The organism is Polaromonas sp. CT11-55, from assembly GCF_047303325.1.
Classification (GTDB): domain Bacteria; phylum Pseudomonadota; class Gammaproteobacteria; order Burkholderiales; family Burkholderiaceae_C; genus Polaromonas.
In genome coordinates this window covers 1-85,323 of sequence record NZ_JBKBEX010000024.1, presented here as the reverse complement: position 1 = coordinate 85,323, position 85,323 = coordinate 1, and the positions used below count along the sequence as shown (strand labels likewise).

Sequence of the window (85,323 nt, the reverse complement as noted above, 5' to 3'; positions counted from 1 at the left end):
GGGCTGGGGTGGGGGCCAGCGCCCCTCAAAGCGACGCTGCCTATTCGGCTTTGTCCTGCCCTTCGGCCTCCGCGGCGGCGGTGTTCAGTGCCTTGATGAGCGCGGCATCATCCAGCACGGTCGATTCATTGTCGATGCTGTTGCCCGTGAGTTTGTCCGTGCCGGCAATGGTGTTGAGCGCGGTCACGTATGCCCCGTCCAGTGCTGCGGTCACGCCGAAAGCAGATGCAGGCAAAGGTGGTGCGGACGGCACACCGGTCATCGTCAGCGTGCCGTTGGTGTAGACGACGTTGTAACCCAGGGCCGACGCCAGCGTGCCCCGCATGATGGCATGCGTGGGGCCGGTCGTGGCGGCACCTGTGGGCGCCGACAGCGCGCCGCCCAGCGCAGTAGCCGCGGTGTCGCCCGCCACCAGGCCGCTGTTGACGGTGTAGGTGAGCGCCGGGTCGGCGCCGCCGTATGCCTTGCTCACGTTGTCGCCGCTCACGTTGAGCGTCGGCACAACGCTGTAGACAAAGCGGTTGCCGGTGAGAGAAGTCATCGACGCATCGGTGGGCGCGTTGGCCGCAAAGCTACGGCCAAAGGCATTGCCGGTGGAGACCAGGCCGCCCAGGGTGCTTGCCGTCGGGTCGGTTGCGTAGACGAGGAAGCGGCCTGCGCCGGGAATGAGCGCACCCGCTCCCGCGTTGTTCACAAAATTTCGCCCGGTGGCCAGCACCAGTGAATCGTTGGTCGCGCTGCCGGAAGTGACGCCGTTGTTCAGCGTGAGGTCACTGGCCGCGCCCGTAGTGCGCACCAGCACTTTGCCGGTAGCGGTAAGGCCCACAGTGTTGACGGTGCCGACAGACAGCGCACCTGCTTGCGAGTACTCGGCATTGCCGGTGCTACCGGCCAGCGTCGTCACCGCATTGCCTGCGTTGTTGAGCGTGTGCGTGCCAGTGCCCAGCAGCTCCAGGCCGGTGGCGGTGATGGCCGCGGTTTGTGTGCTGGTGCCGGCGGTGCTCAGCGTCAGCTCGCTGGCCGTCAGCGCGCCATTGATGGCGATGTTGCCGGCGGTCGTGGTCAGCTTGAACTTGTCCTGCGCATTGCCGAACGCACTGTCAACGGTGATGCCAGCGCCCGATGAGACGCTGACTGTCTGCACGGAGCCAGCATCGGTGCTGATGGCGAGGTTGCTGCTGCTCAGCGCATTGGCGGCGGTGAGGCTGATGTCGCCCGCGGCGGCCGTGGTCGCCAGGGTTTGCAGGCCTGTCACATTGGTGCCCAGCGTGATGGCGTTCATGGCATTCGCGTTGAGCGTGGTGGCACTGATGTTGTTGGCGGCGCCGTTGGCATCAAGAATGGCACCGGCCGCGGCGCCTAGGGTGACCGAGCTGCCGGCCACCGTCTTGACCGCGAGGTTGCCGGCCCCGTTGATGCTGACGTTGACGGCGCCCGTGGCGCTGATGTTTTCCACGGCACTGTTGCCGAGCAGGCCCAGGTTGACCTGCGAGCCGGCGCCGTTGACCACCGCAACGATGGGGCCGGCCGCTGAAATACTCAGGGCGTTGGCGGCGCTGTTGCCTATGCTGCCGTTGCCCGCCTCCAGGTAGATCGAGCCGCCGTTGGCGTTCATCAGGTGCGACCCGGGAGATGAGGGGGTTGGCGTATTGATGCCGCCCGTGGCCACAAGGCTGATGGCGGCGGTACCCGCAGTCGTGCCTGTGGCGTTGTTGTTATTGGAAAAGGAGCCCGCTCCCAGGGTGATGGAGCCGGTGTTGGCGATGTCGATGCGGCCGACGCCGTTGATGTCGGCCAGGAAGCTGACGTTGGCGGCGGTGTTGCGAAGGGTGATGCCGCCTGATGTGCCGTTGTTGAGGCCGCCGAAATTCTGGATCCGGTTGCCCGTGTTGGCCAGCGTCATGCCCCCGAAGCTGCTGGCCTGGAAGGTATTGGCGACGATGGCCTGGGTTTGCGACAGGGCGCCGCTGCTGGTCAGCGCAACAAACCCGGTACCGGAGTTGGTGATGCCGGCCGTTCCGTCAACCGTTCCCACAGACAGCGCAGAGGCGGAGCGGACCTGGAAATTGCCCGTGCCGTAGGCCCGTCCGCTGACCTGGCTGATCTGGTTGCCAGTATTGGCCAGGACGACGCTTCGTGCATTGGCGTTAAGGTTGGCGACGGTGATGGCCGCCGTCTGGGTGATCGAGCCCGCGATGTTGTCGTTGATCAGGCTCAGGGTCGGCGAGCTGGCCAGGTTGATCGCGCCGCCGGTGTTGCCGATGGCGATGCCGCCGGTGTTGGCGATGCGGCCGATCGCGATCGCCGACGCGGTGATCCGGTTGAGCTCATCGTTGCTCAGGTTCATGGCGGCGGTTTCAGACGCCCCGCCAAGCGTGATCGGCCGGAAGCTGCTGTTCGTATTGATCGTCACCCTGCCCGCGCCCGCGTTGACGGCGCTGCCGATGTTGACACGCTCACCGCGCAGCGCGATATCCCCGCCCCCGCTGCCGATGCCGGTGCCGTTGATGTTCAGGTCAAAGTTGGTGGCCGGCGAGGCCGGCGCCATACCCGACCCGAGCAGCGACATGGCCGCGCCGTTGGAGTTGATGCTGCCGCCGGTCAGGCTCAGGCCCTGGGAACCGGCAGCGTGTACCACCGCCGAATTCCCGCGGCCGTCCATGGTGATCGCGCCGGTCGAGCTGAGGCTGCCGCCCGCCATGGAGATGCCCGTGAACGTTGCCGTTGTCGAGAGGCCCTGCCCAGCACCTGAAACGGAGAGCCCGCCCGTGCCCGCGATCAGGTCGGCGCCGGCATCGACCAGGATGCCGATGCCGGTCGTGCCATCGTCCATATCAGCGACGCCGTCGAGCAAGATGCGACTGGCTGCGCCGGACTGCAGCTTGCCTTTTGCAATGATGCCCTTGGTATCCGCGGCGGCGGCGAGGGCACTGAGCATCTGGCCCCTGACCTCCACGTTGCCGCCGGTGCTGGACACCTCGGAGCCGGTGCCCAGCTCAACGGCGACGCTGTGGGCCGTCGAAGTGGTGTGTGCATTGCCGGTGACGGCGATGTTGCCCGTACCCGTGACCTTGGCCAGTGAGTCCAGCCGCACCCCGCGGGCCGCCTGGGCAATGATGGTGCCCCAGCCCGACTCGCCGATGATGGTGACGGTGCCGGCGCCGCCTGCGACGTTGGAGTTGGCGATGGCCACGCCTGCCGCCGAGCCGCTGGCGGCGACAGCAGCGGCGCCGCCGCTCTTCAACTTGCCGGTGATGCCTATGGTGCCACTGCCGGTGGTACTGACGTTGGTCTGTGTGGCCCCGCTGTTGACCAGCTCGACCGCGTGATTGCCTGAATTGGTATTGGATGCGTCAATGCTGATGTTTCCGCTGCTGGTCAGGCTGCTGCCGGCCAGCTTGATGGCTGAACTGGCGCTGTTGATGTTGGCATTGGCGCTGATGAGGGTGGCACGGTCCAGCAGCACGCCGTACTGCGCTGTGTCCGCCGTGATGCCGTTGATGGTGAGGACGCCGGTGCCGGCGTTCACCGTGCTCTGGGACACCAGCACGCCCGAGTTTCCGGCCTGGCCCGCTCCGGTCAGCGAGATCGCCCCTCCGGCAGTCTGCACAGCCGCGTTGCTGATATCCAGCGCGCCTGCGGAGTTGACGGTGATCGTGCCGGCGCCGCCCGTCACGGCGAGCCCGGAGCTCTTGATGGATTGGGACGCCGAGGCTGTGTTCACGTTAATCGTGCCGCCGCCGGAGACCTTGAAGGTCAGGGCGGTGCCGTCTCCGCTGCCCGTGAGGTCTATGCCGGTGCCGCTTGCCCCGGTGGTCTTGATGATGAGGTTCAGGCCACTGGGCATTTCCACATCGGCGTTGGAGAAGTTGCCCGTCACGTTGATCGAATCCGTGGCCTGGATGGTCATGTCGGAACCCGCGGCTTCAAGCGTGTCCTCGTAAATGGTGTTGGCCGCCGCACCATTGCCGGCCGCAATGGTCATCGTGGCCGGGTCCAGCAGCCAGTTGCCGTTCTTGCCTTGTGGCGCCCGCGTATTGACCCTGAAGCTTGGCAGGATCCTGAAATTCGCGGCGCTGGTTTCGATAAAGCCGCCGTCACCGCCGTCGGGCGCGCTGGCATCCAGCGTGCCGCCGATATGGACCATGCCGTGTTCCATGTCGCCGATCAGCATGATGCGGCCGGCCTTGTTGGCAAGGGTCTTCGCTTCAATGATGCCGGTGTTGTTCACCGTGGCGGATGTGAGGCTGTCGATCGCTTTCGCGCCCAGCAGCACCTGCCCGCCGTCGGCCTTGATCAAATGCTTGTTCTCGGCCAGTGCATTGATCGCGCCCTGGTCGATGCTGTAGCCCAGCAGGCTGCCGTTGTCGAGGTTCAAGGTGACCTTGTTGCCAGCGGCAAGCAGCGCAGTGCCCAGCGTGGCGGTCATCACACCTTCGTTGCGCACTTCGGGGGCCAGCAGCGCCAGGTAGCCGCCCTGCCTTGTATTCAGCATGCCCTGGTTGACCACCGAGCCACCGGAACCGGTGAACACGTTGTTGCCGGCCATGAAGTCGGCATTGCTCATGTTCAGGGTTGATGCGACAAGGCCACCGACATTGACATGGGAGCCGGCGCCAAACAGCACACCGTTCGGGTTCAGGATAAACACCTGGCCGTTGGCCGTGAGGCTGCCGAGCAGCTCGCTGGGGCTGCTACCGATGATGCGGTTCAACGCAATGGCCTGCGCGTTGGGTTGGTTGAATACCAAAGCCTCATTGGCACGGGTGGACAGTGAAGTCCAGTCAATCGCCAGCCTCTGCGTCGCCTGGTTGATGGTGGTGACGTTGCCCGCGGTGGCGACGGTGCCTGCACCGGCGACGACCGCCGCATTGGCAGCATCTGCAGCATGCGCCTGCGGAACCATAAGGATGAGAGAAGACAGAACACCGAGAGCCGCCTTGCAGACGGCGTTAAGTGTGAACCCGCTACCACCTTCGCCCCCATACCCGCCATCACCTTGATGAACCGAACTGCAATCCACACTTGAGCGAACCGAGCCGCCCTTGCTTTTGCCTCTGGCGTTCTCAGCCACAGCCACCCACAGGCTCAGGGCGGTGTTCCAGACGAGGCGGTAAATACGGTTCATGCTGGCGTGGCTTTTCATGGAAGCTTTCGTTGACGGGCGGGACTTGCAGCGAACCAGGTTGCTCGCCGATCAGTCGGGCCAGCGCCCCCCGGCTGTTGTGGAACGCCTGCCTGACCGGCCGTCATCGTACGAAACACGAAAGCCGCTGTCTGTCGCACATATTCGCTACACCCAGATATCTTCAGGGGCCGCTCCCGGACACAATATTGGACCTAAGACCAGCAGAAATAGGCGCCAATCGCTATAAAAAGAATAGCGTATGGATCTTCCGGGCGACATGATCACCGGCACCAACGGGACAGCGAACAGACCTTGCCGGTGACCAGACACCGGTTACCGGCTTGCATGTAGAACAAACAATCTACACAAATAGCGAGTCGTGCGACCGAAACCGTCGCAAAATGTCGCCTGATGAATGCACCTCCCGCTGAACAGGACCTGCCCGTGATCCACGTCGCCATCGTCGAGGACGATCCGAGCTTTCGCGGGGCGCTGAGTCGCGTGGTGCAGGGCGCTTCCGACATGCGCCTGGTGGGCGCGGCGGGCACCCGCGCCGAAGGCTTGCAGATGCTCAAGCAACCGCCGGCCGATGTGCTGCTGGTTGATTTGGGCCTGCCCGATGGCTCAGGCATCGACGTGATCCGCGCGGCTTCCCAGCAGTGGCCGGGTTGCAGCATCATGGTGAGTACCAATTTTGGCGACGAGACGCATGTGATGCAGTCGATCGAATCCGGCGCTGCCGGCTACCTGCTGAAAGACAGCTCACCGCTGAAGATGGTGGCCGAGATCCGCAGCCTGGCCAGCGGCGGCAGCCCGATCAGCCCCATCATCGCCCGGCAGGTGCTGGCGCGCTTTCGCCGCAGCACCGCAGCGGGTGCCGGCACAACGCCCGCCGATATCGACGCGTCCTCGCGGCTGTCGGCGCGCGAAAAGGAAGTGCTGGACTACATCACCAAAGGTTTCACCGCGGTGGAAATTGCCAGGCTGATGGAGTTGTCGCCCTTCACGGTGCGCACTTTTGTGCGGCGCATCTACAGCAAACTCAAGGTCACCTCCAAGGCGGAAGCGATTTACGAAGCCAGGCACCAGGGCATTCTGTCGCAGTAGTTGCCCGTGCGCATGCCCTTTTCCTTTTATTACCACCGGCTCCTGCGTTTTTCGCCCCGCGTAGCGCTGCTGGCAGCAGCCGCGGTGCTGACGGGTCTTGTCGCCTGCGACTCTGCGGACACCCGCGCGGGTGATTCCCCCAGCGCAGCGGCCCTGCATCTCACCCAGGCTGACTGGCAGGTGCAAACCGATGCGGGCTTCACCTCGCCACCGCTCACCCTCGACGGCCAAACCCTGCTGGACCACTGGCAACCCGTTGCGCTGCCGCACGCCTTGCCCATCTCGGTGCTGGGACAGGCCCGGGCTGCAGCATCCGCCGGTGTGACACCCGTCACACGCACCAGCTGGTTTCGACTGACCGTGCCGCCGGTCCCGGCATCGTCCGCGCCGCTGGCGCTGTATGCGGCCCGCGTGCGCACCGACGGCACCCTCGCGGTGTATGCCGACGGTCACCTGATCCACACCGCACAGCAGCAAGGCCCCTTATGGAACAGCCCACACACGCCGCTGTGGGTGCTGCTGGAGAAATCACCGGACGGACGACCGCCGCGCGAGATCACGCTGCGCATCGAGCACACGGCTGCGACGCAGGTGGCGCTATCGTCACTGTGGCTGGGCCCGGTGGATGCCATCAGCTGGCGCTACCACGGCCGCCAATGGCTGCAGCAGGAATTGCCGGGCATGTTCAGCTCGGCTTTCCTCGCGGTCGGCATCTTCGCCTTGCTGGTGTGGTTGCGGCGCCGGCATGAGCCGGGCTACCTGCTGTTTTTTGTGCTCGCGGCCATGTCCTTCATCCGGGGCCTGCATTTTTATGTGAACTTCCCGATTGCCAACGACTGGTTTGCCTGGTTCACCGTGAACTCGCTGTTCTGGCTGGTCACGGTGGTGCACTTTTCAATCGGCCTGCTGCACCGGCGCCGGCAACTGTGGCTGACGCGGGCACTGATCACCGCGTCCGTGCTGATGGCCCTGCTGACCCTGCCCCTGTGGCCGGCCCTGCCCAACACACCGAGGACCACGCCCATGCTGTATGTGGTGGCCGCACTGATGGGCGTGAGCGTCAGCGTGGCGGGCATCGTCAACGCCTGGGGGCGCTCGCGCGACGCCATGGTGGTGGCCATCGGGACGGTGCTGGCCACGCTCTTCAGCGCGACCGACTGGTTGGTACAGAACAATTTCATCAGCCCCGAAAACTGGTATCTGGGCCCGCATACCAACGCGATCACCTTCAGCGTCTTCGGTTACGTGATGTACCGCCGTTACACCGGCGCGATTGCGGAGGTCGAGCAGGTCAACGCCAGCCTGGCCGAGCGCCTGCGGGCGCGCGAAGCCGAACTTGAAGCCAGCCACCGCAGCCTGCGCGAGATCGCCCAGCAGCAGATGCTGAGCGACGAACGCCAGCGCATGATGCAGGACATGCACGACGGCTTGGGCTCGACGCTGATCAGCGCCATCCGCTCCGTCGAAGTCGGCGGCATGAGCGACGAACGCGTGAAGCAGACCCTCAAGGACTGCATGGACGACCTGAAGCTCGCCATCGACTCGATGGAGCCGGTTGAAGCCGACCTGCTGCTGCTGCTGGCCACGCTGCGTTTCCGGCTCGAGCCCCGGCTGGAAGGCACTGGCATCACGCTGCTCTGGGAAGTTCAGGAACTCCCCGCGCTGGACTGGCTGGACCCTTCAAGCGCGCTGCACATTTTGCGCATCCTGCAGGAGGCTTTCGCCAACATCCTCAAGCACGCCCAGGCCAGCGAAATACGCGTAACCACCGCCGCGGGCGACGGCTGGGTGTGCGTCGGCATCACCGACAACGGCAGGGGCTTTGCGGTGGAGGAAGCGCCAGGCAACGGCGGCAAGGGCCTGGCCAACCAGCGACGCCGCGCGCAGGCCATAGGTGGTGATGTGGCGTTTGAATCATCGGCAGCCGGCACACGGCTGACCTTGCGCCTGCCGGAAAAGCGCCTCGCTACCATGTGATTCCGCCGATTGCAACAAAAGCGTTAACGCCGTCATCCGCCGATACGCTGTTGTCCGTCTTTCCGGCGACAAGGCCGGAATTCCGTGCCGCACGGCATCCCAAACTGTCCCTAGATATGGGGACACGCAATGGCCCGGCCTTGAAGCAAAATGGCAATATTTCCGGCCGTCCGCTTCCCGTCCCGCGGGTAGGACGTCCAGGCATGCACAAAGCATGCGCCAACGCAGGAACCGACATGCAGCCCAGTCCCAGCCCGTCCCAGATCCACGTGGCGCTCGTGGAGGATGACGTCCACTTCCAGAACGCCATCGTGGCCGCCATCGCGGCCTCGCCCGACATACGCCTGATGAGCCTGGCCAGCACGCGCGCGCAGGGCCTGCAGTCGCTGCAAAGCGCGCCCGCCGATGTGCTGCTGGTTGATTTGGGCCTGCCCGACGGTTCGGGCATCGACGTGATACGCGCGGCGCACGCGCAATGGCCGACCTGCGCCATCATGGTGTGCACGGCCTTTGGCGACGAGGCGCATGTGCTGCAATCCATAGAGGCCGGCGCATCGGGCTACCTGCTCAAAGACAGCGAACCCGAGAACATGCTGCACGAGATCCGCAGCCTGCACGGCGGCGGCAGCCCGATCAGCCCGCTGATCGCGCGGCAGATCCTGATGCGCTTTCGCGCCGCGCCTTCGGTGGCGCCGGCTGCCACGCCGGCGGCGGCACCGATCCAGGCCGCCAGTGAACAGGCCGCGCTGTCCAGCCGCGAAAAAGAAGTGCTGGAACTCATCACCAAGGGCTTTACCGCCGACGAGATCGCCCGGCTGATGCAGGTCTCGCAGCATACGGTACAGACCTATGTGCGGCGCATTTACAGCAAGCTCAATGTGAATTCGCGGGCCGAAGCGATTTATGAAGCCAGGAACCAGGGCATTCTGGCGGCCTGAGCTGCGCGAAGGCATGCTTCGCTGGCTGCTGCTGTGCGCCTGGCTGCTGGCTTGCGGCCCCGCCGCCTGGGCCGCGGGGACTGTCGTGCACTACACCCAGGCCGAGATGCTGCGTGAAGAAGCGGCAAGCTTCAAGCCGCTGGCCGCCACGGTCGACGACAGCGCCCTGCCCGGAAGCTGGACCCAGGTGGCATTGCCGCGCGTGATTGAAACACCGGCGGCTTCGGATACCGGCAAGCGGCCGGTGGTCACCACCTGGCTGCGCATTCACCTCGATGCACTGCAGGGCAGCAAAGGCCCCACGCATTTCTACCTGATACGCTGGCTCGCGGCCGGCCAGATCGCGGTGTATGCCGACGGCCGGCTGCGCTTCCGCTCCACCGGCAGCCCGGTCTGGAACCTCTTCAGCCACCCCGCGCTGCTGCTGCCGCTGAACCTCACCGCCGACAGCCCGCCGCCGAAAATCCTGTTGATACGCCTGGACAGCCTCCCCTCACCCGAAGCCGGGATTTCCTCCTTCTACGCCGGCGACTCCGACAGCCTGGTCGAGATGGCCGCCAAACGCGACTGGCTGGCCAACCAGCTGCCCTTTATGTGCAGCGCGGCCTTCCTCGCGGTGGGGCTTTTTTCGCTGGCCGTCTGGGTGGTGCGGCGCCAGCCCGCCAGCCTTTACCTGTTCGCCATGGCGGTGCTCAATGCCACGCGCCGCTGGCATTTCCAGCTGGGCCCCGAAAAACTCATCGTCAGCGACGCCTGGTTTATCTGGCTGACCCTCAATGCGCTGATGTGGCAGTCGCTGGTCACCCACTATTTCCTGCAGTTCCTGCACGGCCGCGCCATGCCCCGGACCAGCCGCGTGATGCTGGCAATGGCCGTGGTGTTTTCCATCGTCACCCTGCCCTTTGCCTCCGTCTTCCCCAGCCTGCTCGCGCTGCGGCCCTACGCCCACCTGCTGCTGATCAGCATGGCCACGGTCATCGCGGTGATTGGGTTGTGGCATTCCTGGCGCAGCCGCTCGCTGGACGCCAGGATGCTGTCGACCGCCTTTTTTTGCAACTATGCGTTCGGTGTCTACGACTGGGCCCGCCTCAAGTACGTGGTCGACCTGGAGAGCTACTACCTCACGCCTTACGCGGCCATGCTGCTGTTCGCCGTGTTTGTCGTGATCATGTTCCGCCAGTACGTAGGCGCCCTGGCCACGGTGGAGCAGCTCAATACCGGGCTGGAGGAAAGCCTCAAGAACCGCGAAACCGAACTCGCGGCGAGTTACGAGAGGCTGCGCGAAGTGGAGCAGCGCGAGGTGCTGAGCCAGGAACGCCAGCGCCTCACGCAGGACATGCATGACGGCCTGGGCTCCTCGCTGGTCAGCGCGCTGCGCGTGGTGGAAGCCGGGCGGCTCGGCGAGGCCGAGGTCGCCGAGGTCCTCAAGGGCTGCATAGACGACCTCAAGCTGACCATAGATTCGATGGAGCCGGTCGAGGCCGACCTGCTGCTGTTGCTGGCCACGCTGCGCTTTCGCCTGGGGCCGCGCCTGGCCGGCGCCGGCATCTCGCTGCGCTGGGAGGTTTCCGACGTGCCGCCGCTGGACTGGCTGAACCCGCGCAACGCACTGCACATACTGCGCATCCTGCAGGAGGCCTTCACCAATACCCTCAAACACACCCACGCCACGCAGATCAGGGTGATGACGGGCGCCGAAGACGGTTATGTCAGCGTCATCATCGCCGACAACGGCGGCGGCTTCTCCGTCGAACAAGCCCTGGCCGGCGGCGGCAAAGGCCTGGCCAACCAGCAGCGCCGCGCCCAGGCCATAGGCGCGGAGCTTTTGCTGCACTCTTCTGCGGCGGGCACCACGCTGACGCTCAAGCTGCCTGAAAAGCGCCCGTAACGGGCAAGGGCTTGGGTGCGCGGCCCGCCAGTGCTTTACACCGCATCTTCATAATCGCGGCATAGCCCTTGGAGCCTACACGCCGCCATGAACCTTTTTTTACGATCAAGCATTCTCTCCGCCCTGCTGTGCTGCGCCTTCGCGCAAGCCCAACCCGCCGGCCCCAACCCCGCTACAGCCCATCCGATTGTGGGCACCTGGAGCTGGACCCTGCCCGGCAAGACCTGCACCGAAACCTGGCAATACCGCGCCGACGGCAGGCGTCTGGGCACCAGCGGCGAGGAAGTGACCCAGGGCGACTACCAGGTGCCAGCCAAGCCCACGACGACGGGTTTTTATCCGGTGACCGAAACCGTGACGCAAAGCAACGGCAAGCGCGACTGCTCGGGCGACCTGCATACAGAGGGGGATGAAAGCGTGATCCGCTTTATCCAGTTCAGCCCCAAGCAGGACCAGTTCATTGTCTGCAAGGCCGCTTCGCTCGAGGCCTGCTTCGGGCCGCTCAAGCGCGTGCAATGACACGCCCGCGCTTAGCAGTCGCTGATCAGTGACTGCAACACACCGGGCGCGAAATGCTCGGTGATGTAATCGGCCAGCCCGTCAAACACCGAGTCCAGCGTGGGCACGGCCGCACCGAACAGGGCCTTGAGCACGCGCGGGTCCTCAAACATGCCGTGCAGATACAGGCCCAGCACATTGCCGGCCTGGTTCTGCCAGGCCAGGCCTTCGGGCATCACTGCCCGCGCGATGTCGCCGGCCGCCGCCATGGCCGTATGCGGTGCGGTCTGGCCGTGGTGGATTTCATAGCCCTGCACGCCCACGCCCGACAAGCCGGCCCATAGCCCTTGCAGCGGCGTGAAGGCGGCCTGCCGGTGCCGCACGGTCTTGGCTTCGTCAAACACGGTGACCACCGGCAGCAGGCCCAGGCCGGGGGCATTGCCGTCTATACCGTGCGGGTCTATCAGCGCCTCGCCCAGCATCTGCAGGCCGCCGCAAATGCCCAGCACGGCGCCGCCGCGGCCGGCGTGCGCGGCCACGGCCTGGTCCAGCCCCTGGGCGCGCAGCCAGGCCAGGTCGCCGCTGGTGTGTTTGGAGCCGGGCAGGATCACCCAGTCGGCACCCATGAGATCGGCCGGACTGCGCACCCACTTCAAACGCACGCCGGGCACATTCTTGAGTGGCTGGAACTCATCGAGGTTGCTGATGCGCGGATAGGCGATCACCGCAACGGTTCGGGTCACAGCGCCGGAAGCCACGCTGCGGTCGTCGAAGACACCGTCTTCCTCGGGCAGACCGTGCTGCCACCACATGGGCAAGGTGGCTACCGTGGGCACTCCGGTCATGTCCTGCAGCATCTGCGGGCCGGGCGCCAGCAATTTGGCATCGCCCCTGAATTTGTTGAGCACAAAACCCTTGATGCTGCGCCGCTCGGCTTCGTCGAGCAAAGCCCAGGTGCCGTAGAGATGCGCAAAGGCACCTCCGCGGTCTATATCGGTCACCAGCAGGCAGGATGCATGGGCGTGCTGCGCGGCGCGCATGTTGACGATATCGCTGGACTTGAGGTTGATCTCGGCGGGCGAGCCCGCGCCCTCCATCACCACCACGTCGTTCTCGGCGATCAGCTCATCGAGCGCGCGTGACACCACGGGCCAGACCGAAGCGCTGCGGCCGCGCCACTCCATGCGCGAGAGCTCGGCATTGACCTGGCCCATCAGCACGACCTGGCTTTGTGTGTCTTTTTCGGGCTTGAGCAGCAAGGGGTTCATGCGCACGTCGGGCACAGCCCTCGCGGCCAGGGCCTGAAAGTATTGGGCGCTTCCTATTTCGCCTTCAGAAACCACCCTGGCGTTGTTGCTCATGTTCTGCGCCTTGAAGGGCGCCACCTTAAGCCCCTGGCGCGCGTAGTAGCGGCACAGCGCGGTGGTCAGCCAGCTTTTGCCGGCGCCGCTGGTGGTGCCCAGCACCATGACACTTTTTGCGCTCATGAATTGGTTTGGCGGAGTTGTTGCCATGCATTGTGCAGCGCATCCTGCACGGCGGGCGGCTGCACGCCCAGGCGCACATGGCCTGACAGGCCAAAGGAGGTGGTGTCGCGCAGTTTGATGCCCTGGGCGCGCAGTGCGGCCAGCGCCTCTTGCAGGCCCAGGCCTTGGGGCAAGGCCGGCTGGGCGCAGAAGAAGTTGGCCTCGCTGGGCAGGCAGCGCCAGCCCAGGGATTCGCAGACTGTGATTTGCCTGGTCTTCCATTCGCGCAAAGTCTTGAGGCTGGCGGCCAGCCAGTCCTGTGCCTTATGACCGGCCCAGGCCTGCAGCATGGCCTCGCCATGCGCGCCCACGGGCCAGGAGGGGCACAGCTGCTCCAGCGCGGCGGCGCTGCCCTCTTGCCCCAGCGGTGCAATCGCATAGGCCGCGCGCACGCCGGTCAGGCCCAGCGCCTTGTTGGGTGTCCAGAGCTGCCAGGTCGTGTTGAATTGTCGGCTCGTTAATGTGGGCACGGCGCTGAGCCGCAAAGGCTCGTAGGCACGGTCCAGCACAAGCAGGGTTTGGCGGCCATCGGCCAGCGCGCTCAAACTTTCCTGCGCGGCCCCGAGCGGACTGGAAGGCTCGCAGGCCCACAACAGTTGCGCATCACCGGGCTTGTTGACCGTAGCAAGGCCATGCGCGGCAGCCGCCTGCGCGTAATCGCCATAACTGAGCGGCGGCAGCCAGACGGTGCGCACGCCCTGCCCGGCCGCCAGGGCCGTGACACGAAAGATAAATTCGCTGGCGCTCGCGGCCAGCAGCACACGCGCCTCGTCCACGCCATGAAAAGCCGCGAGCCGCGCGCGCAAGGCCGTGTAGCCGGCGTCGGGATAACGTGTGGCGTCCGCCTGCTGCACGGCGGCCAGCGCCGCGGGGCATGGCCCGCAGGCATTGCTGTTGGTCGAAAAGTCATGCAACGGCACGCCCAGGCCATCGGGCCCGCCGTGGATGCGAGACGGCCTGGCGCTCATGCCGCCACCATCGCGGCCAGCAGCATCGCTGCCATGGCAAGAAAAAGCTGGGCAAACACCGCCTGGGCGGCCAGGCCCTGGGCCAGCGCAGTGTCCGCCGCCTCCGGCGGCCGCCCCAGGGGGTTCAGCGTGTAGACGCCCGGCTTGCCCAGCGAAACACCGAGCGCCAGCGCCATGGCCGCCATGGGCCAGCCGCTGTTGGGCGACGGTGTCTTGCGCGCTTCGCGGCACAGGGCATAAAAAGGCAGGCTGCGTGCGGCCAGCGCGAGCAGCAAGGCCGTGAGGCGCGCCGGCAGCCAGGACAGCACATCGTCCGCGCGCGCCGCCCATTTGCCGGCCCACTCCCAGTGCTTGCCCCGGTAAACGCCGCGGTAGCCCCACATGGCATCGGCGGTGTTGGCAAAACGGTAGACGGCCGCACCCGGCAGGCCGAACAGCACAAACCAGAAGATGGGCGCCACCACCGAGTCATTGAGGTTTTCGGCCAGCGATTCAATCGCGCTTTCGCGCACCTGGCTGGCGCTGAGTTGCGCGGTGTCACGGCTCACCAGCCACGAGAGGCGCTCGCGCCCGGCCTCCAGCGACTGGGCCAGTGCCAGTTCCACTGCGCCGACTTCTTCGCGCAGCATGCGCCAGGACAGCATGCACTTGAGCAGCCAGGCCATCAGCAGCACCAGCAGCACGCTGTCTATGGCGGCCTGCCAGGCCGGCGCCGCGGCATAAGCGGCCAGTTGCCAGAACACCAGCGCCTGCGCGCCCCAGGCGATGGCACCCACCAACGCCGCGCCCAGCCACCAGGCGAGCGCGCCCAGCACAAATGCCGCCGGCGGCGCGCGGCGCACCGTCACGCTGCCGCAGGCCTTGAGGTAATTGCCCATCCAGACCACCGGGTGCACGGGCGAAGGCGGCTCGCCCATGTACTTGTCTATCCACAGCGCCAAGCCCAGGGCCAGCGCCATGCAGCCGGCGGCATAAGGCAGGCTGAGCAAAAGGTAGAGGCCGGTCCAGGCCATCATGGCGCTTCTTGGCAAGAAGGCGCGGCACCCCAGAGGTCCTCAAACACCATGTCGGCCAGCGGCGCGCGGCGCGCCCACTTCTCGGCCTGCAGCATGGGCTGCTCGTAAAAGGCCTGCACCGGTCCGAGGCAAAGCACGGCCACCGGCTTGCTGCCTTCGGGCATGCGCAAAAGCGCGGCCAGCTGTTGCGGATCGAAGATGGACACCCAGCCCATGCCCAGCCCTTCGGCACGGGCCGCGAGCCAGAGGTTCTGGATGGCGCAGGCCGCCGAGGCCAGGTCCATCTCGGGCAGGGTGCGACGGCCGAAGACATGCTGCTCGCGGCCCGGCGGCAAAGCCACCACCAGCACCTCGGCGGCGTCCAGCACGCCCTGCACCTTGAGTTTCATGAACTCGTCTTCGCGCTCGCCGAGGGCTTTGGCCGTGAGCACGCGCTCCTGCTCAATCAGCGCATGCACGCCTTCACGCAAGGGCCGGCTGCGCACACGTATAAAACGCCAGGGCTGCATAAAGCCCACGCTGGGCGCATGGTGCGCGGCCGACAGCAGCCGCTGCAGCAACTCGTCGGCCACCGTGCCGCCGCTGAAGTGGCGCATGTCGCGCCGCTCGTGGATGGCGCGGTACACCGCGTGCTGCTCGGCGGCGCTAAAGGCGTGAGCAGGCACGGCCGGATCGACCGGGCCCGCCCCGACGGTGGACACAGAACCCGCCGGAGCACTCACTGCGGAGCTTGCACGGCGACCGCTGCGGGCGCATCGGCGCGCTGCAGCGCCGCCAGCAAAGCCGGGCGCACCCAGCGCTGGAAAGCCCATCCGCCCGCCAGCCCCAGGCTCACCCAGAACGTCAGAGACACCCAGGTGGTGGCCCAGATGAACTGCGTACCCAGCTGTTCGAGCGCGGCGTGGGCTTCAGGGCCGAAGCCGGCCAGGGCATCGCCCTGCAGCTTGGGCGCGCCCACCACAAAGGGCAAGGCCAGCAAGGCCGCGGCTACCAGCCAGCGCCAGGACGCGCGCGAGAAACCGGCCACGGCGCAGGCGCCGGACGCACTAGCCACCGCCAGCACCCACCAGAGCTGGCGGGCCTGCAGGGGCGCGGCCTCCATGCCCGGCACTTCCGCGTGCAGGCCCAGCGAGGGCCAGAGGTGAAAGCTCAGCCAGCCGGCCGCCGCCACCACGCCGGCCAGGCGCAGCGAAGCCAGCGCGGTACCGCGCCGGTAAAGCCATATACCCATGACCGCGAACAGCAGCAGCGCCATGCTGAAGGCGTGCAGCATGTTGGCCACCCAGCTCCAACCGGTGCGCTCGGCGCCGTTGGCGGGCTCCCATTCCTTGGCGGCGCCTTGCGGATGCTCATGTTCATGAGGCGCGGTGCCTGCGGCGTGCACATGGGCTGCGGGCGCTTCGGCCGGCTTGGGGGCCTCGGCCTTTTGTTCCTCATACACCTCGGCCGCCAGAATCAGCGGAGCGGCCTGCCAGCGCTGCACGCCGGTTTGCAGGCTGCCCACCACCACCGCGGTGGCCAGGGCCGCCCAGATCAGTCGTTGAAAAATCATGGATGTCTCCCAGGAAGGGCTGCTCAATGGCAGGGTTTGACGGTGATGTGGCGCACGTCGTGCGCGGCGTTGTGGGCAAGCGGGCTTTCGGCAAAAGCCACGCCGTACAGGACGACCAGGCCGAGCGCGGCGGCGCCCAGCAGCGGGCGCAGCACGGCCAGGCCGGGGTTCAGGACGTCGGAAGGGCTGTGGGTCAGCGTTGTCGGTTCGGTCATGGCGATCTCCTTGGGTTGGCAGGGTTGGTGGGTGAAAAAAGAAACTTGATGCAAACGTAATGGATTCGGCCCGTCATGTCGAGCCCAGGCCGACAGGGGGCAGCCGGGCGAGTATGCCGCCGCGCAGGCGCTCGGGCCGAGTGTTGCGGGCCAGGTTGCCGTCGGCGCTGTGCTTGTGCAGCTGCGCGCAGGCAAGCACCTGGGCCGCGGTCTCAGCGTCGGAAGGCAGGTCGCCGAAGTAATAAGTGAACTTGCCCGGGGCCTGCAGCGTCACGGTGCAGGCGCGGGAGCATCCGCTCATGCAGGCCTGGCCGCGCAATTGCAGGCCTTCGTGCTCGCCGGTGTCCAGCTCGCAGACCAGCAACGCGTCCTGCACGGCTTCGAACAGGGTCAGGCCGTGGGCGGGCAGCTCGCGCGAGGCGCCGGCCGGGCGGCAGGTGGTGCAGACAATGATTTCAGTATCGGGCATTGGTGTGGGAAGGTTCAAGTCGGTAAGTGATTCATTCATGCGGCGGGCAGCGCCAGGCGGTGCTCGGCGCCCCAACGGGCCGCCCAGGCGGCGCAGCGGCCCAGGGGTTTGCTGGCATCGTCAAAGTCCACGATCACCAGGTGTTGCGCGGCCGGCGGCAGTGGCTGCTCCAGCGCGCGGCCGTCGGTCAGCAGCCACAGCCAGCATTCGGTGGGGCCGCTCTTGCGCACAGTGCGCTGCAGCAGCCGTTCGGCCTGCACAAGCGCCTGCGCCAAAGGCGTGCCACCACCGCCGCCCACGGGACGCAGGCGCTGGCTGCCGGCGGCGCGCGCCGGGCCGGGCGGCAGCAGCAGCTCCACGCCCTGCCCGCCAAAGCGCAGCAGCGCCACTTCGTCGCCCAGGCGCGCGGCCTGCTCGATCATGAACGCGGCATGGCCCTTGGCCAGGGCCAGGCGGCCGTGCCGGCGCATGGAGCCCGAGGTGTCGAGCACGATGCAATGCAACCGGCTGGGGCGCAGGGCCACGGGCTGGCGGCGCAGGTGCTCGCGCCGCAACGCTTCAGGTCCCTTGGCAAGCAGCGTGGGCAGCCAGGCGATGGCGGCGCTGCGCTGCTGCGCACCGGGCGTTGCGCTTGTTGTGAGAGGCGTATGCGGTGGAGGCCATCGCCAGCTGCCGGCCCCCTTGCGCGGGCGGCGGCTGCGATGGCCTAGGCTTTTTTTGGCGGCCACCCCGCTATCGCCTGGACCTTGGTCGTGCCTTCGGGCTGAGCCGGCAGCGCGCCCCAATCGCCTTGTGGGGCGGATGCCGCGGGCGGCTTTTCTTGCGGGCGCTCAGGAGCTTGCGGGGCTTGTTGCGCCGGGCTGCCAACACTGGGTGGCTGCGCCGGGTTGCCCTCGGGCCGGCGGTGCGCCAGCGCGAGTTCAGCCACAGCATCCACATCGGCCGGCGTGACTTCGCCGCGCCCTTCCAGCGCCGCCAGCGCGCGCGCGGCGCGCAGCATCACCAGGTCGGCGCGCATGCCGTCCACACCGGCCTCCATCGCCCAGGCCGCCGCATGCTGCAGCACCTCGTCGGACCAGGTCAGGCGCGGCAATGCTTCACGCGCCGCGACCAGCGCGGCGCTGAGGGCGCGTTGTTGTTCCGCATGCTGCGCGCCCATGGCCTCGGGGTTTTCGTCAAAGCCCAGGCGGGCGCGCAGGATGGCGCTGCGCTGCGCGGCATCCACCGGGTTGGCCAGCACCAGCGACAGGCCAAAGCGGTCCAGCAGCTGCGGGCGCAGCTCGCCCTCCTCCGGGTTCATGGTGCCCACCAGCACAAAACGCGCGGCGTGCTGGCGCGAAATGCCGTCGCGCTCCACCGTGTTCACGCCGCTGGCGGCCGCGTCCAGCAAGGCGTCGACCAGCGCGTCCGGCAGCAGGTTGACCTCGTCCACATACAGCACACCGCCGTGGGCGCGCGCCAGCAGGCCAGGCGCCAGGCGCACCCGGCCGTCGCGCAGCACGTCCTCCACATTGAGCGTGCCCACCAGCTGCTCCAGGCTGGCGGCCAGCGGCAAGGTGACAAAGGGTGCACCGGGCAAGAGCGCCGCCAGCGCGCGCGCCGCGGTGGACTTGGCCGTGCCGCGCGGGCCGCTGATCAGCACGCCACCTATGCCCGGGTCTATGGCCGCCAGTTGCAACGCGCGTTGCAACTGCGGCTGGCCGACCAGCGCGGTAAACGGAAAGGCCGCGCGCGTAGCGGGCTCGAGAGGGATGTTCAGTTCAGGAGTATTCATGCCAGGGGTCCTTCTCCATGTTCTTCAAGCCGGCGCTCCAGCGCCAGCAAATGATCTTCAATGCGCTCGCGGTGCTCGCCCGGCGACTCCCACAGGCCGCGCTGCATGGCTTCCAGCAGGCGCTCGCCAATGCTGCGCAGGGCCAGCGGGTTGTGCTGCCGCAAAAATTCGCGGTTGGTGTCGTCGTGCAAATAGGCCTGGGCCACCAGCGCGTACTGGTGGTCGCCCACCACGCCGGTGGTGGCGTCAAAGGCGAACAGGTAGTCCACCGTGGCCGCCATCTCGAACGCGCCTTTGTAGCCGTGGCGGCGCACACCCTCCAGCCACTTGGGATTGACGGCGCGCGAACGCACCACGCGCGCCACTTCCTCGCCCAGCGTGCGTATGCGCGGCGCGCCCGGTACGCTGAAGTCGCCGTGGTACAGCGCGGCGGGCTCACCCACCAGAGCTTCGACTGCAACCGCCATGCCGCCCTGGAACTGGTAGTAGTCGTCCGAATCGAGCACATCGTGCTCGCGGTTGTCCTGGTTGTGCAGCACGGCGTCCAGGCCGGCCAGGCGCTGCTCGAAGCTGCCGCGCGCAGCCACGCCATGCCCGCCCTGTCCGTAGGCAAAGGCTCCCGCGCGCAGATAAGCCTGGGCCAGGTCGGCGCCGTCGCTCCAGCGGCCGCTGGCCATGACTTCCTGCAGCCCGGCGCCGTAGCCGCCGGGGCGCGGGCCGAAGATGCGCCAGCTGGCTTCGCGCTCGGCCGCCTCGGCGCTCAGGCCCCTGGCTTGCGCGTCAGCCGCCTCGCGCCGCACGCGGGCACGGATCGGGTTGACTTCGTCGGGCTCGTCCTCTTCGCTGATCGCGGCCACGGCACGCACCGCGGTGTCGAACAGGTCGATCACGTTCGGAAAGGCGTCACGGAAGAATCCCGACACACGCAGGGTCACATCCACGCGCGGCCGATTCCTGATGGCCATGGGCAGCACTTCGATGTCCACCACACGGCTGCTGCCGTCGGCCCACTTGGGCCGCACGCCCAGCAGCGCGAAGGCCTGGGCGATGTCTTCGCCGCCGGTGCGCATGGTGCTGGTGCCCCAGACCGACAGGCCCAGGCAGCGCAGCATCTCGCCGTGGTCCTGCAGGTGGCGCTCGACCACACGCTCGGCGGCGGCCGCGCCCATGGCATAGGCGGTCTGGGTGGGCACGGCGCGCGTGTCCACCGAATAAAAGTTGCGCCCGGTAGGCAGCACGTCGGGCCGGCCGCGCGAGGGCGCGCCGCTGGGGCCGGCCGGCACAAAACGGCCGGCCAGGCCGCGCAGGCACTGGGCAATCTCCTGCGGGCCGCAGGCGTCCAGGCGCGGGCGCAGCACAGCGCGCATGCGTTGCAGCACGGGGGCGGTATTCGGCCAGCAAAGATTCCGTTCGCCCTGAGCCTGTCGAAGGGCTTCGACAAGCTCAGCCCGAACGGGATCGCTACAAACGGAATCTTCAGGCTGGATCACACAGTCCTGCACCAACTGCCGGGACAGCAGTTCCAGACGCTCACGCGTATGGCCGGCATGGCGCCAGGCGTCATCGCTTTGCGCTTGCAGCACGGCGGGACGCGGGCCGTTCCACGGCGCTGACCATTCGGGACTCAGCGCATTAAAACCCTCGACGCCTTCGAGCTGCAGGTCCTGGGACAGCGCCGCAAGCAGGCTGCGCTGGCCGGCGGCCGCACCGCCCGGAAAACGCGCCAGCGCCACCAGCGTGTCGACCTGCTGGCGGCCCTGGGGCGATGCGCCCAGTATGTGCAGGCCGTCGCGGATCTGCGATTCCTTGATCTCGCAGAGGTAGGCGTCCAGGCGCTGCAGCAACGCCTCGCGCCCCGCATCGTCGGCGGGTTTGGCAAAGCCCAGGTCGGCATGCAGGCCCTCCGCGAGCACATGCGCCAGGATGTTCTCGCGCAGGCGCCGCGCGCGCCGCGGGTCCAGCGACAGGGCCTCGTAGTACTCGTCCATCTGCCGCTCCAGCTTTTGCAGCGGGCCGTAGGTCTCGGCACGCGTGAGCGCCGGCATAAGATGGTCGATGATGACGGCCTGCGTGCGGCGCTTGGCCTGGCTGCCCTCGCCGGGGTCGTTGACGATAAAGGGATAAAGGTGCGGTAGTGGGCCCAGGATGGCATCGGGCCAGCAGGCCGCGCCCAAGGCCACACTTTTGCCGGGCAGCCATTCGAGGTTGCCGTGTTTGCCCACGTGCACCACCGCGTCGACCGCAAACTGGCGGCGCAGCCAGAAGTAAAACGCCAGGTAGTTGTGCGTGGGCACCAGGTCGGCATCGTGGTAGGTCGCCACGAGGTCCAGGTCGCGGCCGCGGGCAGGCTGTATGCCGACAAACACATGGCCCAGGCGCAGGCCGGAGACCATAAAGCGGCCGCCGCGCACCATGGGGTCCCGCTCGGGCGAGCCCCACAGCGCGTTGACGGCATCGCGACTGACCGCGTTCAGGCGATTGAAATCCTGCAGGTAGTCCGCCATGGCCAGGCTCTGCCCGGCGGGACGCACGGGGTTGGCGTCCAGGTTGTTGGTCACGCCCGCTACCAACGCGGCAATCAAGGCATCGCCGCCTTCGGGCAAATCGCCCGTGGCGTAGCCTGCATCGCGCATGGCACGCAGCAGGGCCACGGTGGAAGCCGGAGTGTCCAGGCCTACGCCGTTGGCCAGGCGGGCATCGTCGTTGGGATAGTTGGCCAGCACCAGCGCCACGCGCTTGTCGGCATTCGGCTTGTCGCGCAACATGCACCAGCGGCGCGCCAGCCCAGCCACAAAAGCCATGCGTTCGGGCTCGGGCTGGTAACGCACCACGTCCACCTCGGTACGTTCGCAGCGCCAGGCCAGGCCCTTGAAGCTGATGGCGCGCGTGCCTATGCGGCCGTCCACTTCGGGCAGCACCACCTGCATCGCGAGGTCGCGCGGCGCCAGGCCGTGCGGGTCGGCCTGCCACTGTTCCTGCGAGCAGCCCGCGGTGATCAACTGCAGCACCGGGGCATCGCCGGCCAGGGGCTCCATCTGCGCACCCTGCACGCTGTCCACGTCGTCACCGTCGAGTGCGGTGATGGCGAAGCTGGTGGCATTGAGCACCACACCCACCTGGTGCTCGGCGGCCAGCGAGCGCAGCAGCGCGAGGCTTGCGCGGGTTTTCAGCGAGTCCACGGCCAAGGCCACAGTATTGAGGCCCTCGGCGCTGAGTGCGGCCAGCATGGCATCAAACACCGCCGTGTTGCCGGCCTGCAGATGGGCGCGATAAAACACCAGGAGCGCGGCGGGTGCGCCGTCCCGCCAAGGAGGACTCTCCAGCGGCTGGTAGACCATGGCGGGCGGCAGCACTTCGGGCGGCGCGGGGCGCGCGCCCAGGCCGAAGGCGGCATGCCCTATCAGTTCAAAAAAAGTGCGCGCGTTGTCACGGCCGCCTTCGCGCAGGCAGCGCCAGAGCTCGCGGCAGTCTTCATGCGGGGCGGTGCTGCGCAGCAGCAGCTGCAGGTCTTCGGCGGCATCGCCCGAGAACAAGGCCAGCCATTGGCCGCGCACGCCCGCCAGTTCGCGCACCCTCTCCACCACATAAGCCCAATCGCTGGCGGCCCCCAGGTGGTCTATCACCACCACACGCGCATGCTGCAGCACCTCGTCGACGTACATGTCGGCCGAGGCGGGCTGGCGCAGCCACATCAGGTTGGCCAGGCGCACCGCGGGAAAACCATCGGGCAACTGCTGCGCCGCATCGGCCAGCAAGGACAGCGTGGTGTCGGCCGCGCTGAGCACCACAATCTCGCCCGGCGTCTGCTCCACGCGCACCACACCCTGGCCACCGTCTTCAACGTGGCCGCCGGGGCGGGTGGAGAGCAGATGCATAAAGCGCTTCCGTGTTTCAGGCCGCGACAGGTGCCGCCAATGCCGCGCTCAATTCGCTTTGCAGCACCGCGGCATTGAGCTCAGACCCAATCAGCACCAGCCGTGATTGCCGCGCTTCGCCGTCGCGCCAGGGGCGATCAAAGTAGCTGTCGAAACGGCTGCCCACGCCCTGCACCACCAGGCGCATGGCCGAACCGGGCAAGGCCACAAAGCCCTTGGCGCGGTAAATCTCATGGCGCTCCACCACGCCGCGCAAAGCGGCCAGCAACGCGTCGCGGCCGGGCACGTCCAGCGCCACCTGCACCGAGTCGAAGGCGTCGTGGTCGTGATCTTCCTCCTCGTCGTGGTGGGTCTTGCGCTGGTCGATGACGTCTTCCACAGCACGCTCCAGGCCCAGCAGCACGCCGATGTCGATGCGGCCGTGCTGGGCCTGCACCAGCTTGACGCCGGGCGCGGTCTCGGCACGGATCGCGGTTTCCACGCCGGCCAGTTGGGCAGCGGTCAAACCGTCGGTCTTGTGCACCACCACCAGGTCGGCCGTGGCCAGCTGGTCTTCAAACAGCTCATGCAGCGGCGATTCATGGTCCAGGTTGTCGTCGGCGCGACGCTGGGCGTCCACGGCGACCGGGTCGTCGGCAAAGTCGCCGGCGGCCACCGCGGGCGCATCCACCACCGTCACCACCGCGTCGACGGTGAAGGTGTTGCGCAGCGTGGGCCACTGGAAGGCCTGCACCAGCGGCTTGGGCAGGGCCAGGCCCGAGGTCTCAATGATCAGGTGGTCGATCTGGTCGCGGCGCGCGGCCAGTTTTTCCATGACCGGCGCGAACTCTTCCTGCACGGTGCAGCACAGGCAGCCGTTGGCCAATTCATAGAGCTGGCCGTTTTCTTCGCCGTTCTCGTCGCAGCCTATGCCGCAGCCGCGCAGCAGCTCGCCGTCTATGCCGAGCTCACCGAACTCATTGACGATGACCGCGATGCGGCGGCCCTGCGCGTTGGCCAGCAAATGCCGCAGCAGCGTGGTCTTGCCGCTGCCCAGGAAGCCGGTGACGATGGTGGCGGGGATTTTTCGGGTTTGCATGATGTGTCTCGGTTAAAAAATAATCAGCGGGGCGGCAGCGCGTTCAGGCACTCCACCAGCATTTGCGCGGCCTCGCCCAGGCGCGGGCCGGGGCGCGACAGCAGGTCCATGCGCTCGGTGTCCAGCAGGCACAGTTGCTGCTGGCGCACCGCGGGCAGCGTGCTCCAGCCGGGGCGGTCCGACAGGTTGGACAACGTGGCGCGCGGGCCGATGATGATGTCGGGCGGGCGGCGCAGCAGCAGCTCGGGGTTGATTCGCGGGAACAGGCCCAGATCGCCGCTCACCACGTTGACCAGGCCCAGCCTGGCGACGGTCTCGCCGATAAAACTTTTGTCGCTGGCCGCGGACGAGCCCGCCCCGACTTCCACATACACGCTGCGCCCACGCAGGGCGGCTGGCATGCGCGCGGCCGCGGCGTCGAGCTCGGTTTCCATACGCGCCAGCAGTTCAGTGGCACGCGCCGGCTCGCCCAGCGTGTCGCCCAGCTTGAGCAGCATGCGTTTGAGATCGGCATGGGTGCGGGCGTCAAAAGTCATGACCGGCACGCCCAGGGCCTTGAGCCTTTCACCGGCGCGGCTGCGCGGGCCCAGCAAGACCATATTGGGACGCAAAGTCACGATGCGTTCGATCTGCGCGTCTTCCAGGCCGCCCACCTTGGGCAGCACCTGCACCGAATTGGGCCAGGTGGAATGGCGGTCTGTGCCCACCAGCTGGGCGCAGTGACCCAGTGCGCAGACGGCCTCGGTCAACGAAGGTGCAAGCGTGACGATGCGCGAGACAGGCTGTGCCTGCGCCATGGCCACGCCTGAGAGCAGGCTGAAGGCCAAGCCCAAAACACGCAACATCAACCGGAATACCTGAACGTTCATCTCAATCTTCAATGCCGCGTTGGGCCGGAACGCCGGCTTTGAAGTGATGCTTGATCAAGGTCATTTCAGTGACCGTGTCGGCCAGATCGACCAGCTCGGCCGGCGCATTGCGGCCGGTCAGCACCACGTGCACATGCGACGGGCGCTCGCGCAGGCAGGTGAGCACGGCTTCCAGCGGAACCCAGCCGTAGCGCAGCGGGTACATGATTTCATCGAGTACCACCATGAAGTGCTCACCGGCGCGTATGGTGGCCTCAGCCCGGGCCCAGCCGTCCAGCGCCAGCTGGGCCGAGTGCTCAAGGTCGCGGCTCTTCCAGCTGAAGCCATCGCCCAGGCCTTCAATCGGGATTCCCAGCTGCTCAAACAGCCGGTGCTCGCCAAAGCGCGCGCTGGGCACCTTCATGAACTGGTAGACCTTGACGGCCTTGCCGCGGCCGTGGGCGCGCAAGGCCAGGCCAAAGGCGGCCGTGCTTTTGCCCTTGCCGTGGCCGGTGTTGATGAGGACAAGGCCGCGGCGCTCGCCGGTGGGTTTTTCGTAAGGTGTGGCCGAAGGTGGGGTTTCAATTTGCATGGGAGCCCTCTTGGGAGGTTGGGTAACTTTGGGCAGCGCGATCCACTGCCCTTGCAAGGGATGGACGGCAATGCGTCCGTCGAAGACATCTTCCAGGGCCCGGTGGGTGGCCAGGTCGGCGCAGGGGCCCTGGTGGGTGACGCGGCCTTCTGCCATCACGACCAGGCTGTCGGCCTGCAGTGCCATGGTGATCTCATGCAGCACGCTGACCACGGTCTTGCCCTCGGCCACCAGGGCCCGCACCACGTCCAGCCAGTCGGCCTGGTGCGGCGGGTCCAGGTTGGCCAGGGGTTCGTCCATCAACAGCACCTGGGCCTGCACCGCCAGGGCACGGGCCAGCAGCACGCGCTGGCGCTCGCCGCCCGACAGCTGCCCCAGGGCGCGCTGGCGCCAGTCCCAGGCGCGGGTGGCGCGCAAGGCCTGCTCCACCGCCGCACGGTCGGCCGCGCTGGGCGGCGCCAGCCAGGCCTGGTGCGGCAAACGGCCCAGCATGGCGACGTCCCACACGGTCAGATCATCGGCCGAGGTTTCGTTCTGGCCCAGCCAGGCCAGCTGGCGGGCGCGCTCACGGTGCGGCAGGCTGTGCATGGGCTGGCCCAGCAGCGTGACGCTGCCGCTGTGCGGCAGCACGCCGGCCAGGGCCTTGAGCAAGGTGGACTTGCCCGCGCCGTTGGGGCCCACGATGCTGGTCCAGCGCGCGGCGGCGATGTCCAGGTCTATGCCATGCAGCACGGCTTGCCTCTGCGGGCCGTGGCCCAGGCTGGCCGAAATGGATTGCGCGCTGAGGGCGGCGGAATTGGCTACGGGGTTCATGCGGCGCGCCCTCCCCCCAGGTTGCTGCTACGGTGCATCAACCACAGCAGGTAGCCGCCGCCCAGCACCGCGGTGAGCATGCCCACGGGCAGTTCCTGCGGCGCCATCAGCCCGCGCGCCAGCGTGTCGGCGGCCATCAGCAGCACGCCGCCCATCAGGCTGGACAGCAGCATTAGGTGGGCATGCGTGGTCTTGACCACGGAGCGCACCAGGTGGGGCGCGGCCAGGCCCACAAAGGCGATCAGCCCGGTCTGCGCCACGGCGGTGCCCGTGGCCAATGCCAGTACCGCGACCAGCGCCGCGCGCATGGGCGCCACCGGCAGGCCCAGGCTGACGGCCGTGGCGTCGCCCAGGCTCAGGCCGTCGAGCACACGCGCCAGCAGCCAGGCGGCCAGCACACAGACGCCCCACACGCTGGCCATGAGGATGCACGAGGTCCAGCCGACAAAGGCGGTCGAGCCCAGCATGAAGGCCTGCATGGCCTGCAGCGATTCGGGCGAGAACAACAGCACCAGGTGCGTCATGGCGCCCAGCACCACGCCCACCACCACACCGGCCAGCAGCAGGCGCAGGGTGTGGCCCACGCCGCGCGAGAGCACCAGCGTGAGCATCACCGCGAACACGGCGCCGAGGAAGGCCGCGCCGGTCAGGCCCAGGCGCACCCACAGGCTGCTGGAGAACACGCTCACGGCCACGCCGCCGTTCATCATGTTGCCGCCCAGCATGCCGGCGCCGCCGCCCAGAGCGGCCAGCGCCAGCGCCACGCCGAGTGAGGCGCCCGAGGCGCTGCCCAGCAGGTAGGGATCGGCCAGCGGGTTGCGAAACAGGCCTTGCGCCACCGCGCCGGCCAGGCCCAGCAAGGCGCCGGCGGCCCAGGCGCCCAGGGTGCGCGGCAGGCGGATCTGCCAGATGATTTGCTGCGCCATCGCGGTTTGCGGCGGGTCCTGCGCGGGGTTGAGCAAAGGCCCGATCAGGTTCTCCAGCCCGGCGCTGCCCACGCAAATGCCCAGCGCCATCAGGGCCAGCGCGCCCAGCACACCGGCCCAGACCAGCCACCACACGCGGGCCTGCATCATGGTTTGGCCCCCGGTGCCTTATCCGTCAGACAGCGGGCCATCAGCCGCGCGCCTTCGGCCATGCGCGGACCGGGGCGAACCAGCACATTGGCCTCTTCGGTCGGGAAGATGCAAACGCGTTGCTCGCGCAGCGCGCGAATGCTTTGCCAGCCGGGCCGCGCCTGCAGGCCGTCAGCGCTGCGCTGGCCGACCATGATCAGGTCGGGATTGGCACGGACTATGTATTCGGGGTTGAGCTTGGGAAAGGGCCCGAGCTTGGCCGGCACGATGTTTTTAACGCCCAGCCGCGTGAGCGTCTCGCCGATAAAGGATGACTCCCCCGCCGCATACGGGCCCTGGTTGACCTCGAAGTAGACCCGCGTGCCGCGCACGTTGGGCGGCAGCGACTGGGCCGCGGCAGAGACGCCGGCATCGATCGCGCGCCAGATGCGCGCGGCATCGGGCACTTCGAGCAACTGGCCCAGCTTGAGCATTACGCGCTGCACATCGGCATGGCTGCGGGGCTCCAGCGCCACCACTTTAAGGCCCAGGGCCTGCAGCCTGTCGCCCGCGCGCGAGGAGGTGGCCAGCAGCACCACATCGGGCTTGAGCGCGACGATCATCTCGATGTTGGGGTCCAGCCCGCCGCCGACCTGGGGCAGCTTTTGCACGCTGGCGGGGAAGTTGGAATAGCGGTCCACCCCGACCAGGTTCTGGCAACGGCCCAGCTCGCAGACGGTCTCGGTCAGCGAGGGCAGCAGGCTGACGATGCGCTGCGGCGCCCGAGGCAGCGTGATGGTCGCGCCGCGGTCGTCGGTCAGCTGCAGCGCGCGCGCAGGCGAAGCCAGGGCGAGGCAGAGCAGAAACAAAAGAAAGGCGATGCGTTTCACAAAGGAGCTTTCAAGGTCAGCGGCAAACCGGCGGCCATCAGGGTCACGCGCTCACAGGCGGCGGCGACTTGCTGGTTCAGCAGGCCCAGCGCATCGACAAAGGCACGGGTTTCGCGGCCCAGCGGTATGACGCCCAGGCCGATTTCATTGCCGACCAGCACCAGCGGCCCGGGGGCGGCAGCGACGGCCTTGACCAGCAGGCCCGCCTGTTCACGCGCGGCCTGAGCGGGATCTTTGAGTTCCAGGCCCGGCGCGGGCATCAGCAGGTTGGTGAGCCACAGTGTCAGGCAGTCGACGACAACCAGGGTGTTGGGGGCGCTGTGCTGGATGAGGGCCTGGGCCAGCTGAACCGGCTCCTCGACGGTCGCCATGCCGGGCAGGCGCTCGGCCCGGTCCTGCTGGTGGCGGCGTATGCGTTCGCGCATTTCCTCGTCCCAGGGCCTGGCGGTGGCGACCATCACCGCGCTGTGGTCGGGCGATTGCGCGAGCCACCGTCCGGCCAGCAGCTCGGCACGGCGCGACTTGCCGCTCTTCTGGCCGCCCAGGATGAGTTCGCTTTTGGCAATCGTCATGGTGCTCATGGCTTGAAAGCCCCCGCCTGCTCTGCGTCCATCCACCGCAGGATGATCTGGTGCATTTTCTGCACGCCGTCGGTCAATGCGGCCGGGCCGGGCTGCAGGATGTCGGGCGACTTGATTTCAAACAGCTGCTGGTGGCGCACGGCATTCACGGCGTCCCAACCTTGCCGCGCCGCCACGTTTTCGGGCCGGAATTTCTTGCCGCACCAGGAGCCCAGGATGATGTCGGGGTTGCGGCGAATGATCTCGGCGCCGTCCGCGATGATGCGGTTCTTGCCCAGAGACTCCCGCGCCAGCTCGGGGAAACAATCATCGCCCCCGGCGATGCCCAGCAGTTCGGACACCCAACGGATCGCGCTGATGTGCGGGCTGTCCCACTCTTCAAAGAACACCTTGGGGCGGCGCGCGCCGGCAGCCACCCTGGCCGCCACGGCCGCCTGCATGACGCGCAGGCCGGCCTGCATCTGCGCGATGCGCTGTGCGCCCTGCTCCGCTTCGCCCACCATGGCCGCGAGCTGGAACAGCATGGAAAAAATTTCCGCCACGCTGCGCTGGTTGAAGATGGTGACCTGCACGCCACGCTTGACCAGGTCGGCTGCAATATCGGCCTGCAAGTCCGAAAAGCCCAGCACGCAGTCGGGCTGCAGCTCCATGATCTTGTCCAGCTTGGCGCTCAGGAAGGCGCTGACGCGCGGCTTCTCGTCGCGCGCGCGTTTGGGCCGCACGGTATAGCCCGAGATGCCCACGATGCGCCGCTCCTGGCCCAGCAGGTAAAGCCACTCGGTGGTCTCCTCGGTCAGGCAGACGATGCGCTGCGGGCCGGGATTGAAATGCAGCAGGTCGGCGCTCATGCGGGCACTCCGGCGGGCGCGCTGAACAGTTCCACCACGGCTTCGGGGCAGGAGGGGAACCAGGCGTGGAAATAACTGGCGCGCACCGCGCCATGCTGCCACACGGCCTCGCCCGCATCCGGCGCCGGTGTGGTGCCGGGCCGCGAGGTGCGGGCCACGGGCTGCAGGGATGTGGCCGTGGTCGAGTAATGGAAAGTATGGCCGCGCAAGGTGCCGCCGGCCAGTTGCAGCTGCTGCGGGCCCAGGCCGGCCAGCAGCTTTTGCATGCTGACCTCGCCGGCCAGCACACCCCACTGCGCATGGCGCCGGCCGTCCAGCGTAATCAGCGTGTCAAACAGCGCCATCATGCCGCCGCACTCTGCCCATACAGGCTTGCCCGCAGCAACGTGCGCTATCAGGCTGCCGCGCAGTGCGGTGTTGGCGGCTATCGTTTCCGCGTGCAGCTCGGGGTAGCCGCCGGGAAGCCACAGCGCGTCGCAGGCGGGCAGCGCCGCGTCGGCCAGCGGCGAGAAAAACACCAGTTCGGCGCCCAGCGCGCGCAGGGTGTCGATATTGGCGGCGTAGATAAAACAGAAGGCGGCGTCGCGCGCGATGGCAATCGTCTTGCCGCGCAGTACCGGCACCAGGGGCGCACAGGCCTCAGGGGCCGCGAAATCCACCGCCCAGCGCTGCAAATCCGCCAGTGTCATCCAGCCCAGCGGCGTGTCGGCCAGTGCATCGGCCGCAGCGTCCAGGCGCTCCATGGCATCGGCCACTTCGGTGGCCACGGTCAGGCCCAGGTGGCGCTTTGGCAGGCTCATGGCGGCATTGCGCAGCACCGCGCCCAGCCACTGCTCGGGTGCCACGCTGGCCTGCAGCATGGCCGCATGGCGCGCATTGGCTACGCGGTTGGCCAGCACGCCGGCCCAGGGCATGTGAGGGCGGTAGTGCTGCAGGCCAAAGGCCAGCGCGCCAAAGGTCGCCACCATGCCCGAGGCATCCACCACCGCCAGCACCGGCAAGCCGAAGCGCTGCGCCAGGTCGGCCGCGCTGGGCTCGCCGTCAAACAGGCCCATCACACCTTCCACAATGATCAGGTCCACCTCCTGCGCGGCCTCATGCAGGCGCGCCCGGCAATCGGCCTCGCCGGTCATCCAAAGGTCCATCTGGTACACCGGCGCGCCACTGGCCAGGGCGTGCCAGCAAGGGTCCAGGAAATCCGGCCCGCACTTGAAGACCCGCACGCGCCGCCCCTGGCGCGCATGCAGCCGCGCCAGCGCGCAGGCGACCGTCGTCTTGCCCTGGCCGGAGGCCGGGGCAGCGACGAGGATGGCGGGACAGCGGACGGCTTGTTGCATGGACGGCCTCAGGTTTAACGCGGTGCCCAGGTCACACCGACGTAGAGGTTACGCCGGGCGGTGGCATAGGTGTTGGCGGTCTGGTAAATCTTGTCGGTCAGGTTCTCCAGCTTGGCCACCAGTTTCCAGTCAGGGGACAACGCCGTCGTGGCGCTGAAGTTCATGACCGAATAGCCTGGCAGCACCACGTTGCTGGCGTCGCTGTCGAAGGCGTGCGAGGCCATCACCAGGTCGGTCGCCAGTTGCCAGCCGCCCAGCGGCATTTCGGCGCCCAGCGTGCCGTACTGGCGGGAACGGCGCTGCAGGGTGCGGTTGGTGATCCGGTTCTTGGGGTTCTGCAAATCCAGCGAGCCGTGGACGCGGACATTGCCCAGTGTCTCGGCCGCCGTGAGCGTCAGCCCGGTGTACTCGGCCTGCGCGGTGTTGGCATAGCAGCCGCGGTTGGACAGCACGATCGGCGGGCCGCCGTTGATGCAGGGGCCGTTGCCCGTGACAAAGCTCAGCAGGTTGGTCAGGCGGTTGCGGTACACCGTGATGCCGTACTGCGATGTGCCCTGGCTGTATTTGAGCGCCGCTTCCACGCTTCGGCCGGATTCGGGTTTCAAGGTCGAGGTGCCGTAGATGCTGAAGCGCTGGTACAGCGTGGGAACGCGGAACGAGGTACCCGCGGAAGCGGACACCTTCCACTGCGGCGTGAGCGCAAAGGCGTAGGCCGCGGAGCCTGTGGTCTTGCCGCCGAATTCGCTGTCCCTGTCGTGGCGGGCGTTGAGCTGTACGGTGTGCGCGCCGCCGCTCCAGCCGTAGCCCAGGCTCACACCGTCCAGGGAGCGGTCCTTGTTGAGCACACCCGCGCCTCCCGGTATGACCGCGGAGCCGACCAGGCGGAACACGTCCCGCCGGCTTTCCAGCGCGGCGCTCAGCAGGTGGGCGCCCAGGCGGTATTCGTTCTGGAACAGCAGCGTGCTGATGGTACTTTTGTCGTAGGAGATCTGCGGCGTCGAGCCGTTCAGGCCCTCCTCGCCGGAATCGGTGCCTTGCGTGAGGGCCAGCCTGGTGGTGTAGCGATCGGACCATTTGGCCTCCCACTGCAGGCCCAGGGTCTGCAGGTCGGCGATGCGGCGGTAGTCGCGCGTGGGGCCGCCGTCGTACTGGGAGTCCGTGTGGCTTTGCATCACGTTGGCTTCAATGCGGTGGTCGGGGTTGAGCTGCAAACCCAGCTTGGCGTTGGCGCCCAGGCTTTTGTAGCCATCGGCATCTGGGTTCTGGCCCGCGATGGTTCGCGCGTTGAAGCCCTCGCTTTGACCCTGGCTCAAGCCCAGCGCATAGTCGAATGCGCCTGCCGAGCCGCTGGCGGCGAGTTCGACCCGGCTCGTGTTGTAGGAACCGTAACCCACCGATACCGAGGGCGAGAAGGGGCCTTCACCCCGCTTGGTGAAGATCTGGATCACGCCGGCCACGGCGTCCGAGCCATAGACGGCGCTGCTGGGGCCGCGCAAGACCTCGATGCGGTCGATCAGCGACAGCGGAATGTTGCTCCAGGAGGCGCCGCCGGCCGTCGCCTGCGACTCCACCCGAACGCCGTCAATGAAGACGGGGGTGTGGCGGCTTTCCCCGCCGCGCACAAACACGCTGGTGTTGGCGCCCGTGCCGCCGTTGCGGGTGATCTGTATGCCCGGCACACGCACCAGGATGTCGGCCAGCCCGACCGGGCCGGCGCGTTCTATGGTTTCGCGGTCTATGACGGTGACGTCGGCAACGACGTCGCCGATGGGCTGGGCGCTGCGCGTGGCGCTCACCACCATTTCCTTGAGCTGGGGCGCAACAACGGCCTGGGCGGCCTGCGCGGTTTGAGTGGTTTGCGACAGGGCGGGAGATGCGGCCAAAAGGGCCAAAAAGGCCATCGGGAATGCGGCGGCCAGCGCCGTCGGGAGCACGGCCAGGCGTGCGTGGGGAGCAGTTTTCATGAATCAACAGTCAGCAATGGGCCCTCACCGGCTTCCCCGCCGGTGTGTGAGCGTTACAAACACCCAGTCCAGGGACTGGACGTGCGCGTTCACCTTGTTGGCCGGTATCCGGGCTGACGGAACCGCCTCCATCGCCTTCCCAAGCGCTTGTTCAAGGCGCTCAGTGGCTGATGATGAAAGCTGAATGCGCCCTGGCCGTGAGGCCGGGAAAGCGCATTCGTCCGTTTTACCGTTGCGGGGGCAGCGCAGGTTGAAGGTCTGGGCGCCGGCCTTCGGGCTTGGCCCGATATGCCTGGCTTTGACGCTCTCCTGCTTCCCGTTGAACTGCAGCATGTGAACCACACTGCGGGCACCAACAGGGGCGATTCTACGCGGCCCTTCCCCAGTTCAGGCCGCAAACCCTACAATCGGGCTTGCCATGGCGAACCAAACCCAAATCGACCAGATCACCGAACGCGTCGAGCGCCTGTTGCTGCGCTACGAGGAATTGCAGCGCACCAACGAGTTGTTGGCCGAACAGGTCGGCCTGCTCACGCAGGAGCGCGACTCCCTCAAGTCGCGCCTGGGCGCTGCCCGCGCCCGTGTCGATGCCCTGCTCGAGCGCCTGCCCGAAAGCAGCGGCCACGGCCACAAAACCACCGCGGGAAGCGAGTCATGAAGCAGCTCGAAGTACAGATCATGGGCCAAAGCTATTTGCTGGGCTGCCCCGAAAACGGCGACGCACGCATGCTGGACGCGGTCAACCGCGTCGACATGGCCATGTGCCGGATTCGCGACGCCGGAAAAATCAAGGCGCGCGACCGCATCGCCGTGCTGGCGGCGCTGAACCTGGCCTTCGAGCTTCCCGAGCGCACGCCGGGCGCCGCCCCCGTGCCGGCGGCCGCGCCGGCCGACACAGCCGCCACCAGCAATGCCGAGAGCCCGCAGCTCGCGGCCCTGCTGCAGCGTCTGGACACCGCCCTGGGCATAGACGGCCGCCTGCTTTGAAGCCCCGGGCGCGCATCGGCCGCAGCCTTTGCCCCCGCATACCGCCGCAAATGCCTTCGCGTCACTCCGTGCACGGCCACAAAGGCCTACAATGAAGACGTCTGCGATGCGCATTGGGCTTTATATTTCCTTGAACCAATGCTCTTTGAGCACGGGCTTGGTAAATTGTCCGGCAGGTGTGATCGTCTCGCGTCAGACGAACCCGAAACCCGACTGCCCTCGCCCACCTGAACCCCTGGTTCAGGATGACGGTCCAGTGGCACTCGCAGACACCTTATTCCCGCCATCGCCTTGCGCACTCCGCCTTCTCCCCCCCCAACCCCACCGCGTGCGACAGCGCTTCCCGCGAAGCGCCGCAGGCCCGCGGCCCACATTCCCGACGCCTCATGATGCTTGAACCCCTCCTGATTGTTGAACTGGCCTTGCTGGGCGTGGGCACCGGGTTTCTGGCAGGACTGCTGGGCATAGGCGGGGGCATGCTGATGGTGCCCTTCATCACCATCATCATGTCGAATCGCGGCGTGGCGCCAGACCTGGCCGTCAAGATGGCGATCGCCACCTCCATGGCCACCATCATCTTCACCTCGATTTCCAGCGTGCGTGCGCACCACAAGCGCGGCGCGGTGCGCTGGGACATCGTCAAGCGGCTGGCCCCCGGCATCGTGATCGGCAGCATCATCGGCAGCCTGGGCGTGTTCGCGCTGCTCAAGGGCTCCTACCTGGCGATCTTCTTCGGCCTGTTCGTGAGCTTTTCCGCCACGCAGATGTTCCTTGACAAAAAGCCCAAACCGACGCGGCAGATGCCGGGCACGGCGGGCCAGTTCGCGGCCGGCGGCTTTATCGGCTTTCTGTCGGGCCTGGTCGGCGCGGGCGGCGGCTTCATCAGCGTGCCCTTCATGACCTGGTGCAACGTGGCCATCCACAGCGCGGTGGCCACTTCGGCCGCGCTGGGCTTTCCGATCGCGGTGGCCAATGTGCTGGGCTATGTGATCAGCGGCCAGAGCGTGCAGAACCTGCCGGCCAACTCCTTCGGCTACATCTGGCTGCCGGCGCTGCTGGTGATCGCCGTGTGCAGCTTCCTCACGGCGCCGCTGGGCGCCAAGGCCGCGCACAACTTGCCGGTGGGCAAGCTCAAGCGGGTGTTTGCGAGCATCCTGTACGTTCTCGCCGCATACATGCTTTACAAGGGCCTGAAGGGCTGACTCCAGGCAGGGTCAGGCGGGCTTATTTCCCGGTGACCTTCTTGATCACCGGCTTGATGTCCTCGCGCCGCGCCGGCAGCACGACGGCGTTTTCGCGCGGCGCATTGAGCACGATGGACGTTGAGGTCTCGGTGAGGATGCAGAACTTGGTCACCACCGCATCCAGGTGGGCGACGTCGATCACCGCGATTTCCAGCACCCAGCTGTCCTCGCCGGTGACGTTGTAGGCATTGATCACCTCGGGCGTCTGCTCGATCAGCTTGACGACGCGGGCGTATTCGACCCGGCCCACGCGGGCGATGGCGCGTATGCCGTAGCCCAGGCGGCTCAGGTCGACCTCGGCCCGGTAGCCCTTGATCACGCCGCCCAGCTCGAGCTTGCGCACGCGCTCGGTCACCGCCGGCTGGCTCAGGTGCACGCGGCGGCCCAGTTCGGCCATGGTGATGCGCGCATCGCGCTGCAGCTCGCCGAGGATGCGGCTGTCGTAGTGGTCCCATTCGGTGGTTTCGGTCATGGTGGGTTTCAAGCTTTAAATTCAAAGGCCGGTTCGGTTTTGCCGTTAATTTTGCATGGCTTGGGTGCGCTCGGCAACCTAACATCCCGGCATGACCTCCACCACCCTCTCCTCACCCGCCGCCGGCAAGGCGCCGGCGCTGTTGATCCCCGCCCTGCTCGCCTGCTACCTGGTCTGGGGCTCGACCTACCTGGCGATCCGCTTCGCGCTGCTCAGCTTTCCGCCGTTTTTCCAGATGGGCACGCGCTTTCTGACGGCCGGCGTGCTGCTGATGGCCTGGGTGCTGGCGCGCGGGCACAAGCTGCCCAGCCGGCGCGAATGGGTCCATGCGGCCGTCATCGGCACGCTGATGCTGGGCGGCGGCATGGGGCTGACGGCCTCGGCCGAAGTCCACATCGGCTCGGGCCTGATCGCCACCTTCATCGCCATCGTGCCCATGCTGGTGTCGGCCTGGGGCCTGCTGCTGGGCCAGCGGCCCAGCCGGCTGGAATTCATCGGCATGGCGGTGGGCCTGGCCGGCGTGTTGATGCTGGTGCGGGGCGCGAGTTTCGGCGCTGCGCCCGTGGGGCTCGCCTGCATCGCGGGGGCCACGCTGCTGTGGTCGCTGGGCTCGGTACTGTCCGCCACGCGCTTGCCGCTGGCCAACGGTCCCGCCGGTTTTGCCAGCGAAATGTTGTGCGGCGGCGCGGTGTTGATGCTGATTTCTCTTGCACTGGGTGAACACCGCGAGGCCGCCGCGAACTGGCCGGCGCAGCCCGAGGCGCTGCTCGCCTGGCTCTATCTCGTGGTGTTCGGCTCGCTGATCGCCTTCAGCGCCTACTTGTATTTGCTGGCCAATGCCTCGCCCGCGGTGGCCACCAGCTACGCCTTTGTGAACCCCTTGATCGCGATTTTCCTGGGCGCTTTTTTCGCCGGAGAGCGGGTCACAGGGGGCGAATGGGCCGCCTGCGGCGTGATTCTCATGGGCGTCTTCCTGATTTTCAGAGGTAAATCTGCAACATCCAGGCGCAAATAAAGTGGTTTTTCGCTAGGAAACTGCGTTTTTCTCCAGTAGCATCCGCATTGCCACAAGGAAGTAGTTATCCGGGTGGTGATTTATCAACTTCTAGAAGGAAAATCAATCATGGCAACTGCAAAAAAAGCTCCGGCTAAAAAAGCGCCTGCTAAAAAGGCTGCTCCGGCAAAGAAAGTAGCTGCGAAGAAAGCAGCTCCAGCGAAGAAGGCTCCTGCGAAAAAGGCAGCGCCTGCGAAAAAGGTAGCCGCGAAGAAAGCAGCTCCCGCCAAGAAGGTTGCGGCCAAAAAGCCAGCAGCAAAAAAAGCGCCCGCCAAAAAGCGCACGCCCAATGCAGCGTTCATGAAAGCGCTGACCTTGAGCCCCGCACTGGCAGCCGTGGTGGGCGACAAGCCCCTGCCACGCACCGAGATTGTCAGCAAGCTGTGGGTTTACATCAAATCCAAGGGCCTGCAGGACAAGATCAACAAGCGCATGATCAACGCCGACGAAAAACTGCGCGCCGTTTTCGGCAAGGCGCAAGTGTCGATGTTCGAGATGGCTGGCCTGATCGGCAAGCACGTCAAGTAATCGGCTTTTGCCGATTTCAAAAAGGCCGGTTTCACCGGCCTTTTTTTGTGCCTGCGTGATCCCGCACCGAAGCGCCGCACACGCCCTCTGGCACGCATCCTGCATTACTCTTTTTGCCTTCCAGGCAGGCTTCATTAGCGCCGCAAGCGCCGCTGTAGGCGTGCTGATGCCATAGGGTTACTCGGTAGCCCGCCGGCGGCGGCAATACCGAAAAATGAAGCTAATGTTGCTAAGATAAAAAATTCCCCGCGGCACTGCCCCGGGCCTGACTAGACAAGACAAGATTCCCCATGTTGATGCCACTGCATTTGAAGACCGGGGCGGCGGATACTTCCGCACGCCCCGCCTGTCGCCTTCGCGACGCAAATTTCCCTGCACACGCTGAACGCTGCTTTAGCATCCCGCGTTTTTGCTTCTCGCGATAATGCTGCGCTTCATCTTTACCCGTCTGAGCCTGATCATTCCCACCTTCCTGGGGATGACGCTACTGGCTTTCTTCCTCATCCGCATGGTGCCGGGAGACCCGATTGAAACCATGGCGGGCGAACGCGGCATCGATCCGGTGCGCCATGCCCAACTGCTCAAGGAATACGGCCTGGACAAGCCCGTTATGGTGCAGTACGGCATTTACATCGGCCGCGTGCTCAAGGGCGACCTCGGCAAGTCGCTGATCACGCAGGAGCCCGTGCTGCGCGAGTTCCTCACGCTGTTTCCGGCCACCATCGAGCTGGCCCTGTGCGCCATCCTGTTCGCGCTGCTGATCGGCATACCGGCCGGCATCCTGGCGGCGGTCAAGCGAAACTCCATACTCGACCACGGCGTCATGGGGGTGTCCCTCACGGGCTACTCCATGCCGATTTTCTGGTGGGGCCTGCTGCTGATCCTGCTGTTCTCGGTGCAATTGGGCTGGACGCCGGTCTCGGGCCGGCTGTCGGTGCAGTACTTCATCGAGCCCACCACGGGCTTTCTGCTGATCGACTCGCTGCTCTCGGACGACAAGGGCGCATTCTGGTCGGCGGCCTCGCACCTGATATTGCCCATGATCGTGCTGGGCACCAACCCGCTGGCGGTGATCGCGCGCATGACGCGCTCGGCCATGCTGGAGGTGCTGGGCGAGGACTACATCCGCACCGCGCGCGCCAAGGGGCTTTCCAACCTGCGTGTGGTGGCCCTGCATGCGCTGCGCAACGCGCTGATCCCGGTGATTACCGTGATCGGCTTGCAGGTCGGCGTGCTGTTCACCGGCGCCATCCTGACCGAAACCATTTTTTCGTGGCCGGGCGTCGGCAAGTGGCTGATCGAGGCCATCAGCCGCCGCGACTACCCCGTGCTGCAGGGCGGCATCTTGCTGCTGGGCGCCATCGTCATGGCCGTCAACCTGCTGGTGGACATCACCTACGGCATCATTAACCCACGCATCAGGCACCAGCGATGAGCACGGCCACCTTGAAACCCGCTACCGCGCCCGCGCCGCCGCACCCGCTGCGCGAATTCTGGAACTACTTCAGCGCCAACAACGGCGCCGTCATCGGCCTGGCCATCGTCGTTGGCGTGCTGCTGGTCGCGCTGTTCGCACCGCTGCTGGCGCCGCACGCGCCCAACATCACCGACAACTCGGTGTTCCTCAAGCCGCCGGCCTGGCAGGCGGGCGGCTCCTGGACCTACCCCCTGGGCACCGACGCCATAGGCCGCGACATCCTGTCCCGCCTGATGTACGGTGCCCGCCTCTCGCTGGTCATAGGCCTGGCCGTGGTGGCGCTGTCGGTCATCGTCGGCACCGTGCTGGGCCTGCTGGCGGGCTTTTTCCGCGGCATCTTCGAGATCGCGGTGATGCGCCTGATGGACATCATCCTGACCCTGCCCAGCCTGTTGCTGGCCATCGTGATCGTGGCCATCCTCGGCCCCGGCCTGATGAACGCCATGCTGGCCGTGGCCATCGTGGTGCTGCCGCACTACGTGCGCATCACGCGCGCCGCGGTGATCGCCGAGACCTCGCGCGACTACGTGACCGCCGCGCGCATGAGCGGCGCCAGCCGCATCCGCCTGATGTTCAGCGAAATCCTGCCCAACTGCACGGCGCCGCTGATCGTGCAGGCCTCGCTGGGCGTGTCCACCGCCATCCTGGACGCGGCCGCCCTGGGCTTCCTGGGCTTGGGCGCTCAGCCGCCCTCCCCCGAATGGGGCACCATGCTGGCCGATGCCCGCGAATTCGTGCTGCGCGCCTGGTGGGTGGTTACCTTCCCCGGCCTCGCAATTTTGATCACTGTGCTGGCCTTCAATTTGCTGGGCGACGGACTGCGTGACGCGTTCGACCCGAAACTTAAACGATGACCCCCGTTGCGGACTCACTTCGTGTAGCCGCCTCCCCCCTTCCAGGGGGCGGCCGCTGCGGCCCGGCAAAGCCGGTTCCGCGCGGCCACTGGCCATACCCTTGGACCGCCGCCAAAAGCAGCTTGTTGTCCAAATTTCCTCACTGTGAAAGGACCTAACCATGGCCCTTCTTGAAATCGAAAATCTTTCTGTTGAATTTCCCTCGCAAAACGGCGTCATGCACGCCGTCGACGGCATCAGCCTGTCCCTTGAAGAAGGCGAAGTCCTGGGCATCGTCGGCGAATCCGGCTCTGGCAAGAGCGTCACCATGATGGCCTTGATGGGCCTGGTGGCCTACCCCGGCCGCGTCAAGGCCGACAAGCTGCGCTTCGCCGGCCACGACCTGCTCCAGCTCTCGCAGGGTGAGCGCAACAAGCTCATCGGCAAAGACGTGGCCATGATCTTCCAGGAGCCGACGACCAGCCTGAACCCCTGCTTCACCATCGGCTTCCAGATCACCGAAACCCTGCGCCTGCATCTGGGCATGGACAAAAAAGCCGCCACGCGCAAGGCCATCGAACTGCTTGAGCAGGTCGGCATCAATTCGCCCGAAACCCGGCTCAAGGCCTACCCGCACCAGCTCTCGGGCGGCATGAACCAGCGCGTGATGATCGCCATGGCGATTGCCTGCAACCCGCGCCTGCTGATCGCCGACGAACCGACCACGGCGCTGGACGTGACCATCCAGGCGCAGATCCTGGACCTGCTGCGCAGCCTGCAGAAGGAGCGCGGCATGGCCCTGGTGCTGATCACCCACAACATGGGGGTGGTGTCCGAAATGGCGCAACGCATCGCGGTCATGTATGCCGGCCAGATCATGGAAGAGCAGGCCGCGCACGCCCTTTTCAACACGCCGCAGCACCCCTATACCGAAGCCCTGCTGTCGGCCCTGCCCGAGCGCAGCGACGGCAGCGCGCGCCTGGCGACCATTCCCGGCATGGTGCCCGGCCTCTATGACCGGCCGAAGGGCTGCCTGTTCGCCCCGCGCTGCGCCTACGCCACCGAGCATTCGCGCAACGAGCGCCCGCTGCTGCGCGCCTGGAAGGACGGCATGGTGCGCTGCCACTACCCGCTGGGCGATCCCAGCCGGCAGGCCAACATCGAACGCGACACCCCGCTGGTGGAGGCCGCGCAATGAGCACCGCCGCCATCACCACCCCGGCTACCGCGCCAACCGGCCCCGTCGTCGAGGCCAAAAACCTCAGGCAGGTCTATGAGATCCGCCGCGGTTTCATGCGCAAGTCCGACCACCTGCAGGCCGTCGGCGGCGTGTCCTTCTCGGTCCATGCCGGCAAGACGCTGGCCGTCGTCGGCGAGTCGGGCTGCGGCAAGTCGACCCTGGCGCGCATGGTCTCGCTGATCGAAACCCCGACCGGTGGCGAGTTGACCATCACCGGTATCGATGCGGTGAACGGCGCCCAGGAAGAACGCAAGGGCCTGCGCAAGGCCGTGCAGCTGGTGTTCCAGAACCCCTACGGTTCGCTGAACCCGCGCAAGAAAATCGGCGCCATCCTGGAGGCGCCGCTCGAAATCAACACCAGCCTCAATGCCGAGGAGCGCTCCGCCAAGGCCCGCGCCATGCTGGCCATGGTGGGCCTGCGCCCCGAGCACTACGACCGTTACCCCCACATGTTTTCGGGCGGCCAGCGCCAGCGCATCGCCATCGCGCGCGCGCTGATGCTCAACCCCACCGTGGTGGTGGCCGACGAGCCCGTCTCGGCGCTGGACGTCTCCATCCAGGCCCAGGTGCTCAACCTGCTGGCCGACCTGCAGCAGTCCATGGGTCTGGCCTACCTGTTCATCTCACACGACCTGGGCGTGGTGCGCCACATCGCCCACGACGTGCTGGTGATGTACCTGGGCCACGCGGTCGAGCAAGGCGAGAAAAACGCCCTGTTCAACCGGCCCCTGCACCCCTACACCCAGGCCTTGCTGGCCTCCACGCCGGGCCTGGCCGGCAGCACCGGCGTCAGGCAGCGCATCGTGCTCAAGGGCGAGCTGCCCTCGCCGCTGAACCCGCCCACCGGCTGTGTCTTTTCCACCCGCTGCCCGCATGTCACCGACCGCTGCCGCGCCGAAAGGCCACAGCTGCGCGAGGTTGCGGACCGGCAGGTTGCGTGCCACTATGCTGAAAACTTTCTCACTGCGTGACCTGAAACCATGCTCTTTTGCACCGGTTTCAGGCCACGTTTTTTAATGACCAGGGCGCACAACGTCACAAATGTTGTGCAATCTGGCCGCAAGCCCCGCTGCAAAGCAGCATTAACCTCCAAAGGGATCGTCAAATGATTCAGACCAAACCAAGTGCAAGCCGGCTACGCCCGGTCAAGCGCGCATTGCTGTGCGCCGTCGCCCTGCCAGCGCTGCTGGCACTTTCACCCGTCTCCGCAAAGACGCTGGTGTTCTGCTCTGAAGGCAGCCCCGAGAACTTCTACCCTGGCGTCAACACCACGGGTACCTCGTTCGATGCCAACGAACCCGTCTACAACCGCCTCGTGGAATTCGAATACGGCGGCACCAAGGTGATTCCCGGGCTGGCCGAGAAGTGGGACATTTCCGCCGACGGCAAGGAATACACCTTCCACCTGCGCAAGGGCGTGAAATGGCACGCCTCCAACAAGGCCTTCAAGCCAACGCGCGACTTCAACGCCGACGACGTGCTGTTCATGTTCGAGCGCCAGTGGAAGGAAGACAACGCCTTCTTCAAGGTCACCAGCCCGAATCACTCCTACTTCAGCGACATGGGCATGCCCAAGCTGATCAAGTCGGTGGACAAGGTCAACGACCTCACCGTCAAGATCACGCTGAACCAGCCGGAAGCGCCTTTCCTGGCCAACCTGGCCATGCCTTACGCGGCCGTGCAGTCCAAAGAATACGCCGACGCCATGCTCAAGGCCGGCACGCCGGAAAAAATCGACCAGGATCCGGTCGGCACCGGCCCCTTCTACCTGGTGCAGTACCAGAAAGACGCGATCATCCGCTACAAGGCCTTCCCGCAGTACTGGGGCGGCAAGGCCAAGATCGACGACCTCGTGTACTCGATCACGCCTGACGCATCGGTTCGCTGGGCCAAGCTGCAGAAGAACGAATGCCAGGTCATGCCCTACCCCAATCCCGCCGACCTGGACGCGATCCGCAAGGACCCGAACGTGACCATCGTCGAGCAAGCCGGCCTGAACGTAGGCTACATGGCCTACAACACGACCAAGAAGCCTTTTGACGACGTGCGCGTGCGCAAGGCCATCAACATGGCGATCAACAAGAAAGCCATTGTCGAGGGCGTGTACCTGAGCACCGGCGTTGCCGCCAAGAACCCGATCCCGCCGACCATGGCCGCGTACAACAACGCCATCAAGGACGACGAGTACAACCCCGAAGCCGCCAAGAAATTGCTGGCCCAGGCCGGCTACCCCAACGGCTTCACCACCGACCTGTGGGCCATGCCCGTGCAGCGCCCCTACAACCCGAATGCCAAGCGCATCGCCGAGTTGATGCAGGCTGACCTGGTCAAGGTCGGCGTGACCGCCGAGATCAAGAGCTTCGAATGGGGCGAGTACCGCAAGCGCCTGCAGGCCGGCGAGCACCAGATGGGCATGCTGGGCTGGACCGGCGACAACGGCGATCCTGACAACTTCATGTACACCCTGCTCGGCTGCGCTTCGGCCCAGTCCGCCAGCGGCTCCAATATCGCCAAGTTCTGCTACCAGCCTTATGAAGACCTGGTCCTGAAAGCCAAGACCGTGACCAACCCCGCGGAGCGCAACAAGCTCTACCAGCAGGCACAGGTCATCTTCAAGGAGCAAGCTCCCTGGTTCACCATCGCCCACGCGGTGCAGTTGAAGCCCGTGCGCAAGAGCGTGATCGGCTACAAGAACAGCCCCTTCGGCCGCCACAACTTCTACGCTGTGGACATCAAGGAATAATCCCTGGTGCGCAAGGCGGCTTCATCATGAAGCCGCCGCCCACAAAAAAGGCCGGGTTATCCCGGCCTTTTTTTATGCACGCTGTTAGGGCTACTGCTGCGCTTGCTGCGATGCCCGGGCCAGCGCACTTTCTGTGATGGACGACAGCGTGCCACGCGTGGTGATGACTTCCGGGTCCAGCATCACCTCGATCACCGTGCCCTCCTTGCGTTCCAGTGCCGCCAGCAGCTCGGCCTCGAACTCGGCGGTGCGCGTGATGCGCACGCCGGCATAACCGTAGGCGCGCGCCAGGCCGGCGAAATCCGGGTTGTTCAGGCGCGAGCCGCTTTCGTGCCGCGGGTACTCCCTTTCCTGGTGCATGCGTATGGTGCCGTACATGCCGTTGTTGAGCAGCACGATGATGCTTTTGGCGCCGTGCTGCACGGCCGTGGCCAGCTCCTGGCCGTTCATCAAAAAATCGCCGTCGCCCGCGATGGTGAAAGCCACCCTGCCCGTCGTGATGGCCGCCGCGATGCCGGCCGGCACGCCGTAACCCATGGCGCCCACGGTGGGCGCAAGCTGTGTCTTGTGGCCCTTGACCAAGCCGTGGTGTTTGAAGAAGCGGTGCACCCAGCTCGCAAAGTTGCCCGCACCGTTGGTCAGCACCGCGTCAAGCGGCAAATGCTTTTGCAGCAGGCCGACGATGGCCGGCATGTCGATATCGCCGGGCAGGTTGGCCGAGGGTGTGGGCTTGAGGTTCTCCAGGTAGTCCTCGTTCGCCGACGCCGTCCAGGCTTCCCAGGCCACGCTCACCGGCGCCGTCAGCACCTCCAGCGAGCGCGCGGCGGCATTCATGGTGGCGTTGATCGCCAGGTCGGCCTGGTAGACGCGGTTGAGCTCCTCGGCGCTGGCGTGGATGTGCACCAGTTTCTGCGCGGGGCGCGGCGCCTGCAGCAGCGTGTAGCCGCCGGTCGTCATCTCGCCCAGGCGCGGGCCTATGGCGATGATCAGGTCGCTGGCTTTGACACGCGCGGCCAGCTTGGGATTGAGGCCTATGCCCACGTCGCCGGCGTACAGCGGGTGGTGATTGTCAAAAGTGTCCTGGAAGCGGAAGGCATTGCCCACCGGCAGCTTCCAGTTTTCGGCGAAACGCTGCAGCGCCTGCGCCGACTGCGGCGTCCAGCCTCCGCCGCCCGCGATGATCATCGGCCGCTCGGACTTCAGCAGCATCTCGCGCAACGTGCGCAGCGAGCCCGGGTCGCTCCAGGCCTGCACCGCCTCCACGCGCGGCAGCGGCTGCGCGGACGTCATGCGGGTAAGCATGTCCTCAGGCAGCACCAGCACCACCGGGCCGGGGCGGCCGTTCATCGCGGTGGCAAACGCCCGCGCCACGTATTCGGGAATGCGGTCGGCTTCGTCGATGCGCTCCACGCGCTTCGCAAAGCCCTTGGTGCTGGGGCCGAAAAAATTGAAGTAGTCCACCTCCTGGAAGGCCTCGCGGTCGCGGCAATCGCTGGCCACGTCGCCCACCAGCAGCACCATGGGCGTAGAGTCCTGGAAGGCCGTGTGCACGCCGATGGAGGCATTCGTGGCGCCCGGGCCGCGCGTGACCATGCACACGCCGGGCCGGCCGGTCAGCTTGCCGTGGGCCTCGGCCATAAAAGCCGCGCCGCCCTCCTGCCGGCAGGTGACGAACTGGATCTTGTCCCGGCGCGCATGCAGGCCGTCAAGCACGGCCAGGTAGCTTTCACCGGGAACACCGAATGCGTGGGTAACGCCTTGGGCCAGAAGGCAGTCAACGAGGAGGTGGCCGGCAAGTTGTGCAGTCATGTGCCTATTGTGCTGGATACGACACCCACGCTCCCCCTAGGGGAGCCGCTGCGGCCCCTGCTGGAATGAAGAGAGCCCAGCCTCGCGCGCGACGCTGCGCTTATTCCGGTGTTGCCGCGTCGCCATCACCGCCGCCGGCGGCCAGGGCCTGGCGGGCCAACTCTTCGTCGCTGAGTGGCGGGGCCGCTTCGAGCGCGGCGAGTTCGTCGAGGAATTCCTGGGTCGGCTCTTCGTGCTCCAGCAGTACCTCCTCGAGCTTTTGCCGGCCAGTTTCGGCGTGCACCGTGGGGGAGACCAGGATGGTAGGCGGCACGGGGAATTTTTCGCCAAGCTCAAACTTCAGCGCTTCGGATTTCTCTTCAATCCAGTGCGCGAAATCACCGTCTTTGGGCGTGTTCGAATTGGTCATGGCGGCCTCCTTGGCTTGCGTTGCAGCCCGGCGAGAATGGCCTGGGCCTGCTTCATTATGCGGCGACGGCGCCGGCAGCGGTAGTGCCCGTGCGCGACGCCCGCTCATTGCCACCCGGGTTACCGGGCTTGCATTAATTCACCAAACAGTTAAATTTGCAACATGGCAGCCACTTCTTCTTCCGCACAGGAACCCCGCTCACGCGACGCGGACCGCTCACAACAAACCATACTGCTGGCGGCGCGCGACGAGTTCGCGCTCTACGGCCTGGCCGGCGCCCGGGTGGATCGCATCGCCGAGCGCGCCGACATCAACAAGCGCCTGATCTACTACTACTTCAAGAGCAAGGACGACCTCTTCCTCGCGGTGCTGGAGAACACCTACGCCGACATACGCGCGGCCGAGCAGAAGCTGCACCTCGATGAAATGGACCCGGTTGAGGCGATCCGCGAACTGGTCTCCTTCACCTGGCACTACTACCTCGAGCACCCCGAGTTCATCTCGCTTCTCAACAGTGAAAACCAGCACAACGCGGCGCATTTGAAGAAGTCTTCGCGCATCCAGGAGATGAACTCGCCCCTGGTGCAGATGCTGGACACGGTGCTCGAGCGCGGGCGCCGCCAGGAGCTGTTCCGCGCCGGCATAGACCCGATCCAGCTGTATATCTCCATCGCCTCGATCTGCTACTTCTATCTCTCCAATAACCAGACGCTCTCGACCATCTTCGGGCGCGATCTGCGCGCCCCCAAAGCCATGGCCCAGCGCCTGTCGCACATGACGGACATGGTGCTCGGCTACGTGATGCGCTGAGCGCGGCGAGCCCGCCAGCCCACCCCCGAGGTTTCCCTAGGGGCGGTTGACAGCCTCCCGGCCCAGCCTCAACAATTCACCATATAGTTACATACGGACGTGCCGGCCTGCGGCGCCATGCCGCATGGCAACCAGGAGACTTATCCGATGCTGCGCAAGTTGCTGCTGTTACCGGCGCTCAGGCCTTTCCTGCTGATCATCCTGCTGCTGGTGCTGTGGGATATCGCCATACGCGTCTTCAAGATCCCGGCCTACCTGATTCCCCGTCCCGAGCAGGTCGTGGAGCAACTGATCTCCGAATGGAGCCGCCTGCTGCGCGAAAGCTGGAAAACCACGCAGGCCACGCTGGGCGGTTTCGCGCTCACCATCCTGATCGGCATCCCGCTGGCCATGGTGATCGCCTACTCCCGCGTCGTCGAGTCCTACGTCTACCCCTTGCTGGTGTTCTCGCAAAGCATCCCCAAGGTCGCGATCGCGCCGCTGTTTGTCGTGTGGTTCGGCTTCGGCATCTTTCCCAAGATCATCTCGGCTTTTCTGCTGGGCTTCTTCCCCGTCGTGGTGTCCACCGTCATGGGCTTCAAGTCGGTCGAGCCCGACATGCTGGACCTGGCGCGTTCCATGGGCGCGAGCCGCCTGCAGACCTTTTTCAAGATCAGCCTGCCGCAGGCCCTGCCCGCCATCTTCAGCGGCCTGAAGGTGTCCATCACACTGGCCGTGGTGGGCGCCGTGGTCGGCGAGTTCGTCGGCTCGAACTCCGGCATCGGTTATGTGCTGCAGGTGGCCAACGGCAATTTCGACCTGCCGCTGATGTTCGCCGCGCTGGTGGTGCTGTCTTCCATAGGCGTACTGCTGTTCGCGGCCATAGACCTGGTCGAGCGGCTGATGATTCCCTGGCATGCCTCGCAGCGCCAGGTGTTCTAAGTTCCTTGAGTCCTTCGCCTCTTTTCATCCGTTTCACGTTCCCCTATTCACGTTCCATCACGGCAACCCCAGGAGACACATCATGAAAAAACGTTTTCCCTCCCTGCTGACAGCCACGGCGGGCGCGCTGGCGCTGGCCTTGACCCTGGCCGTGCCCGCCCGCGCGCAGACCAAGGCACCCGAAAAAGTCACGCTGATGCTCAACTGGTACCTCTACAGCGAGCACGCGCCCTTTTTCCTCGGCAAGGAACGCGGCTTCTATGCCGAGGAAGGCATAGACCTGGACATCCAGGAAGGCCGCGGCTCGGCCGTCACTGCCCAGGCCGTGGCCGCGAAGTCGGCGACCTTCGGCTATATCGACGTCACCACCATGATCAAGGCCGCCGCCAAGGGCGCGCCGCTCAAGTCCACCGGCGTGCTGTTCCAGGTGAGCCCCATGTCGGTCATGGGCTTTGCGGATAAAAACATCAAGACACCCAAAGACATCATCGGCAAGACGGTGGCCACCACGCCGGGCGACTCGATGTCGCAGATGTGGCCGCTGTTCCTCAAGGCCAACAACATCCAGGCCGACCAGGTCAAGATCGTCTCGGGTGACGGCCAGACAAAACTCAATGCCGTGATGAACGGCCAGGCCGACCTGCTGCTCGGCTATGTGATGGACCAGGCCATCAAGCTGCAGGACGCTACCGGCAAGCCGGTCCACCCCATACGCTTTGCCGACTCGGGCATCAACCAGATCAGCTCCGGCATCATCACCAACAAAAACCTGCTGACCGAGAACCCCGACCTCGTCAAACGCTTTATGCGCGCCTCCACGCGCGCCGCCGAAGCCGCCGAGAAGAGCCCCGAGGCCGCCGTCGACGCCATGCTCAAAGCCAACCCCAAGGCCGGCGTGCGCGACACGCTGATCGTGGGCATGAAACAAAGCGCGGCGCTCTACCACACCAAGGAAACCGCCAACCAGCGCCCCTTCCGCGTGACCATGAAAAACGTCAGCGATTCGCTGGACCTGCTGGTGCAGTACGGCGGCATGGACGCCTCCACACGCGGCAAGCCCGAAGACTATGTGAGCCTGGACTTCCTGCCAGCGAACTGAAGAAGGCGCATCGCATTCATGCCCAACGACCATTTAATAGAAGCCCGCGGTGTCTCCAAGACCTACCAGACCAAGGACGGCCCCGTCGAGTCGCTCAAGCCGCTGGATTTTTCGATCCGCGAGGGTGAATTCATCTCCGTCGTCGGGCCTTCGGGTTGCGGAAAAAGCACGCTGCTGAAGATGGTGGCCGGCCTGCTGCCGATCTCGGGCGGCACGCTGACGCTGGCGGGCAAGCCCATCAACGGGCCGCAGAAAGACGTGGGCATCGTGTTTCAGAGCGCCGTGCTGCTGGCCTGGCGCACGGTGCTCAAAAACATCCTGCTGCAGGCCGAAATGCGCCACATGCCCAAGGAGCAGGCCCTGGCCAAGGCGCAGCAGCTGATAGAGATGGCCGGCCTCAAGGGCTTTGAAAACAAATACCCCTGGCAGCTGTCGGGCGGCATGCAGCAGCGCGCCTCGATCTGCCGGGCGCTGCTGCACGATCCCTCGGTGCTGCTGATGGACGAGCCCTTCGGCGCGCTGGACGCGATGACGCGCGAAAAAATGAACCTGGAACTGCAGCGCATCTGGTCGGCTTCGCGCAAAACCGTGCTGCTGATCACCCACAGCATTCCCGAGGCGGTGTTCCTGTCGGACCGCGTCATCGTGATGAGCGAACGGCCGGGCTCCATCGCCGCGACCTACGACATCGACCTGCCGCGCCCGCGCACACTGGACATGATGGGCTCGCCCGAGTTCGCGGTCTACACCAAAAAAGTGCGCGCGCATTTTTATTCGCAGGGCACGCTGGACCACTGAACAAGCCACCAGGCGTCAATCTCATGGACCAGGCTCTTCGCTTCCGGATCGAGGAAATCCGCTTTTCCGAGCGCGACGTGGTGCTGCGCCTGCCCTTTCGCTTCGGCGCAGCCACCGTGAATTCGTGCCCCCAGGTCTTTGTGCAGGCCCGCATCCGTTTTGCCGACGGGTCGACTTCGCAGGGCTGCGCGGCGGAGATGATGATCCCGAAGTGGTTCGACAAAAACCCGGCGCTCTCGAACGAGGACAACTTCCAGCAGCTGCGCGACGCCTTGCTGGCGGCCCGCGCGGCCTATTGCGCCGACAATTCCGCCAGGACCGCGTGGCAGCATTTCGCGCAGCACTACCAGGCGCTGCTCCAAAGCGGCGCGGCCGCCGGCCTGAACCCGCTGGCCGCCGGCTACGGCCCGGCGCTGCTGGACCGCGCGATCCTGGACGCGCTGCTGCTCAAGCTCGATTGCAGTTTTGCCGCCGGCATGAGCGCCAATGCGGCTGGTGTGGAACTGCGCGGCAGCGGCCTGGCGGCCGACCTGCGCGATTTCGACATGGCGCGCTTCATGTCGCGGCAGATGCCGCGCAAACAGATCGCCGCGCGGCATACCGTGGGGCTGGCCGATGCGATCAGCCATGCCGACGAACCGCAGGAACCCATGGACGGCTTGCCCACCTCGCTGGAGTCGGCCATCACGCGCTACGGCCACCGCCATTTCAAGATCAAGCTCAGCGGCGACACCGAAGCCGACATGGCGCGCCTCCTGTCCATCAGCCATGTGCTGGAAGGCACGGCGCGCGTCATCACGCTGGACGGCAACGAGCAGTACGCGAGCGCCGGCGCTTTTGCCGATTTTTTCGCGCGGCTCACCTCGGAGCCTCAGCTCGCGCCACTGCTGGCCCGCACCGCTTTTGTGGAGCAGCCGCTGCGCCGCGACCAGGCGCTGGCGCAGGACGTCTCCACACTGGCCAGGCAAATTCCCCTGCTGGTCGATGAATCCGACGCCACGCTGGACGCCTTTGTCCAGGCCAGGCGGCTGGGCTACAGCGGCGTGTCCAGCAAAAGCTGCAAAGGTTTCTACAAATCCATCATCAACGCCGCGCGCTGCGCGCTGTGGAACGCCGAGACGCCCGGCGCGCACCATTTTCTCTCGGGGGAAGACCTCACCATGCAGGCCGGCCTGGGCGTGCAGCAGGACCTGGCGCTGGTCGGCTGGCTGGGCCTGGAGCATGTGGAGCGCAACGGCCACCACTACGTCAACGGCCTGATGGCGGCGCCCAAAGACGAACAGCAAAACCTGCTGCTGGCGCACGACACGCTGTACGAATACAGCTTCGACGCGGTGCGGCTGCGCATCAAGAGCGGGCAGATCGCGCTGGGCTCGCTCGACAGCCCCGGTTTCGGCACCGGCCAGGCCGGCGGCCATATTTCCTGGGACGCGATGCGTTCCTCTTATTGAACAAGGCAACAAGGAGTACTTATGAGCACACAACGGCTTGGCATCATCATGCACGGCGTGACGGGACGCATGGGCATGAACCAGCATCTGATCCGCTCCATCGTCGCGATACGCAAACAGGGCGGCGTCACGCTCTCCAACGGCGACAAGGTCATGCCCGACCCCATCCTGATCGGCCGCAACGCCGAAAAGATCGAGGCCCTGGCCAAGGCCCATGGCCTTTCGCGCTGGGGAACCGACCTCGACGAGGCGCTGAAGAGCAAGGACGACACCCTCTTCTTCGATGCCGGCACCACGCAGATGCGCCCGACGCTGCTGGCCAAAGCCATACGCGCCGGCAAGCATGTCTACTGCGAAAAACCGATCGCCACCAACCTCAACGAGGCCGTCGAGATCGCCCGCCTGGCCGAAAAGTCCGGCCTGAAACACGGCGCGGTGCAGGACAAGCTCTTCCTGCCCGGCCTGCGCAAGCTCGACATGCTGCGCCGCGCGGGCTTCTTCGGCCGCATGCTGTCGGTACGCCTGGAGTTCGGCTACTGGGTGTTCGAGGGCGACCTGCAGCCGATCCAGCGCCCGAGCTGGAACTACCGTAGCGAAGACGGCGGCGGCATGATCCTGGACATGATGTGCCATTGGCGCTATGTGCTGGACAACCTGTTCGGCGAGGTCAAGTCCGTCTCCTGCATAGGCGCCACCCACATCCCCGAACGCTGGGACGAAGCCGGCAAGCCCTACAAGGCCACCGCCGACGACGCGGCCTATGCCACGGCCGAACTCACGGGCCACAACGGCGAGCCGGTCATCGCCCAGATGAACATGTCCTGGGCCACCCGCGTGCGCCGCGACGACCTGGTCACCTTCCACGTGGACGGCACGCACGGCTCGGCCGTGGCGGGCCTCTCGAGCTGCCGCGCCCAGTCGCGCGTGACCACGCCGCGCCCGGTGTGGAACCCCGACGAGAAGCAGATGATGAATTTCTTCGACCAGTGGCAGGAAGTGCCGGACTCGCAAACCTATGACAACGGCTTCAAGATCCAGTGGGAGCACTTCATACGCCACGTGGTCGAGAACGAACCCTACAAGTGGACGCTGCCCGAAGGCGCCAAGGGCGTGCAGCTGGTCGAGGCGGCCCTGCAAAGCTGGAAAGAGCGGCGCTGGATCGACGTGCCGCCGCTGAAGGTTTGAGGGGCACACCATGGCACTGACACTGACCTTGCCCCATGCCGGCGATAGCGGCGGCCTCAAGCCCTACACGCTGCGCGGCAGCACACCCATCAAACCCGCCGCAGGGCTGAAGTTCAACCGCATCGCCTATTCCGCCGCGCATGTGGTGGCCGACCCGCTGGCGGCGGTGGACCCGTGGCTGGCCTGCGCCATCGACTGGGACACCACCATCGCCTACCGTCGCCACCTGTGGTCGCTGGGCCTGGGCGTGGCCGAGGCCATGGACACGGCGCAGCGCGGCATGGGCCTGGACTGGCCGACCTCGCTGGAGCTGATACGCCGCTCGCTGGACGCGGCCAAAGACGTGCCGGGTGCGCTCGTTGCTTCCGGTTGCGGTACCGACCACCTGGTGCTGGAAAACGTCAAGACCGTCGATGAGGTCATTGCGGGTTACGAAGAGCAGATGGAGGCCATCGAGAAGCTGGGCGGCAAGCTCATCGTGATGGCTTCGCGCGCGTTGGCCCGCGTGGCCAAAAGCCCGGCCGACTACGAGCGCGTCTACGACCGCATCCTGCGCCAGGCAAAACAACCCGTGGTGCTGCACTGGCTGGGCGACATGTTCGACCCGGCCCTGGCGGGCTACTGGGGCAACCCCGATCCGGACCGCGCCATGGACACGGCACTGGGCATCATCGAGGCACATGCCGGCAAGGTTGACGGCATCAAGATCTCGCTGCTCGACAAGGACAAGGAAATCGCGATGCGCCGCAGGCTGCCCGCCGGTGTGCGCATGTACACCGGCGACGACTTCAACTACGCCGAGCTGATTGCCGGCGACGGCTTCGGCAAGGAAGCAACGCACGGCCAGAGCGATGCCTTGCTGGGCATCTTCGACGCCATCGCACCGGCCGCCAGCGCCGCACTCGGTGAACTGGCACAAGGCAACGTGGAGAAATTCCACGCCATCCTGGGCCCCACCGTGCCGCTGTCGCGCCACATCTTTGCCGCACCCACGCGTTTTTACAAAACCGGCGTGGTCTTCATGGCCTGGCTCAACGGCCACCAGAGCCACTTCACCATGGTGGGCGGACAGCAGAGCACGCGTTCGCTGCAGCACTTTGCGGAACTATTCCGCCTGGCCGATGTGGCCAACCTGCTGGAGCAACCCGAGCTGGCAGTGGGGCGCATGAAAACCCTGCTTGCGCTGCACGGAGTGGAGTGACGCCCCCCGTTGCCCTATTCCTGCCGGATCACTCATAAATAAATCATCTGGAGACAAGCATGAAGACACGCAACTTCCTCAAAGCCTGCCTGGCCGCCGGCCTCGCGGCTGCGGCCTTTGGCGCCGCCGCGCAGGCCTATCCCAGCCGCCCCGTCAAGGTCATCATCCCCTTCCCGCCCGGCGGCACGCTGGACGCGGTGGGCCGACAGCTCGCGCAGAAACTGGGCGAACAAATGGGCCAGCCCTTTGTGGTGGAAAACCGCGCGGGCGGCAACGGCACCATAGGCGCCGGTCTGGTGGCGCAGGCGCCCGCGGACGGCTATACCCTGCTCTTCAATGCCTCCACCTTCACGACCGCGCCCATGACCATGAAGTCCGTGCCCTATGGCGTGGTCAAGGACTTCACGCCCATCTCGCTGGTCGCCAAGGCGCCGCTGTCGGTGGCCATCAACAAAAACCTGCCGGTCACCGACGTGAAGTCGTTGATCGCCTACGCCAAGGCCAACCCCGGGAAAATGACCTTCGCGGTCGGCTCCATAGGCTCGGCGGGCCATCTTTCGACCGAGTTGCTCAAGCGCGCCGGCGGCATCGAATACACCGTCGTGCCTTACAAGGGCACGGCACCCGCCTTCCAGGATTTGATAGGCGGCCAGATCGACGGTTTCATAGACCCCATACTCGGCTCGCTGCAGTACCACAAGAGCGGCATGCTGCGCGTCGTCGCCGTCACCGGCGACAAACGCGCACCCAGCCTGCCTGATGTGCCGACGGTGGCCGAGACGATTCCGGGCTTTGAGTTTTACAGCTGGTACGGCCTCTGGGCGCCGGCCAAACTCCCGGCTGAGATCACGCACAAGCTCAACGCCGAAACCAGCAAGGCGCTGGCCGGGGAAATGCGCGAAAAACTCATACAGCAAGGCCTGGTGCTCACACCCGGCACCCCGGATGATTTCGCGAAATTCCAGAACACCGACATGGCGCGTTCGCAGAAAATCATCACGGACGGCAACATCCGTGTCGAATAAGGCATTCCGCCATGGCTGCTGAAGACGTCAAGCGCGCACTCGTCACGGGCAGCAGCTCGGGCATAGGCCTGGCCATCGCGCAGGCCCTGCTGGACCAGGGCTGGGATGTGATAGGCCTGGACGTCGCACCCGCGCGCATCGTGCACCCGGCGTTTTCGTCCACCGCAGTCAACCTGTGCCATGCCGAGGCCACCGAGCAGGCCGTGCGCTCGGCCGGCGCCTTGCAGGCCCTGGTCCACGCCGCCGGCGTGCTGCGCGTGGGCCGGCTGGGTGAGCTGTCCAGCGAGGATTCACGGCTGATGTGGCAACTGCATGTCGATGCGGTCACGCGCATCGCCAACCTGGTGGTTCCCGCCATGGCGCAGGCCGGCGCAGGCCGTGTGGTGCTGGTCGGTAGCCGCGTGGCGCGCGGCATGGCCGGCCGCAGCCAGTATGCGGCGACCAAGGCGGCTCTCGTGGCACTGGCGCGCAGCTGGGCCGCGGAAACCGCGGCTTCGGGCGTAACCGTCAATGTGGTGTCTCCGGCGGCCACCGAAACCGCCATGCTCGCCGACCCGGCGCGCGCCAACACCCCGCCCAAGCTGCCGCCGCTTGGCCGGCTGATACGGCCGGCGGAGATCGCCGCGCTGGTCTCCTTCCTGCTCTCGCCGGATGCCGCGGCCATCACCGGCCAGGACATCCAGATCTGCGGAGGCGCGTCGCTCGCGGCGTGAAACCATGGCTGCGAAAGACTCCATAGGCATCGTCGGCCTGGGCCTGGTCGGCACGGCGCTCGCGCGGCGCCTGATGGCCGCCGGCTTTGAGGTCACGGGCTATGACCTGCGCGAAGAAGCCCGCGCCGCGCTGGCGGCCAAGGGAGGCCGTGTCGCCGCATCTCTCACCGAGGTCGCCGGTGCGGCCTCCCGCGTGGTGCTGGCCGTGTTTGATACCGCTGATGTGCTCAGCGTGGTCGAGGGGTCCGAAGGCCTGCTGTCCGTCCCCGGCGTTCGCAGCATCATCGACTGCTCCACCGGTACGCCGCATGAACTCGAGGCGCTGGCCGCGCGCCTGGCCGCGCGCGGCATTGCCTTTATCGAAGCGCCGCTCTCGGGCTCCAGCCAGCAGATCGCTGCGGGCGAGGCCACCTTGCTGCTGGGCGGCGAAACCGAATCGCTGCGCCAGTGCGAAGCCGTGCTGGCCGCGATGGCCGGCCAGCGTTTCCACGTGGGCGGCGCCGGCATGGGGGCCAGGGCCAAGCTGGCCACCAACCTGGTGCTGGGCCTGAACCGCGCGGCGCTGGCTGAAGGGATGGTCTTTGCCGAAAGCCTGGGTATCGCGCCCGAACAATTCCTGGCGCTGGTGCTGGCCAGCCCGGCGACCTCCGGCGCGGCGCAGGCCAAGGGCCGGATGATGGTGGAGGGCGACTTCGCGCCGCAGTCGCGCATACGCCAGCACCTCAAGGACCTCAGCCTGATGATTGACAGCGCCGCAGCCGCCGGGCAAGAGCTGCCCTTGTCGCAAGCGCATGCGGCCCTGCTGCGCGCGGCGGTCGCCGCCGGTGACGGCGAGCTCGATAACGCAGCCATCATCCGCGAACTGCGCCGGCGCAAAACCGAACTGCCTCCCACCGACCCGAATCAAACTTCGCCATGAGAAATTTCTCCCAAGACCACCGCTGGCTCTCCATCAACACCGCGACCGTGCGCAAAAGCCGGGGCGTCGAGCAGCCGCTCACGGACATCCTCGAAGCTTGCGCGGCGCGCGGCATACGCGCGATCTCGCCCTGGCGCGACCAGGTGGCGGCCGCCGGCCTGCCGCTCATTTCAAAGCTGGTCAAAACCCATGGGCTACAGCTCTCGGGCTACTGCCGCGGCGGCATGTTCCCCGCGGCCGATGCGGCGGGCCTCAAGGCCGCGCACGAGGACAACCGCCGCGCCGTCGACGAGGCCTGCGAGCTGAATGCCGCCTGCCTGGTGCTGGTGGTGGGCGGCCTGCCCGGCGCGCTGACCGGCAAGGCGGCGCACAAGGACATCGCGCTGTCGCGCAGCCAGGTGCATGACGGTATCGCCGCCCTGCTGGACTACGCCAAGGCCTGCAAAATGCCGCTGGCGATAGAACCGCTGCACCCCATGTATGCGGCCGACCGCGCCTGCATCAACACCCTGGAACATGCACTGGACGTCTGCGATGCACTGGATCCCGCCAGAAGCGGCGCGCTAGGCGTGGCGGTGGACGTCTACCACGTCTGGTGGGATCCCAAGCTCGAAGCCCAGATCCGGCGCGCCGGCAAGGAAAGGCTACTGGCCTTCCACGTCTGCGACTGGCTGACGCCGACCACCGATTTGCTCAACGACCGCGGCATGATGGGCGACGGCGTGATCGACATCCCGAAAATCCGCGGCTGGGTGGAGGCCCAGGGCTTTGCGGGTTATAGCGAAGTGGAGATTTTTTCGACCGGCAACTGGTGGCAGCGCGATAGCGGCGAGGTGCTGGACACCTGCATAACCCGGCACAAATCGGCGGTTTAGAAGGGGCTCTCGAGGGACCGCTTACCTGAAGCGATAAGACACGGCGATAAAGCCAGTGTCCTGCGTGCGGCGGCTGATCAGCGGGCTGTTGCGCACCGAGGAATCCAGCCATTTGCGGCGCACTTGCATGGTCAGTGTCCAGGGTTCGCCCAGCGGAACGTCCACGCCCAGCCCCAGCACCGGGGACGTCGAGGCGCCGGCGTTGTAGACCGAGAAGCCGCTGGCGGCCGACTCCACCGCGCTGACACCATAAAGGTAGTTGTTGTATTTGGCGTTGCTGTACTCCAGCCCCAGCTGCGGGAAGAAGGACCAGCTTCCCAGCTTGAACTCCGCCGCGTAAGTGGCCTCCAGCAGGCTGCCGTGCGACTTGTTGGCGTCAACAAAGGCATTCAGGAACAAGGCGCCATAAGGCGTTTCCTGGAAAGTGCCTATGCCCAGCGGGATCGGGGTCTTGCGGTCTTTGAGGCCCGACAGCGCGGCAGTGTCGGCTCGCCAGCCGTCCTGGCTGACACGGCCCGCGAACTCCAGGTAGCCGTAGCCGAACTTCACGGTCTTCAGGCTCAGGGTGTCCACGCGCACGGCGAGGCGGCCATAGTCAAAAAAGCCGTAGGGCAGCAAACGGGTTTCATTGCCCTTGCTACGGATCACGCTTTGTGTACCGTAGACGGCGCCGCCCAGGTCGCCGGTCAATTCGTACTTCAGCGGCGCGATCTGCGCGGCGGCCAGCAAAGGCAGCAGCAAGCCCGCGGCGCCCAGCAAGGCGCGAGTGGAAAGCGTGATCGCATGCCGGTTTAAAGTCATGCAAATCAGTATAGGCCTGGCCTCCTTTTCAGGCCATGGGCGCGCACAACTCCCCCCAAAAACCGTTGTTGCCGCGCACACAGGGCGCGGCCTGGCCCCGGTTTTCTAGACGGCCGTGGGCAGCTGACCCGCTGCCGGCAGGGCCGTGCGGCGCACGCGGCGGACATTGAAGGCGCTGGCGATCAACACAGCCTGCATCAGCGCCAGGCCCAGCAACACACCGCGGTACTGGCCGTGGTCCATCATCGCGCCGAAGACCAGCGGCGAGACGGCCTGACCTATGTCCAGGCCCGCGTAGACCACGCCATAGACGCGGCCCGAGGCGTTTTCAGGCGTGGAGCGCTTGACCAGCAGGTCGCGCGAGGGCCCGGCGATGCCCGAGGCAAAACCCATGACGCCGAACAGCACAGGCACCACCCAGGCGGGGTAGCTGCCCAGGGCCAGCAGCAGCGCGAACACGGCCGCCACGCCAAAACCCACGCCCACGATGCGCTCGCAGCGCGCCGGGTCCGAGGCGAGAAAACCGCCGAACACCATGCCGCCGGCGCTGCACACCATATAGATGGTCAGGCACATGGCGACCAACGGCAGCGGCACCTCATGCAGGTGGCGCGCGGCCTCGGGCGCGAAGGCCTGCACCACGCTGAGCACGATCGCGTACCAGAAGAAAAAGGCAAAGCACATCCAGACCGCGGGAATTTTCAAAAAGCCCAGCGAGCTGTCGGCCGCCGGCGCACCCTTGGCCGGCGCCGTGACGGTCAAGGTCAGCTTGTCGCGATTGGCTACCAGCACCGCCAGCACCGCGAAAGCCAGCACACCCGCGCAGGTCAGCGCCACGCGCCATGAAAAAGCGAAAGTCAGCGGCACCAGCATGGCCGGGGCCAGCGCCCAGCCCAGGCTGCCGGTGATGCCGTGCACGCTGTAGGCATGGCCCAGGCGCGGCGCGCTGACCTTGCGGTTGAGCAGCGTGTAGTCGACCGGGTGAAAGACGCCGTTGCCTACGCCGGCGATCACGGCAAAGCCGGCCATCATCCAGTAGCTGGTGCTGATGGAATAACCGAAGGCCGCCAGGCCCAGCAAAGTGAGGCCACCGAAGAGGATGGGGCGTGGGCCGAATTTGTCCACCACAAAACCCGACAGCGCCTGCACCGCGCAAGAGGTGACGAAAAAGAGGGTCATCAGGAAGCCGAGTTCGGCATAGCTGACATTGAAGGCTTCCTTGAGCCAGGGAAACAGCGGCGCCAGCAGCAACTGGCTGAAGTGGCTGATCAGGTGGGCAGTACCGACCAGGCCGATGACGCTGGCGTCCTGCTTGAGCGAAATCGCGTTGCCGGCGGCCGCAGTGCTTGAAGTATTCATGGCGCTATCGTAGTATTGGCCTTGCCTGCTGAAATGCGACAAATGGCCATGATTCATCGAATTTCAGACAAACCCACGCAAGCCACCGAAACCGCGATCCGGCATGCCGCGTAACACCAGCCTGCGCCTCATGCCGGTGGGCGACACCGACAGCTTCACCCCCAGCCCCAAGCGGCCGGTGCGTGTGCGCGCCCGCTCCATGCCGGCGGACACGCACTTCGAACCGCATTCCCATGCCTGGGCCCAGCTGGCCTACTGCGCCACCGGCGTCGTGCAGGTCACGGCCGAAAGCGATGGCGCCGGCGGCGAGATCACCTACATCGTGCCGCCCTCTCGCGCGGTGTGGATCGCGCCCGGCGCGCAGCACCACATCACCGTGCTGGAAGCCGCCGAGTTCCGCACGCTTTACATTGATGCCAGCGCCACGCCCAAAGGCTGGAGCGGTTGCCGCGTGCTGGTGGTGTCGCCGTTGCTGCGCGAATCGATCAGTGCACTGGATGCCGCCTCGCCCGGACATCCCCTGAGTGCCTCGCGCGAGCAACTGCTCAGCGGCCTGGTACTGGACGAACTCACACATGCGGACATCCAGGCGCTGGGCGTTCCCATGCCGCATCCGCAAACCGGCGACAAGCGGCTGCGCGCCCTGTGCGAAGCGGTGCTGCGCGCGCCGTCCGAGCGGGCCACTCTGGCCGAATGGGCGGCGGACATCGGCGCCAGCGAGCGCACCGTGGCCAGGCTGTTTCGCGACGAGCTGGGCCTGAGTTACCAGCAGTGGCGCCAGCAGGCCATCCTGGCCCACGCCCTGCCCCTGCTCACGCGCGGGCTGTCGGTCAGCGCCGTGGCGGCGGCCAGCGGCTATGCCAGCGACAGCGCCTTCACCGCGATGTTCAAGGCGGCGATGGGCCAGCCGCCCAGCCACTTCCAGAAATAAGTGCAGCGGGCCTAAAGCTCCCGGGCCGCCTGCCACAGGCCCTGCTTGCCGACGGCGCCATACCAGGCCAGAAATTGCCTGCGCTGGCTTTCATAGGGCTCGGCCAGCGGCTGCCGCGGGTCCTGGCTCAGCGCATAAGCCATGCCCTCCACAAACCACTGCGGCTTGAACAGCAGGCGCAAGGTGCCGATGCGCTCGGCCTGCGCATGGTGGATCAGTTCGTGGCGCACAAAAAAGGATTCCCAGGCGCGTGGGCCTATCACCGTGCCCCAGGTGCCCACAGTGACCGCCGCGCGCGCACCCAGGCCGAACGCTTCGGCACAGGCTTGCGTCGCGCAAAAAATGACGCGGGGTTTGCCTTTGAAAGGGCCCAGCAGCTCCGGCACAAAAGCCACGGCCTCCGCGTAAAGGCCGGCGGCCTCTACCTGCCGGGTGGGGTCGTCTACGCAGACCGACGCGTTCAGGCAGCTCACGCCCGCCAGGGTTGGCGCGACCACCCGCACGGGCTTGACCGCGAACCAGGTGATCAAGGGAACCACCGCCAGCATCACCAGCAGGCGGACCTTCAGCGAGGGGCGGCCCAGGCGCATGCGATGCCGGTCAGCGACAAGGCCCGCTTATGCGTTCTTCAGCGCCGGTCAAACGCCGCATTCAGCCGTCGCAGCAAGGGCTTGTTGAGCTCCCGGGTGTGCCTGTTCCAGCGCTCCATGGAGCGCTGCAGTTCAATTTGCAGGCGCGCGCTGGTGGCGGTGTCGCCGGCGGTCGCGGCCCAGATGGCATATTCGGCGCGGCTTTCGAAACTGCCGAAACGCTCCACTGCGGATTCGAATTCCGCCCTGGCGTCAACGCCCCTGCCGGCGCCCGCCAGCGCCTGGGCCAGCAGCAGCGAAATCTGCTCCGCGCGGAAAGCGGGGTCGGTTTTGCGGATGAACTCGAGGTGGGTAATCGCCTCGGCATAGCGTTCGCAGGCGAAATAGGCGCGCGACGCGCCCAGCCGGATCTCCAGGTCGGACGCGAACGGGCCCTTGAGGCAAGCATCGTAACTCTGGGCGGCCTCCAGGGGCTGGCCGGCTTCCAGCAAGGCCGCGGCCAGCCGCATCTGGTTCTGCGCCGTCGGCGTGTAGTCGAAGGCGGCATGCGCCTCCTTGAGCTCACGCGTGGGATTGAGCGTTTTCGCGGCGGCGGCCACTACCTTGCGCGCGCCGCGTTCAAGCCGCGAGTCCGGCAGGTAGATCGCCAGGAAGTAGACGATGCTGCCCAGCAGGGGGAAGGAGAACAGGATGATCAGCCAGTACAGCTGCTGGCCACTACGCAACGCATGGACGGCGAAAAACACCGCCACAATGAAATGCAATCCCAATCCGACAAAAGGCATGGCCACCCCTCCAGGTTATTTTGGAGGCCATTCTAAGGGGGCGCCAAGACGCTTGCCTGTTCTCCGTTCTCTATTCTTTCAGCCAGCGGCGGAAGACGCACCCTCACCTTCGTCAAACAGGCGCAGGGCCAGCAGGCCGTGGCCCACGCTGGCGCCCGCCCGTACGGCAGCGGCGACGAGCACGACCTCGGCCAGCTCCTCGCGCGTCACGCCCAACTTTCTCGCCGCCCGGGTGTGCACGTCCAGGCAATAGCCGCATTGCGTGGTGAGCGCCACCGCCAGCGAGACAAGCTCGCGCACCCGAGGCTCCAGATGGCCTCCCTCGCGTTTGGCCGCATGGTCGTAGGCCAGGAAGGCCTGGGCTTCAGCAGGTGCGAGCCGCGCGAACGCGGGCGCCAGTTGCAGGTCCGAAGGTGACTGGTAGCCGGCGCTCATGGCGCACCCTCCATGCCACCGTCCTTGTTCCAGTAGCCGCTGGCCATCAAGCGCTCCCGCACCATGGCGCGCGCCCGGTGCAACCGGCTTTTGACCGCGGCCACGCTCAGTCCCAGCTGCTGCGCCACCTCAGGCGCCGTGAGCTCATCAACGTCGCGCAGGATCAGCACCTCACGCCAGGCTTCGGGCAAGGCGGCGATGGCGCGGCTCAAATCCAGCCGCAGGTCCAGCGGCAGCGCCGGCGCGGCGACGGCCTGGACATCGGCGCCATCGTCGACCTGCGCGCCTTTGCGGCCGCGAAACAGGCGAAAGCATTCGCGCTCGACAATGCGAAACAGCCAGACAGCGAAAGTCGCCGCCGTGCGCAACGCACCTATCTTGCGGTATAGCTGCCACAGCGCGGCCTGCACCGCATCTTCCGCATCCTCGGCGGTGGAACAGGTGCGGCGGGCGAACCGTTTCAGGTCGGGCTGGCATTGCGTGAGCAACTCGGCGATGGCTTGCGTATCGCCGCCCCGTGCGGCATCGACCAGTTGGGCGCTGGCTTTCATGGTTTGCCCTTGGCCGCGGGCTTGCGGCCGACGAGCGCGCAAGCGGGGCAAAACCCGGCAACACCCGTCAGGCCCAACCCGGCCGCGCCGGCCAGGGCAAGCGCCATGGGCCAGCCGGCCGGCAGCCACAGCAGGCCGGCGCAGGCCAGCAGCAGCGCGCCACCCAGGCGCAGGGCCCGCTCCCAGGCGGGAAGGTTTCGTTGCAGGAAAAACATCGGGAACTCCTTGGCTGTGGTGGATGCTGACAAAGAGGCCTGCCGATGCCAAAAGGGTTCGGATTCTTTGAAAAATATCTTATCGGCTTTCGCCCCGCCGACGCCGGGAGCCTGCGGCGGGTGCGCGGCCCAGCTGGCTATCATGGGCCATGCATATCCTGAGCAGGCTGGCGAAAGCGCAAATCGGATGGCCGCGCACCGCCTGCTGCGCGGCGCTGGCCTTTCTGCTGGCCGCCGCCGGCCTGGCGCAAGCGCAGCCCGCCACCCAAGGCCACCCGCCGCTGCTGCGCGCACTGAACGCCTTGCGCCAGCAAGGCTGTGCAAAAGGCGGCCGCCCGGCCGCCCCGCTGCGTGAAAATGCCGCGCTGTCGCAGGCCGCGGCGCTGGTCGCGGGCGGCCGCAAAACTGATGACGCGCTCAAAGCCGTGGACTATCGTGCGCTCAGCACCATGCTGATCACGATACGGGGCGCCAGCGGGGCCGCGGCCCTGACGCCAAAGGCGCTCGGCAGCTCTTGCGGCGCGGCCATGCACGCTGAACTGCTGGAGGCAGGCTTTCACCAGCGCGGCACACAAACCTGGGTGCTGCTGGCCGAGCCCTTTTCGCCGCCGGCCACCGCGCAGGCCGAAGAGGTGCAGGCGCGGGTGCTGGCGCTGGTCAACGAAGCGCGCTCCCGGCCGCAGCGCTGCGGCGACAAGGCGTTCGCGCCGGCGCCGCCGCTGCGGCTCAACCCCACGTTGAGCGGCATTGCGAGCGCCCATGCGGGCGACATGGCGCGCCACAACTACTTCAGCCACACCGGCCGCGACGGCAGCACGGTGGACGGCCGGGCCACGCGCGCCGGCTACGCCTGGGATGCCATTGGCGAAAACATCGCCGCCGGCCAGTTGAGCGCCGATGCGGCCATGCGCGGCTGGATGAACAGCCCCGGCCATTGCGCCAACATCATGTCGCCGGCTTACAGCGAAATGGGCGCCGCCTTTGTGGTGAACAGGCAGAGCAGCCAGGGGATTTACTGGACGCAGGTGTTCGGGACGGCGCCTTGACGGCCCAGCGCTAGATCAGGCGCTTGAGCAAGCCCATGACTTGCTCGAAGCGCTTGCCATACGGCGGGTAGAACAAATCCCCGCGCGCCCACCTAGACTGCAGCATCACCGGCTTTTGCTGGGAGAGGCGCAGGAAGCCGGTTTCACCGTGGTAGGCGCCCCAGCCGCTGTCACCGATGCCGCCAAAGGGCAGGTTTTCGTGGGCGATGTGCATCAGCGTGTCGTTCACCGTGACACCGCCGCTCACGGTGCGCGCCAGCACATGGTCGCGCGAGCCGGTGTCGGTGCCGAACCAATACAGCGCCAGCGGCCGCGGCCTGGCGTTGACGTAGCGGATTGCTTCGTCGATGGCCGTGTAGGGAATCACCGGCAGTATGGGCCCGAAGATTTCCTCGCTCAGCAGCTTTGAATGGGCGGGCGTGTCGAACACCAGCACCGGCGCCATCTGCCGCGATGCCACACCCACGCCGGCCGTACCTGGGGCCATGGTCTGCAGCCGCGCACCCTCGCCTTCGGCCTGCGCCAGCAGCGCCTGCAGCCGCTCCAGGTGGCGCGGGCTGATGATGGCCGCATAGTCGGGGTTGCCGGTGATGGTGGGAAACAGGGTTGCCACGGCGCGGGCAAAGGCCTCGGCAAAAGCCGTTTCGCTGCCCTGCGGCAACAGCACATAGTCGGGCGCGATGCAGGTCTGGCCGGCGTTGAGCAGCTTGCCGTGCGCGATCTTGATGGCGGCCTTGTCGATGTCGCAGGAGGCATCGATGATGCAGGGGGACTTGCCGCCCAGCTCCAGCGTGGTCGGTGTCAGGTTGGCGGCGGCGGCCTCGGCAACCTTGCGGCCCACGGCGGTGGAGCCGGTGAAGAACAGATGGTCAAACGGCAGGCCGGCGAATTCGGCGGCCAGTTGGCCGTCGCCCTGTACCACGCAAAGCTCATCAGGCGCAAAAGCCCGGCCGATCAGGTCGGCCAGCAGGGCCGAGGTGCGCGGCGTCAGTTCGCTGGGCTTGAGCATCACGCGGTTGCCTGCGGCCAGCGCCGTGATGACCGGGCCCAGCGAAAGCTGCACCGGATAGTTCCACGGTGAGATCACGCCCACCACGCCCAGCGGCTGGCGCTGCAGGTAGGCGCGCGCGGGCTGCAGGTACAGCGGCGTGCGCACCTTGACGGGCTTCATCCAGCGGGACAGGTGCTTGAGCGTGCTGGACAGCAGCGAGCGCAGCACAAAAATGTCGGCAATTTCGGTGAGCTGCGGCGAGCGCACGCCGAAGTCGGCATTGACGGCCTGCGCCAGCTCGGCGCCGTGCCCGTCCAGCAAGGCGCGTATGCGCAGCAGGCGGTCCCGGCGCAGTGCCAGCGGCACTTCGGCCTGGGCGCGGCTGGCCTGGTGCTGGGCGTCAAACAGGATGCGAAGTGCTGTCCGGGGGGTGCTGGAAATCATCCGGCCATGATAGGGACCGCCGGGCCCGCGCAGTAGGGGCGCAACTCCAGCGCTACCCCGGGTTGACCCTGAGGCCGCCGCCCCTATATAAAACCTGACGTATTTGGCTGACAGCCAGGCTGGCGTTTATGCGCCAAGATGGCTGGCACCTAACCCATCCCTGATGAAAGTGTTTCATGGAATTCAAGGATTACTACAAGGTCATGGGCGTGGAGCGCAGCGCCACGCCCGACGAGATCAAAAAAGCCCATCGCAAGCTGGCGCGCAAATACCACCCTGACGTCAGCAAGGAAAAAAACGCCGAGGCGCGCTTCAAGGAAATCGCCGAAGCCTACGAGGTGCTGCGCGACCCTGAAAAGCGCGCCGCCTACGATCAGCTGGGTGCCGACTACCAGGCCGGGCAGGACTTCCGTCCGCCGCCGGGCTGGAACCCGGGGCGGGCTTCGGGTGGCGCCACCGGCGGCCACTTTGGCGGTGCCGAAGGTTTCGACCACAGCGACTTTTTCGACGCCATATTCCGCGGTATGGGCGGCGAGCCGCAAGGTCGGGGCGGCTTTGGCGGCATGCGCGGCGGCCACGGCTTTGACATGCACGGCCAGGACCAGCACGCCAAAATCCAGATCGATATCGGCGACTCTTACAGCGGCGCGACGCGCAAGCTGCAGCTGCGCATGCCGATGGAGGACGAAACCGGCGTGACGATGCAGGACCGGACCATCGAATTCGTGATTCCCAAGGGCATACGCGCCGGCCAGCACATCCGCCTGGCGGGCCAGGGTGCGCCCGGCATCGGCAAGGGCAGCGCCGGCGACCTCTACCTGGATGTGGAATTCCTGCCGCATGCCCTGTACCGCGCCGAAGGCCATGACGTGTACATGACCCTGCCCGTTGCGCCCTGGGAGGCCGCACTGGGCGCCGAGGTGGAAGTGCCCACGCCCACGGGCGAGGTGGAGCTGAAAATCCCGCCGGGCTCGGCCAGCGGGCGCAAGCTCAGGCTCAAGGGGCGCGGGTTGCCGGGCAAGACGCCCGGGGACTTTTACTTTGTGCTGCAGGTCGTCCTGCCGGCCGCCGATACGGAGGCGGCAAAGAAAGCGTATGAAAACATGGCAGCGACGTTCAAGGCCTTCAGGCCGCGCGCCGGCCTGCAAAACCCCGGAGGCAAGGCATGAACACCCCTACCCGCTACCTCGCCGGCTTCATCCTGGAAGAGCAGGATGAACTCACGCTCGACGACCTCTGCCGGGCATGCGCCGCGCAGTCGGACCTCATCGTGGACCTGGTGCACGAAGGCTTGCTGGCGCCTGTCGGCCCGGCCCCGGAGCTGTGGCGGTTCACCGGCGTGCACCTGCACCGCGCCACGGTGGCCGTGCGGCTGCAGCGTGACCTGGGCGTGAACCCGGCCGGCGCGGCCCTGGCGCTGGAGCTGATGGACGAGCTGGACAGCCTGCGCGCGCAGCTAAGCCGGCTGCAAGGCTCTTAAGCTCAAGCCACCCTGGAAAAAGCGCGCGGTGGCAGAATCGGTCGCCATGGCCGACACCGCCGCACCCGCCCTCAAAAACATCTTCGATCCCGCGCGCTACCGCCACATCGCGGCGGAGACCGCGGCGGTCTACCCGCGTTTTGACGGCAAGCAATTTCTGAAACTGGCGCTGCCCGGGCTGGACGCGCTGTCACTGATGCAGCGCCTGCGGCGCACCAGCGAATGCCTGCACGCCACGCTGCCCGCCGACTACCGTAAAAGCATCGCCATCCTGCGCAAGCTCGCGCCGCGCATCAACAGCAGCTTTGTGACCCTGGTGCTGCCGGATTATGTGGGCCTGTACGGGCGCGAGGACTTTGACACCTCCATGGAGGCGCTGAAGTTTTTCACCGCCTTCGGCAGCTCGGAGTTCGCGATTCGCGAATTCATCCGCCAGGACCCTGAGCGCACGCTGGCCGTGATGAAGACCTGGGCCAAGGACCAGAGCGAGCACGTGCGGCGCCTGGCCAGCGAAGGCAGCCGCCCTCGCCTGCCCTGGTCTTTCAGGCTGGATGCCTTGATGGCCGACCCTGAGCTGGCCGCGCCCATCCTGGAAACGCTCAAGGCCGACGGCAGCCTCTATGTGCGCAAGTCGGTGGCCAACCACCTCAACGACATCACCAAGCTGCACCCGGCGTGGGTGCTGGGGCGCCTGAAAAGCTGGCCGCTGGAGAACCCGCACACCGCATGGATCGCGCGGCATGCGCTGCGCACGCTGATCAAACAGGGCGACAAGCAGGCGCTGGGCGTGATTGGCGCGGGCAAAAAAGCGGCCGTCAGCATCAGCGGCTTTTCCGTCAGCCCGAAAAAACTCAGCCTGGGCGAGCGGCTGGAACTCTCGTTTACGCTGCAGTCCACCGCGCGCCAGAGCCAGCGCCTGGTGGTGGACTACACCATCCACTACGTCAAAAAAGCCGGCAGCAGTTCGGCCAAGGTCTTCAAGCTCAAGGAACTGGACCTGGCGCCGGGCCAAAGCCTGCAGCTTTCGCGCAGCCAGGTGATGCGCGACTTCACGACGCGCGTGCACCATGCCGGCCGCCACGAGGTGGACATCATGGTCAATGGCGAGCGCCTGGCCAGCGGCTTTTTTGAGCTTTTAATGCCTTGAGCTGACATTTGCTTGCCCTTCTTGCACAAGGGCGGCTTCAAGGACGGCTTGTGCGACGCGCGGGTTTTGTACATTAGAAACCCGGGCCGCGTGAGAGCCCACGGCATCCAACATATATCAGGAGGGATATCCCATGAGCACCCCATACATACGACGCCTGCGCCCCGCATTCAGCACGCTAAGCCTGCTGCTGCTCCTGTCCGCCTGCGGCGGCGCGGGCGGCGAGGAAATCGGCGCGGTAGATACGGTGTTCAAGCTCATAGGCCCGGACCACAAGATCGTGGTCGATGCCTATGACGACCCCAAAGTCGCCGGCGTCACCTGTTATGTGTCGCGCGCCAAGACCGGAGGCCTCAAGGGCGCGTTCGGCCTGGCCGAGGACAAGGCCGAAGCCTCCATCGCCTGCCGGCAGACCGGCGTTATCAGCTTTGGCGACAAGCCGCTGGACAAACAGGAAGAAATGTTCAGCGAGCGCATTTCGCTGGTCTTCAAAAGGCTGCGCGTGGTGCGCATGATAGACACCAAACGCAACACGCTGGTCTACCTCACCTATTCGGACCGCGTCATTGAAGGCTCGCCGCAAAACAGCGTCACGGCCGTGCCGGTGCCGGCCGGCACCGTGATCCCGGTCAAATAAGCCAGCTACCTTTATTTGGAAGCAGCGTTGCGCTTGCGGGTCGCCGCGGCCTTTTTGGCTGAAGCCGAGCGTTCGGCCGCGCTGCGTGACGCAGCCGCCGCGCCGCCCAGGCGGCCGCCCTTGCGCGAGGGCGCATGGTTTTCCGCCTTGCCGCGGCCCGAGCCGGATTTTTTGCCGCCGCCGGTTTCCTTGTTCACCGTGGCCCAGGCGCGCCGCTCGGCTTCTTCCTGGCCGACGCCGCGGTCCTCATAGCCTTCCTCGATGTGCTCGGCCTTGCGTTTTTGCTTGTCGGTGTAGGCGGATTTGTCACCTCTTGGCATGTCAGCTCCTTTTCTGTTGGCAGGGGTCCAACTTAGCGCCGCGCTGCCGGCGTTCAGGCGGAAAGCGACTGAAATTCGCGTCGGCGCCGTCCTACTGTCCCGGCCGCGCCGTATGGGTGTATAACCGGAGACCCCTCGGTCCCGCGGCGTGTGATTTACGCCTTGCCGCAGGGCCCACCCCGGATACAACAACAGCAAGGAAGAACAGACATGGGCGCGCAGTGGAAAGCAAAAGGCAAGGAACTGGCCGCGAATGCCAGGGGTCGCCTATTCGGCAAACTGGCCAAGGAAATCATGGTGGCGGCGCGCAATGGCGCGGACCCGGCCTCGAACGCGCGCCTGCGCCTGGTGGTGGAGCAGGCTCGCAAGGTCTCCATGCCCAAGGACACCCTGGAGCGGGCCATCAAGAAAGGCGCCGGGCTGACCGGCGACACCGTGCATTTCGAGCACGTGATCTATGAAGGCTTCGCGCCGCACCGTGTGCCCCTCATGGTCGAATGCCTGACCGACAACCTCAACCGCACGGCCTCGGAAATCCGCGTGCTGTTCCGCAAGGGGCATCTGGGCACCTCGGGCTCGGTCTCCTGGGACTTTGACCACGTCGGCATGATTGAAGCCGAGCCGCAAGTCGCCGGCGCCGATCCCGAACTCGCCGCGATTGAAGCAGGCGCCCAGGACTTCGAGCCAGGCCATGAAGAGGGCACGACGACCTTTCTGACCGACCATGCCGACCTGGACATCGTGAGCCGCGCCCTGCCCGCGCAAGGCTTTACCGTGCTGTCGGCCAAGCTGGGCTACAAGGCCAAAAACCCCATCAGCCCGGCGAGCCTGAGCGCCGCGGAACTCGAAGAAGTCGAGGCCTTCCTGGCCGCCGTCGATGCCAACGATGACGTGCAGAACATCTTTGTGGGCCTGGGCGACTGAAGCAGCTACTTCGCGAGCACCTCATAGCGCGGACGTATCCGGGTTTTCTGCACAACACCCGTCGGCGCAAACAGGATCACAAACTCGGCGCCCGGTATTTCGCTTTTGGGGGGCTTCTCCCGGTAAGCCCAGACCTCATAGCCGCTGTCAAAGCGGACCACGGTGGCGGGGCCCAGCGCGGCGCTGACCTCGGCCTTGGTGCTGGTTCCGGGGCTCACCAGGGCCTGCGCGCCCTGCATGGACAGCTGGCTGTCGCGAAAAGGCGGGCGTGTTTCATCAGGCGTGGCCGCGCAGCCCGCCAGCACCAGGCCGATGGCCCACAGCAACTTGCCCGGTGCCATCATCCGCCCTCCATGTAGTCAAACTCGACCAACGTGTCGTCGGGCCAGCTGCGGTCGCCCAGCGGCAGGAAGTAGGTGCGGTCCACCAGCACCTCGCAGTCGCAGTCGGGTAGGTCCCTGTCGAGCTTGGGATCGTCGCTCGCGGCGGCGTACAGCATGGCCAGCGGCAGTATTTCCCGGCGCCCGCCGGCCGACAGCGTGACGCTGAACAGCGGGCGCTCGGAAAAGAACAGGTAGAGCGGCACCTTTTTGTCGCAAAAGGCCGGTGTATCAAACACGGCGCCGGCGATGGCGCCGATGATGCTTGTGCCGCGCGAGACCAGGCCGGCTTCCATGCCCACCCTGCACTCCAGCCGCAAATCGCCCAGGCGCCGCGTGCCCGGCGGCAGGCCCGGCGTGCGGATTTCGGTGCGCCAGGTCATGCTCTGCGCCTTGCGGTTGGGAATGACCTGCGCATCTTCGGCGAAAGCCTTGGGGTCGCGCGGCAGGCTGAAAGTCCGGTCGGGTGCGATGGCCACGGGAAAGTCCATGGTGGTGCCTATCACTTCCATGGCAATCGCATTCATGTCGGTCTCGCGCCGGCGCGGCAGCAGCTTGAAGCGCAGCGAGGCATTGGGTGCCAGGCTTTTTTCACGCTCGAACAAGTCCATGCCGCGAATCATTTTCCGGTAGGACTTCTCGACCGGATCGCTGTTGGCCTTGGCGCTGATCGTCACCGGCCTGAGGGTGCGCACGCCCGGGTCCTGGGTGTCGGGGGCCTGTGCCCCAGCCTGCGAGCCGGCAGCCAGGACGGCCGCCAGGCAGGCGTTGCGCAGCGCGGTGCGGGCAAGGCGGTTGGGCATGGCGTATCCAGGAGGAGAGAAACCCATGGTAGGCCGCGCAGGCCGGCACAGCTGTAGGACGATTCCAGCATTTGCCCATGTCACATCCGTAAAAAAACCCGCCCCGGCTTGGCGCCGAAGCGGGTTGTGAGGCTCACCATGAAAACGGTGGCCCGGAGCCTGTCAACAGGCCTTTAGTGAACCGTCGACTCGAACCTGAACACGCCCGGGGCACGGATGGGATCCACGTCCACCGGTATCGTGCTCTTGGGCGGGAAACGCCCTTCCAGCAGCAGCTTGCTCAGCGGGTTCTCGATGCGCTGCTGGATGGCGCGCTTGAGCGGCCTGGCGCCGAACACCGGGTCGAAGCCGACCTTGGCAAGCTCGGCGATCGCCGCTTCCGACACGTCCAGCGTGAGGTCCATCTTCTGCAGCCGGGCGATCAGCACCTTGAGCTGTATGCGGGCGATGGACTCGATGTTTTTCGCATCCAGGGCGTGGAACACCACGGTCTCGTCAATCCGGTTCAGGAACTCAGGCCGGAAATAGTTCTTGAGCTCATCGGTCACCGCCTCCTTGATCTCTTCCGTCGGCTTGCCGACCATGGACTGGATGGTGGGCGAGCCGATGTTGCTGGTCATGACGATCACGGTGTTCTTGAAGTCCACCGTGCGGCCCTGCCCGTCCGTCAGGCGGCCGTCGTCCAGCACCTGCAGCAGCACATTGAACACATCGGGGTGGGCTTTTTCGACCTCGTCGAGCAGCAGCACGCTATAGGGCTTGCGGCGCACGGCCTCGGTCAGGTAGCCGCCCTCCTCATAGCCCACGTAACCCGGGGGCGCGCCTATCAGGCGGGCCACCGAATGCTTTTCCATGAATTCGCTCATGTCGACGCGTATCAGGTGGTCTTCGCTGTCGAACAAAAAGCCGGCCAGCGCCTTGCACAGCTCGGTCTTGCCCACGCCCGTGGGGCCCAGGAACAGGAAGGAGCCGGTCGGGCGGTTTGGGTCGCTCAGGCCCGAGCGCGAGCGGCGTATGGCGTTGGCGACCGCGCTGATGGCTTCGTCCTGGCCGACCACACGCTCATGCAGCTTGCCCTCCATCTGCAGCAGCTTGTCGCGCTCGCCCTGCATGAGTTTGCTCACAGGGATGCCGGTGGCGCGCGCCACAACCTCGGCGATCTCTTCGGCGCCGACCTGGGTGCGCAGCAGCGTGGGCGCGTTGGACTTGCCCTTGCTGGCTTCGCTGTCCTGTGCTTCTTTCAGGCGCTTTTCGAGCTCGGGCAGCTTGCCGTATTGCAGCTCGGCGACCTTGTTGAAGTCGCCCTTGCGGGTGAACTCCTCGATCTGGAAGCGGATACGGTCGATCTCTTCCATGACGTCCTTGGAACCCAGCGCTTGGGCCTTTTCGGCCTGCCAGATTTCGTCGAGGTCGGAGATCTCTTTTTGCAGCTTGGCGATTTCCTCTTCGATGAGCTCGAAGCGTTTTTGCGAGGCTTCGTCTTTTTCGCGGCGCACGGCTTCACGCTCGATCTGCAGCTGGATCAGGCGGCGATCCAGCTTGTCCATGACCTCGGGCTTGGAGTCCATCTCGATCTTGATCTTGGCGGCGGCCTCGTCGATCAGGTCGATCGCCTTGTCGGGCAGGAAGCGGTCGGTGATGTAGCGGTGGCTCAGTTCGGCCGCGGCCACGATGGCCGGGTCGGTGATCTGCACGCCATGGTGCACTTCGTATTTCTCTTGCAGACCGCGCAGGATGGCGATGGTGGCCTCCACCGTGGGCTCGCCCACCAGGATTTTCTGGAAGCGGCGCTCCAGCGCGGCGTCTTTTTCGATGTACTTGCGGTATTCGTCGAGTGTGGTGGCACCCACGCAGTGCAGTTCGCCGCGCGCAAGCGCCGGCTTGAGCATATTGCCCGCGTCCATCGCGCCTTCAGCCTTGCCGGCGCCCACCATGGTGTGCAGCTCGTCGATGAAAACAATGGTCTGGCCTTCGTCCTTGGCCAGTTCGTTGAGCACGGATTTCAGGCGCTCTTCAAACTCGCCACGGAACTTGGCGCCGGCCAGCAGCGCGGCCATGTCGAGCGAGAGCACGCGCTTGCCCTTGAGCGAATCGGGGACTTCGCCGGCCACGATGCGCTGGGCCAGGCCTTCGACGATCGCGGTCTTGCCGACGCCGGGCTCGCCGATCAGCACGGGGTTGTTTTTGGTGCGGCGCTGCAGCACCTGGATGGCGCGGCGGATCTCGTCGTCGCGGCCTATGACCGGGTCCAGCTTGCCCAGGCGGGCACGCTCGGTCAGGTCCATGCAGTATTTCTTGAGGGCTTCGCGCTGGCCTTCGGCGTCGGCGCTGTGCACGCCCTGGCCGCCGCGCACGGCGTCAATTGCCGCTTCGAGTGCCTTGCGGGTCAGGCCGTTTTCCTTGGCCAGCCGGCCGACGTCGCTCTTGCTGTCAGCCACGGCGAGTAGAAAGAGTTCACCGGCGATGAACTGGTCATTGCGTTTGATGGCTTCTTTTTCGGTGGCCTGCAGCAGCTTGGCAAGCTCGGAGCCGACCTGGATCTGGTCCTGGCCCTGCACCTGGGGCAGCTTTTTGACGGCGGCGTCGGCAGCCTGCGTGAGGCCACCCACGTTGACGCCGGCCCTTTCGAGCAACGCGCGCGGGCCATCGTCCTGGCGCAGCATGGCGGCCAGCAGGTGGACCGGCTCGATATAGCCGTTGTCGTTGCCCAGCGCGAGGGATTGCGCGTCGCTCAGGGCTTCCTGGAATTTGGTCGTGAGTTTGTCTTGTCGCATGAATAAGGCTCCGTGGATTCCGGCAGGCCTGACTACAAGCTCATCCGGATGGGTGTTGCACAGTATCTGGGGAGCCGGGACTGGTTTTCAAGCATTTTTCCGGCGCCCCTAAAATCACCCCATGAACATCCACCAGGTCTCGGTGACCTACCATCAGGAGCAGGACAGGCTGCTGGTGCGCATCAGCAGCCATGACAGCGAGGAATTGCGCCTGTGGCTGACCCGCCGCATGACACTGTCCCTGATGCCGGCCCTGACCCAAACCGCCGCCGACCAGCTGGCCCGGCAGGCTGAAGAGATAGACCCGGCGGCGCCGCAGGACGTCCAGCGCCGGCGCATGGTGGAGAACTTCAAAAAAGAAGCTTTGACTTACGCCGGCGATTTCAAGACACCCTACCAGGCCAAGGAGGCCGCGCTGCCGCAGGGAAAGGAGCCGCTGCTGGTGACGGAAGTCAAATTGGCCTTGCTGAAGTCCGGCAAGCTGCAGCTGGACTTCAACGAAAAATTGCCGGAGCCGGGGCGCCACGTGCGGATCGCCATCACCACCCAGCTTGCTCAAGGTTTGTTGCAGCTCCTGAACAAGTGCCTCAAAAAATCCCAGTGGCTCAAATCACCGCCGCTCGCCGGTATCCAGGAAACCCCGGACAAGCCCGAGACGCCCGACCCCACCGAAAGACCCCGATACCTGAACTAGGAGCCTGGGTCTTGAGGTAGTCCATCAGGAACTCGCAGGCCCTGAAGCTTTCGCCGCGGTGCGCAAGGCCCTGGCCCGCGACTCGACGCCGCGCACGATGACATCGACCCAGGCCTCAAAGCCGCTGTCCAGCGGCTGGCCGTCGCCGCTGGACCAGCGCAGCACAAACGCCCGGTTCTGCATGGCACCCAGGTGCCGCGCGAGCGCGGGTTGGCGAACGGCGTCGACGCGGGCGATCTGGGCGCGGCAGGCACTTTCCCAGGCCTGGGCGTCTTCGGCCGGCGCGGTGGACAGCTCCATGGTCGCGAAACCGCACATGGCGGCAAACACCACGTTGTAGGCATCGACCAGATCGGCGCCCGCAAAACCGGCGTCTTCGAGCAATTGCACCAGATGGTCCAGCATGGTGGCATCGAAGGTCGCGTTGTAGATCAGTTCGCTGGCCACCAGCGGGGCCAGCCTGGGGTGGCGCCTGAGCACTTCACGATAGCGGCGCAGCAAGGCAGCCAACCTGTCCTGCCAACGGCCCGTGACCAGGTCGTCGGCCACGCCGTTCATGGCCAGCGCCACCGCCCCGGAAATCAGTTCATTGCGGCTGGGCACGTACCAGTAAATCGCCGAGGGAAACACCTTGAGCGCCTGGGCCAGCTCGCGGATGTTGAAGGCCTGCGGGCCCTGGCGGTCTATCAGGGCCAGCGCGGCCTGCAGGATGGACTCGCGGCTCAGTGCCGCGCCGCCCGCCGCGTCCCCGGTTTTGCGCGGGCGCCCGGCGCGGCGGGGTGGAGGCGGTTTGGTGGGCAAGGCGGTTTCCAGAAGCAGAAATAATGCGCCATTTTATGGTTTATTGAAAAGCGTTCAATTAATATTGAACTCCGTACAATTAATTCTCAACAGCCTCTTTTACCCCCACAAGTTAACTCAAGGAAAACCGCCATGCGTAAGGTCAAAACCGGTGAATTCGAGGGCGGCTGCGCCTTTGTCGAAGGCGAATTCGTTCCCCTGTCGGAAGCCAAGATCTCCCTGTTTGACTGGGGTTTCACCCGTTCGGACGTGACCTACGACGTGGCCAGCACCTGGCAAGGCGCTTTTTTCCGGCTCGGCGACCATATCGAGCGTTTTTTCAGCAGCATGGAGAAAATGCACCTGGCCATTCCCTATAGCCGCAGCGAGCTGCGGGACATCCTGCACGCCTGCGTGCGCGCCGGCGGGCTGCAGGACGCCTACGTCGCCATGGTCTGCACCCGCGGCGTGCCGCCGCGCGGCGCGCGCGACCCGCGCCTGGCGCAGAACCGGTTTTACGCCTACGCCCTTCCCTATGTCTGGATCGCCTCGCGCGAAAAGCAACTGGCCGGGCTGGACCTGCACATCAGCGACCGCCAGCGCATTCCGGCGGCCTCGGTGGACCCGACCGTGAAGAACTACCACTGGATGGACATGGTGCAGTCGATGTTCGACGCTTACGACCGTGGGCGCGACACCAGTTGCGTCGTGGACGCTGCCGGCAACATTACAGAGGGCCCGGGCTTCAACGTGTTCATGGCCAAGGATGGCATCGTGTACACGGCTGACCAAGGCGTGCTTGAAGGGATTTCGCGGCGCACCGCGATGGAGCTGTGCGGGCGCCTGGACATCCCGCTGAAGACCGCGCCCGTGCCGGCCGCACTGCTGCGCAGTGCCGACGAAGTGTTTTTAACCTCGACCGGCGGCGGCATTTTGCCGATTGCCAAGCTTGATGGCATACCCCTGCCGCAGTTTCCCGGCCCCATCACGACGCGGCTGTATGAGGCCTACTGGGCGATTCACGACGAAGCCGCGTACCGGGACCCGGTCAGCTACTGAGCATCAGGCATTGGGCGCCGTGATGCCCCATTTGGCCAGCGCCGCGTCGTCGGCAACGCGCGCATCGACCCAGCGCGCGCCCTCGGGCGTTTGTTCTTTTTTCCAGAACGGCGCCTGGGTCTTGAGGTAGTCCATCAGGAACTCGCAGGCCCTGAAGCTTTCGCCGCGGTGCGCCGAGGTCACGGCCACCATCACCACCTGGTCCAGCGGCTGCAGCAGGCCGACGCGGTGGATCACGCGCGCGCCGAAGATGTCAAAGCGCGCCATGGCCTCGTCGATCATGGCGTCTATGGCTTTTTCGGTCATGCCGGGGTAGTGCTCCAACTCCATGCTGCTGACGTTCAGGCCGTCATTGCGGTCCCTGACGGTGCCCGTGAAGGTGCAGACGGCGCCCACCCGCTTGTCGCCGGCGCGCAGTGCGGCCACCTCCTCGGCGAGGTTGAAATCATCGGTGGTGATCAGGACGCGCGGTGAAGCCATAGTGGCAATTTTGCCACTCGCCCACCCTGAAAGCTGCTGCCTACGGTAAGATTTGCCGCATGACTGGCCACACCCACCGCTTCGCCACCCGGACGCTCGACAGCGCCCGTGGCCTTGCGGCGTGCGCCAGCAAATCGAAAAAACCGTTGCTCATTTGACCGGGGCTGCGGTTCCGTCGTCGAATGAGCGATGGAGCCGCCGGTTACTTTCCAAGTCTTTTGCGGACACCCTTCTCTTGTTCTGATGGCGGCCTTTCAAGCCGGTCAGTTTTTTGGGATGTGTCTTCATGCAAACAGCGCTCAGTGCCAACCAGGCCGATCAAGCCAATCAGGCCAACACCGATTTCTCGGGTCTCTGGATTCCTCTTGTCACCCCGTTTGACCAAGGCAAGGTTGACCACAGCGCACTCAAGCGCCTTGTGGCGCACTACAAGGGCAGCGGCATTGCCGGGCTGGTGGTCTGCGGCTCCACCGGCGAGGCCGCGGCACTGGACGAAGACGAGCAGTTGGCAACGCTGCAAACCGTGATGGCCGAGGCACCCGGCCTGCCGGTGGTGATGGGCCTTTCGGGCTACCACCTGGGCAAGACGGCGGCGCGCATCAAGGCCCTGGGCACACTGGGCCTGGCCGGCATCCTGCTGCCCGCGCCCAGCTATATCCGGCCTTCGCAAGCAGGCCTCATTGAATGGTTCACTGCTCTGGCCGACGTGAGCAACGTGCCGGTGATTCTTTATGACATTCCCTACCGCACGGGTAGCCGCATGGAGCTTGAAACGATCCTGGCGCTGGCCGATCACCCGCGCATCCAGGCGCTCAAGGACTGCGGCGGCGACCCGGCCAAAACGCGGGCGCTGATTGCCGATGGGCGCTTGCAGGTGCTGGCGGGCGAGGACGTGAATATTTTCGCCACCGCTGCGCAGGGCGGCCGCGGCGCGATTGCGGCGGCGGCCCATCTGCACACGGAACGTTTTGTGCAAGTGCTGCGGCGCATCCAGGCAGGCGACCTGGCGGGGGCCGAGGCCTTGTGGACACCGCTGCAGCCGCTGATTGAAGGCCTGTTCGCCGAGCCCAACCCGGGGCCGCTCAAGGCCGTACTGGCCGGGCAAGGCCTGCTTCGCAATGAACTGCGCAGCCCGATGACACGGGCCTCCACCGAACTGGCCGAGCGCCTGCAGGGACTGGACGCGCTGCTGGCCGCCTGAAGGCGGCGGGATCAGCCGCCGGTCACGGGCGGAAAGAATGCGACTTCGCAGCCTTCGCTGAGGACGGCCGTTTCATCGCACATGACCTGGTTGAGCGCCATGCGCACCGACCTGCCGCGCGCCAGGCTGGCGGCGTGCGCGGGCGAAGCCGCGAGCAGTTCATCGCGCAGGGCCGCCAGCGTAGTGACGCGGGTGTCGCGCAGCTCGCTGCCCTGCCCTATGGCTTCGCGGATGGAGGCAAAGTATTTGACGGTGACTTTCATGGGAAGGCCTTGATGCGGCTCGTCAGGCCATCAGCGCCGAAAACGGGATGAACTGCACCATGTCGCCATGCGCAATCGCCCGGCCGGCCGGATTGTCGATCACGCCATCGCCCCAGACGGCCGAGGTCAGCACGCCCGAGCTCTGGTTGCCGAACAGCTCCAGCCCGCCGTCGGCGTTGCGCCTGGCGCGCAAGAACTCGCGGCGCTTGTCGGCCTTGGGCCAGTCGAAATGGGCGGGCAATGCGATGGGGCTGGGGGCCACCTCGGTCGCGCCTTGCAGCTTGAGGAGGAAAGGCCGCACCAGCACCAGAAAGGTCACAAAGCTGGACACCGGGTTGCCCGGCAGGCCGATGAAATGCGCGCCACCGAGCTTGCCGTAGGCGAAAGGCTTGCCGGGCTTCATCGCGATTTGCCAGAGCGCGAGTTCGCCCAGCGCCTGCACGGCCGGCTTGATGTGGTCTTCCTCGCCGACGGACACCCCACCGCTGGTGAGGATCAGGTCGTGCGCCTGGCTCGCGCCCTTGAGCGCGGCGATGGTGGCGTCGAGGCGGTCGGGCACGATGCCGAGGTCGGTCACCGTGCAGCCCAGGCGCAGCAGCAAGGCGCGTAAAAAGAAACGGTTGGAGTTGTAGATGGCGCCGGGCTTCATGTCGGCCGGCGCGACCTCGCCGGGCATGACGAGTTCATCGCCGGTCGAGAACAAGGCCACACGCACACGGGGCGCGACCTGCAGTTTGTCAAAGCCTATGCTGGCGGCCAGGCCCAGCGAGGCGGGTGTCAGGCGTTCGCCGCGGCGCAGCACCACGGCACCGGCGGCTACGTCCTCGCCACGGCGGCGAATCCATTGGCCGAGCTGCGGCTGGGCCTTGATGCGCACGCCCTCCTCCACGGCTTCGCAGTCTTCCTGCATCACCACGGCATCGGCGCCGGGCGGAATCGGCGCGCCGGTGAAGATGCGAGCCGCCGAGGCCGGCGCCAGCGCATGGCCGCTGCTGCCGGCCGGAATGCGCTGGCTGACCTGCAGCACCGCGCCCTCGGCCCAGTCGGAAGCGCGCACGGCATAACCGTCCATGGAACTGTTGTCGTGCGCCGGCACGTCGAGGCTGGAGACCAGGTCCTGGGCCAGCACACGGCCGTCCGCGTCAAAGGTGGAGACCGCCTCAACACAGTGCAGCGGCGCGGCACGGGCCAGCAGCTCGGCCAGCGCCTGGTCCAGCGGTTTCAGGGGCGCCCGGCCAGGCTGGGGTGCGGGGCTGGCGGGCGCGGTGGTGGAGGCAGAACTCATGGTCGGGGTGTCCGGAACAAGGGCATGAACAGAACAGAGCAGAACGAAGCTGGCTGGCTTGGGGCTGGCCGTTACCCAAGCCTAGCCGAAACGGTCTTCGAAGGAATAGGCAAAACGTTCCTGATTGTTGACCAGGTACTCGGCCACGGCATCGCCGTCATTCAAATCCAGCACAGGGCGCAAGGTTGCCTGGGGCAGCTGGCCGGGGGCATCGGTGGCGATGGCGACGATGAAATCGTCGTCCATGTAGAGGCAGGGCTTGCCGGCGTAATCGGCCGAGGGGCCGCGCCAGACCTCGATCTTGAGCAGGTCGCTGCTCTTGAAGCCTTCGACCAGCACCCAGTCCACGCCACCGTAGAGTTCGGCGATCAGCTGGTGTACCGTCATCTCGGCCGGTTTTTCAAACTCGCGCATCAGCGCCATCCGGTTTTGCGAAGCCACCACCACCTCAAAGGCGCCGGCCACGCGGTGGCGGAAGGTGTCCTTGCCGGGGTGGTCGATGTCGAATTTGTGGTGGGCATGCTTGACCACCGACACGCGCAGGCCGCGCGCCTTGAGCGCAGGGATCAGCTTTTCGACCAGCGTGGTCTTGCCCGAACCGGAGTAGCCGGCAAAGCCGATGACGTTCATGGCCGGGCTTTCCAGACGGGACCGCGGCCCGGATCAATGCACATGGTCGGCGATGTAGCGCTTGATCACGGCCGCATCGGCGGGCAGCAGCTTGACGCGCTTGGGCAGGTCCTCTATGCCTTCGAACTTCGCGGGCCGCTCGGGCACATGGCCCAGCGCCTCTTCAATCGTGGCCGCGAACTTGATGGGCAACGCGGTTTCCAGCACGACCATGGGCACGCCGGGCTGCAGCTTCTCACGCGCCACCTTCACGCCGTCGGCGGTGTGCGTGTCTATGGTGGTGCCGAAGCGCTTGTGGGTATCGCGAATGGTCGCGAGGCGGTCGGCATGGGTGCTCTTGCCGCTCACAAAGCCGTAGCGCTGCTCGGCCGACTTGAAAGCCGCCTCGGCGCTGAGGTCGAAGCGGCCCTGGCTGCTGAGCTGGTCGTGGAACAAGGCCTTGGTCTTGGCGCCGTCGCGGCCCAGCAGGTCGAACACAAAGCGCTCGAAGTTCGAGGCCTTGGAAATGTCCATGGAGGGGCTGGAGGTCTCGTGCGTGTCGGCACTGCTGCGCACGCGATAGACACCGGTGCGGAAGAACTCGTCGAGCACGTCGTTCTCGTTGGTGGCCACCACCAGCTTGCCTATAGGCAGACCCATCATGCGGGCCACGTGGCCGGCACACACATTGCCGAAGTTGCCAGAGGGCACGGTGAAGTCGACCTTGGCGGTGTTGCTGTTCGTGGCCTGGAAGTAACCGGCGAAGTAGTAGACCACCTGCGCCATCAAACGCGCCCAGTTGATGGAGTTGACCGTGCCGATCTTGTACTGGCGCTTGAAAGCCAGGTCGTTAGACACGGCTTTGACGATGTCCTGGCAGTCGTCGAACACACCTTCGACCGCAATGTTGTGGATGTTCTCGTCCTGCAGGCTGAACATCTGTGCCTGCTGGAAGGGGCTCATGCGGCCGTTGGGCGAGGTCATGAAGACGCGCACGCCCTTCTTGCCGCGCATGGCGTATTCGGCCGCACTGCCGGTGTCGCCGCTGGTGGCACCCAGGATATTGAGCTCTTCGCCGCGGCGAGCCAGCTCGTATTCGAACAGGTTGCCCAGCAGCTGCATGGCCATGTCCTTGAAGGCCAGCGTGGGGCCGTTGGACAGGGCTTCGAGGTACAGGCCGTCTTCGAGCTTTTTCAGCGGGACGATGGCCTTGGTGCCGAACACTTCTTCGGTATAGGTCTTGCGGCAGATCGCCTGGAGGTCGGCGGCGGGAATGTCGTCGACATACAGCGAGAGGATTTCGAAGGCCAGGTCGGCATAGGCCAGGCCGCGCCATTTGGCCAGAGTTGCCTCGTTAACCTGCGGATAGCTTTCGGGCAAATACAGGCCGCCGTCCGGCGCCAGGCCCTCGAGCAGGATTTCGCAAAAGCGCTTGCGGTCGGCATGGCCGCGGGTGGAGAGGTACTGCATCAGGCCAGTTCCTCCTTGCGGATGCGCGTGATGGGCGCCAGCACCGTGGGCAGCCCCTGCATTTGCGCCAGGGCGTTGTTCATCTTCGCCTCCACGCAGTCGTGCGTGAGGATGATGAGGTCGGTGTGGGTGGAGCCTTCACCGCCCACTTCATCGGCTTCGCGCTGCAGCACGGCGTCTATGCTGATGTCCGCGCTCGCCAGGATACCGGTGACCTTGGCCAGCACGCCGGCCTCGTCGGCGACTTTCAGGCGCAGGTAGTAGCTGGTGACAACCTCTGCCATGGGCACCACGGGCAGGTCGCTCATCGCGTCGGGCTGGAAGGCCAGGTGCGGCACGCGGTGTTCGGGATCGGCCGTGTGCAGGCGGGCGATGTCCACCAGGTCGGCGATCACGGCGCTGGCGGTGGGCTCGCTGCCCGCGCCCTTGCCGTAGTACAGCGTGGTGCCGACGGCGTCGCCCTGCACCACCACGGCATTCATCGCGCCTTCCACGTTGGCGATCAGGCGCTTGGCCGGCACCAGGCTGGGGTGCACGCGCAGTTCGATGCCGTTGGCGGCGCGCTTGGTGATGCCCAGCAGCTTGATGCGGTAGCCGAGCTGCTCGGCATAGCGGATGTCCTGAGCGGCCAGGCCGGTGATGCCTTCGACATAAGCCTTGTCGAACTGCACCGGGATGCCGAAGGCGATGGCCGACATCAGGGTGACCTTGTGGCCGGCGTCCACGCCTTCGATGTCGAAGGTGGGATCGGCCTCGGCGTAGCCCAGGCGCTGCGCCTCCTTGAGCACGGCGTCGAAATCCAGGCCCTTGTCGCGCATCTCGGACAGGATGAAGTTGGTGGTGCCGTTGATGATGCCGGCGATCCACTGGATGCTGTTGGCGGTAAGGCCCTCGCGCAGCGCCTTGATGATGGGGATGCCGCCGGCGACGGCCGCCTCAAACGCCACCATCACGCCCTTGCGATGGGCCGCCGCGAAAATCTCGGTGCCGTGCACGGCCAGCAGCGCCTTGTTGGCGGTGACCACGTGCTTGCCGGCCTCGATGGCTTCCAGCACCAGTTGTTTGGCGATGCCGTAGCCGCCTATGAGCTCGATCACGATGTCGACGTCGGGGCTGGCCACGACCTTGCGCGCGTCGTCCACCACCTGCACACCCGCGCCGACGGCGGCCTTCGCGCGCGCCACGTCGAGGTCGGCGACCATGGTGATCTCAATGCCCCGGCCGGCGCGGCGGCGGATTTCTTCCTGGTTGCGCTGCAATACGTTGTAGGTGCCGCTGCCCACGGTGCCTATGCCCAGGAGGCCTACGCGGATGGGGCTCAAATTCGTCGGTTTCATAGTCGCTGAGGTCTTGCTTTAAGTGATCTTGGATGCCCGCCGCCATAAAGGCAGCACGGAAAAAGGAGAGGCCGAATACAGGGTCAAGTTCGGTTGTTGCGGTAGTTCTCGAGGAACTTCGCAATCCGGCCTATGGCTTCGCGCAGGTCCTCCTCATGCGGCAGGAAAACGATGCGGAAGTGGTCAGGCTCGGCCCAGTTAAAGCCGGTGCCCTGCACCAGCATGACCTTGGTCTCCTTGAGGAGCTCCAGGAAGAACTGGCGATCGTCCTTGATCGGGTAGACCTTGGGATCAAGCCGCGGGAACATGTAGAGCGCGGCGCTGGGTTTGACACAGGTGACGCCGGGGATGGCGGTGATGAGTTCGTAGGCCATGTCGCGCTGGCGGCGCAGGCGCCCGCCCTCGCAGGTCAGGTCGTTGATGCTCTGGTAGCCGCCCAGTGCCGTCTGTATGGCCCACTGGCCCGGCACGTTGGAGCACAGCTTCATGTTGGCCAGCATGTTCAGGCCCTCGATGTAGTCCTGTGCCTGCTTCTTGGGGCCGGACACCACCAGCCAGCCGGCGCGGTAGCCGCAGGAGCGGTAGCTCTTGGACAGCGAATTGAAGGTCAACGTGAGCACGTCGGTCGACAGGCTGGCAATCGCCGTGTGCTTGACGCCGTCGTACAGCACCTTGTCGTAGACCTCGTCGGCGAGGATGACCAGGCCGTGCTCGCGCGCAATGCCGATGATGCCTTTGAGCAGTTCGTCGGAATACAGCGCGCCCGTGGGGTTGTTCGGGTTGATGACCACGATGGCCTTGGTCTTGGGCGTGATCCTGGCGCGAATATCGTCCAGGTTGGGCATCCAGCCATTGCTTTCATCACAGCGGTAATGCACCGGCGTGCCGCCCGAGAGGCTGGTGGAAGCCGTCCACAGCGGGTAGTCGGGCGCCGGCAGCAGCAGCTCGTCACCGTCGTCGAGCAAGGCATTGGTCGCCATGGAAATCAGCTCGCTCGCGCCATTGCCCAGGTAGATGTCGTCCAGCGTGACGCCCTTGATGCCCTGCTTCTGGGTTTCGTGCATCACGGCCTTGCGCGCCGCAAAAATGCCCTTGCTGTCCGAATAACCGGCTGAAGCGGGCAGGTTGCGGATCATGTCCTGCTGGACTTCCTCGGGCGCGTCAAAACCGAATACCGCGAGGTTGCCGATGTTGAGCTTGATGAGCTTCTGGCCCTCTTCCTCCATCTGCTTGGCGGCGTCCATGATCGGTCCGCGGATGTCGTACAGCACATTGGCAAGCTTGGCGGATTTGGTGATCGGTTTCATGAAGCGTTAGGAAGACTTTGGACGGGGGCCGCGCCGCTCACCCTGCCGCCAACCGGGGCGATACGGCGCATTGCAGCGTGGAATTCGGGCGGAATCTATAATTTGACCACATAAAAGAGGCTTTTCGCTGGCAAAACAGCCGCACACAAGCCCCCGCGCACAGCCGCGCCACACCCTCACAACGCCCGAACCCCTTCCGCATGAAACTTCAGCCAGACCGCCTCGACGTCCAGTCCATCCTCGGCTACGGCCCCGGCTGGGTGGGCCTGGGGCGCGAGGGTGTGGCCGAAAAAATCGAGCACAGCGTCGTGATCGGCTCGCGCGGCGAGAAATTCGACTGGAACTGCACACGCTTTGAGCAGCTCACCGCGGAGCATTTCGCCCTGCTGGCTGAAACCCGGCCCGAACTCGTGATTTTCGGCAGCGGCGCCCGCCTGCGCTTTGTGCCCCCCGCGTTTCTGCGCGCCCTGATGGAGCAACGCATAGGCGTTGAAACCATGGACACGCTCGCGGCCTGCCGCACCTACAACATCCTCGCGGGTGAAGGCCGCCAGGTGATTGCCGCCTTGCTGATTGAAACAGAAGGAACAGAAGCCTGAAATGACCTCTCTTTCAGGGTAAAATCTAGGGTTGCACTTGGCACCACATCTCGGGATGACGTCCCGGGTCGGTTGTCAAAAGGCGCGGCCAATTACAACTACTTTCGTCAGGGTCTACTCAGTATGGCAGTCGTCGTCAATAAACCACTCCCCGAATTTGAAGCGATCGCCACCGGCGGCATCAAGGTTTCCAACCAGTCCCACCTCGGCAAAGTCGTGGTGCTGTACTTCTATCCCAAGGACAACACGCCTGGCTGCACCACCGAAGCCATGCAGTTCCGTGACCGCTACAAGGACTTCGTGAAGGCCGGCGCGACGGTCTTCGGCGTCTCCCGCGACAACATGAAATCCCACGACGAGTTCAAGTCCAAGCTTGAGCTGCCGTTCGAGCTGATCGCGGACACCGAGGAAAAAATGTGCCACATGTTCGGCGTGGTCAAGAACAAGATCATGTACGGCAAAAAGGTCAAAGGCATTGAGCGCAGCACCTTCCTGGTGGGCGCCGACGGCCTGCTCAAAGAGGAATGGCGCGGCCTGAAAGTGCCCGGCCATGTGGACGACGTGCTCAAGGCCGTCAAGGCCCTCAAAAAAGCCGCCTGAAACCTCATTGAGGCCAGTTAGCAACAAAGGATTGCCCTGTCACTTGAGTTGTGCATAATGAACTCATGCTGTTGACCTTCGCAACTGCGCCAAAAGAAAAAGCCGCCCTGGTTTCAAGGCGGCTTTTTCGCTTCTGGAACCCCTCTTTTTTAGAGAGTTTTAAGCACTATGGGGCGGGGGCCCCACCCCCCCCCCCCCCGACGACAGCGGAGGGCAGTGGGGGGGCGCACAGACCCCCCCCCGCCGCCGAGAAGAGGGCCGCGACAGAGGGGAGGGCCAGCACGCGCGAAAACCCA

Annotated in this window: 81 protein-coding genes, 2 pseudogenes and 1 riboswitch; of the genes and pseudogenes, 38 read left to right on the top strand and 45 right to left on the bottom strand. The window is 65.9% G+C overall.

Annotated features, from left to right (window positions below; translation table 11 throughout):
• Positions 1-40: 40 nt before the first annotated feature.
• Entirely contained in the window at positions 41-4,906 is a 4,866-nt protein-coding gene (locus ACEN8I_RS19220; protein WP_413330179.1) for a beta strand repeat-containing protein, read from the bottom strand.
• Between the two features lie 129 nt (positions 4,907-5,035).
• A pseudogene (locus ACEN8I_RS19215) lies at positions 5,036-5,128 on the bottom strand (ESPR domain-containing protein); the annotation flags it as partial.
• A 411-nt stretch (positions 5,129-5,539) separates the two neighbouring features.
• On the opposite strand from ACEN8I_RS19215, the gene ACEN8I_RS19210 reads away from it, so the two are divergent.
• The 5 genes from ACEN8I_RS19210 (at position 5,540) to ACEN8I_RS19190 (ending at position 11,557) form a co-directional block, all read left to right on the top strand.
• Positions 5,540-6,235, top strand: a complete 696-nt coding sequence (locus ACEN8I_RS19210; RefSeq protein ID WP_413330175.1) for a response regulator — start codon at positions 5,540-5,542, stop codon at positions 6,233-6,235.
• A gap of 12 nt (positions 6,236-6,247) precedes the next feature.
• Positions 6,248-8,212, top strand: coding sequence for an ATP-binding protein (locus tag ACEN8I_RS19205; protein WP_413330174.1), 1,965 nt, complete (start codon positions 6,248-6,250; stop codon positions 8,210-8,212).
• A 236-nt stretch (positions 8,213-8,448) separates the two neighbouring features.
• Positions 8,449-9,150 carry a response regulator gene (locus tag ACEN8I_RS19200; RefSeq protein WP_413330173.1) on the top strand — a complete coding sequence of 234 codons (702 nt, stop codon included), beginning with the start codon at positions 8,449-8,451 and terminating at the stop codon, positions 9,148-9,150.
• Positions 9,116-11,038, top strand: a complete 1,923-nt coding sequence (locus ACEN8I_RS19195; RefSeq protein ID WP_413330172.1) for an ATP-binding protein — start codon at positions 9,116-9,118, stop codon at positions 11,036-11,038. Before ACEN8I_RS19200 ends, ACEN8I_RS19195 begins: the two co-directional genes overlap by 35 nt.
• An 87-nt stretch (positions 11,039-11,125) precedes the next feature.
• Positions 11,126-11,557: a hypothetical protein gene (locus ACEN8I_RS19190; RefSeq protein ID WP_413330171.1), complete on the top strand. Its 432-nt coding sequence runs from the start codon at positions 11,126-11,128 to the stop codon at positions 11,555-11,557.
• 11 nt (positions 11,558-11,568) lie between these two features.
• On the opposite strand, the gene ACEN8I_RS19185 is transcribed toward ACEN8I_RS19190, so the two are convergent.
• The 20 genes and pseudogenes from ACEN8I_RS19185 to ACEN8I_RS19090 all read right to left on the bottom strand — a co-directional run bounded on the left by ACEN8I_RS19185 (position 11,569) and on the right by ACEN8I_RS19090 (position 32,937).
• Positions 11,569-13,023 (bottom strand): cobyric acid synthase, encoded by a 1,455-nt coding sequence (locus ACEN8I_RS19185; RefSeq protein WP_413330170.1) that lies wholly within the window; start codon positions 13,021-13,023, stop codon positions 11,569-11,571.
• Positions 13,020-14,030: an aminotransferase class I/II-fold pyridoxal phosphate-dependent enzyme gene (locus tag ACEN8I_RS19180; RefSeq protein ID WP_413330169.1), complete on the bottom strand. Its 1,011-nt coding sequence runs from the start codon at positions 14,028-14,030 to the stop codon at positions 13,020-13,022. Before ACEN8I_RS19180 ends, ACEN8I_RS19185 begins: the two co-directional genes overlap by 4 nt.
• Positions 14,027-15,046, bottom strand: coding sequence for an adenosylcobinamide-phosphate synthase CbiB (gene cbiB, locus ACEN8I_RS19175; protein ID WP_413330168.1), 1,020 nt, complete (start codon positions 15,044-15,046; stop codon positions 14,027-14,029). Before cbiB ends, ACEN8I_RS19180 begins: the two co-directional genes overlap by 4 nt.
• Positions 15,043-15,711: a 5,6-dimethylbenzimidazole synthase gene (bluB, locus tag ACEN8I_RS19170; RefSeq protein ID WP_413330178.1), complete on the bottom strand. Its 669-nt coding sequence runs from the start codon at positions 15,709-15,711 to the stop codon at positions 15,043-15,045. Before bluB ends, cbiB begins: the two co-directional genes overlap by 4 nt.
• A gap of 53 nt (positions 15,712-15,764) precedes the next feature.
• The gene (locus tag ACEN8I_RS19165; protein WP_413330167.1) at positions 15,765-16,598 is read right to left on the bottom strand and encodes a CbtA family protein; all 834 of its coding nucleotides are present in this window, start codon (positions 16,596-16,598) and stop codon (positions 15,765-15,767) included.
• A gap of 23 nt (positions 16,599-16,621) precedes the next feature.
• Complete coding sequence (locus ACEN8I_RS19160) at positions 16,622-16,813, bottom strand: CbtB domain-containing protein (protein WP_074575189.1); 192 nt, start codon at positions 16,811-16,813, stop codon at positions 16,622-16,624.
• Between the two features lie 73 nt (positions 16,814-16,886).
• Positions 16,887-17,321 carry a DUF1636 family protein gene (locus ACEN8I_RS19155; RefSeq protein ID WP_413330166.1) on the bottom strand — a complete coding sequence of 145 codons (435 nt, stop codon included), beginning with the start codon at positions 17,319-17,321 and terminating at the stop codon, positions 16,887-16,889.
• A complete protein-coding gene (locus tag ACEN8I_RS19150) occupies positions 17,318-18,010 on the bottom strand; it encodes a vWA domain-containing protein (RefSeq protein ID WP_413330165.1) in 693 nt (230 codons plus the stop codon). The genes ACEN8I_RS19155 and ACEN8I_RS19150 overlap by 4 nt, the downstream gene beginning before the upstream one ends.
• Positions 17,989-19,056, bottom strand: a complete 1,068-nt coding sequence (locus ACEN8I_RS19145) for an ATP-binding protein (RefSeq protein ID WP_413330164.1) — start codon at positions 19,054-19,056, stop codon at positions 17,989-17,991. Before ACEN8I_RS19145 ends, ACEN8I_RS19150 begins: the two co-directional genes overlap by 22 nt.
• Positions 19,053-22,931 (bottom strand): cobaltochelatase subunit CobN, encoded by a 3,879-nt coding sequence (gene cobN / locus ACEN8I_RS19140; RefSeq protein WP_413330163.1) that lies wholly within the window; start codon positions 22,929-22,931, stop codon positions 19,053-19,055. The genes ACEN8I_RS19145 and cobN overlap by 4 nt, the downstream gene beginning before the upstream one ends.
• Before the next feature lie 16 nt (positions 22,932-22,947).
• Positions 22,948-24,009 carry a cobalamin biosynthesis protein CobW gene (cobW, locus tag ACEN8I_RS19135; RefSeq protein ID WP_413330162.1) on the bottom strand — a complete coding sequence of 354 codons (1,062 nt, stop codon included), beginning with the start codon at positions 24,007-24,009 and terminating at the stop codon, positions 22,948-22,950.
• A 23-nt stretch (positions 24,010-24,032) separates the two neighbouring features.
• A complete protein-coding gene (locus ACEN8I_RS19130) occupies positions 24,033-24,854 on the bottom strand; it encodes an ABC transporter substrate-binding protein (protein WP_413330161.1) in 822 nt (273 codons plus the stop codon).
• 25 nt (positions 24,855-24,879) lie between these two features.
• Entirely contained in the window at positions 24,880-25,449 is a 570-nt protein-coding gene (gene cobO / locus ACEN8I_RS19125; protein WP_413330177.1) for a cob(I)yrinic acid a,c-diamide adenosyltransferase, read from the bottom strand.
• Positions 25,450-25,476: 27 nt separating this feature from the next.
• A pseudogene (locus ACEN8I_RS19120) lies at positions 25,477-26,262 on the bottom strand (ABC transporter ATP-binding protein); the annotation flags it as partial.
• The gene (locus ACEN8I_RS19115; protein WP_413330160.1) at positions 26,259-27,338 is read right to left on the bottom strand and encodes a FecCD family ABC transporter permease; all 1,080 of its coding nucleotides are present in this window, start codon (positions 27,336-27,338) and stop codon (positions 26,259-26,261) included. The pseudogene ACEN8I_RS19120 and the gene ACEN8I_RS19115, both read right to left, overlap by 4 nt.
• Complete coding sequence (locus ACEN8I_RS19110) at positions 27,335-28,207, bottom strand: ABC transporter substrate-binding protein (RefSeq protein WP_413330159.1); 873 nt, start codon at positions 28,205-28,207, stop codon at positions 27,335-27,337. Before ACEN8I_RS19110 ends, ACEN8I_RS19115 begins: the two co-directional genes overlap by 4 nt.
• Positions 28,204-28,788 carry a bifunctional adenosylcobinamide kinase/adenosylcobinamide-phosphate guanylyltransferase gene (cobU, locus tag ACEN8I_RS19105; protein WP_413330158.1) on the bottom strand — a complete coding sequence of 195 codons (585 nt, stop codon included), beginning with the start codon at positions 28,786-28,788 and terminating at the stop codon, positions 28,204-28,206. The genes ACEN8I_RS19110 and cobU overlap by 4 nt, the downstream gene beginning before the upstream one ends.
• On the bottom strand, positions 28,785-29,636 hold the full coding sequence (locus tag ACEN8I_RS19100) for an ABC transporter substrate-binding protein (protein ID WP_413330157.1): 852 nt from the start codon (positions 29,634-29,636) through the stop codon (positions 28,785-28,787). Before ACEN8I_RS19100 ends, cobU begins: the two co-directional genes overlap by 4 nt.
• Positions 29,633-30,973: a cobyrinate a,c-diamide synthase gene (locus ACEN8I_RS19095; RefSeq protein ID WP_413330156.1), complete on the bottom strand. Its 1,341-nt coding sequence runs from the start codon at positions 30,971-30,973 to the stop codon at positions 29,633-29,635. Before ACEN8I_RS19095 ends, ACEN8I_RS19100 begins: the two co-directional genes overlap by 4 nt.
• A 14-nt stretch (positions 30,974-30,987) precedes the next feature.
• A complete protein-coding gene (locus tag ACEN8I_RS19090) occupies positions 30,988-32,937 on the bottom strand; it encodes a TonB-dependent receptor domain-containing protein (RefSeq protein ID WP_413330155.1) in 1,950 nt (649 codons plus the stop codon).
• Positions 32,938-33,018: 81 nt separating this feature from the next.
• A riboswitch (cobalamin riboswitch) is annotated at positions 33,019-33,309 on the bottom strand.
• A 46-nt stretch (positions 33,310-33,355) separates the two neighbouring features.
• On the opposite strand from ACEN8I_RS19090, the gene ACEN8I_RS19085 reads away from it, so the two are divergent.
• From ACEN8I_RS19085 to ACEN8I_RS19075, 3 genes are all read left to right on the top strand, one after another.
• Positions 33,356-33,595, top strand: coding sequence for a DUF904 domain-containing protein (locus ACEN8I_RS19085; protein ID WP_074575200.1), 240 nt, complete (start codon positions 33,356-33,358; stop codon positions 33,593-33,595).
• Positions 33,592-33,924 (top strand): cell division protein ZapA, encoded by a 333-nt coding sequence (locus tag ACEN8I_RS19080; RefSeq protein ID WP_413330154.1) that lies wholly within the window; start codon positions 33,592-33,594, stop codon positions 33,922-33,924. The genes ACEN8I_RS19085 and ACEN8I_RS19080 overlap by 4 nt, the downstream gene beginning before the upstream one ends.
• Before the next feature lie 386 nt (positions 33,925-34,310).
• Positions 34,311-35,126 carry a sulfite exporter TauE/SafE family protein gene (locus ACEN8I_RS19075; protein WP_413330153.1) on the top strand — a complete coding sequence of 272 codons (816 nt, stop codon included), beginning with the start codon at positions 34,311-34,313 and terminating at the stop codon, positions 35,124-35,126.
• 22 nt (positions 35,127-35,148) lie between these two features.
• Here ACEN8I_RS19075 and ACEN8I_RS19070 read toward each other — a convergent pair whose 3' ends face one another.
• Positions 35,149-35,640, bottom strand: coding sequence for an Lrp/AsnC family transcriptional regulator (locus ACEN8I_RS19070; protein WP_074575203.1), 492 nt, complete (start codon positions 35,638-35,640; stop codon positions 35,149-35,151).
• 91 nt (positions 35,641-35,731) lie between these two features.
• On the opposite strand from ACEN8I_RS19070, the gene yedA reads away from it, so the two are divergent.
• From yedA to ACEN8I_RS19035, 7 genes are all read left to right on the top strand, one after another.
• A complete protein-coding gene (gene yedA, locus ACEN8I_RS19065) occupies positions 35,732-36,655 on the top strand; it encodes a drug/metabolite exporter YedA (protein WP_413330152.1) in 924 nt (307 codons plus the stop codon).
• Between the two features lie 108 nt (positions 36,656-36,763).
• A complete protein-coding gene (locus ACEN8I_RS19060) occupies positions 36,764-37,222 on the top strand; it encodes an SWIB/MDM2 domain-containing protein (protein ID WP_036840065.1) in 459 nt (152 codons plus the stop codon).
• A gap of 424 nt (positions 37,223-37,646) precedes the next feature.
• Positions 37,647-38,657: an ABC transporter permease subunit gene (locus ACEN8I_RS19055; protein ID WP_074575205.1), complete on the top strand. Its 1,011-nt coding sequence runs from the start codon at positions 37,647-37,649 to the stop codon at positions 38,655-38,657.
• Positions 38,654-39,553 (top strand): ABC transporter permease subunit, encoded by a 900-nt coding sequence (locus ACEN8I_RS19050; protein ID WP_007873180.1) that lies wholly within the window; start codon positions 38,654-38,656, stop codon positions 39,551-39,553. The genes ACEN8I_RS19055 and ACEN8I_RS19050 overlap by 4 nt, the downstream gene beginning before the upstream one ends.
• Before the next feature lie 160 nt (positions 39,554-39,713).
• Positions 39,714-40,730, top strand: coding sequence for an ABC transporter ATP-binding protein (locus ACEN8I_RS19045; protein ID WP_413330151.1), 1,017 nt, complete (start codon positions 39,714-39,716; stop codon positions 40,728-40,730).
• Positions 40,727-41,743, top strand: a complete 1,017-nt coding sequence (locus tag ACEN8I_RS19040; RefSeq protein ID WP_413330150.1) for a peptide ABC transporter ATP-binding protein — start codon at positions 40,727-40,729, stop codon at positions 41,741-41,743. The genes ACEN8I_RS19045 and ACEN8I_RS19040 overlap by 4 nt, the downstream gene beginning before the upstream one ends.
• 134 nt (positions 41,744-41,877) lie before the next feature.
• Positions 41,878-43,515 (top strand): ABC transporter substrate-binding protein, encoded by a 1,638-nt coding sequence (locus tag ACEN8I_RS19035; RefSeq protein WP_413330149.1) that lies wholly within the window; start codon positions 41,878-41,880, stop codon positions 43,513-43,515.
• Between the two features lie 90 nt (positions 43,516-43,605).
• Here the strand turns inward: ACEN8I_RS19035 and ACEN8I_RS19030 are convergent, their stop codons facing one another.
• Positions 43,606-45,324, bottom strand: coding sequence for a thiamine pyrophosphate-binding protein (locus ACEN8I_RS19030; protein WP_413330148.1), 1,719 nt, complete (start codon positions 45,322-45,324; stop codon positions 43,606-43,608).
• A gap of 100 nt (positions 45,325-45,424) precedes the next feature.
• Positions 45,425-45,733, bottom strand: a complete 309-nt coding sequence (locus tag ACEN8I_RS19025; protein WP_413330147.1) for a hypothetical protein — start codon at positions 45,731-45,733, stop codon at positions 45,425-45,427.
• 162 nt (positions 45,734-45,895) lie between these two features.
• Between ACEN8I_RS19025 and ACEN8I_RS19020 the strand changes: the two genes are divergently transcribed.
• From ACEN8I_RS19020 to ACEN8I_RS18970, 11 genes are all read left to right on the top strand, one after another.
• Positions 45,896-46,543 (top strand): TetR family transcriptional regulator, encoded by a 648-nt coding sequence (locus tag ACEN8I_RS19020; RefSeq protein WP_413330146.1) that lies wholly within the window; start codon positions 45,896-45,898, stop codon positions 46,541-46,543.
• Between the two features lie 147 nt (positions 46,544-46,690).
• Positions 46,691-47,464: an ABC transporter permease gene (locus ACEN8I_RS19015; protein WP_413330145.1), complete on the top strand. Its 774-nt coding sequence runs from the start codon at positions 46,691-46,693 to the stop codon at positions 47,462-47,464.
• 82 nt (positions 47,465-47,546) lie between these two features.
• A complete protein-coding gene (locus ACEN8I_RS19010; RefSeq protein ID WP_413330144.1) occupies positions 47,547-48,563 on the top strand; it encodes an ABC transporter substrate-binding protein in 1,017 nt (338 codons plus the stop codon).
• 18 nt (positions 48,564-48,581) lie between these two features.
• Positions 48,582-49,361 (top strand): ABC transporter ATP-binding protein, encoded by a 780-nt coding sequence (locus tag ACEN8I_RS19005; RefSeq protein WP_413330143.1) that lies wholly within the window; start codon positions 48,582-48,584, stop codon positions 49,359-49,361.
• Positions 49,362-49,384: 23 nt separating this feature from the next.
• Positions 49,385-50,812, top strand: a complete 1,428-nt coding sequence (locus ACEN8I_RS19000) for an enolase C-terminal domain-like protein (RefSeq protein WP_413330142.1) — start codon at positions 49,385-49,387, stop codon at positions 50,810-50,812.
• 21 nt (positions 50,813-50,833) lie between these two features.
• Positions 50,834-51,997, top strand: coding sequence for a Gfo/Idh/MocA family protein (locus ACEN8I_RS18995; protein WP_413330141.1), 1,164 nt, complete (start codon positions 50,834-50,836; stop codon positions 51,995-51,997).
• 10 nt (positions 51,998-52,007) lie between these two features.
• On the top strand, positions 52,008-53,198 hold the full coding sequence (locus ACEN8I_RS18990; RefSeq protein WP_413330140.1) for a dihydrodipicolinate synthase family protein: 1,191 nt from the start codon (positions 52,008-52,010) through the stop codon (positions 53,196-53,198).
• Positions 53,199-53,257: 59 nt separating this feature from the next.
• Positions 53,258-54,223, top strand: coding sequence for a Bug family tripartite tricarboxylate transporter substrate binding protein (locus tag ACEN8I_RS18985; RefSeq protein ID WP_413330139.1), 966 nt, complete (start codon positions 53,258-53,260; stop codon positions 54,221-54,223).
• Between the two features lie 11 nt (positions 54,224-54,234).
• On the top strand, positions 54,235-54,936 hold the full coding sequence (locus ACEN8I_RS18980) for an SDR family NAD(P)-dependent oxidoreductase (RefSeq protein ID WP_413330138.1): 702 nt from the start codon (positions 54,235-54,237) through the stop codon (positions 54,934-54,936).
• 4 nt (positions 54,937-54,940) lie between these two features.
• Entirely contained in the window at positions 54,941-55,855 is a 915-nt protein-coding gene (locus tag ACEN8I_RS18975; protein WP_413330137.1) for an NAD(P)-dependent oxidoreductase, read from the top strand.
• Positions 55,852-56,730 (top strand): sugar phosphate isomerase/epimerase family protein, encoded by an 879-nt coding sequence (locus ACEN8I_RS18970; RefSeq protein ID WP_413330136.1) that lies wholly within the window; start codon positions 55,852-55,854, stop codon positions 56,728-56,730. The genes ACEN8I_RS18975 and ACEN8I_RS18970 overlap by 4 nt, the downstream gene beginning before the upstream one ends.
• A gap of 21 nt (positions 56,731-56,751) precedes the next feature.
• Here ACEN8I_RS18970 and ACEN8I_RS18965 read toward each other — a convergent pair whose 3' ends face one another.
• Both ACEN8I_RS18965 and ACEN8I_RS18960 read right to left on the bottom strand, forming a co-directional pair.
• Entirely contained in the window at positions 56,752-57,531 is a 780-nt protein-coding gene (locus tag ACEN8I_RS18965; protein ID WP_413330134.1) for a MipA/OmpV family protein, read from the bottom strand.
• Between the two features lie 105 nt (positions 57,532-57,636).
• Positions 57,637-58,890 (bottom strand): MFS transporter, encoded by a 1,254-nt coding sequence (locus ACEN8I_RS18960; protein WP_413330133.1) that lies wholly within the window; start codon positions 58,888-58,890, stop codon positions 57,637-57,639.
• Between the two features lie 103 nt (positions 58,891-58,993).
• Between ACEN8I_RS18960 and ACEN8I_RS18955 the strand changes: the two genes are divergently transcribed.
• Positions 58,994-59,821: an AraC family transcriptional regulator gene (locus tag ACEN8I_RS18955; RefSeq protein ID WP_413330132.1), complete on the top strand. Its 828-nt coding sequence runs from the start codon at positions 58,994-58,996 to the stop codon at positions 59,819-59,821.
• 11 nt (positions 59,822-59,832) lie between these two features.
• Here ACEN8I_RS18955 and ACEN8I_RS18950 read toward each other — a convergent pair whose 3' ends face one another.
• From ACEN8I_RS18950 to ACEN8I_RS18930, 5 genes are all read right to left on the bottom strand, one after another.
• Positions 59,833-60,411 carry a hypothetical protein gene (locus ACEN8I_RS18950; protein ID WP_413330131.1) on the bottom strand — a complete coding sequence of 193 codons (579 nt, stop codon included), beginning with the start codon at positions 60,409-60,411 and terminating at the stop codon, positions 59,833-59,835.
• A 38-nt stretch (positions 60,412-60,449) separates the two neighbouring features.
• Complete coding sequence (locus tag ACEN8I_RS18945) at positions 60,450-61,196, bottom strand: hypothetical protein (protein ID WP_413330130.1); 747 nt, start codon at positions 61,194-61,196, stop codon at positions 60,450-60,452.
• Positions 61,197-61,274: 78 nt separating this feature from the next.
• Positions 61,275-61,631 carry a carboxymuconolactone decarboxylase family protein gene (locus ACEN8I_RS18940; RefSeq protein WP_413330129.1) on the bottom strand — a complete coding sequence of 119 codons (357 nt, stop codon included), beginning with the start codon at positions 61,629-61,631 and terminating at the stop codon, positions 61,275-61,277.
• Positions 61,628-62,182: an RNA polymerase sigma factor gene (locus ACEN8I_RS18935; protein ID WP_413330128.1), complete on the bottom strand. Its 555-nt coding sequence runs from the start codon at positions 62,180-62,182 to the stop codon at positions 61,628-61,630. The genes ACEN8I_RS18940 and ACEN8I_RS18935 overlap by 4 nt, the downstream gene beginning before the upstream one ends.
• Positions 62,179-62,397 carry a YgaP-like transmembrane domain gene (locus tag ACEN8I_RS18930; protein WP_413330127.1) on the bottom strand — a complete coding sequence of 73 codons (219 nt, stop codon included), beginning with the start codon at positions 62,395-62,397 and terminating at the stop codon, positions 62,179-62,181. The genes ACEN8I_RS18935 and ACEN8I_RS18930 overlap by 4 nt, the downstream gene beginning before the upstream one ends.
• 149 nt (positions 62,398-62,546) lie before the next feature.
• Between ACEN8I_RS18930 and ACEN8I_RS18925 the strand changes: the two genes are divergently transcribed.
• Positions 62,547-63,443: a CAP domain-containing protein gene (locus tag ACEN8I_RS18925; protein WP_413330126.1), complete on the top strand. Its 897-nt coding sequence runs from the start codon at positions 62,547-62,549 to the stop codon at positions 63,441-63,443.
• A 10-nt stretch (positions 63,444-63,453) separates the two neighbouring features.
• Here ACEN8I_RS18925 and ACEN8I_RS18920 read toward each other — a convergent pair whose 3' ends face one another.
• On the bottom strand, positions 63,454-64,878 hold the full coding sequence (locus ACEN8I_RS18920) for a coniferyl aldehyde dehydrogenase (protein WP_413330125.1): 1,425 nt from the start codon (positions 64,876-64,878) through the stop codon (positions 63,454-63,456).
• A 176-nt stretch (positions 64,879-65,054) separates the two neighbouring features.
• Here ACEN8I_RS18920 and ACEN8I_RS18915 point away from each other — a divergent pair, with 176 nt between their 5' ends.
• The 4 genes from ACEN8I_RS18915 (at position 65,055) to ACEN8I_RS18900 (ending at position 68,142) form a co-directional block, all read left to right on the top strand.
• Positions 65,055-66,047 carry a DnaJ C-terminal domain-containing protein gene (locus tag ACEN8I_RS18915; RefSeq protein WP_413330124.1) on the top strand — a complete coding sequence of 331 codons (993 nt, stop codon included), beginning with the start codon at positions 65,055-65,057 and terminating at the stop codon, positions 66,045-66,047.
• Positions 66,044-66,358 carry a chaperone modulator CbpM gene (locus ACEN8I_RS18910; RefSeq protein WP_413330123.1) on the top strand — a complete coding sequence of 105 codons (315 nt, stop codon included), beginning with the start codon at positions 66,044-66,046 and terminating at the stop codon, positions 66,356-66,358. Before ACEN8I_RS18915 ends, ACEN8I_RS18910 begins: the two co-directional genes overlap by 4 nt.
• A gap of 46 nt (positions 66,359-66,404) precedes the next feature.
• Positions 66,405-67,505: a DNA alkylation repair protein gene (locus tag ACEN8I_RS18905; RefSeq protein WP_413330122.1), complete on the top strand. Its 1,101-nt coding sequence runs from the start codon at positions 66,405-66,407 to the stop codon at positions 67,503-67,505.
• Positions 67,506-67,638: 133 nt separating this feature from the next.
• Positions 67,639-68,142: a CreA family protein gene (locus ACEN8I_RS18900; RefSeq protein ID WP_413330121.1), complete on the top strand. Its 504-nt coding sequence runs from the start codon at positions 67,639-67,641 to the stop codon at positions 68,140-68,142.
• Between the two features lie 11 nt (positions 68,143-68,153).
• Here ACEN8I_RS18900 and ACEN8I_RS18895 read toward each other — a convergent pair whose 3' ends face one another.
• Complete coding sequence (locus tag ACEN8I_RS18895; RefSeq protein WP_413330120.1) at positions 68,154-68,462, bottom strand: plasmid stabilization protein; 309 nt, start codon at positions 68,460-68,462, stop codon at positions 68,154-68,156.
• Between the two features lie 210 nt (positions 68,463-68,672).
• On the opposite strand from ACEN8I_RS18895, the gene ACEN8I_RS18890 reads away from it, so the two are divergent.
• Positions 68,673-69,386 carry a YebC/PmpR family DNA-binding transcriptional regulator gene (locus ACEN8I_RS18890; protein ID WP_074575234.1) on the top strand — a complete coding sequence of 238 codons (714 nt, stop codon included), beginning with the start codon at positions 68,673-68,675 and terminating at the stop codon, positions 69,384-69,386.
• Between the two features lie 5 nt (positions 69,387-69,391).
• Here the strand turns inward: ACEN8I_RS18890 and ACEN8I_RS18885 are convergent, their stop codons facing one another.
• The 3 genes from ACEN8I_RS18885 to clpB form a co-directional block, all read right to left on the bottom strand.
• Positions 69,392-69,727 carry a hypothetical protein gene (locus ACEN8I_RS18885; RefSeq protein ID WP_413330119.1) on the bottom strand — a complete coding sequence of 112 codons (336 nt, stop codon included), beginning with the start codon at positions 69,725-69,727 and terminating at the stop codon, positions 69,392-69,394.
• Positions 69,727-70,569, bottom strand: coding sequence for a hypothetical protein (locus tag ACEN8I_RS18880; protein ID WP_413330118.1), 843 nt, complete (start codon positions 70,567-70,569; stop codon positions 69,727-69,729). Before ACEN8I_RS18880 ends, ACEN8I_RS18885 begins: the two co-directional genes overlap by 1 nt.
• A 173-nt stretch (positions 70,570-70,742) precedes the next feature.
• Complete coding sequence (gene clpB, locus ACEN8I_RS18875; protein ID WP_413330117.1) at positions 70,743-73,343, bottom strand: ATP-dependent chaperone ClpB; 2,601 nt, start codon at positions 73,341-73,343, stop codon at positions 70,743-70,745.
• 121 nt (positions 73,344-73,464) lie between these two features.
• Here clpB and ACEN8I_RS18870 point away from each other — a divergent pair, with 121 nt between their 5' ends.
• Positions 73,465-74,037 carry a hypothetical protein gene (locus ACEN8I_RS18870; RefSeq protein WP_413330116.1) on the top strand — a complete coding sequence of 191 codons (573 nt, stop codon included), beginning with the start codon at positions 73,465-73,467 and terminating at the stop codon, positions 74,035-74,037.
• 24 nt (positions 74,038-74,061) lie between these two features.
• Here ACEN8I_RS18870 and ACEN8I_RS18865 read toward each other — a convergent pair whose 3' ends face one another.
• Entirely contained in the window at positions 74,062-74,838 is a 777-nt protein-coding gene (locus tag ACEN8I_RS18865; protein WP_413330115.1) for a TetR/AcrR family transcriptional regulator, read from the bottom strand.
• 132 nt (positions 74,839-74,970) lie between these two features.
• Between ACEN8I_RS18865 and ACEN8I_RS18860 the strand changes: the two genes are divergently transcribed.
• A complete protein-coding gene (locus ACEN8I_RS18860; RefSeq protein ID WP_413330114.1) occupies positions 74,971-75,876 on the top strand; it encodes an aminotransferase class IV in 906 nt (301 codons plus the stop codon).
• Between the two features lie 3 nt (positions 75,877-75,879).
• Here ACEN8I_RS18860 and ACEN8I_RS18855 read toward each other — a convergent pair whose 3' ends face one another.
• Positions 75,880-76,356 carry a molybdenum cofactor biosynthesis protein MoaE gene (locus tag ACEN8I_RS18855; RefSeq protein ID WP_413330113.1) on the bottom strand — a complete coding sequence of 159 codons (477 nt, stop codon included), beginning with the start codon at positions 76,354-76,356 and terminating at the stop codon, positions 75,880-75,882.
• 286 nt (positions 76,357-76,642) lie between these two features.
• Between ACEN8I_RS18855 and dapA the strand changes: the two genes are divergently transcribed.
• Positions 76,643-77,557 (top strand): 4-hydroxy-tetrahydrodipicolinate synthase, encoded by a 915-nt coding sequence (dapA, locus tag ACEN8I_RS18850; protein ID WP_413330112.1) that lies wholly within the window; start codon positions 76,643-76,645, stop codon positions 77,555-77,557.
• An 11-nt stretch (positions 77,558-77,568) separates the two neighbouring features.
• Here dapA and moaD read toward each other — a convergent pair whose 3' ends face one another.
• From moaD to ACEN8I_RS18820, 6 genes are all read right to left on the bottom strand, one after another.
• Entirely contained in the window at positions 77,569-77,820 is a 252-nt protein-coding gene (gene moaD / locus ACEN8I_RS18845; RefSeq protein WP_413330111.1) for a molybdopterin converting factor subunit 1, read from the bottom strand.
• A 22-nt stretch (positions 77,821-77,842) separates the two neighbouring features.
• Entirely contained in the window at positions 77,843-79,105 is a 1,263-nt protein-coding gene (gene glp, locus ACEN8I_RS18840; RefSeq protein WP_413330110.1) for a gephyrin-like molybdotransferase Glp, read from the bottom strand.
• An 81-nt stretch (positions 79,106-79,186) separates the two neighbouring features.
• On the bottom strand, positions 79,187-79,735 hold the full coding sequence (gene mobB, locus ACEN8I_RS18835; protein WP_413330109.1) for a molybdopterin-guanine dinucleotide biosynthesis protein B: 549 nt from the start codon (positions 79,733-79,735) through the stop codon (positions 79,187-79,189).
• Between the two features lie 33 nt (positions 79,736-79,768).
• Entirely contained in the window at positions 79,769-81,184 is a 1,416-nt protein-coding gene (thrC, locus tag ACEN8I_RS18830) for a threonine synthase (protein ID WP_413330108.1), read from the bottom strand.
• Positions 81,184-82,506 (bottom strand): homoserine dehydrogenase, encoded by a 1,323-nt coding sequence (locus tag ACEN8I_RS18825; protein ID WP_413330176.1) that lies wholly within the window; start codon positions 82,504-82,506, stop codon positions 81,184-81,186. Before ACEN8I_RS18825 ends, thrC begins: the two co-directional genes overlap by 1 nt.
• Positions 82,507-82,604: 98 nt before the next feature.
• Positions 82,605-83,828 carry a pyridoxal phosphate-dependent aminotransferase gene (locus ACEN8I_RS18820; protein WP_413330107.1) on the bottom strand — a complete coding sequence of 408 codons (1,224 nt, stop codon included), beginning with the start codon at positions 83,826-83,828 and terminating at the stop codon, positions 82,605-82,607.
• Between the two features lie 200 nt (positions 83,829-84,028).
• Between ACEN8I_RS18820 and ACEN8I_RS18815 the strand changes: the two genes are divergently transcribed.
• On the top strand, positions 84,029-84,427 hold the full coding sequence (locus tag ACEN8I_RS18815; protein WP_413330106.1) for an Mth938-like domain-containing protein: 399 nt from the start codon (positions 84,029-84,031) through the stop codon (positions 84,425-84,427).
• A gap of 123 nt (positions 84,428-84,550) precedes the next feature.
• Complete coding sequence (locus ACEN8I_RS18810) at positions 84,551-85,027, top strand: peroxiredoxin (protein WP_007867029.1); 477 nt, start codon at positions 84,551-84,553, stop codon at positions 85,025-85,027.
• Positions 85,028-85,323: the final 296 nt, after the last annotated feature.

What these genes read in the sequence shown, in the direction of transcription:
- ACEN8I_RS18890 (WP_074575234.1), top strand. Translation starts at nt 68,673, where the DNA reads ATGGGCGCGCAGTGGAAAGCAAAAGGCAAGGAACTGGCCGCGAATGCC.
- ACEN8I_RS19005 (WP_413330143.1), top strand. Translation starts at nt 48,582, where the DNA reads ATGCCCAACGACCATTTAATAGAAGCCCGCGGTGTCTCCAAGACCTAC.
- ACEN8I_RS18855 (WP_413330113.1), bottom strand. Translation starts at nt 76,356, where the DNA reads ATGGCTTCACCGCGCGTCCTGATCACCACCGATGATTTCAACCTCGCC.
- ACEN8I_RS18885 (WP_413330119.1), bottom strand. Translation starts at nt 69,727, where the DNA reads ATGGCACCGGGCAAGTTGCTGTGGGCCATCGGCCTGGTGCTGGCGGGC.
- ACEN8I_RS19195 (WP_413330172.1), top strand. Translation starts at nt 9,116, where the DNA reads ATGAAGCCAGGAACCAGGGCATTCTGGCGGCCTGAGCTGCGCGAAGGC.
- ACEN8I_RS18920 (WP_413330125.1), bottom strand. Translation starts at nt 64,878, where the DNA reads ATGATTTCCAGCACCCCCCGGACAGCACTTCGCATCCTGTTTGACGCC.
- ACEN8I_RS18880 (WP_413330118.1), bottom strand. Translation starts at nt 70,569, where the DNA reads ATGCCCAACCGCCTTGCCCGCACCGCGCTGCGCAACGCCTGCCTGGCG.
- ACEN8I_RS19030 (WP_413330148.1), bottom strand. Translation starts at nt 45,324, where the DNA reads ATGACTGCACAACTTGCCGGCCACCTCCTCGTTGACTGCCTTCTGGCC.
- ACEN8I_RS18980 (WP_413330138.1), top strand. Translation starts at nt 54,235, where the DNA reads ATGGCTGCTGAAGACGTCAAGCGCGCACTCGTCACGGGCAGCAGCTCG.
- cbiB (WP_413330168.1), bottom strand. Translation starts at nt 15,046, where the DNA reads ATGATGGCCTGGACCGGCCTCTACCTTTTGCTCAGCCTGCCTTATGCC.
- ACEN8I_RS19115 (WP_413330160.1), bottom strand. Translation starts at nt 27,338, where the DNA reads ATGATGCAGGCCCGCGTGTGGTGGCTGGTCTGGGCCGGTGTGCTGGGC.
- ACEN8I_RS19000 (WP_413330142.1), top strand. Translation starts at nt 49,385, where the DNA reads ATGGACCAGGCTCTTCGCTTCCGGATCGAGGAAATCCGCTTTTCCGAG.
- ACEN8I_RS18965 (WP_413330134.1), bottom strand. Translation starts at nt 57,531, where the DNA reads ATGACTTTAAACCGGCATGCGATCACGCTTTCCACTCGCGCCTTGCTG.
- ACEN8I_RS18950 (WP_413330131.1), bottom strand. Translation starts at nt 60,411, where the DNA reads ATGCGCCTGGGCCGCCCCTCGCTGAAGGTCCGCCTGCTGGTGATGCTG.
- ACEN8I_RS19145 (WP_413330164.1), bottom strand. Translation starts at nt 19,056, where the DNA reads ATGAATACTCCTGAACTGAACATCCCTCTCGAGCCCGCTACGCGCGCG.
- dapA (WP_413330112.1), top strand. Translation starts at nt 76,643, where the DNA reads ATGCAAACAGCGCTCAGTGCCAACCAGGCCGATCAAGCCAATCAGGCC.
- ACEN8I_RS18815 (WP_413330106.1), top strand. Translation starts at nt 84,029, where the DNA reads ATGAAACTTCAGCCAGACCGCCTCGACGTCCAGTCCATCCTCGGCTAC.
- ACEN8I_RS19075 (WP_413330153.1), top strand. Translation starts at nt 34,311, where the DNA reads ATGATGCTTGAACCCCTCCTGATTGTTGAACTGGCCTTGCTGGGCGTG.
- ACEN8I_RS18860 (WP_413330114.1), top strand. Translation starts at nt 74,971, where the DNA reads ATGCGTAAGGTCAAAACCGGTGAATTCGAGGGCGGCTGCGCCTTTGTC.
- glp (WP_413330110.1), bottom strand. Translation starts at nt 79,105, where the DNA reads ATGAGTTCTGCCTCCACCACCGCGCCCGCCAGCCCCGCACCCCAGCCT.
- ACEN8I_RS18925 (WP_413330126.1), top strand. Translation starts at nt 62,547, where the DNA reads ATGCATATCCTGAGCAGGCTGGCGAAAGCGCAAATCGGATGGCCGCGC.
- ACEN8I_RS18930 (WP_413330127.1), bottom strand. Translation starts at nt 62,397, where the DNA reads ATGTTTTTCCTGCAACGAAACCTTCCCGCCTGGGAGCGGGCCCTGCGC.
- ACEN8I_RS18975 (WP_413330137.1), top strand. Translation starts at nt 54,941, where the DNA reads ATGGCTGCGAAAGACTCCATAGGCATCGTCGGCCTGGGCCTGGTCGGC.
- ACEN8I_RS18970 (WP_413330136.1), top strand. Translation starts at nt 55,852, where the DNA reads ATGAGAAATTTCTCCCAAGACCACCGCTGGCTCTCCATCAACACCGCG.
- ACEN8I_RS19160 (WP_074575189.1), bottom strand. Translation starts at nt 16,813, where the DNA reads ATGACCGAACCGACAACGCTGACCCACAGCCCTTCCGACGTCCTGAAC.
- ACEN8I_RS18990 (WP_413330140.1), top strand. Translation starts at nt 52,008, where the DNA reads ATGGCACTGACACTGACCTTGCCCCATGCCGGCGATAGCGGCGGCCTC.
- ACEN8I_RS18895 (WP_413330120.1), bottom strand. Translation starts at nt 68,462, where the DNA reads ATGCCAAGAGGTGACAAATCCGCCTACACCGACAAGCAAAAACGCAAG.
- yedA (WP_413330152.1), top strand. Translation starts at nt 35,732, where the DNA reads ATGACCTCCACCACCCTCTCCTCACCCGCCGCCGGCAAGGCGCCGGCG.
- ACEN8I_RS19210 (WP_413330175.1), top strand. Translation starts at nt 5,540, where the DNA reads ATGAATGCACCTCCCGCTGAACAGGACCTGCCCGTGATCCACGTCGCC.
- ACEN8I_RS19090 (WP_413330155.1), bottom strand. Translation starts at nt 32,937, where the DNA reads ATGAAAACTGCTCCCCACGCACGCCTGGCCGTGCTCCCGACGGCGCTG.
- ACEN8I_RS18960 (WP_413330133.1), bottom strand. Translation starts at nt 58,890, where the DNA reads ATGAATACTTCAAGCACTGCGGCCGCCGGCAACGCGATTTCGCTCAAG.
- clpB (WP_413330117.1), bottom strand. Translation starts at nt 73,343, where the DNA reads ATGCGACAAGACAAACTCACGACCAAATTCCAGGAAGCCCTGAGCGAC.
- ACEN8I_RS19180 (WP_413330169.1), bottom strand. Translation starts at nt 14,030, where the DNA reads ATGAGCGCCAGGCCGTCTCGCATCCACGGCGGGCCCGATGGCCTGGGC.
- ACEN8I_RS19200 (WP_413330173.1), top strand. Translation starts at nt 8,449, where the DNA reads ATGCAGCCCAGTCCCAGCCCGTCCCAGATCCACGTGGCGCTCGTGGAG.
- ACEN8I_RS19045 (WP_413330151.1), top strand. Translation starts at nt 39,714, where the DNA reads ATGGCCCTTCTTGAAATCGAAAATCTTTCTGTTGAATTTCCCTCGCAA.
- thrC (WP_413330108.1), bottom strand. Translation starts at nt 81,184, where the DNA reads ATGCAGTACCTCTCCACCCGCGGCCATGCCGACCGCAAGCGCTTTTGC.
- ACEN8I_RS19070 (WP_074575203.1), bottom strand. Translation starts at nt 35,640, where the DNA reads ATGACCGAAACCACCGAATGGGACCACTACGACAGCCGCATCCTCGGC.
- ACEN8I_RS18955 (WP_413330132.1), top strand. Translation starts at nt 58,994, where the DNA reads ATGCCGCGTAACACCAGCCTGCGCCTCATGCCGGTGGGCGACACCGAC.
- ACEN8I_RS19190 (WP_413330171.1), top strand. Translation starts at nt 11,126, where the DNA reads ATGAACCTTTTTTTACGATCAAGCATTCTCTCCGCCCTGCTGTGCTGC.
- cobW (WP_413330162.1), bottom strand. Translation starts at nt 24,009, where the DNA reads ATGCAAACCCGAAAAATCCCCGCCACCATCGTCACCGGCTTCCTGGGC.
- ACEN8I_RS19020 (WP_413330146.1), top strand. Translation starts at nt 45,896, where the DNA reads ATGGCAGCCACTTCTTCTTCCGCACAGGAACCCCGCTCACGCGACGCG.
- ACEN8I_RS19130 (WP_413330161.1), bottom strand. Translation starts at nt 24,854, where the DNA reads ATGTTGCGTGTTTTGGGCTTGGCCTTCAGCCTGCTCTCAGGCGTGGCC.
- ACEN8I_RS19035 (WP_413330149.1), top strand. Translation starts at nt 41,878, where the DNA reads ATGATTCAGACCAAACCAAGTGCAAGCCGGCTACGCCCGGTCAAGCGC.
- cobU (WP_413330158.1), bottom strand. Translation starts at nt 28,788, where the DNA reads ATGAGCACCATGACGATTGCCAAAAGCGAACTCATCCTGGGCGGCCAG.
- ACEN8I_RS19155 (WP_413330166.1), bottom strand. Translation starts at nt 17,321, where the DNA reads ATGAATGAATCACTTACCGACTTGAACCTTCCCACACCAATGCCCGAT.
- ACEN8I_RS18985 (WP_413330139.1), top strand. Translation starts at nt 53,258, where the DNA reads ATGAAGACACGCAACTTCCTCAAAGCCTGCCTGGCCGCCGGCCTCGCG.
- ACEN8I_RS19060 (WP_036840065.1), top strand. Translation starts at nt 36,764, where the DNA reads ATGGCAACTGCAAAAAAAGCTCCGGCTAAAAAAGCGCCTGCTAAAAAG.
- ACEN8I_RS19055 (WP_074575205.1), top strand. Translation starts at nt 37,647, where the DNA reads ATGCTGCGCTTCATCTTTACCCGTCTGAGCCTGATCATTCCCACCTTC.
- ACEN8I_RS18940 (WP_413330129.1), bottom strand. Translation starts at nt 61,631, where the DNA reads ATGAGCGCCGGCTACCAGTCACCTTCGGACCTGCAACTGGCGCCCGCG.
- moaD (WP_413330111.1), bottom strand. Translation starts at nt 77,820, where the DNA reads ATGAAAGTCACCGTCAAATACTTTGCCTCCATCCGCGAAGCCATAGGG.
- ACEN8I_RS19080 (WP_413330154.1), top strand. Translation starts at nt 33,592, where the DNA reads ATGAAGCAGCTCGAAGTACAGATCATGGGCCAAAGCTATTTGCTGGGC.
- ACEN8I_RS19050 (WP_007873180.1), top strand. Translation starts at nt 38,654, where the DNA reads ATGAGCACGGCCACCTTGAAACCCGCTACCGCGCCCGCGCCGCCGCAC.
- ACEN8I_RS19205 (WP_413330174.1), top strand. Translation starts at nt 6,248, where the DNA reads ATGCCCTTTTCCTTTTATTACCACCGGCTCCTGCGTTTTTCGCCCCGC.
- ACEN8I_RS18905 (WP_413330122.1), top strand. Translation starts at nt 66,405, where the DNA reads ATGGCCGACACCGCCGCACCCGCCCTCAAAAACATCTTCGATCCCGCG.
- ACEN8I_RS18945 (WP_413330130.1), bottom strand. Translation starts at nt 61,196, where the DNA reads ATGCCTTTTGTCGGATTGGGATTGCATTTCATTGTGGCGGTGTTTTTC.
- ACEN8I_RS18915 (WP_413330124.1), top strand. Translation starts at nt 65,055, where the DNA reads ATGGAATTCAAGGATTACTACAAGGTCATGGGCGTGGAGCGCAGCGCC.
- ACEN8I_RS18910 (WP_413330123.1), top strand. Translation starts at nt 66,044, where the DNA reads ATGAACACCCCTACCCGCTACCTCGCCGGCTTCATCCTGGAAGAGCAG.
- mobB (WP_413330109.1), bottom strand. Translation starts at nt 79,735, where the DNA reads ATGAACGTCATCGGCTTTGCCGGCTACTCCGGTTCGGGCAAGACCACG.
- ACEN8I_RS18870 (WP_413330116.1), top strand. Translation starts at nt 73,465, where the DNA reads ATGAACATCCACCAGGTCTCGGTGACCTACCATCAGGAGCAGGACAGG.
- ACEN8I_RS19040 (WP_413330150.1), top strand. Translation starts at nt 40,727, where the DNA reads ATGAGCACCGCCGCCATCACCACCCCGGCTACCGCGCCAACCGGCCCC.
- ACEN8I_RS18810 (WP_007867029.1), top strand. Translation starts at nt 84,551, where the DNA reads ATGGCAGTCGTCGTCAATAAACCACTCCCCGAATTTGAAGCGATCGCC.
- ACEN8I_RS18935 (WP_413330128.1), bottom strand. Translation starts at nt 62,182, where the DNA reads ATGAAAGCCAGCGCCCAACTGGTCGATGCCGCACGGGGCGGCGATACG.
- ACEN8I_RS18995 (WP_413330141.1), top strand. Translation starts at nt 50,834, where the DNA reads ATGAGCACACAACGGCTTGGCATCATCATGCACGGCGTGACGGGACGC.
- ACEN8I_RS18820 (WP_413330107.1), bottom strand. Translation starts at nt 83,828, where the DNA reads ATGAAACCGATCACCAAATCCGCCAAGCTTGCCAATGTGCTGTACGAC.
- ACEN8I_RS19085 (WP_074575200.1), top strand. Translation starts at nt 33,356, where the DNA reads ATGGCGAACCAAACCCAAATCGACCAGATCACCGAACGCGTCGAGCGC.
- ACEN8I_RS18900 (WP_413330121.1), top strand. Translation starts at nt 67,639, where the DNA reads ATGAGCACCCCATACATACGACGCCTGCGCCCCGCATTCAGCACGCTA.
- ACEN8I_RS19185 (WP_413330170.1), bottom strand. Translation starts at nt 13,023, where the DNA reads ATGAGCGCAAAAAGTGTCATGGTGCTGGGCACCACCAGCGGCGCCGGC.
- cobO (WP_413330177.1), bottom strand. Translation starts at nt 25,449, where the DNA reads ATGCAAATTGAAACCCCACCTTCGGCCACACCTTACGAAAAACCCACC.
- ACEN8I_RS19165 (WP_413330167.1), bottom strand. Translation starts at nt 16,598, where the DNA reads ATGATTTTTCAACGACTGATCTGGGCGGCCCTGGCCACCGCGGTGGTG.
- ACEN8I_RS19100 (WP_413330157.1), bottom strand. Translation starts at nt 29,636, where the DNA reads ATGAGCGCCGACCTGCTGCATTTCAATCCCGGCCCGCAGCGCATCGTC.
- ACEN8I_RS19220 (WP_413330179.1), bottom strand. Translation starts at nt 4,906, where the DNA reads ATGGTTCCGCAGGCGCATGCTGCAGATGCTGCCAATGCGGCGGTCGTC.
- ACEN8I_RS19025 (WP_413330147.1), bottom strand. Translation starts at nt 45,733, where the DNA reads ATGACCAATTCGAACACGCCCAAAGACGGTGATTTCGCGCACTGGATT.
- cobN (WP_413330163.1), bottom strand. Translation starts at nt 22,931, where the DNA reads ATGCATCTGCTCTCCACCCGCCCCGGCGGCCACGTTGAAGACGGTGGC.
- ACEN8I_RS19015 (WP_413330145.1), top strand. Translation starts at nt 46,691, where the DNA reads ATGCTGCGCAAGTTGCTGCTGTTACCGGCGCTCAGGCCTTTCCTGCTG.
- ACEN8I_RS19095 (WP_413330156.1), bottom strand. Translation starts at nt 30,973, where the DNA reads ATGCAACAAGCCGTCCGCTGTCCCGCCATCCTCGTCGCTGCCCCGGCC.
- ACEN8I_RS19010 (WP_413330144.1), top strand. Translation starts at nt 47,547, where the DNA reads ATGAAAAAACGTTTTCCCTCCCTGCTGACAGCCACGGCGGGCGCGCTG.